The organism is Williamsia sp. Y721, assembly GCF_059683565.1.
The window spans coordinates 1,842,324-1,931,040 of record NZ_JCASNH010000001.1 but is presented as its reverse complement, the minus strand read 5'-3'; the positions used below and the strand labels follow the sequence as shown (position 1 = coordinate 1,931,040).

The 88,717-nt window shown below is 63.9% G+C and carries 72 protein-coding genes, 1 tRNA gene and 1 pseudogene; 31 read left to right on the top strand and 43 right to left on the bottom strand.

What is annotated here, in order from left to right; translation table 11 throughout:
- Nucleotides 1–483 precede the first annotated feature (483 nt).
- The 12 genes from tyrS to argC form a co-directional block, all read right to left on the bottom strand.
- On the bottom strand, nt 484–1,770 hold the full coding sequence (tyrS, locus tag AC56PL_RS08590; protein ID WP_497153536.1) for a tyrosine--tRNA ligase: 1,287 nt from the start codon (nt 1,768–1,770) through the stop codon (nt 484–486).
- Nucleotides 1,767–2,441, bottom strand: a complete 675-nt coding sequence (locus AC56PL_RS08585; protein ID WP_495515921.1) for a DNA-3-methyladenine glycosylase — start codon at nt 2,439–2,441, stop codon at nt 1,767–1,769. The genes tyrS and AC56PL_RS08585 overlap by 4 nt, the downstream gene beginning before the upstream one ends.
- A 4-nt stretch (nt 2,442–2,445) precedes the next feature.
- Entirely contained in the window at nt 2,446–2,685 is a 240-nt protein-coding gene (locus tag AC56PL_RS08580) for a Trm112 family protein (RefSeq protein WP_495515920.1), read from the bottom strand.
- 4 nt (nt 2,686–2,689) lie between these two features.
- Nucleotides 2,690–5,656 carry an AMP-binding protein gene (locus AC56PL_RS08575; protein ID WP_497153535.1) on the bottom strand — a complete coding sequence of 989 codons (2,967 nt, stop codon included), beginning with the start codon at nt 5,654–5,656 and terminating at the stop codon, nt 2,690–2,692.
- A 110-nt stretch (nt 5,657–5,766) separates the two neighbouring features.
- Nucleotides 5,767–7,188 carry an argininosuccinate lyase gene (gene argH, locus AC56PL_RS08570; RefSeq protein ID WP_497153534.1) on the bottom strand — a complete coding sequence of 474 codons (1,422 nt, stop codon included), beginning with the start codon at nt 7,186–7,188 and terminating at the stop codon, nt 5,767–5,769.
- On the bottom strand, nt 7,189–8,388 hold the full coding sequence (locus AC56PL_RS08565) for an argininosuccinate synthase (protein WP_482141923.1): 1,200 nt from the start codon (nt 8,386–8,388) through the stop codon (nt 7,189–7,191).
- Between the two features lie 88 nt (nt 8,389–8,476).
- On the bottom strand, nt 8,477–8,947 hold the full coding sequence (locus AC56PL_RS08560; protein WP_497153533.1) for an arginine repressor: 471 nt from the start codon (nt 8,945–8,947) through the stop codon (nt 8,477–8,479).
- Nucleotides 8,944–9,867, bottom strand: coding sequence for an ornithine carbamoyltransferase (gene argF / locus AC56PL_RS08555; protein WP_495515916.1), 924 nt, complete (start codon nt 9,865–9,867; stop codon nt 8,944–8,946). Before argF ends, AC56PL_RS08560 begins: the two co-directional genes overlap by 4 nt.
- Nucleotides 9,864–11,081, bottom strand: coding sequence for an acetylornithine transaminase (locus tag AC56PL_RS08550; RefSeq protein WP_497153532.1), 1,218 nt, complete (start codon nt 11,079–11,081; stop codon nt 9,864–9,866). Before AC56PL_RS08550 ends, argF begins: the two co-directional genes overlap by 4 nt.
- Nucleotides 11,081–12,013 carry an acetylglutamate kinase gene (argB, locus tag AC56PL_RS08545; RefSeq protein ID WP_497153531.1) on the bottom strand — a complete coding sequence of 311 codons (933 nt, stop codon included), beginning with the start codon at nt 12,011–12,013 and terminating at the stop codon, nt 11,081–11,083. Before argB ends, AC56PL_RS08550 begins: the two co-directional genes overlap by 1 nt.
- Nucleotides 12,010–13,197: a bifunctional glutamate N-acetyltransferase/amino-acid acetyltransferase ArgJ gene (gene argJ, locus AC56PL_RS08540; protein WP_497153597.1), complete on the bottom strand. Its 1,188-nt coding sequence runs from the start codon at nt 13,195–13,197 to the stop codon at nt 12,010–12,012. Before argJ ends, argB begins: the two co-directional genes overlap by 4 nt.
- Before the next feature lie 143 nt (nt 13,198–13,340).
- On the bottom strand, nt 13,341–14,378 hold the full coding sequence (argC, locus tag AC56PL_RS08535; RefSeq protein WP_497153530.1) for an N-acetyl-gamma-glutamyl-phosphate reductase: 1,038 nt from the start codon (nt 14,376–14,378) through the stop codon (nt 13,341–13,343).
- 92 nt (nt 14,379–14,470) lie between these two features.
- On the opposite strand from argC, the gene AC56PL_RS08530 reads away from it, so the two are divergent.
- Together AC56PL_RS08530 and AC56PL_RS08525 are read left to right on the top strand one after the other, a co-directional pair.
- Nucleotides 14,471–15,187 carry an ABC transporter ATP-binding protein gene (locus tag AC56PL_RS08530; protein WP_497153529.1) on the top strand — a complete coding sequence of 239 codons (717 nt, stop codon included), beginning with the start codon at nt 14,471–14,473 and terminating at the stop codon, nt 15,185–15,187.
- The gene (locus AC56PL_RS08525; RefSeq protein ID WP_497153528.1) at nt 15,187–15,942 is read left to right on the top strand and encodes an ABC transporter permease; all 756 of its coding nucleotides are present in this window, start codon (nt 15,187–15,189) and stop codon (nt 15,940–15,942) included. The genes AC56PL_RS08530 and AC56PL_RS08525 overlap by 1 nt, the downstream gene beginning before the upstream one ends.
- A gap of 11 nt (nt 15,943–15,953) precedes the next feature.
- Here AC56PL_RS08525 and AC56PL_RS08520 read toward each other — a convergent pair whose 3' ends face one another.
- Nucleotides 15,954–17,498, bottom strand: a complete 1,545-nt coding sequence (locus AC56PL_RS08520; RefSeq protein WP_497153527.1) for a helix-turn-helix domain-containing protein — start codon at nt 17,496–17,498, stop codon at nt 15,954–15,956.
- Between the two features lie 242 nt (nt 17,499–17,740).
- On the opposite strand from AC56PL_RS08520, the gene AC56PL_RS08515 reads away from it, so the two are divergent.
- From AC56PL_RS08515 to AC56PL_RS08490, 6 genes are all read left to right on the top strand, one after another.
- Nucleotides 17,741–18,550, top strand: a complete 810-nt coding sequence (locus AC56PL_RS08515) for an ABC transporter ATP-binding protein (protein ID WP_497153526.1) — start codon at nt 17,741–17,743, stop codon at nt 18,548–18,550.
- The gene (gene add / locus AC56PL_RS08510) at nt 18,547–19,614 is read left to right on the top strand and encodes an adenosine deaminase (protein ID WP_497153525.1); all 1,068 of its coding nucleotides are present in this window, start codon (nt 18,547–18,549) and stop codon (nt 19,612–19,614) included. The genes AC56PL_RS08515 and add overlap by 4 nt, the downstream gene beginning before the upstream one ends.
- A gap of 7 nt (nt 19,615–19,621) precedes the next feature.
- Nucleotides 19,622–21,211, top strand: a complete 1,590-nt coding sequence (locus tag AC56PL_RS08505) for an ABC transporter permease (RefSeq protein ID WP_497153524.1) — start codon at nt 19,622–19,624, stop codon at nt 21,209–21,211.
- A 66-nt stretch (nt 21,212–21,277) separates the two neighbouring features.
- Nucleotides 21,278–22,306 carry an ABC transporter substrate-binding protein gene (locus tag AC56PL_RS08500; protein WP_495515906.1) on the top strand — a complete coding sequence of 343 codons (1,029 nt, stop codon included), beginning with the start codon at nt 21,278–21,280 and terminating at the stop codon, nt 22,304–22,306.
- Between the two features lie 85 nt (nt 22,307–22,391).
- Nucleotides 22,392–23,744, top strand: coding sequence for an amidohydrolase family protein (locus AC56PL_RS08495; protein WP_497153523.1), 1,353 nt, complete (start codon nt 22,392–22,394; stop codon nt 23,742–23,744).
- A gap of 101 nt (nt 23,745–23,845) precedes the next feature.
- Nucleotides 23,846–25,291: an MFS transporter gene (locus AC56PL_RS08490; RefSeq protein WP_497153522.1), complete on the top strand. Its 1,446-nt coding sequence runs from the start codon at nt 23,846–23,848 to the stop codon at nt 25,289–25,291.
- A gap of 95 nt (nt 25,292–25,386) precedes the next feature.
- On the opposite strand, the gene pheT is transcribed toward AC56PL_RS08490, so the two are convergent.
- The 6 genes from pheT to infC form a co-directional block, all read right to left on the bottom strand.
- Nucleotides 25,387–27,864 (bottom strand): phenylalanine--tRNA ligase subunit beta, encoded by a 2,478-nt coding sequence (gene pheT / locus AC56PL_RS08485; RefSeq protein ID WP_497153521.1) that lies wholly within the window; start codon nt 27,862–27,864, stop codon nt 25,387–25,389.
- Between the two features lie 33 nt (nt 27,865–27,897).
- Nucleotides 27,898–28,929, bottom strand: a complete 1,032-nt coding sequence (pheS, locus tag AC56PL_RS08480; RefSeq protein WP_495515902.1) for a phenylalanine--tRNA ligase subunit alpha — start codon at nt 28,927–28,929, stop codon at nt 27,898–27,900.
- A gap of 66 nt (nt 28,930–28,995) precedes the next feature.
- On the bottom strand, nt 28,996–29,817 hold the full coding sequence (locus AC56PL_RS08475; protein ID WP_497153596.1) for a TrmH family RNA methyltransferase: 822 nt from the start codon (nt 29,815–29,817) through the stop codon (nt 28,996–28,998).
- Between the two features lie 17 nt (nt 29,818–29,834).
- On the bottom strand, nt 29,835–30,215 hold the full coding sequence (gene rplT, locus AC56PL_RS08470; RefSeq protein ID WP_214242162.1) for a 50S ribosomal protein L20: 381 nt from the start codon (nt 30,213–30,215) through the stop codon (nt 29,835–29,837).
- A gap of 63 nt (nt 30,216–30,278) precedes the next feature.
- Nucleotides 30,279–30,473, bottom strand: a complete 195-nt coding sequence (gene rpmI / locus AC56PL_RS08465; protein WP_495515901.1) for a 50S ribosomal protein L35 — start codon at nt 30,471–30,473, stop codon at nt 30,279–30,281.
- 37 nt (nt 30,474–30,510) lie between these two features.
- Nucleotides 30,511–31,149 (bottom strand): translation initiation factor IF-3, encoded by a 639-nt coding sequence (gene infC / locus AC56PL_RS08460; protein WP_482141948.1) that lies wholly within the window; start codon nt 31,147–31,149, stop codon nt 30,511–30,513.
- Nucleotides 31,150–31,514: 365 nt separating this feature from the next.
- Between infC and AC56PL_RS08455 the strand changes: the two genes are divergently transcribed.
- Nucleotides 31,515–31,865, top strand: coding sequence for a DUF1844 domain-containing protein (locus AC56PL_RS08455; protein WP_497153520.1), 351 nt, complete (start codon nt 31,515–31,517; stop codon nt 31,863–31,865).
- A gap of 91 nt (nt 31,866–31,956) precedes the next feature.
- Here AC56PL_RS08455 and ilvD read toward each other — a convergent pair whose 3' ends face one another.
- The 3 genes from ilvD to AC56PL_RS08440 all read right to left on the bottom strand — a co-directional run bounded on the left by ilvD (nt 31,957) and on the right by AC56PL_RS08440 (nt 37,482).
- Nucleotides 31,957–33,645 (bottom strand): dihydroxy-acid dehydratase, encoded by a 1,689-nt coding sequence (ilvD, locus tag AC56PL_RS08450; RefSeq protein WP_497153519.1) that lies wholly within the window; start codon nt 33,643–33,645, stop codon nt 31,957–31,959.
- Nucleotides 33,646–33,710: 65 nt separating this feature from the next.
- Complete coding sequence (gene uvrA / locus AC56PL_RS08445; protein WP_497153518.1) at nt 33,711–36,662, bottom strand: excinuclease ABC subunit UvrA; 2,952 nt, start codon at nt 36,660–36,662, stop codon at nt 33,711–33,713.
- A gap of 169 nt (nt 36,663–36,831) precedes the next feature.
- Nucleotides 36,832–37,482: a YoaK family protein gene (locus AC56PL_RS08440; protein WP_497153517.1), complete on the bottom strand. Its 651-nt coding sequence runs from the start codon at nt 37,480–37,482 to the stop codon at nt 36,832–36,834.
- 193 nt (nt 37,483–37,675) lie between these two features.
- Here AC56PL_RS08440 and AC56PL_RS08435 point away from each other — a divergent pair, with 193 nt between their 5' ends.
- Both AC56PL_RS08435 and AC56PL_RS08430 read left to right on the top strand, forming a co-directional pair.
- The gene (locus tag AC56PL_RS08435) at nt 37,676–38,350 is read left to right on the top strand and encodes an MBL fold metallo-hydrolase (protein ID WP_497153516.1); all 675 of its coding nucleotides are present in this window, start codon (nt 37,676–37,678) and stop codon (nt 38,348–38,350) included.
- Nucleotides 38,351–38,462: 112 nt separating this feature from the next.
- On the top strand, nt 38,463–39,674 hold the full coding sequence (locus AC56PL_RS08430; RefSeq protein ID WP_495515896.1) for a DoxX family membrane protein: 1,212 nt from the start codon (nt 38,463–38,465) through the stop codon (nt 39,672–39,674).
- A gap of 25 nt (nt 39,675–39,699) precedes the next feature.
- On the opposite strand, the gene AC56PL_RS08425 is transcribed toward AC56PL_RS08430, so the two are convergent.
- On the bottom strand, nt 39,700–41,376 hold the full coding sequence (locus tag AC56PL_RS08425; RefSeq protein ID WP_495516090.1) for a putative PEP-binding protein: 1,677 nt from the start codon (nt 41,374–41,376) through the stop codon (nt 39,700–39,702).
- Nucleotides 41,377–41,556: 180 nt separating this feature from the next.
- On the opposite strand from AC56PL_RS08425, the gene AC56PL_RS08420 reads away from it, so the two are divergent.
- The 5 genes from AC56PL_RS08420 to AC56PL_RS08400 all read left to right on the top strand — a co-directional run bounded on the left by AC56PL_RS08420 (nt 41,557) and on the right by AC56PL_RS08400 (nt 48,224).
- The gene (locus tag AC56PL_RS08420) at nt 41,557–42,324 is read left to right on the top strand and encodes a DeoR family transcriptional regulator (protein WP_495515895.1); all 768 of its coding nucleotides are present in this window, start codon (nt 41,557–41,559) and stop codon (nt 42,322–42,324) included.
- Nucleotides 42,321–43,307: a 1-phosphofructokinase family hexose kinase gene (locus AC56PL_RS08415; protein ID WP_497153515.1), complete on the top strand. Its 987-nt coding sequence runs from the start codon at nt 42,321–42,323 to the stop codon at nt 43,305–43,307. The genes AC56PL_RS08420 and AC56PL_RS08415 overlap by 4 nt, the downstream gene beginning before the upstream one ends.
- Nucleotides 43,308–43,378: 71 nt before the next feature.
- A complete protein-coding gene (locus AC56PL_RS08410; protein WP_497153514.1) occupies nt 43,379–45,499 on the top strand; it encodes a PTS fructose transporter subunit IIABC in 2,121 nt (706 codons plus the stop codon).
- 49 nt (nt 45,500–45,548) lie between these two features.
- The gene (locus AC56PL_RS08405; RefSeq protein ID WP_495515892.1) at nt 45,549–45,806 is read left to right on the top strand and encodes an HPr family phosphocarrier protein; all 258 of its coding nucleotides are present in this window, start codon (nt 45,549–45,551) and stop codon (nt 45,804–45,806) included.
- Nucleotides 45,807–45,929: 123 nt separating this feature from the next.
- A complete protein-coding gene (locus tag AC56PL_RS08400) occupies nt 45,930–48,224 on the top strand; it encodes a HelD family protein (RefSeq protein WP_497153513.1) in 2,295 nt (764 codons plus the stop codon).
- Here AC56PL_RS08400 and AC56PL_RS08395 read toward each other — a convergent pair.
- Both AC56PL_RS08395 and uvrB read right to left on the bottom strand, forming a co-directional pair.
- The gene (locus AC56PL_RS08395) at nt 48,212–48,658 is read right to left on the bottom strand and encodes a universal stress protein (protein WP_495515890.1); all 447 of its coding nucleotides are present in this window, start codon (nt 48,656–48,658) and stop codon (nt 48,212–48,214) included. The two genes, AC56PL_RS08400 and AC56PL_RS08395, sit on opposite strands and share 13 nt — an antisense overlap.
- A 198-nt stretch (nt 48,659–48,856) precedes the next feature.
- The gene (uvrB, locus tag AC56PL_RS08390) at nt 48,857–51,013 is read right to left on the bottom strand and encodes an excinuclease ABC subunit UvrB (RefSeq protein ID WP_495515889.1); all 2,157 of its coding nucleotides are present in this window, start codon (nt 51,011–51,013) and stop codon (nt 48,857–48,859) included.
- A 75-nt stretch (nt 51,014–51,088) separates the two neighbouring features.
- Here uvrB and AC56PL_RS08385 point away from each other — a divergent pair, with 75 nt between their 5' ends.
- Nucleotides 51,089–51,598 carry a DUF402 domain-containing protein gene (locus AC56PL_RS08385; RefSeq protein ID WP_495515888.1) on the top strand — a complete coding sequence of 170 codons (510 nt, stop codon included), beginning with the start codon at nt 51,089–51,091 and terminating at the stop codon, nt 51,596–51,598.
- Nucleotides 51,599–51,619: 21 nt separating this feature from the next.
- Here AC56PL_RS08385 and coaE read toward each other — a convergent pair whose 3' ends face one another.
- Both coaE and aztD read right to left on the bottom strand, forming a co-directional pair.
- The gene (coaE, locus tag AC56PL_RS08380) at nt 51,620–52,537 is read right to left on the bottom strand and encodes a dephospho-CoA kinase (protein WP_497153512.1); all 918 of its coding nucleotides are present in this window, start codon (nt 52,535–52,537) and stop codon (nt 51,620–51,622) included.
- Nucleotides 52,538–52,652: 115 nt separating this feature from the next.
- Nucleotides 52,653–53,930: a zinc metallochaperone AztD gene (gene aztD, locus AC56PL_RS08375; RefSeq protein ID WP_497153511.1), complete on the bottom strand. Its 1,278-nt coding sequence runs from the start codon at nt 53,928–53,930 to the stop codon at nt 52,653–52,655.
- 308 nt (nt 53,931–54,238) lie between these two features.
- Here aztD and AC56PL_RS08370 point away from each other — a divergent pair, with 308 nt between their 5' ends.
- On the top strand, nt 54,239–55,492 hold the full coding sequence (locus AC56PL_RS08370) for a serine hydrolase domain-containing protein (protein WP_497153510.1): 1,254 nt from the start codon (nt 54,239–54,241) through the stop codon (nt 55,490–55,492).
- A gap of 55 nt (nt 55,493–55,547) precedes the next feature.
- On the opposite strand, the gene rpsA is transcribed toward AC56PL_RS08370, so the two are convergent.
- Nucleotides 55,548–57,047 carry a 30S ribosomal protein S1 gene (gene rpsA, locus AC56PL_RS08365; RefSeq protein WP_495515884.1) on the bottom strand — a complete coding sequence of 500 codons (1,500 nt, stop codon included), beginning with the start codon at nt 57,045–57,047 and terminating at the stop codon, nt 55,548–55,550.
- Nucleotides 57,048–57,189: 142 nt separating this feature from the next.
- On the opposite strand from rpsA, the gene AC56PL_RS08360 reads away from it, so the two are divergent.
- Nucleotides 57,190–58,017, top strand: a complete 828-nt coding sequence (locus tag AC56PL_RS08360; protein ID WP_497153509.1) for a class I SAM-dependent methyltransferase — start codon at nt 57,190–57,192, stop codon at nt 58,015–58,017.
- A gap of 15 nt (nt 58,018–58,032) precedes the next feature.
- On the opposite strand, the gene AC56PL_RS08355 is transcribed toward AC56PL_RS08360, so the two are convergent.
- Nucleotides 58,033–59,097 (bottom strand): isocitrate/isopropylmalate dehydrogenase family protein, encoded by a 1,065-nt coding sequence (locus AC56PL_RS08355; protein ID WP_497153508.1) that lies wholly within the window; start codon nt 59,095–59,097, stop codon nt 58,033–58,035.
- A 43-nt stretch (nt 59,098–59,140) separates the two neighbouring features.
- Here AC56PL_RS08355 and AC56PL_RS08350 point away from each other — a divergent pair, with 43 nt between their 5' ends.
- Nucleotides 59,141–61,471 carry a molybdopterin-dependent oxidoreductase gene (locus AC56PL_RS08350; RefSeq protein ID WP_497153507.1) on the top strand — a complete coding sequence of 777 codons (2,331 nt, stop codon included), beginning with the start codon at nt 59,141–59,143 and terminating at the stop codon, nt 61,469–61,471.
- Nucleotides 61,472–61,996 (top strand): 2'-5' RNA ligase family protein, encoded by a 525-nt coding sequence (locus AC56PL_RS08345; protein WP_495515880.1) that lies wholly within the window; start codon nt 61,472–61,474, stop codon nt 61,994–61,996.
- A 25-nt stretch (nt 61,997–62,021) separates the two neighbouring features.
- Here the strand turns inward: AC56PL_RS08345 and AC56PL_RS08340 are convergent, their stop codons facing one another.
- Nucleotides 62,022–63,398, bottom strand: a complete 1,377-nt coding sequence (locus AC56PL_RS08340; protein ID WP_495515879.1) for a maltokinase N-terminal cap-like domain-containing protein — start codon at nt 63,396–63,398, stop codon at nt 62,022–62,024.
- Entirely contained in the window at nt 63,395–65,248 is a 1,854-nt protein-coding gene (gene treS, locus AC56PL_RS08335) for a maltose alpha-D-glucosyltransferase (RefSeq protein ID WP_495515878.1), read from the bottom strand. The genes AC56PL_RS08340 and treS overlap by 4 nt, the downstream gene beginning before the upstream one ends.
- Before the next feature lie 222 nt (nt 65,249–65,470).
- Here treS and AC56PL_RS08330 point away from each other — a divergent pair, with 222 nt between their 5' ends.
- From AC56PL_RS08330 to AC56PL_RS08315, 4 genes are read left to right on the top strand one after another with little or no spacing between them, the layout of a single operon-like run.
- Entirely contained in the window at nt 65,471–66,775 is a 1,305-nt protein-coding gene (locus AC56PL_RS08330) for a hypothetical protein (RefSeq protein WP_497153506.1), read from the top strand.
- A complete protein-coding gene (locus AC56PL_RS08325) occupies nt 66,772–67,350 on the top strand; it encodes a DUF3558 family protein (RefSeq protein WP_497153505.1) in 579 nt (192 codons plus the stop codon). The genes AC56PL_RS08330 and AC56PL_RS08325 overlap by 4 nt, the downstream gene beginning before the upstream one ends.
- Nucleotides 67,347–67,730, top strand: a complete 384-nt coding sequence (locus tag AC56PL_RS08320; protein ID WP_497153504.1) for a hypothetical protein — start codon at nt 67,347–67,349, stop codon at nt 67,728–67,730. Before AC56PL_RS08325 ends, AC56PL_RS08320 begins: the two co-directional genes overlap by 4 nt.
- Nucleotides 67,727–68,242: a hypothetical protein gene (locus AC56PL_RS08315; protein ID WP_497153503.1), complete on the top strand. Its 516-nt coding sequence runs from the start codon at nt 67,727–67,729 to the stop codon at nt 68,240–68,242. The genes AC56PL_RS08320 and AC56PL_RS08315 overlap by 4 nt, the downstream gene beginning before the upstream one ends.
- 22 nt (nt 68,243–68,264) lie before the next feature.
- Here AC56PL_RS08315 and AC56PL_RS08310 read toward each other — a convergent pair whose 3' ends face one another.
- The 7 genes from AC56PL_RS08310 to polA form a co-directional block, all read right to left on the bottom strand.
- Nucleotides 68,265–69,011, bottom strand: coding sequence for a succinate dehydrogenase/fumarate reductase iron-sulfur subunit (locus tag AC56PL_RS08310; RefSeq protein ID WP_497153502.1), 747 nt, complete (start codon nt 69,009–69,011; stop codon nt 68,265–68,267).
- A gap of 1 nt (nt 69,012) precedes the next feature.
- Nucleotides 69,013–70,941, bottom strand: a complete 1,929-nt coding sequence (locus AC56PL_RS08305) for a fumarate reductase/succinate dehydrogenase flavoprotein subunit (protein ID WP_497153501.1) — start codon at nt 70,939–70,941, stop codon at nt 69,013–69,015.
- A 61-nt stretch (nt 70,942–71,002) separates the two neighbouring features.
- Complete coding sequence (gene sdhC / locus AC56PL_RS08300) at nt 71,003–71,827, bottom strand: succinate dehydrogenase subunit SdhC (RefSeq protein ID WP_495515871.1); 825 nt, start codon at nt 71,825–71,827, stop codon at nt 71,003–71,005.
- Nucleotides 71,824–72,117, bottom strand: coding sequence for an Rv0250c family protein (locus AC56PL_RS08295; RefSeq protein WP_495515870.1), 294 nt, complete (start codon nt 72,115–72,117; stop codon nt 71,824–71,826). Before AC56PL_RS08295 ends, sdhC begins: the two co-directional genes overlap by 4 nt.
- A gap of 56 nt (nt 72,118–72,173) precedes the next feature.
- The gene (locus tag AC56PL_RS08290) at nt 72,174–73,445 is read right to left on the bottom strand and encodes an RNA polymerase sigma factor (RefSeq protein ID WP_497153500.1); all 1,272 of its coding nucleotides are present in this window, start codon (nt 73,443–73,445) and stop codon (nt 72,174–72,176) included.
- Nucleotides 73,446–73,452: 7 nt separating this feature from the next.
- Nucleotides 73,453–73,875: a YciI family protein gene (locus tag AC56PL_RS08285; RefSeq protein WP_497153499.1), complete on the bottom strand. Its 423-nt coding sequence runs from the start codon at nt 73,873–73,875 to the stop codon at nt 73,453–73,455.
- 101 nt (nt 73,876–73,976) lie between these two features.
- Nucleotides 73,977–76,721, bottom strand: a complete 2,745-nt coding sequence (gene polA / locus AC56PL_RS08280) for a DNA polymerase I (RefSeq protein ID WP_497153498.1) — start codon at nt 76,719–76,721, stop codon at nt 73,977–73,979.
- A 307-nt stretch (nt 76,722–77,028) separates the two neighbouring features.
- Between polA and AC56PL_RS08275 the strand changes: the two genes are divergently transcribed.
- Genes AC56PL_RS08275 through AC56PL_RS08260 form a run of 4 tightly spaced genes read left to right on the top strand, consistent with a single transcriptional unit; the run spans nt 77,029 to nt 81,201 of the window.
- A complete protein-coding gene (locus AC56PL_RS08275) occupies nt 77,029–78,273 on the top strand; it encodes an ABC transporter permease subunit (protein ID WP_495516089.1) in 1,245 nt (414 codons plus the stop codon).
- A gap of 3 nt (nt 78,274–78,276) precedes the next feature.
- Nucleotides 78,277–79,266, top strand: a complete 990-nt coding sequence (locus AC56PL_RS08270) for an ABC transporter permease subunit (protein WP_495515866.1) — start codon at nt 78,277–78,279, stop codon at nt 79,264–79,266.
- Nucleotides 79,259–80,368, top strand: a complete 1,110-nt coding sequence (locus tag AC56PL_RS08265) for an ABC transporter ATP-binding protein (RefSeq protein WP_497153497.1) — start codon at nt 79,259–79,261, stop codon at nt 80,366–80,368. The genes AC56PL_RS08270 and AC56PL_RS08265 overlap by 8 nt, the downstream gene beginning before the upstream one ends.
- Nucleotides 80,365–81,201, top strand: coding sequence for an ABC transporter ATP-binding protein (locus AC56PL_RS08260; protein ID WP_497153496.1), 837 nt, complete (start codon nt 80,365–80,367; stop codon nt 81,199–81,201). The genes AC56PL_RS08265 and AC56PL_RS08260 overlap by 4 nt, the downstream gene beginning before the upstream one ends.
- Nucleotides 81,202–81,287: 86 nt before the next feature.
- On the opposite strand, the gene AC56PL_RS08255 is transcribed toward AC56PL_RS08260, so the two are convergent.
- Nucleotides 81,288–82,613 carry an ABC transporter substrate-binding protein gene (locus AC56PL_RS08255; RefSeq protein ID WP_497153495.1) on the bottom strand — a complete coding sequence of 442 codons (1,326 nt, stop codon included), beginning with the start codon at nt 82,611–82,613 and terminating at the stop codon, nt 81,288–81,290.
- Nucleotides 82,614–82,820: 207 nt separating this feature from the next.
- A complete protein-coding gene (locus tag AC56PL_RS08250; RefSeq protein ID WP_497153494.1) occupies nt 82,821–83,450 on the bottom strand; it encodes an ANTAR domain-containing response regulator in 630 nt (209 codons plus the stop codon).
- 142 nt (nt 83,451–83,592) lie between these two features.
- Between AC56PL_RS08250 and AC56PL_RS08245 the strand changes: the two genes are divergently transcribed.
- A tRNA-Leu gene (locus AC56PL_RS08245) sits at nt 83,593–83,666 on the top strand.
- 886 nt (nt 83,667–84,552) lie between these two features.
- On the opposite strand, the pseudogene AC56PL_RS08240 reads toward AC56PL_RS08245, so the two are convergent.
- From AC56PL_RS08240 to AC56PL_RS08230, 3 genes and pseudogenes are all read right to left on the bottom strand, one after another.
- A pseudogene (locus tag AC56PL_RS08240) lies at nt 84,553–85,113 on the bottom strand (IS3 family transposase); the annotation flags it as partial.
- A 48-nt stretch (nt 85,114–85,161) separates the two neighbouring features.
- The gene (locus tag AC56PL_RS08235) at nt 85,162–85,479 is read right to left on the bottom strand and encodes a transposase (RefSeq protein ID WP_497153493.1); all 318 of its coding nucleotides are present in this window, start codon (nt 85,477–85,479) and stop codon (nt 85,162–85,164) included.
- 89 nt (nt 85,480–85,568) lie between these two features.
- Complete coding sequence (locus AC56PL_RS08230) at nt 85,569–88,199, bottom strand: DEAD/DEAH box helicase (RefSeq protein WP_497153492.1); 2,631 nt, start codon at nt 88,197–88,199, stop codon at nt 85,569–85,571.
- A 113-nt stretch (nt 88,200–88,312) separates the two neighbouring features.
- Here AC56PL_RS08230 and AC56PL_RS08225 point away from each other — a divergent pair, with 113 nt between their 5' ends.
- Nucleotides 88,313–88,618 (top strand): transposase, encoded by a 306-nt coding sequence (locus AC56PL_RS08225; RefSeq protein ID WP_497153491.1) that lies wholly within the window; start codon nt 88,313–88,315, stop codon nt 88,616–88,618.
- Nucleotides 88,619–88,717: the final 99 nt, after the last annotated feature.

Below are 88,717 nucleotides of genomic sequence, written 5' to 3'. Positions count from 1 at the left end.
CGTGACAGACATACAGCACCTAAATTGGCACTAACAATCCATCGACACACTATCGAGTTCTCAAAGAACACACCCACAACCAACTTCGACACACACACTGTGGCGCCATCCTGGAAGGGATATTTATGTTGTATAACTTAGAAGTTCTGCGACCCGACTCTGTCTGGCGCAGGTCTCCCAACCTACCAGCTTCGAAACTCTCCTGCAACACGCTGGTAACCAGCTTGCGGCGGTCGGATTTCTCAACCTCGGTCCACCCGCGCTTGAACGCTCCACTCGAAGGTGGATCTGATTCTCACTTGGGCGGTCTGCGTTGTTCCTTCAGGAAAAGAACTTCCTGTCGGTGTTAGGGCCGCTCCGGACTCTCGCTCTCCGGCGCCTCACTCGCTGACTTGAAGAAAGTTACGCGGTTGTCAGCAGTGCGTCAAATCGGCTGGTCAGAGCGTTTTCGCGTCCGAGCAATCCTTCGGGTTCCGCAAAAACTCATCCGATCTTGGCGCCGGCCAGATTCTTCTTGCCCCGCCGCACCACCAGCCATGCGCCGTGGAGCAGATCGTCGGCGCCCGGAGTCCAGTCGTCGGTGGTGATCTTGACGTTGTTCACGTACGCGCCACCCTCGTTGATGGTCCGTCGCGCGGCCTTGTTGCCTTCGGACAATCCACTGGCGACAAGTAGCTCGACGATCGTTGGCGTCGAGCCGGCATCGAACTCCGCAACAGTGGTCTCGGACAGTGCCGCGGCCAAGGTGCCCTCATCGAGACTGTCGAGCTCGGCCCGACCGAAGAGCGCCTGGCTTGCGGTCTCCACCGCATCGGTGTTGGCCTGGCCGTGCACCAAGGTGGTCATCTCCGCAGCCAACCGTCGTTGCGCTGCCCGCAGATGCGGCGAATCGGCTGTGACCTGCTCGAGTTCTGCGATTTCCTCGCGTCCCAGGAAGGTGAACCACTTCAGGTAACGGATGACGTCGGCGTCGGCGGTGTTCAGGAAGTACTGGTACCAGGCGTACGGCGTGGTCATCTCCGGGTCGAGCCACAGGCTTCCGCCTCCGGTCGACTTTCCGAACTTCTTGCCATCCGACGAGGTGACCAGCGGCACCGTCATCGCGTGCACCGCATGACCGTCCACCCGCCGGGTGAGGTCGACACCGGCGATGATGTTGCCCCACTGATCCGATCCACCGACCTGCAACGCGCAGCCATACTCGCGGTGAAGTTGAAGATAATCGTTGGCCTGCAACAACATATAGCTGAACTCGGTGTAGCTCATGCCGTCGGACTCGAGGCGGCGACGAACCGTCTCGCGCGCGAGCATCACGTTGACCGAGAAGTGTTTGCCCAGGTCACGAAGGAAGTCGACGGCGGTGAGTTTGCCAGTCCAGTCCAGGTTGTTGACGACGACGGCGCCCTGGGGCGACTCGTCAAAATCGACAAAACGCTCGAGCTGGCCCCTGATCCGACGAGCGGAGTCGGCGACGGTCTCGGCGGATTGCATGGTTCGCTCCCCCACGTCGCGCGGATCACCGATCAGTCCGGTGGCCCCGCCTGCCAGCACGATCGGCCGGTGGCCTGCGCGTTGGAACCTCTTCAATGTCAGGAGTGGCACCAAGTGCCCGGCATGCAGGCTCGGCGCCGTGGGATCGAAGCCGGCGTAGAGAGTGGTCAGCTCGGACAGCACTTTCCCCAACTCGTCGAGGTCCGTGCTCTGGGCGATGAGCCCACGCCAAGTCAGTTCTTCCAGGATGTCTGCCGGTACGAGATTTGCTGCGGTCACGTAGTCGATCCTCCCCCATCGGCGACCGGTACCGACAGCCGGAGGGGTGCGGCCCGCCGGTACTTGGACACCGCGGGGCTGCGTTCATCCCAGAGTCGCCACGGGTGATCCTGTGCGGTGCTCACCCCGACCCGAGGGCCGTGTCCGACGGCTGATGTCGGGATGCGCGGTCCGCGAAACAGTCGCACCGGCGAGTCCGCGGTGCAGACCGCAGCACCGTTGAAGCTCCGGTCGATCGCCATTGCAGACCCGACATTGCCTGGGCCACAAGCCAATTGGTTGTCATTGCGCGCAGCCGGCCGTCGACTGCGGGCAAGCTCGACGCCCGCAGCGATCTCACCGGCACGCATCAGCACACCACCGCACTGCCCGACCGGGCCGTACGAGATATTGCCGCACCAGTGGATCCCATACGAGCGGTAGACGTATAGGTGCCCGGCCTCGCCGAACATCACGACGTTACGGTCCGTCGGACCGCGGTAGCCGTGCGACGCCGGATCCGGGTACGGGCTGCCCGGTGGACCGCCGTAGGCCTCGACCTCGACGATGCGCATCCGCACCGTCCCACCCGGGCCGTCGACCTCGAGATAGGACCCGAGTAGGCGGCGTGCGGCCTGCGCCGGCGTGGCAGCTGCCAACCGGCGAACATCGAACAGGGCGGGCGCGGACAAACGATCAGTCGGCGACGGGGCCGGTTGTCGCTGTCGCGCGAGACAGGAGTTGCTCGTGCTCGTCGTCATCGACGTCACGGGCGTCGTCGATCAGCAGAGCCGGGATTCCGTCATCGATCCGGTAGGCCCGGCGCAGGCGTGGGTTGTACATCTGCTCGTTGCCGATGACCAGCAACGGACCGTGATCTTGTGGGCAGGCCAGCAAGGTCAGCAGCAAGGGACTCAATCCGGCTTCGTGTGACACGGCGTCAACGGTACCCGGCACCCGGTTCCCACCCACGTTCGTGGGCGATCGCCTTCGTGAGTCTGCGGTATCGGCCTCCCTCATCGCGGTACCAGACCGACGCACCGGCCGCCGGTATGCCTGCGGCCTGGAGCACCGAGGCCTGCGGTCGATACGAGGAGGTCAGATCGATGTGGTCGAGAATCGAGATGATGTGCGGCCGCTGCGCAGGCGTCAGGCCGGCAAGTGCCAGTCGCAGGGCCGATCCGGTCGGCGAGCCGGTCCCATCCTGCTTCGACACCGCAGCGATCGCGATCTCGTCGCCCGGTTCCCCCACCTTGTAGACGACCGCATGTTTGACCTGGACCAGACGAGACAGCCCGTCCACGATCGGTTGCGGGTAGATGTATCCATCGGCCGAGTCGACCACCGCACTGGTGTGACCCATGAACCAGAAGTCGCCGTCGGCGTCGCGGTAGAACATGTGCTCCGAGAGCTGCCACCGGTCGCCCACCGCGAACACATCACGGAACACCGTGGCGCCGACTTCGTACTGCTGCTGGGCTTTTGACATCATCACGCCGACTTCGTCGACCCGGGCCTCACGAACGAAGCCGGATTCGTCGGTGATCAGGCGCCCCTCGGCCAGATCAAATGCGGCGATCGCGACATCATTGACACCCGGCACCGGACGGCCCGACGATCCCACCTTTGTGCCCGTCACATTGGCCAAGATCGCCGACCCGTCACCGGTCGCGAAGAACTCGAGCACGCGGGCCCGGGGGAACTTCTCGTTCACGTCCTCCCACAGTCCCGCAGACATACCCGAACCCATGAACAACCGGATCGTGTTGTGGTTGCTGATCGCGAAGTCGTCCGCCCCGATGATGTCTTGGAGCATCGACCACGTGTACGAGACCACCGTGATCCCGTACCGAGAGATCTCTGCGGCGAACGTGTCGGGGTCGAGACCGGCGGACAGGGCGATTCTGGCACCGCCGACGACGGTGCCACCAAGAGCTGTCAGCAATCCCGACGCATGATGTAGCGGCGTCAGGCAATACACGGTGTCGTTGCCACTGAGCGCGGCCGCAGAGGCAGCACCGAACGCCGACAACGCCCACCGATGGTTGGTCACCGGCCACTTCTCGAGGGTTTCGCCATTCTTGCTGAACAGCACGAACGCGAGATCGCCTGCGCGCCCGGGATCGGGCCGGTACCAGGAAGGCACCTCCACCGAATCCGGATCGATCTGCTCCATGTCGATGATGCGCTCGCCGTCGGCCTGCGCGAGTGTCCGCGCATCACCACCACCGAGGACCAGCACCCGATCGGCAACCGCAGCCACCTGCTCGAGGTTGGCCGGGTCTGTCAGGACCAGGGAGCAATCCCCCAGCTGCATCGACAGTTTCAGATCCGGCCCCGCCGACACCATGACCGCGACCGCACCGAGTCGAGACAGCGCGGCGATGGCCACCAGCGCACTGGGGCGGGTCGGCATCCGTACTCCGACATGTTCACCCGGTCGGACCCCACACGAGATGAGACCGCGCACCACATTGTCGATCCGATCGTTGACCTGCCGATGACTCAGAACGCGGTCCTCGAACAGGAACAGCTCCTGTTTGCCGTTGCGGCGCGCGTTTTCGTTCATCAATTTGCCGAGCGAAATGGTTGTGCGGGACTGGATCTGACCGAGCCTCACCAGTCGGGGCAGTACCCGCAACGATTCACGACGCACCGCATCGGCGGTCCGGCCGACCGATCTGGCGGCGCCGACAATGTCGCGCCCGGTGTCGGCACCCATCCCGGCGGCCGACCCGAGTCCGTGGGCAACCCGGGAGGAGAAGCTGACACCGGTTCCACCGCGCTGGTCGACATCGTCGCGCATCTTCTCGATGGTGTCCGGTTGCTCGCCTGATCCGTCGATCCAGCGAATCCATTCCCCGGTACCCGGCCACGTCCGCAAGCCCGCGGTCGATCCGACGACCAAACCGAAATGCCCGACCGGTAAGGATGATTCAAAGACCTGGGCCATCGGTGAGGCCCGCAGGATGCCCCGCACCGCGACCGGCTGTCCGATGTCGTCGGCCTCGCCAAGGAACGCAAGCACCGGGCAGGTGATCTCGGCGAGCGTGACCACCTGATCGTTGATCACGAATCCACCACCGACGAGCCGGTTGTGGACCACGAACTGGCGCAGCACGTCTGCCACCGCGGGTCCGGACCACGCCACCCAGCCGTCGACCTCGATGAAGCGCCGCGAATCCTCGCGTGGCAGCAGGGCTTCCCGGTCGTGGAGCTGCCGCAGGAAATCGATCCGGCTGCGCGCCGCCTTCACCGGGTCGACGAGTTGAAAGCCGGTGCGGGCCAACCACCCCGGGATCGCGATGCGGTTGAACACGTTGTCGGCGAGGAATTGCGCGCCTGGTGTCACCAGTGCTGCGGGCAGACCCAAGGGAAGCGCACCCAGTACATCCACCGGGCTGCCGTACGTGACGATGCTCGCGATGCCCTTGGAGCGTCGGTAGGCCGCAGCCTGGTAGCAGAACATGCCGCCCTGGGAGTACCCGGCGAGATGCACGTCCTTGCCGGTCACCGCACGCACCCGGTCGATGATCTCGTCGATCGACACGATGTGGTCGGCGAGGGTGCGGCGCATACCGCCCGCGACTTTGTCCGGCGAACCGAAGTCGACCACCCAGGGGTCGAGTCCGGCCCGGTGCAAGATGCTCACCGCCCCGTTGTCGGTGGTGACGTCATAGACGTTCGCCGACACCATCATCGGCGGGACGAGCACCACGGGCGGACCCGCGGCCACGTCGTCAGGGAAGTACCGACGCAGCCGGTACATCGGGACCGTCTCCTCCACCCGAAACGGAGCGGGCCGCGTGCCGGTCTCGAGACCGCCGTACCGGATGACCTCGAGCCCGTTCTGCGCCGTGGCCACAACACGATCAAGGGATTCCTTGATGTTGGGAACGCCTCGCACAAACCCCCCTCAGAACCACAACGACCAACAGGTGACTGGCATCACATATTACCCGGCGTCATCGCCTGCCACCCCGGGACACACATCCCTGCGCCCAGTATCCCCCGAAGTCAGAAGTTGCGGTGCTCCGCAGCCTTGGCGACGAGACGCTGCAACTGCTCCGCCACCCGGACTCCGGCCGTGCCACCGAGCGCATCACGGGAGGCGATCGATCCCGCGACCGTCAGCACCTCACGGACATCAGGTGTCAGCGCCGGATTGATCGCGGCGAACTGCTCATCGGTCAGATCAGCAAGTCCGACACCACGTTCCTCGGCGGCCCGCACGCAGGCACCGGCCACTTCGTGGGCGACCCGGAACGGCACACCGGCCCGGACGAGCCACTCCGCGATGTCGGTCGCGAGGGTGAATCCGGCAGGCGCGAGTTCCGCCATCCGCTCTTCGTGGAATGTCAGCGTGCCCACCAGACCTGCGATCGCCGGCAACAACAACTGCAACTGGGCAACGGAGTCGAAGACCGGCTCCTTGTCCTCTTGCAGGTCGCGGTTGTACGCGAGCGGTTGCGCCTTGAGGGTGGCCAGCAATCCGGTGAGGTTGCCGATCATCCGGCCGGACTTGCCCCGCGTGAGCTCGGAGACGTCCGGGTTTTTCTTCTGCGGCATGATCGAGCTACCGGTCGACCATGCGTCGGCGAGGGTGATGTAGCCGAACTCCGGTGTGCTCCACAGGATCACCTCTTCAGCCATCCGCGACAGATCGACGCCGATGAGCGCGAACACGAACGCTGCCTCCGCCGCGAAGTCACGCGAAGACGTGGCGTCGATGGAGTTCTCGGCAGCACTGTCGAATCCGAGGTCCTCGGCGATCGCGGCCGGATCCAGTCCGAGAGACGACCCGGCCAACGCACCCGAACCGTACGGCGAGACCGCTGCACGTTTGTCGAAGTCCTTGAGGCGCTCGACATCTCGCAGTAGCGGATGCGCGTGGGCCAGCAGATGATGGGACAACAGGACCGGCTGCGCTGCCTGCAGATGTGTCTTGCCCGGCATCACCGCATCGGGGTGGGCCTTCGCCTGGGCGACCAGCGCATCGACCACGTCGAGGACACCGGTGGCGACCTGACGGACCGCGTCCCGCAACCACATGCGGAACAGCGTTGCCACCTGATCGTTGCGCGAACGACCGGCACGCAGCCGTCCGCCGACCTCGGGACCGACACGCTCGATCAGGCCACGCTCGAGGGCACCGTGGACGTCCTCATCGGACTCGGCCGGACCGAACGCACCGGAACGCACATCATCGGCCAGCGCGGTCAGACCGTCCTGCATGCTTGCCAGGTCGTCGTCCGACAACAATCCGGCCTTGTGCAGGATCCGGGCGTGCGCCTGCGACGCGCGGATGTCGTACGGAGCCAGTACCCAGTCGAAGTGGGTCGACTTGCTCAGGGCCGCCATGGCGTCGGCCGGTCCGGATGCGAACCGACCGCCCCACAGCGAACCCTCGTTGGTACCGGAACCTGAAGACGGGGTCATCTACAGGCCCAGGTCCCGCTTCGCGGCGATCTTCGAGGACAGCCCGTGCAGGTGAACGAATCCCTTGGCGGCCGACTGATCGAAGGTGTCGCCCTCGTCGTAGGTGGCGAGGTTGAAGTCGTACAGCGATTCACCGCTGCGACGACCGGTGACCGCGATGTGGCCACCGTGCAGATTGAGCCGGATGTCACCGGAGACGTGCTCCTGGGTGTGATCGACAAACGCTTCGAGCGAAGCCTTCAGCGGCGAGAACCACAGACCGTCGTAGACCAGCTCGGCCCACTTCTGATCGGTGTGGCGCTTGTAGCGACCCAGTTCGCGTTCGAGGGTGACGTGCTCGAGTTCCTCGTGCGCGCGGATCAGGACCATTGCGCCGGGTGCCTCGTAGATCTCACGGCTCTTGATGCCGACAAGCCGGTCCTCGACGACGTCGAGGCGGCCGACACCGTGTGCTCCGGCGCGACGGTTGAGTTCGACGATCGCCTCGAGCACGCTGACCGGCCGTCCGTCGATGGCCACCGGGCGACCCTTGTCGAAGCTGATGATGACCTCGTCCGGAGCCTGCCAATGGGTGGTCGGGTCCTCGGTGTACGAGTAGACGTCCTTGGTTGGCGCGTTCCACAGATCCTCGAGGAAGCCGGTCTCCACCGCGCGACCCCACACGTTCTGGTCGATCGAGAACGGAGACTTCTTCGAAACGTTGATCGGGATGCCGTTCTCCTCGGCAAACGCGATCGCCTTCTCGCGGGTCCAGGCGTAGTCGCGGACCGGGGCGATGACGTCGAGTTCAGGCGCCAACGACGCGAATCCGACCTCGAAGCGGACCTGGTCGTTGCCCTTGCCGGTGCAACCGTGGGCGACGATCGTGCCGCCGTGATCACGCGCGGCGGTCACCAGGTGCTTGACGATCAGCGGCCGTGAAATCGCCGAGACCAGCGGGTACCGGTCCATGTACAGCGCATTGCTGGTGATGGTCGGAAGGCAGTACTCGTCCGCGAACTCGTCCCGGGCATCGACCACCACCGATTCGACAGCGCCACAATCAATGGCTCGCTGACGAACCACCTCCATGTCCTCGCCGCCCTGACCGAGGTCGATGGCAACCGCCACGACCTCCTTTCCGGTCTCTTTACCGATCCAGCTGATGGCCACCGAGGTGTCCAGGCCGCCCGAGTACGCGAGGATTACGCGCTCCGCCATGAGGGGGTCACTCCTTGTTTGTTCGTGATAGTTAAGTCTTGGGTATTCAAATCGTGTGCGTGGTGGTACACGGCCGCATGTCAGAATCTCATGCCAACGCCTCCAGCATTTCGGCCAGGTCCGCTCCGGTCAAAGGTTCGCGGGCGAGTACGAACAATGTGTCGTCTCCGGCAATGGTTCCGACGACCTCCGGGAGGGTTGCGCGGTCCAGCGCGCTGGCAAGATAGTGCGCCGCACCCGGCGGGGTACGCAGCACCGCCATGGCGCCGCTCGAGTCGACCGAGACGAGCAGATCGCCGAGCAGACGGGACAGGCGGTCGGTGCCGCCGGTGACACCGCGCACCGGGGATCCGTCCTCCGGCACGACGTAGATCCCCGATCCACCGTCGGCCCCGCGTAGCTTCACCGCACCGAGTTCGTCGAGGTCGCGCGACAATGTCGCCTGGGTGGCCTCGATGCCGTCGTCTGCCAACAGTGTCTGCAACTCGGTCTGGCTGTGCACCTGGGCACCGGACAGCAGGGCCACGATCCGGGCATGACGAGCTGCCCGGGTGGTCACTGCTGTTCCAGAAGCCACAAGAGCACCGCCTTCTGTGCGTGCAAACGGTTTTCGGCCTCGTCGTAGACCACACTGCGCGGGCCGTCGAGGACCTCGTCGGTGATCTCTTCTCCGCGATGAGCGGGCAGGCAGTGCATGACGATGGCCTCGGAATCCGCGAGCGCAACCAGTTCGGCGTTGATCTGGTACGGCCAGAACGGTGCCACCCGGTCTTTTCCGTCGCTCTCCTGGCCCATCGAGGTCCACGTGTCGGTGACCAGCACATCGGCCCCGGCCGCGGCCTCGCGCGGATCAGCGATGACTGAGACGCTGCCACCTGTCAGTTCGGCGCGCTCGGTGGCGTAGCCGACAAACTTCGCATCGGGGGTGAATCCCTCAGGGGCGCTGACCCGGATGTGCATGCCCGCGGTCGCGCCACCGAGCATCAGCGAATGGGCCATGTTGTTGGCACCGTCACCGAGGTACGTCAGGGTCAGCCCCGCAAGGGATCCCTTCTGCTCGGCGATCGTCTGCAGATCGGCGAGCACCTGGCAGGGATGGAAGTCGTCGGAGAGCGCATTGACGATCGGGATCGTCGCCGCCGAAGCCATCTCCTCGAGCCGGTCCTGACCATAGGTGCGCCAGACCACGGCCTCGACGTACCGGGACAGCACCCGGCCGGTGTCGGCGAGGGTCTCTTCTCGGCCGAGCTGAGTGGCCTTGCCATCGACGACGACGGCGTGACCGCCGAGTTGTGCGATGCCGACCTCGAACGAGAACCGGGTGCGGGTGGAGTTCTTGTCGAAGATGACCCCGACACCTTTGGGTCCGGCAAGCGGCTTGTGGGAGAAGGGATCCCGCTTCAGCTCGGCGGCGAGTTCGAGCACGCGCGCCTGCTCGGCGGGCGACAGGTCATCGTCGCGCAGGAAGTGGCGCGTCATGACGCGGCTCCTTTCGCGGCGTCGAGTATCCCCGGGAGATCGTTCACGAATCCCGTGGCCTGCGCCTCGGTGAGGATCAGCGGCGGTGCCAGCCGCAACACGTCTGGACCCGGCGCGTTGATGAGGTAGCCACGCTCGCGCGCCACCGCCTCGACGGCCGGGGCGAGGGGCTCGGTCAGCACGATTCCGATCAGCAGGCCCGACCCACGCGAGTGGTCGATCAGCGGGTGACCGAGTTCTTCGATCGACGACGTGATGTGTTTGCCAAGCCGCGCAGCATGATTGGTCAGATCGAGGGTGTCGACCTGTTCGAGCACGGCCAGAGCCGCCGCGGCGCACACCGGGTTGCCCCCGAACGTGGTCCCGTGTTGCCCCGGCTGGAACAGGTCGGCAGCAGCGCCGGTGGCCAGGACAGCACCGATCGGCAGACCCCCGCCGAGCCCCTTGGCCAACGTCATCACGTCCGGGGTGACTCCCGACGCCTGATGCGCATAAAACGTTCCGGTACGGGCGATTCCGGTCTGGACCTCATCGAAGATCAGGAGCGCGCCGTGCTCGACGGTCAACGCCCGGACCGCGGCCAGGTAATCCACCGGCGGCACGATCACACCGCTCTCCCCCATGATGGGTTCAAGGATGACCGCTGCGGTCTGCGGGCCGATCGCGGCCTTCATGGCCTCGAGGTCGCCGTACGGAACGTGGCGCACGCCGGCGGGCATCGGTTCGAAGGGCGCCCGCTTGGCAGGCTGGCCCGTCATCGCGAGCGCGCCCATGGTCCGGCCGTGAAAAGCCTTCTCGGCGGCGATGATCTCCGGCCGGCCGGTCAGACGTGCGATCTTGAACGCAGCCTCGTTGGCCTCGGCGCCGGAGTTGCAGAAGAACGCCTTGCCTTCTACGCCCCACCGAGACAAGAGAGACTCGGCCAGCTTGATGACCGGTTCGGTGACGTAGAGATTCGATGTGTGCCCGAGCGTGGAGAGCTGCTCGGTGACCGCATCGATGATCGCCGGATTGCCATGCCCGAGGATGTTCACCGCGATGCCGCCGAGGAGGTCGAGGTACTCGCGACCATCGACACCGGTCACAACCGCGCCCTTACCCGAGCGCAGCGCCACCTTCGGGGTGCCGTAGTTGTTCATCATCGACGCCGTCCACCGCTCCTGCAGTGCGACGGTCGGATCGGCCTGTTGACTGGAATCGGCTTGCTTGGTCATTATTTGTCCTCGATAGGTGGCTGCCGGTCGTAGGCGTCCGGGACCGCATGGTCGGCGTCGGGCACGACCATGGTGCCGTTGCCTTCGCTGGTGAACAGTTCGAGCAGTGTCGAATGCGGTGTGCGGCCGTCGATCACGTGTGCGCGAGGGACTCCCCCGGCCACCGCGCGCAGGCAGGCCTCCATCTTCGGCACCATCCCGGCATCCAGGGTCGGCAGCAATTCGGCCAATGCGGTCGTATCGATCTCCGACACCAGTGATCCGCGATCGGGCCAGTTCGTATACAGGCCCTCGACGTCCGTGAGTACGACGAGCTTCTCGGCACCGAGCGCCTGGGCCAGCGCTGCCGCCGCGGTGTCTGCGTTGATGTTGTGGACCACGCCGTCGGCGTCCGGCGCGATCGTCGAGACAACCGGAATACGTCCGGCCGCAATGAGATCGGTGACCGCGCCCGGGTTCACCGTGGTGACATCGCCGACGAGACCGATGTCCGTCGCCTCGCCGTCGACCATCACAGAACGCCTGGTGGCGGTGAACAGGTGGGCGTCTTCACCCGAGATCCCGACCGCAAACGGTCCGTGTGCGTTGATCAGGCCGACGAGTTCTCGACCGACCTGCCCGAACAGGACCATCCGTGCAACGTCCATCACCTCGGGTGTGGTCACCCGGAAGCCGCCCTTGAATTCGCCGGTCATGCCGAGCCGGGCGAGCATCGCCGAGATCTGCGGACCGCCACCGTGCACCACGACGGGATGAATCCCGCAGGTACGCAGGAACACCATGTCCTCGGCAAACGCCGCCTTGAGGTCTTCGTCGACCATCGCGTTGCCGCCGTACTTGACGACGATGATCTTGCCGGCGAACCGCTTCAGCCAGGGCAGCGCCTCACCGAGCACGTGCGCCTTGTCCAGGGCGCTGAGCGTCTCCGTCATGACGAATAGGCCGAGTTCTCTTCGACATAGGCGTGGGAGAGATCGGTGGTCCGGATGAACGCCGTCCCCGAACCGATGCCGAGGTCGACGGTGAGGTCGATGTCGATGCCGGAGAGGTCGGCGTCGCGCGCGCCTTCCACGCCCATACCGTTCTCGCAGACCGGATAGTTGTTGAACCGCACCGAGATCCGATCGGGATCCAGTTCGACCGGAGCCATGCCGACCGCGGCCAGCACCCGGCCCCAGTTGGGATCCGAACCGAACAGCGCCGTCTTGACCAGGCTGTCTCGTGCGATGGTGCGAGCGGCGGCCAGCGCATCCGCGTCGTGCGCTGCACCGGTCACGGTCACCACAATCCGCTTGGTGACACCTTCGGCATCGGCCTGCATCTGTGTGGCCAGGTCATCACAGACCAACCGGACGGCCTCGTTGAGCGCGGACTGATCCGGCGTCTTCTCGCTGGCGCCCGAACTCAGCAGCAGCACAGTGTCATTGGTGGAACACGAACCGTCGACGTCGAGCCGGTCGAACGTCAGCGCGGTGGCCGCCCGCAGCGCTTCGTCCAGCTGCGCGGCCGATACCGCGGCGTCAGTGGTGATCACACAGAGCATCGTGGCCAGCGACGGCGCCATCATTCCCGCACCCTTGGCCATACCGCCGACATTCCAGCCATCAGTGTGGTGGAAGGCCGCTTGTTTGGGCACGGTGTCGGTGGTCATGATCGCGTATGCGGCATCGGTGCCGCCGGTCAGGCCGCCGCCCATCTCGTGGACGATCTCGGTGACCCCGGCGAGCACCTTGTCCATCGGAAGGCGATCGCCGATCAAACCCGTTGAACAGATCGCAACTTCGATGGCACCGGTCTCGGTACCCCAGTCGCTGATCGCCGCTGCGGTCGCCTCGGCCGTGGCGTGGGCGTCCTGGAATCCGCCCGGACCCGTGCAGGCATTTGCCCCGCCGGAGTTGAGGATGACCGCGCGCAGCCGTCCGGTGCTCAGGACCTGCTGGCTCCACAACACGGGGGCAGCCTTGACCTTGTTGGAGGTGAACACTCCGGCCGCCGCGTAGTCGGGGCCTTCGTTGAACACGAGTGCCAGGTCTTCCCTGCCGCTCGCCTTGATCCCGGCCTTGATGCCCGCGGCCCGGAACCCCAGCGGTGCGGTCACACCCTGCAGGTGGGTCATGCGGTGTCCGCCGTCGACCTCGCGCCAGTTCGCGGTCACATCCACCACCTTGTCACCGATTCCATCTGCCCCGCTTGCGGCCACATCGCCCCCGCTTGCGGCCACATCGCCCCCGTTTGCGGCCACATCGCCACTGCCGTTGTTCACGGTGCCACTCCCACGGTGCTCAGTCCTTCGGTTTCGCCCCATCCCAGGGCCAGATTCATCGATTGCACGGCGCCGCCACCGGTGCCCTTGGTCAAATTGTCGATCGCGCCGACCGCGATCAAGGTGCCGGAACGCTCATCGACCGCGACACTGAGCTGCACCGCGTTCGACCCGATCACCGAGCCGGTGGCCGGCTGCCGCCCCTCGGGCAACAGGGTCACAAACGGTTCGTCGGCGTACGCCTTTTCGTATACCGCCCGCGCCTGAGCCGTCGTCACCGACGTCGGCGCCGTGCAGGTCGCCAGGATTCCCCGTGCCATCGGCGCCAGCACCGGCGTGAACGAGACACTGACCGGCGCGTTTGCCACCGCCGACAGGTTCTGGATGATCTCCGGTGTGTGCCGGTGAGCACCACCGACGCCGTATGCGCGAGCCGAGCCGATCACCTCGGAGGCGAGCAGGTCGACCTTCGGTGATCGCCCGGCACCCGAAGCCCCACTGACGGCAACGATCGTCACCTGCGGTGTGATGATGCCCGCTGCGACGGCAGGCAGCAGCGCCAGCGTGCTCACGGTCGGATAGCAACCGGGCACCGCGATCCGGGTGGCACCCGAGAGAACATCCCGATTGCCGGGCAGTTCCGGCAGTCCATAGGGCCAGCTACCGGCGTGGGTCCCGCCGTAGTACCGCTCCCACTCCGCCGGGTCCTGCAGCCGGAAGTCGGCGCCGCAGTCGATCACGAGGGTCGCGGGCGGCAACGCGTCGGCAACAGGGCCGGAGGTTCCGTGCGGCAGGCCAAGGAAGACAACGTCGTGCCCGGACAGGATCTCGGTGGTCGTCTCCGACAATTCACGATCCGCCAGGGGCAGCAGATGGGGATGGTGCTCCCCGAGCAACGATCCGGCATTCGATCCGGCCGTCAAGGAACCGATCTGTAACTCTCCGGATGCATATTTGGGATGACCGAGAAGCAGACGAAGAATCTCCCCACCTGCATACCCGCTTGCGCCGGCTACTGCGACTGTCACACTCATATGATTCATTATGCACCCCACCGCAAGTTAATTCATTAGCGGGTCCCTGCGCTTTGCCGGTGTGGCGGTGCGCAGCGCGGTAAGACTGAACGATGACCAGGCCCGCAGCGATCATCGTGCGGTCGCTTGTGGTCAGGCGTGGCGGCAATCTTGTCCTGCATGACTTGGAACTCACGGTACCCGCGGGGTCCATCACCGGACTTCTCGGTCCGTCGGGCTGCGGCAAGACCACCCTGATGCGCGCCATCGTCGGCACCCAGCAGATCGACGCCGGCTCGGTGACGGTCCTCGACCGACAAGCAGGCACCGCTGCGCTGCGACACCGGGTCGGCTACGTGACGCAGGCACCCTCGGTGTACACCGACCTGACCGTCGAGCAGAACGTCACATACTTCGCCGACCTCTACGACAACCGGGCCGGGGTGCGCAGCGCCCTCGACGCGGTGGGCCTGACCGAGTTCCGTGCACGCAAGACCCTGGACCTGTCCGGTGGACAACTCAGTCGCGTCTCGATTGCCTGTGCACTGGTCGGTTCTCCGACGCTGCTCATCCTCGACGAACCCACCGTCGGCCTCGATCCGGTGTTGCGCAAAGAACTGTGGGATCGATTTCATGCACTGGCCGACACCGGTGCGACCTTGCTGGTCTCGAGTCATGTGATGGACGAGGCCGACCGCTGCGACAACCTGATCCTGATGCGCGAAGGACGAATACTCGCCGAACTCACACCGGCCCAGCTCCGAGAGCGCACCGGCCAGACCAACCTCGAAACGGCATTTCTGCAGCTGATCACCGAGGAAGCCGGCTGATGCACCCGCGTCGGTTCACGGCGACCACGCGACGCATACTCCGGCAGCTACTGGACGACCACCGCACCGTCGCACTGATCCTCGTGGTGCCGTGCATCCTGATGGTGTTGCTGTACTTCATGTTCGAGGATCAACCCGGCCGCATCCCGGGGACCTCACGTTTCGACGAGATCGGCATCATCATGCTCGGCATCCTGCCGTTTGTGCTGATGTTCGTCACCACGTCGATTGCGATGGTCCGGGAGCGAACGTCCGGCACCCTCGAACGCCTACTGACCACACCACTGGGCAAACTCGATCTCCTGGCCGGATATGGCGCCGCATTCTCGGTCGCCGCCGCGGCGCAGGCAACGCTCGCGAGTGCGGTGGCCTTCTGGATCCTCGACCTCGACATCGCAGGCCAGGCCGTCTGGGTGGTGGTGATCGCCGTCCTGGTCGCAGTACTCGGTGTGGCTTTGGGACTGTTCTTCTCGGCATTCGCCCGCACCGAGTTCCAGGCGGTGCAATTCATCCCGGTCGTGGTGATACCCCAGCTCCTGCTGTGCGGACTGTTCGTTCCCCGCAATCAGATGGCCGACTGGCTGGACTGGATCAGCGGGATCCTCCCGGTCACCTACGCCGTCGACGCACTGCAACAGGTCGCCGCACACCCCGACCCTACCGGCCAGATGTGGCGTGATCTGGTTGTCGTGCTGGACTTTTCGGTGGTCGCGCTATGTCTGGGCGCGGCCACCCTGCGTCGCACCACTCCCTGACGCAGGTCACCTCACTCCGAAATGCTGAGCGCGAGAACGAAGTCGACCCTGTCGTGCAGTGTCGACAGACTTCGGTCGGTCAGCTTCTCGACCCGCTGCAACCGATAGCGCAGGGTGTTGACGTGGATGTGCAGCCGTTCGGCGCTGCGGCTCCAGGAGCCCGATTCCTCGAGAAAGACCCGGAGCGTTGGTAGCAGGTCGGTCCGGTGGCGTTCGTCATGATCGCCGACCACCCCGATCAGACGTTGCCGAAAGACCCGCTTGATCTCGTCCGGGACCGAAGCAACCAGCAGCAGATGCGACGACAACGAATTGTTGTCGGCAAACCTGATCGGCCCGCCACCCTGGGTCGCGTATCGATGCGTGTATTCGGCCTCACTCATCGATACCCGCGCACCTTCGGGCAGTCGACCAGGCGTACCCGTACCGATCGCCACATACCCTCGATCCAGCAGCGGGCTCAGCCGCTGGGCGATCGAACGAACCTGCGCGGAAAGGACATTCGCCGCATCCGCTGTCGATTCAGGGGCAACACCGACAAACATCAGGAATGCCTCTGACGGCAGTTTCACCGGAGCGGTGGACAACGGTATCTCGTCGTGTAGCTCCTCGAGGATGACACCGGCGAGTTCCGTACCGTAGCGGGTGTCACGAGAACTCACCACGATGCAGCTCACCGGCACGTCGTCCTCGAAGCCCAGACTCCGGAATTGCCCGGCGGCGCCTGCGGCATCGTGCCGTTGCAGACGTGCGATCGCCTCCCGAACCGTACGTTCCTCGAGCCGCCGCGACTCATACCTGGTCGACCGGTCCATGGCCAGCAATGCGCAGACCTCCTCAACCGCTGTGGACATCCAGGGAGCCTGGGTGCGGTGATCGCTCGCAACGGCCACATATGCGACCGCAGGACGCCTGGCCACCGGCGACTGCACCGCGAAGAAGGAGACGTCGCCCTCGTCGATTCGCTGCGCCGAGGGAAATATCCATTCGCTCAACGCCTTTCGGAACGCGATGGGCAAGCCTTCAGAGCCGCCCCCGGTGAGCCGGCCTGCGACCATCCGGCCCGTCGCGGTCACCACGGCACAATCGACCCCCAGAGCACGACGAAGTGAAGCGACCAGACCGCTTGCTCCTTCACCGGCCGCGAGGTCGGCAACCAGGTCTCGATGGAGCGTCAGCTTTCCCGCTGCGCCCGCCAGTGCACGCATCACGGTTTCGGTCAGGAAGCGGAACGACACCGCGCCCTCGACTGCGAACAGCGCCAGCCCGGCCTCCCGGCACGCCCGGATCAGCGGTGTCGGAACCTCGCCGATCGCCGCCAGACCCACCACCAGGGCAGCTGCATGACCACCCGTCAACGCCCCCACAAAGGTGTCCGCATCAGCCGGCTCCCGGTACCACAAACCACTGGTCAGCACGAGCTCCCCGCCGTAGAGGAACGCCAACGGATCGCCGAGATCGGTGGTGTAGACACCGTGCACCTGAGGATCGCCACCACCTGGCACCACCTCGATGAAGTCCAGACCGGGAATCGTTGCCATATCCGACAAGAGCACCGCGCAACCCCTTTCGTCGCCGACATGTGATCAGCACCTCAGCCGAAGCGAACCAGTTGTTACGCCTAGGAAACCACTTTAAATCAGCCTGGAGATTCCTACTACTCGAAGGCGACTTTGTCCCGCCTTCTTCGTCGGATCATCCATGTCGAGGTGTTCGGGAGTGGACTTGACTGTTGACACAGCCCCACGAGCGGAAGTTGTTCCACCCAGTCCCATCAGGTTTCACCAGAGGAGAAGTCATGAACGCTCGGAGCCCGGAATCGGGTTTTCGCGCAACCGGTATCGACCTCGCAGGAGTGTCGAAGAGGTTCACGATGAAACGGCAGCAGGTGACCGCGCTCGACAACGTGAGCCTGCAGACCGACCGGGGTAGTTTCGTCTCCCTGCTCGGACCCTCGGGCTGTGGCAAGTCGACCATCCTCCGGCTGCTCGCCGATCTCGAAGTGCCCACCACCGGATCGATCCTCGTCGACGGCCGGACACCGAATGAGCTTCGCAGCGAACACATTCTGGGAGTGGCTTTCCAGGACTCGGCGCTACTGCCCTGGCGCAGCGTCGAAGCCAACATTCGGGTCCCACTCGAAGCCGCGGGAAAGCCCGTGTCCCACAGCGATGTCACCGATCTGATCAAACTGGTAGGACTCGACGGATTCGAGGGCGCCAAGCCCGGCCAGCTCTCCGGTGGCATGCGCCAGCGGGTGTCGATCGCTCGTGCGCTCATCCTCAAGCCCATGGTGCTGTTGCTCGACGAACCGTTCGGGGCGCTCGACGACATGACCCGGCAACGTCTCAACACCGAGCTCATGCGTATCTGGACCGAACGGCCATCCACCACATTGATGGTCACCCACGGCATCTCCGAGGCTATCTACCTCTCTGACCGGGTAGCGGTGATGTCGGCGCGCCCTGGCCGGATTCAGCAGGTGATCGACATCGATCTGCCACGCCCCCGGACGCCGGAGATCATGCGGAGTCCGGAGTTCCGGCGTTACGTCGAACAGGCATCCGATCTATTGTTCGCCCCACCGACCGAGTCGGTTGTCCGATGACCACAGCAGTGGCCCTCACCGCCGACCTGATGCGTCGCCTGCCCAAAGCCGAAGTCCACGTGCACCTCGAGGGCTGCTTCGACATCGCCGACCTCGTCCAGAGCGCACACACACTCGGCGTCGAGCTGCCAGGTCCGGCCGCAACACTTTTCGACACCTCGACCCATCACGTCGAACGCGATCCGCAGGGCGCAGCCGTCAGGGGCATGGGTGTGGGGACCTTTCTCCAGTTCCTGGACTGGGAAGGATCACTCGTCCGCACCCATGAACACCTCGTGAGCGCCGCGTACCGCGCCTGCGCACGCGAAAGTGCGTCGGGTGTCCACTACGCGGACATCATCGTCAACCCCACGCATTGGGGCAGTTGGCAAGGACGCCTGACCGACTTCACCAGGGCCATTGCCGAGGGTTTCGACGAAGCCGCCCGAGACGGCCTGTGCGAGGCCAACCTCTGTGTGTCCCTGTTGCGTCAACAATCCGGCGAGTCCGCGATCGAGGTGGTCGAAGAGATGATCAACGCACGCGTTCCACGGGTTGTCGCACTCTCGATCGACGGCGACGAAACCCATGCCGGCGACACCAATGCGAAATTCGCGCCCGCCTTCACCCTCGCCCGCGATGCCGGATTCCGGCGCACGGTGCACACCGGTGAATCCAGCGGCCCGGAAAGCGTCTGGGGTGCACTGGATCTGCTCCATGCCGAGCGGATCGACCACGGCGTCCGTTCCATCGAGGATCCGCGGCTGGTCGAGGTGCTCGCCGAACGTGAGATCCCGCTGGGGATGTGCCCTCGCTCCAACGTCGAAGGATTGAAGATCTACCCGTCACTGGACGTGCATCCGATCGAGCCACTGCGACTGGCCGGGGTCAAGGTCTCGATCAACACCGACGACCCGGCGCCGATGAGCGTTCGCATCGAGGACGACTACGTCGACTGCGCCCGCACATTCGGGTGGGATCTCGACACGGTGAAATCCATTGCCGAGACGTCGATTCACGCCTGTTTCGCATCCGATGAGATCAAGTCCCGCATGCTCGCCGACCTCGACGCTTTCGAAGGCTGAGGCCCCGATGTCAACAACACTGACCGCGCCGGCCCCGCCGCGCCTGAATCTGACCGCCGTCGTGGCCAAGATGAACATGCTCGCCCTCGGCAGCGTCGTCGGCCTGGTTCTCGCGTGGCAGCTGCTCGCAAAGACCGTCTTCAGCGATGTCTACGCCATCGCCGCACCCCTCGACATCCTGGTCACCGCGGTCGACGACTTCAGCTTTGTCTGGCCGAACCTGCTCACCACCGCCGGAGAGGCGGGCTGGGGATGGCTGCTCGGGAACGCCGTGGCAGTCACGCTGGCCGGACTGTCCTTACTCCTGCCATGGACCCAAGCCGTGGTGATGAGGGTGGGCGTGGTCGCGTATTGCCTTCCCATCGTGGCAATTTCACCGATCCTGGTCGCGGTGACCAGCCGGTACATGTCCGTGGTCCTCATCTCTGCCCAAGGTGTCTTCTTCACCACGCTGGTCGGAGCCGTCCTCGGACTGCACAGCGCCTCGGCCACCCGGGTCGACGTCATCCGGGCCGCGGGCGGAGGGCGCGGAAAAGTGTTGCGGATGGTTCAGATCCGATCGGCCGTGCCCGCCCTGTTCGCCGCGCTCCGCGTTGCCGCACCGCTGGCCGTTCTGGGTGCGATGATCGGCGAATACCTCGGCGCGGACAAGGGTCTGGGCGTCGCGATGGTCTATTCACAGCAGTCACTCAACGTCGACCGCACCTGGGCCCTCGCCCTGTACGCCGCCCTGCTGGCGGCAGGCGCCTACGGCCTCACCGTGCTCGCAGAGAAGCTCGTATACACCTGGCGCGATCAGGAGACCGTGTCCGACATTTCGGTGGCCTCCGCACCGCAGGTGACCAAAGCCCGAAACGTGGCGGGCGTCGTATCGCAGTTCGCAGTGACCTTGCTGCTGGTCTTGGGTGGCTGGTATCTGATCGCCCGCTCGGTCGACCCATATTTCGGGAAGACACCGGTCGATGTCTGGAACTACCTGACCTCCGGGCGAGACCTGTCGGACATGTGGGCCGCGTTGCGCCTGACCATCGTCCACACGGTTGTCGGCTTTGCCAGCGGCCTGGGTCTGGCCCTGATCGGAGCCGTTGTGGTCGTCTTGTCCCGCACCTCAGAGTCGATCATCATGCCGATCGCCATGTCGATCCGCACCGTCCCGCTCGTCGCCATGACCCCGCTGATCGCACTGATCTTCGGGCGTGGGTTCATCACGTTGATCGTCGTGTCCGGCGTGGTGACCTTCTTTCCCGCACTGGTGACGATCGTCGGCGGGATCCGGTCCGTCCCACCCAGTGCCCGCGAGGTGGTGACGGTCTCCGGTGGCGGCCCGGTAAAGGTCCTCTGGATAGTCCAGCTGCCCGCCGCCCTACCGTCATTCTTTGCCGCGGCACGCGTCACCGCACCACTGGCCATGACCGGTGCACTCCTGTGCGAATGGCTTGCCACCGGCGACGGCGCCGGCTTCATGATGCTCAGAGCCGGTGTAACGGGCAACTATTCACTGATGTGGTCGCTGGTCGCCCTCGTCACCTTGTCCGCGGCAGCACTCTATGGCATCGCAGCACTCGCCGAAAGCGCCATCAATCGCGTTCGAAGTTGACCACTGGCGGCACGTAGCCGCCCGCACCCCAATCACGGTCACCCATCTCGCAACCAGGAGTTCCCCATGCCGATTTCACCCTTGTCCGCACCGATCAGCCGCCGGTCACTCTTCCGCGGGGGCTTCGGTATCGGCGCCACCGCTCTCGTCGGTATCCCGATCCTCAGTGCCTGCGGTTCGGATTCCGCATCGTCGGACGACGGCAGCGTCTCGGCTCAAACCCAGTGGGTACCAACGGTCGAACAGGCCGGCACCTATGTCGCGGCCACCAACGGCTACTACACGTCGCGGGGCATCAACGTCAATGTTCTCGCGGGCGGACCCAACACTGCCGTCGACACGGTGGTGGTCTCGGGTAAAGCGGCACTCGGCAACGGGAATGCGGACGCGGTGGCCGAGATGATCAGCAACGGCGCGGACGTCAAGATCATCGGAACCCGCTTCCAACGCAGCCCATTCTGTGTGTACTCCCTCCAGGACAAGGCTCTGACCGACCCGAAGCAGATGATCGGAAAGAAGATCGGTGTCGCGGCGCAGAACGAGGCACCATTCCGAGTCCTGTGCGCCATCAACAACATCGACGTCGACGACCTGAACATCGTGCCCGTGCAGTTCGATCCGGCGCCGGTGGCCAACGGTGAAGTCGACGCACAGGTCGGGTTCCTCATCGACCAACCGGCCACGCTACGGGCACAGGGCCGCGACGTGAACGTCATGTTGTTCTCGGACTTCGGTTACAACGTCTTCTCGAGCGTCTGGTTCGCCACCACGGAGACCATCGAGAACCGGCCCGACATGCTCCTGTCTTTCCTCGGTGGCGAGCGGCAGGGCTGGCAGGAGAATCTCAAGGACCCGGCACTCGGCGCCCGACTTGCCGTGGAGGTCTACGGCAAGAACACCGGACTCGACCTCGCCCAACAGACCCTCGCCTCGGAGAGCATCGAAGCGCTGATGGTCACCCCTGAGGTGCCGGCCGCCGACCTCCTGACGATGACCGACGCCCAGATCGCAAGCAACATCGCCACACTCAAGTCGGCCGGAATCGACATCTCCGCCGATCAGCTCTTCGACACCAGCATCGTTGCCCGGCTGTGAGTTTCAACCGCCGCCCCGACCGGCTGACCACCGGCTTCGAGCGCATCCAGCACGCACCAGCACATGAGAACACGAGGAGCCCGGCATGATCCAGCAGGCCGACATCGCCATCACCGGAACAACCGTCATCATGCCGGACGGTCGCGATCCACTGGTCAACCACACGGTCCTGGTGGCCGGCGGGCTCATCCAGGACCTGGTGCCCGCGTCGACAGCAGTGCAGGCCGCGAGGGTGATCGACGGGACACACTCGGCAGTGCTACCCGGCATGGTCAACGCGCACACCCACATCGCGTCGAACATGTTGCTGCGTGGACTGCTCGAGGACACCGAACTGTTCGCCTGGCTCGACACCATGTGGCGGCTGAAGCAGAACTTCGACCACGAGACCCTGTACTGGGCGTCGATGTGCGGTCTGGTCGAGATGGCCAAGTCCGGAATCACCTGTTTCAACGAGCATTTCGACGCTTATGCGGTGACGCCGCAGGCACGGGCCCTGCGCGAGGTGGGCCTGCGGGCCACGCTCGGGTACGGGTTCGCCGACGGCGGCGTCTACCGCGACGTCGGCGCCTGGTCCTGGGCCGCAGTCGAGGACTTCGACGCCGCGATCGCGCCGGTGGAAGGTCTCATCGATGATCGTGTCCGGCTGGCGCTCTCCCCCCACGCGCCGTATTCCTGCAGTGGTCCACTCTGGCAAGCGGTTAGGGGTCTCGCCGACGAGCGGTCGCTGCCGATCCACACCCACATCGCCGAAGGACTGAACGAGAGTGCCTACATGGCCTCGACGTACGGGCGCACCACAGTCGAATGGCTCGACGACCTCGGGTTCCTCGGACCCGACATCACCGCCGCGCACTGCACACAACTGACCGCAGGTGACATCGCGCTGTTCGCCGAACACGGCGTCAAAGTGGCCCACTGTCCTTGCTGCAACGCAAAACTGGTGTCCGGGACCATGAATCTGAAAGGGTTGTGGGCGGCCGGGGTCACAGTCGGTCTCGGCACCGATGGTCCGGCGAGCCACAACACCCTGGACATGTTCCAAGAGATGAAGTTCGCTGCCATCACCCACAAACAGAGCACCGCCGATCCCACGTTCCTGACCACCCGCGAGGTGCTCCACATGGCCACCGCCCAGTCGGCGATTGCGATGCACCGACCCGAATTGGGGGCAATCCGGATCGGGGCGCCTGCCGATCTGGTTGTTGTCGATCTCGACCGACCGCACGTGGCACCCGTCTACGACGTAGAGGCCGCGCTGGTCTACAGCACACGCGCCGACGACGTCACCCACACCATCGTCGGGGGCGAGTTCGTCGTCGACAACGGCGAGGTCGTCGGGGTCGATGAAGCGCAGGTGGTCGCGAAGTTCCGAGAAAGCGCACTGCGCCTACGTGATCGATCGCAACCGACCGGCAAAGACCAGACGCCGCACTGACCCCCGGATCCGCGCTCGTGTCGGCGGTGTAATCCCAACAACCGACGCTTCCAAGAAAACAACCCGATGGTCTCCAAGGCCGCCACAGCATCGTCGCTGTCATGACAACTGACAGAAGCACTCACACGGCCGTGGTGAAACGCGCGACGCTGGCCGTCGTCTGCGTGACCACCGCGATGCTCATGCTGGACATCGCGGTGGTGAACACTGCACTGCCCTCCATCGCCGTTGATCTCGACGCCGGCCTCGGCGCCCTGCAGTGGGTGGTGGACGCCTACACTCTGGCGCTGGCCACCGTTGTACTCAGCGCCGGGTCGTGGGGTGATCGCCGAGGTCGACGCCACGTGTTCGTGATCGGCCTGGTGCTGTTCACACTCGCCTCACTGGCGTGTGCGGCCGCACCGACGATCCTCACCCTCGACATCGCGCGGGCAATCCAGGGGCTCGGTGGCGCAATGCTTTTCGCCTGCTCACTGGCCCTGCTCGCCGACGTGTTCGCGCCGGGCAAGGAACGTGCCGGTGCACTGGCCGCGTACGGCGCGACCATCGGTGGCGCGTTTGCGCTCGGACCACTGGTCGGTGGCATCCTCACCGAGTGGCTCGACTGGCGCGCCATCTTCTTCGTGAATCTCCCCATCGGGATCGTCGCACTGGTCGCCACCCTCAAATGGGTCCCGGAGTCACGGGACCCGAACTATCGACGTCTCGACATCGGCGGGCAGGTGCTCGCCTCGATCGCGCTGGCCGCACTGGTCCTCGGGCTGCTCCGGGGCAACGAGCACGGCTGGACCGAGACGATCACGGCATTGTCATTTGTGGTCGCCGCAGTCGCGGGGACTGCGTTTGTGGTGGTCGAGATGCGGGTCAGCCAACCGATGTTGCCATTGGAGATGTTCCGCAACCGGGCATTCACCGGCGCTCAGATCGCGGCGTTCGCGATCTCCGTGTCGTTGTTCTCGGTGTTCTTGTACACGACCATCTACCTGCAGAGCGTGCTCGGCCTCTCCCCGATCGAGGCGGGGCTGGTCTATCTGCCGGCGACGGTCGCCATGTTCATCGTCGCCGGTGCGACCGCACAGATCGGCGAGCGGGTACCCGACTGGATCATGTTGTCCGGGTCGCTGATGCTGGTCGGAGTGGGCTTGGCGATGACCACGGTCGTCGACGTCGACAGCTCCGGCCTGACGCTTCTGCCGGGCATGGTCGTAGCGATGGTCGGCGCCGGCATCTTCAACCCGGTGATGAGCAGACTGGTGCTCGATTCCAGTGCCGCAGAACATTCCGGCCTCGCCGCCGGCATCAACGACGCGTTCCGTCAGACCGGTATCGCGGTCGGTGTGGCTGCCCTGGGCGCCCTGATGCCGGCAGAGTCGGTGTTCGCTGCCGATCCGCACGAGTTCGTGTCCGGGCTCGACACGGCACTCTGGGTATCGGCCGCGGTCGCAGCGTTGGGCGCGATCATCGCCGCTTGGACCCTGCGTAGCGGACGCACCCCGGCAACCCCAGACGCGGCGAAAGACCTGACAGCACAATCAGATCTGGTCTGAGCCTGTCCCGGCGATCAACCCCTCCACTGATCGCCGACCGTCGACGTCGCCCTCATCAGGGGCGACGTCGACGACGACAGATCGGTGAAGCGTTGTCAGCCCCGCATCATGGCGCCGACAGTCAACGTGGCGTGAGCCAGCGCGGCGTCGCGACCTGCGGTGGCCTCGTCCTCGGTCAGGGTGCGGTCGTCGGCGCGGAAGCGCAGTGAGAACGTGAGGGACTTCTTGCCTTCACCCACCTGCTCGCCCGTGAAGACGTCGAACAGCGCGATGCTCTCGAGCAGTTCTCCCGCTCCGGCCTCCAATGCGACGCGGACGTCTTCGGCGGCCACATCGGCATCGACGACCACTGCGAGATCCTGCAGGACCGGCGGGTACGGCGAAATCCGCGGCGAGACAAGGTCATTGTTCACCGGGATGGCGTCGAGGTCGATCTCCAGGGCCAGTGAGCGCGGCGGAAGGTGCAGCTTCTCCAACAACGCCGGATGCAGCTCGCCCGCCCAGCCGACCACGGCGTCGTCGGCGAGGATCTCGCCGCAACGACCGGGATGCCAGGGCACCTGCGCGGCCGACCGCAGCTTCAGTTCGACACCGGCGGCCTGCCCGATGATCGCGACCGCATCGAATATGTCGGTGGTGTCGGCGACGCGTCCCTTGCCCCACGGCCCGGCCGGTTCACGCAGTCCGGTCAGCACAGCGGCAACGTGCAGCGGCTGCGCCGGAAGTGATTCGACCAGCTCGGCGATCTGCTCCGCAGTGGGCCGCCGGTCCACCGGCAGCGCATCGATCGGGCGGACGTTCTGTCCACCCAGGACCACCTGACCGATCGTGTACATCGACAGATCACGTTGTCCGCGAGCGATGTTGCGACCGACCATCTCGAGCAGTCCGGGCAGCAACGTGGTGTTCAGCTCGGGACGGTCGGCCTCGAGCGGATTGAGCACGGTGACCGTGGCCCGACGCGGATCGTCGGCGGGCAGATTCCAGAGGTCGAAGACACCGGCAGGCATGAACGGGTACGGCAACACCTCCACGTAACCCGACAGCGCCAGGCTGCGCCCGACACTGCGGCGACGCAGCTGCCGCTGGGTCAGGCCTCGTCCGCCGGGGGCTTTGGGGAGCACAACCGGAATGTTCTCGTAGCCCTCGAGACGCAGTACCTCTTCGACGAGATCGGCGCTCAGGCGCAGGTCCGGTCGCCAGCTCGGCGGGGTGACGGTGAGCACGTCGCCCGCAGCTTCCACAGAGCACCCCACCTGGACCAGGCGTCGCTGCGCGGTGCCGACCGGATAGTCGATGCCTGCGGTGTCCGATGGAGCCCGCTCCGACATCAACACGGTCGCCGCAGGGGCCACGGACCCGGCGTCTGTGTAGGTGGTATCGATTGTGCCACCGCAGATCTCGGCGAGCAGCGCCGCGGCGCGCAGCAGTGCGATGTCGGTGACCTTCGGGTCGACAACCCGCTCGAAACGCTTGCTGGCCTCGCTGGTGAGCCGATGCCGCTTGGCGGTCCGGAACACCGAGACCGGGTTGAACGTCGCCGATTCCAGCAACACATCGGTGCTCTGCGCGTTGATCTCGGTGGCGCCACCGCCCATGACACCGGCCAGGGCGATCGGGCCCGTGTTGTCGGTGATGACAACGTCTTCCGGATCGAGATCCCGCACCACATCGTCGAGCGTGGTCAGCTTCTCCCCCGCGTTCGCACGGCGCACCCGGATGTCACCGGAGAGCTTGGCGGCGTCGAAGGCGTGCAGCGGCTGGCCGAGTTCGAGCATCACGTAGTTGGTGATGTCCACTGCCGCGGAAATGGGTCGCACGCCGGACAGCATGAGCCGCTTGACCATCCACCACGGGCTCGGGGCGGACGGATCGATACCGCGCACCACCAGCGCGCAATACCGGGTGGCACCGGAGTCCGGATCGAGGTGCACAGTCGGGCCCGACTCGCCGGCCGTGGTCGGAAGCACCGGTGCCGTTGCCGGATCGGCGAACGGCAGGTCGAAGCTACAGGCCAGTTCGCGTGAGAGACCGCGCGCCGAGAACGCGTAGCCGCGGTCCGGGGTGACGTTGACGTCGATGATCGTGTCGTCGAGACCGAGCACCTCACGTGCGTCGGCACCGGGCGCCGCGGTCTCCGGCGGCAGCACCAGAATGCCACTGTGATCGTTGCCGACACCCAATTCGGTGACCGAGCAGATCATGCCGTCCGAGACCCTGCCGTACGTTGTGCGGGTCGCGATCGCGAAGCCCCCGGGCAAGACGCAGCCGGGCAGCGCCGCGACGATCAGGTCGCCTTCGGCGAAGTTCCTTGCACCGCAGACGATGTCGCGGTCCTTCTCTTCACCCACATCGACCTGGCAGAAGCGGATGGGCTTCTTGAACTCGGTGAGTTCTTCGATCTTGGTGACCCTGCCGATCACCAGCGGACCGGTGATCTCCGGCAATCCGGTGATGTCTTCGATCTCGAATCCGACACGAACAAAGGCCTCATCGATCTCGGCGGACGGCTTGGCCCATCCGGGAGTGCCCTGTTGCAGGATCTCTGTCAGCCACGACTGCGCTAATTGCACTGGAAACTCAGCTCTTTCGTTGGTTCTGCGTACTCAGGCGCCGGGACCGAAGGGCACCGTGAAGCGGATGTCACCCTCGACCATGTCGCGCATGTCGGGCAGGTCGTTGCGGAACTGCAGGGTTCGTTCCAGTCCCATGCCGAAAGCGAATCCCGAGTAGACCTCGGGGTCGATGCCACTGGCGCGCAGGACATTCGGATGGACCATGCCGCAGCCGCCCCATTCGACCCAGCCGGCGCCACCCTTCTTACCGGCGAACCAGACGTCCACCTCCGCCGAAGGTTCGGTGAACGGGAAGTAGCTCGGGCGCATCCGGGTGACCGTCTCGGGACCGAACAGCGCCTTGGCGAAGTGGTCGAGGGTGCCCCGCAGGTGTGCCATCGTCAGACCCTTGTCCACGGCAAGGCCCTCGACCTGATGGAACACCGGGGTGTGGGTCGCGTCGAGTTCATCGGTGCGGAAGGTGCGGCCCGGGCACGCGACGTAAATCGGCAATTCCCGCGACAACATGGCACGCACCTGCACCGGCGAGGTGTGTGTGCGCAGCACCTGACGTGACTCGGGCGGCGCGATGTAGAAGGTGTCCTGCATCGACCGGGCCGGATGATCCGGCAGGAAGTTCAGCGCATCGAAATTGAAATGCTCGGTCTCGACCTCGGGACCTTCGGCGATCTCCCAACCCATCCCGACGAACACGTCGGCGACCTGATCACCGATCACGGTGATCGGGTGACGGGCGCCAGGAGTCCGGCGAGCGGTCGGCAGGGTGACGTCGATGGTCTCGGCGACCAGCACGGCGGCATCGCGTTCGGCGGTCAGGACCGCAAGACGCTCGTCGTACGCCTTCTGCGCCTGTCCACGAGCAACATTGACGAGCTTCCCGGCCTGCGCCTTCTGCTCCTTCGGCAACGCGCCGAGTTCGCGGCGGGCCAATGCGATCGGCGACTTGTCACCGAGGTGCTCGGTCTTGGCAATTGCCAGCGCTGGCAGATCGACCGCGGCGGAAAATGCTGCGACGGCAGCGTCCACTGCGGTCGCCAATGTCTGGCTGTCGACGTCGGCCACGGCTGTGTTGACTCCCTTGAATATGACTTCTTAGAGCTGAAGTACGTCTGATGGAACTGGCTTGGCTCACCTGCGAGGGTAGTCGACCGCCGCAGTGGCATCGGCGCTGGCATAGAGGCAGATCGCGGCCGCGGCAGCCAGGTTGAGGCTCTCCGCGCGACCGTGGATCGGAATGGAGATCCGATGATCGGCCTGCGCCAAGATGTCGTCCGGCAGACCGTGTGCCTCGTTGCCGAACAACCACGCGGTCGGTCCGGCGAGCACGTCACCGGCGTCGGGCAGGCTCAACTCGGCATCCCCGGCGGTTGCACAGATGGCCACACCGGCCTGGCGTAGCGCGGCGAGGACCTCGTCGACACTCCGCTCGCGTGCGACCGGAATGTGGAACACGCTGCCTGCTGTGGACCGGACGCACTTGCCGTTGTGCGGATCGACACTGTCGCCGGCGAGGATGACGCCGTCGGCGCCCATCGCATCGGCGGTCCGGATGAGGGTGCCCGCATTGCCAGGATCGGTCATCTCGACCGGCACCGCGAGCAGTCGCGGTGTGGCGCTCAGCACCTCTGACATCGGCACGTCGACCAGGTCGCAGACCACAAATAACCCGGTACTGGTGATGGTTTCGGCGAGCTTGTCGGCTGCCCCCGAGGAGATGGGCACGACCTCGATGCCACCGGCCTGCGCCTTGTGCACCAGATCGGCGTACCGGTCGAGGGCTTCGTCGGTCGCCAACAGAATCTGTGCGCGACGCGATGCGACGGCCGCGTCGACGGCATTGAATCCCTCAGCGAGGAAGCTGCCCGCTTTACGCCGCGCCGCGGAACGGTGCAGCTTTGCATATGAAACAACCCGCGCCGAACGTTCGGTGAGAACGTCCGGCGCGGGGATGTTTATCTCGCTGCCGATCAGGCTGCGGGGGCGTTGACGTCAGCAGGCAGTGCCTGCTTGGCAACAGCGACCAGACCGGTGAATGCCTCGGGATCGCTCACGGCGATCTCGGCGAGGATCTTGCGGTCGACCTCGACACCAGCGATCTTCAGACCCTGGATGAAGCGGTTGTAGGTGATGTCATTGGCCCGCGCCGCAGCGTTGATACGCGCGATCCACAGCTTGCGGAACTCACCCTTGCGAGCGCGACGGTCGCGGTAGGCGTAAGTCAGCGAGTGCAGCTGCTGCTCTTTGGCCTTGCGGTAGAGACGCGAACGCTGTCCGCGGTAGCCCTTGGAAGCTTCCAGGGTTGAACGACGCTTCTTCTGGGCGTTTACCGCCCTTTTTACGCGTGCCATTGTTGATTTACCTCTTAGAATGTGGCAGCCGGGAACCGGCAGCGGGTGGTCTGGTGGGGAGCGTTAGATCTTCAGCAGGCGCTTGATGCGGGGCGCATCGTTCTCAGAAACGACGACGGTGCCATCGAGACGACGGGTCTGCTTGGAGGGCTTGTGCTCCATCAGGTGGCGACGGCCCGCACGCTGACGGACGATCTTGCCGCTACCGGTCACCTTGAAACGCTTAGCGGTTCCCTTGTGGGTTTTGGTCTTGGGCATGGGAATGCCTTTCTCTTCGTAACGCCTGTGGAGAGGGTCAGCTCTCAGGGTTGGCGGCCGGAGCCGGTCCTGAATCTGCCGCAGGCTTGGTGGGTGCACTCTGCTGGGGTTGCGCTTGCGCTTTTGGAGCTTGTGCTTGTGCTTGTGCTTGTGCCTTGGTCTTGGCGCCCTTGTGCGGGGCCAGGACCATCGTCATGTTGCGGCCATCCTGCTTGGCGGAGGTCTCGACGAACCCGTACTCGCCTACGTCGGAGCCCAAACGCTGCAGCAGTCGGTAACCGAGTTCGGGGCGCGACTGCTCGCGTCCACGGAACATGATCGTCACCTTGACCTTCGACCCGGCTTCGAGGAAGCGGATGACGTGACCTTTTTTGGTCTCGTAATCGTGGTCGTCGATCTTGGGGCGGAGCTTCTGCTCCTTGATGACGGTCATCTGCTGGTTGCGACGCGATTCGCGCTGCTTCTGTGCCGCCTCGTATTTGAACTTGCCGTAGTCCATGATCTTGCAGACCGGCGGACGCGCATTCGGGGCTACCTCGACCAGGTCGAGATCGGCCTCGATAGCCAAGCGCAGGGCATCTTCCACGCGGACAATGCCTACCTGCTCCGAGTTGGGGCCGACAAGACGGACCTCGGGTACTCGGATGCGCTCATTGATACGAGTCTCAGTGCTGATGGGGCCTCCTCATTTGTGTCCGCGTACGTAGGTGGTTCCTCGTGGCAGACGTTTTCGTCTCAGGTTGGACCGCGGTAGCAACTGGTGAAACAGATCCTCAGCGAAAAGGCCCCGGATCGATGATGATCATCGACGGGGCCCACACCGACCGGTACATGTCACCTATCGCATCCCAGCGATCACAGCCTCCAACGCGAAGACCCCCGGAGATTATTCCGCTTTCGCGGCATCTCCGGCGACAAAACCGGACCGTTCAACCGTACGATTGCTTCTTACGAAGACATCGACGTCGAGCGGTGGGAGTGTGAACTCCACTTGCAACCCCGGCGTGAACCAGGGCGGTCGTAGGTGAAAGTCTAACAGCCATGACGGAAAACCTGAATTCCGAGCCCGACGTGCGCGACCTGGCCGAGATCCCGGCCATCGAAGTGATCACCCGAGCCGCAGTCATGCTGATGAGCGCTGCGGCCGAAAAACTCGGCTTGTCCGAGCAAGATCCGTCGACGAGCCCGTACCTCGACCTCGATGAAGCCCGCAAACTGATCACCGCCCTGGCCGGGCTCATAGAGTCGTCGGTCGCCGACCTGGGCATCCACGCCTCCGCACTTCGCGATGGCCTCAAGAGCCTGCAACTCGCGTTCCGGGAGGCCAGCTCGCATCCCGACGAACCCGGTAAGGGTCCCGGCGAGAAACAGACCGGCCCCGTCTCCGAGTAGCCCGCCCCCGATAGTGTGCCCTTTTGGCCGCGCCCACCTGGGGTTTTGTTCGCCAAAAGGGCACATTTTCGGGTGTGCCAGGGGTTAGTGGTCAGTGGGTGACGGCGCCGACCGAGGCCGAACGCACAAGCTTTGCGTACTTGGAGAGCACGCCCCGCTGATACTTGTGGTCGAGCGGTTGCCAGTCTTGTTTACGCGACTCGATCTCGTCGTCGTCGACGAGGAGGTCGAGGGTGCGGCCGGCGATATCGACCCGGATGCGGTCACCGTCACGGATGAAGGCAACCGGTCCCCCGTCGGATGCCTCCGGCGCGATGTGCCCGATGCAGAGCCCGGTGGTGCCGCCGGAGAACCGTCCGTCGGTGAGCAACAACACATCCTTACCCAGGCCGGCACCCTTGATCGCGCCGGTGATCGCCAGCATCTCCCGCATCCCGGGTCCACCTTTGGGACCCTCGTACCGGATCACCACCACGTCGCCCGCCTGGATCACTCCATCGGCCAATGCGGCCAACGCACTCTGTTCCCGTTCGAAGACCCGCGCCGGGCCCTCGAAGGTGTCGGCGTCGAAGCCGGCCGACTTGACCACGGCCCCCTCCGGCGCCAACGAGCCGTGCAGGATGGTGATGCCGCCGGTCTTGTGGATCGGATTGTCCAGTGCCCGAATGACCTTCCCGTCGAGCGGGCCGATCTCCATTGCCTCGAGGTTCTCGGCCAAGGTCTTGCCGGTGACGGTGAGGGCATCGCCGTTGAGCAGGTCGGCATCCAGGAGCGCCTTCATGATGACCGGGATACCGCCGTGCCGGTCGAAGTCGTTCATCACGTACCGGCCGAACGGCTTGAGGTCACCCAGGTGGGGCGTGCGGTCGCCGATGCGGTTGAAGTCGTCGAGGTGCAGATCGACCTCGGCCTCGCTGGCGATGGCGAGCAGGTGCAGCACCGCGTTGGTCGAACCGCCGAGGGCCATGGTGACGGTGATCGCGTTCTCGAGTGCGGGTTTGGTGATGATGTCGCGGGTGGTGATCCCGAGCCGCAGCAGGTTGACCACCGCCTCCCCCGAACGATGGGCAAAGGCGTCCCGCCGTCGATCTGCGGCCGGTGGCGCGGCTGAACCCGGCAGGCTCATCCCCAGGGCTTCGGCGATCGACGCCATGGTGTTGGCGGTGTACATGCCACCGCAGGCCCCCTCACCCGGACAGATGGCCCGCTCGATCCGGCCCAGGTCCTCCTCGGACATCTTGCCCGCCCGGCAGGCCCCGACCGCTTCGAAGGCGTCGATCAGGGTGACATCTCGCTCGGTGCCGTCGGCCAGTTTGACCCAGCCCGGCGCGATGGTGCCCGCGTAGAGGAACACCGACGCCAGGTCGAGTCGGGCCGCCGCCATCAACATGCCGGGCAGCGACTTGTCGCAACCGGCCAGCAGGACCGAGCCGTCGAGGCGTTCGGCCGACATCACGGTCTCGACCGAATCGGCGATCACCTCACGCGAGACCAAAGAGAAATGCATACCCTCGTGGCCCATCGAGATGCCGTCGGAAACCGAGATGGTGCCGAACTCCAGCGGGTATCCGCCACCGGCGTGCACACCCTCCTTGCTGGCCTGGGCCAGCCGGTCGAGCGACAGGTTGCAGGGGGTGATCTCGTTCCACGAACTACCGATGCCGATCTGGGGCTTATCCCAGTCCTCATCACCCATCCCGACCGCACGAAGCATCCCGCGACTTGGAGCCGCACTGATCCCGTCCGTGACGGTGCGGCTACGGGGCTTCATGTCGACCATTGGAACTCCTTGGTGTTGTCGTCGGCCGGCGAGGATCTCGCCTGACCCGATCAGTCGTTCCGCACTCAGCCTGCGGTGACCGCTTTCTTACGTCCAGTCTGCTTGGCCGCCGCCTTCCGCGGGGCTGCTTTACGCGCAGGCGTCGGCGCTGCGGCACTCGTCGGCTTCAAGATCTCGGCGAGGAACTTGCCCGTATGACTCAGCGGCTCGGCCGCGACATCTTCGGGTGTTCCCTCGACGACCACGGTGCCACCACCCGACCCGCCTTCCGGACCCATGTCGATGACCCAGTCGGCGGTCTTGATGACGTCGAGGTTGTGTTCGATGACGATCACCGAGTTGCCCTTGTCGACGAGACCGTTGATCACATGGATCAACTTGCGGATGTCCTCGAAGTGCAGACCGGTGGTGGGCTCGTCGAGGATGTAGGCGGTGCGCCCGGTCGACCGTTTCTGCAGTTCAGCCGCCAGCTTCACGCGTTGCGCTTCACCACCGGACAGTGTTGTCGCCGGCTGCCCGAGCCGGACATAGCCCAACCCGACCTCGTTGAGGGTCTTGAGGTACCGATGGATCGAGGTGATCGGCTCGAAGAACTCCGCAGCCACCTCGATGGGCATGTCGAGTACCTCGGAGATGGTCTTGCCCTTGTAGTGCACCTCGAGGGTTTCGCGGTTGTACCGCGCACCGTGACAAACCTCGCACGGCACGTAGACGTCGGGCAGGAAGTTCATCTCGATCTTGATCGTGCCCTCGCCCGAGCAGGCCTCGCAGCGGCCACCCTTGACGTTGAACGAGAACCGTCCCGGCTGGTAGCCACGGACCTTGGCTTCGGTGGTCGCGGCGAACAGCGTGCGGATCTTGTCGAACACACCGGTGTAGGTGGCCGGGTTGGATCGCGGGGTCCGGCCGATCGGCGACTGATCGACGCGGACCAGCTTGTCGAGGTTGTCCATCCCGTTGATGCGGGTGTGCCTGCCGGGGACCTGACGCGCACCGTTGAGCTTGTTGGCCATCACCGTGGCCAGGATGTCGTTGACCAGAGTCGACTTACCAGACCCCGAGACACCGGTGACCGCGGTGAGAACACCCAGCGGGAACACGACATCGATGCCCTGGAGGTTGTGCTCCCGGGCCCCGACAACGGTCAACTGCCGTTTCCGGTCGATCGGTCGCCTGGTCTCCGGGACCTCCAGCCTCGAACGCCCCGAAAGGTACGCGCCCGTGATGGATTCCTCGTTCTTCAGCAGGTCTTTGTAGCTGCCGCTGTGGACAACCCGACCGCCGTGTTCACCGGCGTGGGGGCCGATGTCGACGATCCAGTCCGCAGAACGGATGGTGTCCTCGTCATGCTCGACCACGATCAGGGTGTTGCCCAGGTCGCGCAGCCTGGTGAGGGTGTCGATGAGGCGCCGGTTGTCACGCTGATGCAGACCGATGGACGGTTCGTCCAGAACGTAGAGGACACCGGCCAGGCCGGAACCGATCTGGGTCGCCAGCCGGATGCGCTGCGCCTCACCGCCGGACAGTGAACCCGCTGCGCGGGAGAGCGACAGATACTCCAGGCCCACGTCCAACAGGAAGCGGATGCGTGACTGCACCTCTTTGAGGACCTGGCCGGCGATGGCCTCCTCACGCTTTCCGAGTTTGAGGTCGGAGAGGTAGTCGGCGCATTCGGCGACCGACAAGGCGCAGACCTCGGCGATCGACTTCTCACCGAACCGCTTGTGGTCGAGGGTGACCGCCAAGATCTCCGGACGCAGACGGGCGCCGTTACAGGTGGGGCACGGGATGTCCCGCATGTAGCCCTCGTACCGGTCTTTCATCTGCTCGGACTCGGTCTGTTCCATCCGGCGATGCAGGAACGACATCACACCTTCGAACTCGGTGTAATACGAGCGGGTGCGGCCGTAGCGGTTACGGAACTGCACGTGAACCTGATGTTCACTGCCGTTGAGGATCGCCCGGCGGGCCTTGACCGGCAGCTTTTTCCACGGAGTATCGGTGTCGAAACCCATGGCGTCGCCGAGTCCGGACAACAACCGCAGGAAGTAGTCGGCGTTGTGGCCACCCGCCCACGGCGCGATGGCACCCTCGGCAAGCGTCAGATCGGCATCCGGGACGACCAGTTCCTCGTCTACCTCTTTACGGATACCGAGGCCATCGCAATCGGGGCAGGCACCGTAGGGCGAGTTGAACGAGAACGAGCGGGGCTCGAGATCGTCGATCGCGATGGGGTGACCGTTGGGGCAGGCCATCCGCTCGGAGAACCGGCGCTCACGATCCGGATCGTTTTCTTCCAGATCGACGAAGTCGAGAACGATCACACCGTCGGCCAAACCGAGCGCGGTCTCCACCGAATCGGTGAGTCGCTGTTTGGCCGAGGCCTTCACCGCAAGCCGGTCGACGACCACCTCGATGTCGTGCTTCTCCTGCTTCTTGAGCTTCGGAGGATCAGCCAGCTGATGGACCACACCGTCGATACGTGCGCGCGAGAAACCCTGCGTCTGCAACGTGCCGAACAGATCGACGAACTCACCTTTGCGGGTCCGGACCACCGGCGCGAGCACCTGGAACCGGATGCCCTCTTCCATCGCCAGCACCTGGTCGACGATCTGCTGCGGGGTCTGCTTCTCGATGGCCGCCCCGCACTCGGGGCAATGTGCTTTGCCTGCGCGCGCATACAACAGACGGAGGTAGTCGTAGACCTCGGTGATGGTGCCGACCGTCGACCGCGGGTTGCGGTTGGTCGACTTCTGGTCGATCGAGACCGCCGGAGACAGACCCTCGATGAAGTCGACGTCGGGCTTGTCCATCTGTCCGAGGAACTGCCGGGCGTATGCCGAGAGCGATTCGACGTATCGGCGCTGGCCCTCGGCGAAGATCGTGTCGAAGGCCAGGCTCGACTTCCCGGAGCCCGAAAGCCCGGTGAAAACGATCAAACTGTCGCGCGGGAGATCCACGTCGACGCCGCGAAGATTGTGTTCGCGGGCTCCGCGCACGATGAGTCGATCAACCACTGTGGTCCTTTTCGGGTTCAAATTAGTTCAAATCAGTACTGTGCCGACCATCACTGATCAGCTGTTGGGCGTGCGCCAGAGGCGTACCCGGCAATGCTAGAGGCACCTACTGACAAGATACCGGCGGCAACAGAGCCTGCCAGCCGATCGCATTGCTCGCAGCACCCCGTCAAACCTTCTGACCTGCGAAAACCTTCACCACCCAGAGTGTGAGCAAAGCAACGATCACAAACGGCAACCACACCGCCGCCATACCTATTCCGCGGTAGGCGCCGGCACCGGCAAACGCGCCGACGGCCATCGCCGACCACATCAGGAAACTCCGGACCCACCCCCATCGCGGGCCACCGAACGCCGCATCGACCAGCCGCTGCGCCGCTTTCACCAGGGTGCCGGTCATATAGGTCAACCCCACCGAGACCACCCCCGATTTCTCGAACACCGAGTTGAGCGTGCCCATCGCGACCGCGACGACCATCAACGACACGTATCCCGACCACACTGCAGCGATCACCGCAGACACCCCGAGAAGTGTTGTCACCGAACACAACACCGCGATTCGGCCGTGCACCGCGGCAGTGAGGCGCCGAACAATCGAACCCACCATGACCCCGACCACGAACAATCCGATGATCAGCAGGCAACGCAACCCCGCACTCGTCATGCCCTCGACAAACGACGTCGACATCTGCGTCGTGTTGCCGCTCATGAATGAGATGAAGTAGCCGCCGAGATGGATGAACGCCACCGCGTCCAGAAAACCTGCCACCCCGGTCAATGCAGTGGCCAGTGCCAGTTCACTGCGATCGATCGTGTTCAAGGCCGCACCGTCACAATCCACAACACCCGGCCGAGTCCGGGCAATGGGCTCAATTATGCGTCACCGGCCGGGTACAGCCGGGCTGATGGAAAGCCGGTGGCGGCTACTCATCTGAGTCGCCCGCGGCACCATCGGCACAGATTCGGGGGCAGGCGACCCCCAAACCCTCATCCGGACGGTTAGGGTTGTTCCCATGAGTGCAGCGGCCCCGATTTCCGACAACTACACCGGCGACTTCAGCAATTCGGATGTGCCACAACGCAAAACCACACCGAATGCGACGATCCTCAAATTGTCCGTCGGCCCGATGGACAACAACGTTTACGTCATCACCTGCCGTGAAACCGGCAAGGGTCTGTTGATCGACGCCGCCAACGACGCCGATGTCCTGATCGACCTGATCAAGGCACACGGCCACATCGAATCGATCTTCACCACCCACTGGCATCCCGACCACTGGATCGCACTCGAAGAGGTGGTCAAGGCAACCGGCCTGCCCACCGCGGCGGGCCGGATCGATGCCCCACCGATCCAGGTGGCCACCGATCGGCTCGTCGATGAGGGCGACGTCATCGAGGTCGGCAACCTGAAGCTGGGGACCATCCACGTCAAAGGCCACACCGATGGTTCCATCGCCCTGTTCTTCGACGACGACGTCACCCACCTGTTCACCGGCGACTGTCTGTTCCCCGGCGGTGTCGGCAAATCGCAGACACCGGAAGACTTCGAGTCGCTGATCAGCGACGTCAAGACGAAGCTGTTCGACCGATTCGACGACAGCACGGTGGTCTATCCCGGTCACGGACTCGACACCAACCTGGGTGCCGAGCGCCCCCATCTCGACGAATGGCGTGAGCGAGGCTGGTAGAAGTTCGCTCCGCGGGGTACCCACCCAACGTCTATAGGCTCAACAGAGTCCATTAGCCCAGAAGTTCGACAAGCAGATTCGACTTAGAACAGTGTCTTTGAGGAGGCCCTTCATGCTGATTCGCCGAATTGCCCGTCCCATGCTCGCCGCAGCGTTCATCGCCACCGGGGTCGAGGTGATCCGACGGCCGGAAGTACTGGCCGAGGCTGCGCAGCCCTACGTCGACAAGGCAAAGGTCGCGCTGCCGCCAGCAGCCGCCGACCTGATCCCGGCCGACACGCAGATTCTCGTCCGCGTCAACGGCGCCATTCACATCGTCGGCGGCCTGGCCCTGGCCACCGGAAAGTTCCCGCGGCTGGCGGCACTGTCGCTGGCGGGGGTTGTGGTCCCGACCACATTGGCCGGCCACGACTTCTGGAACGAAACCGACCCACACGAGCGCGCCGAACAGCAGGCGCACTTCATCCAGAACGTCGGTCTGCTCGGCGGACTGCTGCTCGCGACGGTCGACACCGAGGGCAAGCCGTCGCTCGCTTGGCGCGGACGCAAGGCCGCCGCCGTCGCCGGCGGCAAGGTGGCCGCCGCGCTGCCCTCCGGTTCATCCGGTTCGGCGACAACCGAGGTACTCACCGACAAGGCCACGCATCTCGCCGGGGTGGTCTCCGAGCGCAGCGGAGAGCTGGCCGAGGTCGCAGCGGATCGAGGTGGCAAGTTCGCCGATGTGGCTTCCGAGCGCGCATCCGAACTCGCGCGCAAGGCATCGGAAAAGGCGGCAACATTCGCTGACGTGGCGGTCGAACGTGGGTCCGAGTTCTCGGATGTCGCGGCCAAGCGCGGAGCGGTCCTCGCGGGAATCGCTGCCGAGCGGGCCTCCGAGTTCGCCGACGTCGCGTCGAAGAGGGGCGAACATCTGGCGGAACTGACTTCTGATCGGGCTGCCACGCTCTCCAAGGCTGCCGCCAAGAAGCAGGCCAAGCTGGGCAAGCAGGCAGGCAAGAAGCACGCGAAGTTCGCCAAGCTCGCCGCAAAAGAGCAGGCCAAGTTCGCGAAGAAGGCCGCCAAGAACAGTTCGACCGCCAAAGATCTTGCGGCCGAGCGAGGCGCGGAGCTCGCGGATTCGGCGGCGAAGGCCTGGGCGTCGACCAACGGCTACGCCGGGCACTACCTGAACACGGTGCGCGACAGGACCCCCGAGTTGGTCGAGTACGTGCGTGAGCATGGCTCCGAGGTTGCCGCGCGCACCGCCGACGAAAGCGCCAAGCTCTCGGCCCTTGCACGTGAGCAGGCCAAGAAGGCACAGAAGAGAGCAGAAAAAGCTCTCTAGTTGAATCCCGGTGGGTGCGCGGGCCTCAGCCCAGAACCGCACGGGCCGCTGCCCGCGCACCTACCGGATCTGACGTCTGCGAGACCGCTGCCGCGGCGCGGCGGCAGTCATCGAGGCTGACCGTCCCGAGCTTCGCGCCGACCCCGGCCACCGCCGAGGCCGCCGCCGACAACGATGTGACGCCCAGCCCGACAAGCACACAGGCCAACAGCGGATCCGCCGCCGCCTCACCACAGACACCGACCGGTTTACCCGCCGCCGCGCCGGCCGCCGCCGTCCGCGCAACCAGGGAGAGCACCGCCGGCTGCCACGGATCGGTCAACCCGGCTAGATCAGCAGACATCCGATCAGCGGCCATCGTGTACTGGGCCAGGTCGTTGGTTCCGATGGACAGGAAATCGACGTGCTCGAGAACTCGTTCGGCCAGTAGAGCCGCCGCCGGTACCTCGATCATCACGCCGGGCACCAGCCCGCGTTCGCGCACCTTTTCGGCAAACCACTTGGCCTCGGCCGGGGTGGCGATCATCGGTGCCATCACCCAGGGCGCCCGCAGGCCCTCGGCCGCGGCCGCCACCCCGTCGAGCTGACGCTCGAGCAATCCGTTGTCCAGCGCGGCCATTCGAATACCACGGACACCCAGCGCGGGATTCGCCTCATCAGGATGAGCGGCGAAGCGCAGCGGCTTGTCCGATCCGGCATCAAGGGTTCGCAGGACCACCTTGGAGTCGGGGAACGCCTCGATCACCTCGCGGTAGATCGCCGCCTGCTCGTCGACCGTCGGTTCCTGTTCCCGATCAAGGAAGCAGAGTTCGGTACGGAACAATCCGACTCCCCCGGCCGCACTCCTGGCAGCAACCCGCGCGCCTGCGCCGTCCTGGACGTTGGCGAGCACATCCACGCGATGTCCATCCGAGGTCGCACCGGGACCTGTCCAGCCGGCAGTGCGCTCGGCGATCAACTTGTACGCGGCAACGGCCTGTGCCGCGACCTCCTCATCCGGTGACACGGTCAGTTCACCGGCGCTTCCGTCGATCAGCACCGGCGTTCCGGCCGCCACGGTCTCGAGTCCGGAAACAGCTACCACGCAAGGGATCCCGAGCTGTCGGGCGATGATCGCGGTGTGGCTGGTCGGTCCGCCCAGTGATGTGGCGAGCCCGACGATCAGCGTCGGGTCAAGTCCTGCGGTGTCGGCCGGTGCGAGGTCTTCGGCCAGGAGCACCGAGGGCACCTCCGGCACCGGGACACCGGGTTCGGGCAGGCCGAGCAACTCGGCCAGCACCCGATCGCGGACGTCGTTGAGATCGGTCACCCGTTCGGCCATCAACCCGCCGAGTTTGGTGAACATGTCCGCGAACTGAGCGGTCGCGGCAACGGCCGCGGCGGCGGCCGAACTACCGGCTGTGATCAGATCTTCTGCCGCACCCAGCCACCCGCGATCGGTTGCCATCGCAGCGTTGGCCGCGAGCACCTCCGAGGCCGATCCGGTCGACATCGCGGCGCGGTCCGAAAGACGCTTCGCCACCGCGGTGGTCGCCTGACCGAAGGCCTGGATCTCTGCCTCACGACCCGCGGCGGGCACGGGATCTGTGTTGATCACCGGTTCCACACGAGGTCCGGGTACAACGGCCGGCCCGAGGACCACCCCTGGCACCACCGGAGTACCCCGCAGAACCTGACGCGGACTCTCCACCTGCGATGACATATTCATGCGACCTCCTGAGACCGATTCCTTCACGTCGCTTGACTGGACATTTCCAACATAGCGATGTGATCTAGATTACAGAAAACTCTTGACAAGACAATACGTTCGGGCATAAAACAACATAAAGCAACATTTCAAACCACATGCTTGCACATTGCGGCGGGCCACACGGAGGACGGGATGTACCCAGAGGAACGGCAGCAGGCGATGGCATCGGTCATCGCGCAGAACGGTCGCATGTCAGTCGCAGACCTCGCCGAGCTGTACGCCGTGACGACCGAAACCGTCCGTCGCGATCTGGCCGCACTGGACCGGCTCGGACTGATCCGGCGGGTACACGGCGGCGCGGTCCCGGCATCGGCCCTGACCGCCATCGAACTCGGCACCACCGAGCGCGAAAACAGCCACGCAGACGAGAAGGAACGCATCGGGAAGGCCGCCCTCGACCACTTACCGCCTGCAGGCGGCAGTGTGCTGATCGATGCCGGGACCACCGCCGCACGAGTGGCCGCATACCTGCCCACCGACCAGGATCTGGTTGTCGTCACCAACTCCCTTCCGGTTGCCATGCGGGTCAGCGGCCTCGGCGGCTTGCGCCTGCATCTGCTCGGCGGACGCGTCCGCGGCATCACCCAGGCAGTCGTCGGTGACGATGCCCTACGCACACTGTCCACGATGCGAGTTGACGTCGCGGTGGTCGGGACCAACGGCATCACCGTGCGCCACGGTCTGTCCACGCCCGATAGCGACGAAGCGGCCGTCAAGCGGGCCATGGTCGCATCCGCGCACCAGGTTGTGGTCGTCGCGGACTCATCGAAGGTCGGTCGGGAAGACCTGATCAGCTTCGCGCCGATCGACCGCGTCGATGTGCTGATCACCGACACCGCGATCTCGGACGCCGCCCGTGCCGAGTTCGTCGATGCCGGCATCGAAGTGGTGACGGCATGATCATCACGCTGACCGCCAATCCCAGCATCGACCGCACCGTGACGCTGGCCGAACCACTGCGGCGCGGCGCCGTACACCGTGCCACCACCTCGACCTCACATCCGGGCGGCAAAGGCGTCAACGTCGCCCGCGTGATCACTTCCGCCGGAAAACGTGCCGTAGCAGTCCTTCCCGGAAACCAGAACGAACCACTCCTCGTGGCATTGACCGAAGCCGGCATCGAGCACCGTGCGATCGGGCATCCCGGTGCGGCGCGCGTGAATCTCACCGTCACCGAACCGGACGGCACCACGACCAAGATCAATGAACCCGGCGCCGCACTGCTTCCCGAACACCTCGACGCCCTGGCAGCCTGCCTGTCCGAGCTCTCGACGTCGGCCGACTGGGTGGTCTTGTCGGGTTCGCTGCCACCGGGCGTCCCGGATCGCTGGTACGCAGAACTGGTGGCAACGCTCCGCACAGCCGGGAGCTCGGTCCGGATCGCCGTCGACACCTCTGACGGCCCACTGCGAGCACTCGCGGCCGAATTCTCCACTGCTGCACCCCATCTGATCAAGCCCAACGCCGAAGAACTGGGCCAGATCGTCGGCACGGACGGTCTCGAACTCGAACGTGCCGCCGAAGAGGGTGACCCCTACCCGACCGCCCGCGCAGCCCGATCGCTGATCGAGCGCGGCGGCCCGCAGACCGTGCTCGCCACTCTGGGCGCCGCGGGCGCGGTCCTGGTCACATCGACGGGCGCCTGGCACGCCACCACACCTCCGATCGCGCCGCTCAGCACGGTCGGTGCCGGCGATTCGTCGCTGGCCGGATATCTACTCGCTGATCTGGAAAACGCCGGACCAGCTGACCGCCTCGTCATGGCGGTCGCGTACGGCAGTGCCGCTGCCGCCCTACCGGGCACGGCACTTCCGAGTCCCAGTCACATCAACCCGGACGCGGTGACCGTCACCGCGCTGACCTCGATCCTCGGCAGCTCCTGATGGCTGCAATCGATCTGGTCACCAGCGCTGCGCACCCTCACGATCGCGCATCTCGAACCTAGGAATCCGTCATGTCGAACCCGACAGTCCACACCGGCCCCACGCCGGCGATCATCACCCCAGAACTGATCACCCTCGATGCCGGACTCGGCGCCACCAAAGAGGCGGTCATCGAGGCCCTGGCCGGCAAGCTCGCCGCCGCCGGGCGCACCACCGACGTCGACAGCCTGCGCGACGCTGCGCTGGCCCGTGAATCACAATCGGCCACCGGGCTTCCCGGTGGGATCGCGATCCCGCACTGCCGGGACGAATCAGTCGTCACGGCGTCCCTCGGATTTGCCAGACTCGACCCGAAGGTCGACTTCGGTGCCCCCGATGGCCCGGCCGATCTGGTGTTCCTCATCGCGGCACCGGCCGGCGCCGGCTCCGAACACATGAAACTGCTCACCTCGCTGGCCCGGGCGTTGGTCAGGCCGGAGTTCGTGTCATCACTCCGGTCGGCTGCCGGTCCCGACGACGTGGTCGCGCTCGTCGACGATGTCCTGCATCCGGCACCCGCGGCCGCACCGGCTGCTTCCGCACCGGCTGCTTCCGCGCCGCCGGCCACTGCCCCGGCCGCAGCCCCCGACAAGGCCGGTGCCGCGAAGTCGAGTACCGAGAAGTCGCCGGCGGCACCCGCGGGCGACACCGGTCCGGCCGGATCCGAGCGGACCATCGTCGCGGTCACCGCCTGTCCCACCGGAATCGCGCACACCTACATGGCTGCCGATTCACTGGTGGCGGCAGGCAAGCGCGCCGGCGTCGAGGTGCTCGTCGAGACCCAGGGTTCGAGCGGTAGCACTCCGCTGTCGCCCGAGGCGATCGCCTCGGCAGACGCGGTGATCTTCGCAACCGATGTCGGGGTGAAGGGCAAGGAACGATTCGCAGGTAAGCCGGTGGTTGCCTCAGGCGTCAAGCGTGCGATCAACGAACCGGACACGATGATCACCGAGGCGTTGCGCGCGGGCGAAGATCCCAACGCGGCCAGAGTCGCAGGCTCCACGACCGGCGACACCGAACAATCCGGCTCCGGAGGCGGCGACGTCGGTTGGGGTACGCGATTGCGTCAGATCCTGCTGACCGGCGTGAGCTACATGATCCCGTTCGTCGCCGCCGGCGGACTGCTCATCGCGCTCGGATTCTTGTTCGCAGGCTATGAGATCACGGACACCGCAGCGGACATCACCCTCGACAACTCACTGACCTCGCTGCCCGACGGCGGTCTGATGACCTATATCGGCGCAGTCCTTTACCAACTCGGCTCCCTGGCCTTCAGCTTCCTGGTGCCCGCACTGGCCGGCTACATAGCGTTCGCCATCGCCGACCGGCCGGGCCTGGCTCCCGGTTTCACCGCGGGCGCGGTGGCCGTATTCGTCGGAGCCGGGTTCATCGGCGGTCTCGTCGGCGGATTGATCGCCGGCTTTGCCGCCCTCTACATCGGCCGGATACCCGTTCCGCAATGGGCACGCGGCCTGATGCCGGTGGTGATCATCCCGCTGTTCGCCTCGCTGGTTGTCGGCCTGTTGATGTTCATCGTGCTCGGCAAACCACTGGCCTCGATCACCGAGGGATTGACCGACTGGCTCAACAGCCTGTCCGGTTCGTCCGCCATCCTGCTCGGCGTCATCCTCGGACTGATGATGTGCTTCGACCTCGGCGGACCCGTCAACAAGGCCGCCTATGCGTTCGCCGTGGCCGGACTCTCGGTCACCGACGACGCCTCACTGCGGATCATGGCCGCGGTCATGGCGGCCGGAATGGTGCCGCCGCTGGCGATGGCACTTGCCTCGACCGTCCGTCCCGGGCTCTTCACCGAGGCCGAACGGGAGAACGGCAAGGCCGCCTGGCTACTGGGTGCCTCGTTCATCTCCGAAGGCGCCATCCCATTTGCGGCGGCCGACCCACTGCGGGTGATTCCGTCGATGATGGCCGGTGGCGCCGTGACCGGAGGTTTGATCATGGCCTTCGACGTCACCCTGAGCGCTCCCCACGGTGGCATCTTCGTCTCGTTCGCCATCGGTGGGATCGCCTGGTTCTTCATTGCACTTGCCGCCGGAACCATCGTCTCGGCGGTGTGCGTCGTCGCTGCCAAACAATTCATCCGTTCCCGCAAGGCAGCGCCCGACGAGGCAAAGGTTCTCAGCGCGGCCTGACCGATATCACCCCTGATCAGCATCAACCGAAAAACAACAAGGAGAAATCATGCCAAGTAACACCGTTGCTGTTGGATCGTCCATCGGCCTGCATGCCCGCCCCGCAGCCACGATCGCCGAGGCCGTTGCCGCCGCCGGCGTCCCGGTGACACTTTCGGTGGCCGGTGGTGAGCCGGTGGACGCCGGTTCGGCGTTGCTGATCATGACGCTCGGCGCCACCGTGGGCACCGAGGTCACCGTCACCTGCGAAGACCAGGCAACCCTCGACAAGGTCACCCAACTCGTCGCGTCGGATCTCGACGCCTGAAGGACCGCGAGTACTGCCTGCTAGCAGGCCGCATCCCCACCTTCACGCGGTGGGCCGGGAACGTTTACCCGGCCCACCGCGTTATTCTTTAGCACTATTTTTGTGCGCGAACGGCGCGGTCGAATGCCCAGTTCGACAAGGTGCTGCAGCAAACCGAGGAGGACTGTGTTCGAGGCCGAACAACACCATCTGGATCGCGTATACGGCCGTCTGGACCGGATGCGCCGCAATACCCAGACGCGGTTGGCATCTGCTCTGCGCGACACCGGCGGCACTCCGCAGGCACGTTCCGAACGCGAATCCTATGAGCGTCTGTACAACGACGATCTGACGAAGTTCGATGCCGCCGAACACAATCTTTATTTCGGCCGCCTCGACCTCGAGAGCGGTGAGGTTCGCCGGATCGGTCGTATCGGCATCCTCGACGACGACGAGCAGGACAGCACACTCCTGCTCGATTGGCGCGCACCGCTGAGCCGTCCGTTCTATCTCGCGACGCCGGCCTCACCGGAAGACGTCCAGGTACGCAGTCACGTCCGTACCCGCAACCGCAAGATCACCGCGATCAACAAAGAGCGCCTCGACGTCACCGAGATCGCCGATGCCGACAACACCGGCCACGGCGATGTGGTGAACGAGACAGCGCTGATCACCGCACTCAATGCCGCCCGCACCGGGCACATGAACGACATCGTCGAAACCATCCAGCGCGAGCAGGACGTCATCATCCGGTCGCCGCACCGTGGAGTGCTGGTGGTCCAGGGCGGCCCGGGGACCGGCAAGACCGCGGTCGCGCTTCACCGCGCCGCATACCTGCTGTACACGTACCGCGAAACCCTCGCGCGCAGTGGTGTTCTCATCATCGGGCCCAACACCACCTTCCTGAAGTACATCGGACAGGTGCTCCCCTCGCTCGGCGAGAGCGGTGTGCTCCTCTCGACCATCGGCGACCTCTATCCGGGCGTGCGGGCCACCGTCACCGACAATCCGGTGGCATCGACCCGCAAGGGCGATCTGGCCATCGTCGAGGTCCTCAAACAAGCGGTCCGGGACCGGCAAGAGCTCCCCACGTCGCCGATCATCCGCAAGTTCGAGGGCTATGAGGTCGCGATCACCAGCAAGGTGATCCAGCGCGCCCGCGGTCGGGCCCGGTCATCGAGGCGTCCGCACAACCATGCTCGATCGGTGTTCCTGCGCTCGGCGTTCGATACCCTTGCTCAGCAACATGCCGAACGCATCGGCTCCAGCGTGGTCGACGGTTCACAGTTGTTGAGCGGCACCGACATCGCGGACATTCGTGACGAGATGCGCGAAGACCCGGACATCAATGCCGCACTGGCGCATTTCTGGCCACAACTTTCTCCGCAAGTGGTGTTGGCCGATCTGCTGACCTCGCCCGAGCGGATCAAGTCCGCGACGCCCGGCTGGTCGCAAGCCGACCGCGACGCACTCCTGCGTACCGAGCGGGGCGGTTTCAGCGCCGCCGACGCGCCGTTGCTCGACGAACTGGCCGAGATCATCGGCATAGACGACAACGACGATGAAGAACGCGAACGCGCCCAGTGGCGCCAGAAGCTCTCGGATGCACAGGATGCACTCGACATCCTGACCGGTTCGGCACCACAGGATCTCGAGGACGAACTCGATCCGGAGATCCTGATGGCGTATGACCTGATCGACGCCGAACAACTCGCCGCGCGCCAGACCAATCGGGTGGCTTTGACCACAGCCGAACGCGCCTACAACGACCGGACGTGGACGTTCGGCCACGTGATCGTCGACGAGGCCCAGGAGCTGTCGGCGATGGCGTGGCGAATGATCATGCGCCGCATCCCGAATCGCTGGATGACCGTCATCGGGGATACCGCGCAGACCGGCGATCCGGCCGGGACGAACTCGTGGGGCGAAGTCCTCACGCCGTATGTCGCGCAGCGGTGGCGCAAGTTCGACCTGACGGTCAACTACCGCACGCCCAGCGAGATCATGGCGGTCGCAGCCCCGATTCTCGAACAGATCGACAGCAAGATGTCGGCACCCACCTCGATCAGGTCGAGCGGGCGGCCACCGGTGTTCGAACACACATCGGCCGAGAAGCTCGGCGCGGTTGCCGGTCGGCTCGCCACCGAACCTCTCGACGGTATCGCCGCGATCATCGCCCCGGATGATCTGATCGACGAGATCCGCAGTGCCACCGAGAATCTCGAGGGCATCCAAGACCTGTCCGTCCTCACGGTCGCACAGTGCAAGGGCCTGGAATTCGACCGTACGATCGTGATCGAGCCGTCCATGATCGTGCATCAATCATCGCGCGGATGGGGCGACCTGTATGTCGCGCTCACCCGGGCAACCCAGCAACTGGCAATTGTGCACAGCGCCGAGCTGCCCGAGCCTCTGCGGCAGTCCGCTCAGACCGTGTGAACGATCAGGACGTCGCACCTCGACTTGCGGGCGACGTCCGCCGGAACTGATCCCAGCAACCGGCCTGCGATCGAGTTGAGGCCCTTGTTGCCGACCACGAGCAGGTCGGCCTTGGAGTCCAGCACCAGGTTCAGGAGCGCGTCCACCGGCGAGCCGACGACGGGGCGGGTGGCGATGTTGACGCCACCTGCCGCGGCGGCCCGCTCCTTGGCGGACCGAAGGATTTCCTCGGTCGGCGCAGACCCGTGCACCTGGTAAGCCTCGTCCTTGAGCACATCCGATGCTGCAGAGAAGTCCTTGTCGTCAGTCGGGAAATACGCACAGGCAATGATCAACTTTGCCGAGTCCCCACTGATCGCCCCCGCTCGTTCCACAGCCTTCATCGACGATTCAGATCCATCGGTTCCCACTACGACGGTCTGGTATGCGCTCATTCATTCCTCCAATAAACGTGCTTGCATATGGATACGCTCCACGGCGATGCCTTCCGAGAAGGGGGCGTTGCCTTCCGGAAGGGTATATCGATACCTGCGGCCAACATTTGGGTATCCACCGAAGCGGACACCACCATGCCCACTGACCTGCGACAACACTTGCTGTCACTCACGTCACATGTATCTGCAGGAGATCGGTCAGGAGATACCTGCGGCGTCCATGCCGCGCAATTCTTTCTTCAGATCGGCAATTTCGTCACGCAGGCGACCCGCGAGTTCGAACTGGAGATCGCGGGCAGCATTCATCATCTGATCGGTGAGCGCTCCGATGAGATCGGCAAGTTCGGCGCGTGGCATCGCAGACACGTCCCGACCTTCGAGAACACCTGACGAGGTCGAGGCCCGGCCCGGTTCACCCTGTGCGCGCCGTCCACGACTGGCATTTCGGCCGGAACCGCCGACTGCGACCGAGTCCTCGGCTTCCTCGTACACCTGGTCGAGGATGTCGGCGATCTTCTTACGCAACGGTTTTGGATCGACGCCCATCTTCTTGTTGTAGGCGACCTGCTTCTCACGCCGACGGTCTGTCTCATCGATGGCGTTGCGCATCGAGTCGGTGATCTTGTCGGCGTACATGTGCACTTCACCGGAGACGTTTCGGGCCGCACGGCCGATCGTCTGGATGAGGCTGGTGGTACTCCGCAGGAACCCCTCTTTGTCGGCGTCGAGAATCGCAACCAACGACACCTCGGGCAGGTCCAAACCCTCACGGAGAAGGTTGATTCCGACGAGCACGTCGTAGTCACCGAGCCGCAACTGCCGCAGGAGTTCGACGCGGCGCAGCGTGTCGACCTCTGAGTGCAGGTAACGAACCCGGATACCCATCTCCAGCAGGTAGTCGGTGAGGTCTTCCGACATCTTCTTGGTCAGGGTGGTGACCAGAACCCGCTCGTCCTTCTTGGTGCGTTCCCGGATCTCGTGGATCAGGTCATCGATCTGTCCCTTGGTGGGTTTGACCACCACTTGCGGGTCGACCAGGCCGGTGGGCCGGATCACCTGCTCGACGAACTCACCGTTCGACTGCCCCAATTCGTACGGCCCGGGTGTTGCCGACAGGTAGACCGTCTGACCGATGCGATCGGTGAACTCGCTCCAGGTCAGCGGACGGTTGTCGACGGCTGACGGCAACCGGAACCCGAAGTCGACCAGATTGCGCTTACGCGACATGTCACCCTCGTACATCGCACCGATCTGCGGCACCGTGACATGCGACTCGTCGATGACCAGCAAGAAGTCTTCGGGGAAATAGTCGATCAGCGTGGCGGGCGCAGTTCCGGCACCGCGGCCGTCGATATGCCGCGAATAGTTCTCGATGCCGGAGCAGAACCCGACCTGCCGCATCATTTCGACGTCGTAGTTGGTCCGCATCCGCAGCCGCTGGGCCTCGAGCAGTTTGCCCTTGCCCTCCAGCTCGGCGAGCCGTTCTTCCAGTTCGGCCTCGATGGACGCGATGGCCCGCTCCATCCGGTCGGGTCCGGCCACGTAGTGGGTGGCCGGGAAGATGCGCAGGCCCTTGACCTCTCGGACGACGTCTCCGGTCAACGGATGCAGGTAGTACAGCGCCTCGATCTCGTCGCCGAAGAACTCGATGCGGATCGCCAGCTCCTCATAGGAGGGGATGATCTCGACGGTGTCGCCGCGCACCCGGAAGCTGCCTCGGGTGAAGCTGACATCGTTGCGGCTGTACTGGACATCGACGAGCAGTCGCAGCAGCGCGTCACGGTCGACCTCCTGTCCGACGTCGAGTTGCACCGAACGATCGAGGTAGGACTGCGGTGTACCGAGGCCGTAGATGCACGACACGGACGCCACCACGACCACGTCGCGGCGCGACAGCAGGTTGGACGTCGCCGAGTGGCGGAGCCTCTCGACGTCGTCGTTGATCGACGAGTCCTTCTCGATGTAGGTATCTGTCTGCGCGATGTACGCCTCGGGCTGGTAGTAGTCGTAGTACGACACGAAGTACTCGACGGCGTTGTTGGGCAACATGTCACGGAGCTCGTTGGCCAACTGGGCGGCGAGGGTCTTGTTTGGCGCCATCACCAGGGTCGGCCGCTGGACCTTCTCGATCAGCCACGCGGTGGTCGCCGATTTACCGGTACCGGTGGCACCGAGCAGCACGATGTCTTTCTCACCTTTGGACAGGCGTTGCTCGAGCTGCTTGATCGCCGCCGGCTGATCACCGGCGGGCGAGTGGTCGCTGACCACCTCAAAGGTGGCTTCCGAACGTTCGATCTCCCCGACCGGGCGGAATTCCGAGTGCGCAATGATCGGATGTTCTGCTGCAAAGGCCATGCCATCAGAGTAAACGCGACCTCTGACACGGCGCGTACGCCGACAGTGAACATCGCGCTGGCGTAGGTTGACGCGATGGCCGCGATTCATCCGCCCAAGCACGAGACATTCGACGTGCCCGGGCGTACGAACACCGACCCGAAAGGGTTCATCCGCCAGGTAGATGTCTACCGGGCCACCGAATTCGGCCTGTACATGGACCGGCCTGCCGACCATCGAAAGTTCAGCAGGCTACAGTCCTGGCTGCTCCCCGACTTCGGACTCCGGGCCACCATTTTCCATTTTCGTCCCGGGTTCGAACGTGACCAACGCCTCTACCTCGACGTCGGGGAGTTCACGCGTCCCGACGCACAGGGGTGCTGGCATTCCGAGGACTGGTACCTCGACCTGATCGAGCGCTCGGGCCGTATCGAACTCGAAGACGTCGACGAACTGTTCGACGCCCACGCCGCCGGGCTGCTCCCCCGCGAGCACGCCGAGGCAGCGGTCCACATCGCAACCCGCACGATGACCGGGGCGGCCACACATGGTGACGACGTCGAGGCCTGGCTCGCGGCCCAGGGCGTCGCACTGGTGTGGGAGTGACCCCTCAGTCGAGCGTGATCGTCACACCAGTCTGATCGTCACAGCTCGCCCGGGATCGGCGTTGGCGTGCACTCCGGGACTGCTCACCGGGAATCCGCCGTCCGAGAGCGGGTCGATGAGATCTGCGGCCGACGCCCCGTCGGCCAGCGCCACGTCGAAGTCGATGACGTCGACGGCCGCGGATCCGACCTCCGAGGTGGGGCCCACATGCTTGATGTCGACGATCTTGTCGGCGCCGAGCAGCCGCAGCCGATCCGCCAGCCGGGTCGCATCGACCTGCCACTGCTCTCGGTAGGCCACCTCCGTCGTCGGTTGTGGCGCACACACACGGGTGCGGACCCCACGCTCGTACGGCACCAGCCGTTCGTCCCAGAGCGTGGCCGCGAGTGCTGCCAGGTCGTCCGGGGTACCGCTGTTGTCGAGCCAGACATCTGCGACCGCACGCCGATCCTCGACGCTCGCCTGCGACCGGATCCGGGCGCGGGCATCCTCTTCCGGCATGCCGCGCTGACCCGTCAGGCGAGCGAGCCGGACGTCTTCCTCGGCGTGCACGATGACCACGAGATGGAAGAACGCCGCGGTCCGGTTCTCCACCAGCAGAGGGATGTCCTGGAGCACGATCGCATCCGCAGGCGCCGCATCGAGCAGTTCTGCGGCACGGGCACCAACCAGCGGATGCGTGATGCCGTTGAGCTTCTTGCGTTGCTCGTCATCGACAAAGGCCTTTGCCGCCAATGCCGGCCGATCGAGGGCGCCGTCGGCGAGCAGGATGTCTGCTCCGAACGCCTCGACAAGCTTTGCGAGACCATCCGATCCCGGCGCCACGACTTCCCTGGCGATCACGTCAGCATCGATGAGATACGCACCGCGCTCTGTCAGTGTGCGTGCCACCGTGGATTTTCCGGCGCCGATACCGCCGGTCAGGCCTACTCGAATCACCGACCCAGTGTTGCAGACCAACCCCCCGTCTTCCCGCATCCACCCGCTTTTGCACCAGTCCGACGAATATCGGCGGGGCCGGAACCGTTCGCGGGTGGACGATCAAACAATTGGTCTAACCCGTGACTCCGGTCAGCTCGTTGGGAACCGCGGCAAACTCGTTCTGCGCGGTGATGTCGCCGCTGGCGAGATCCACCGCGACGATCCTGCTGTTCGCCGGATCGGTGACGTAGGCGGTCGACTCCATGACAAACAGCGTCGGGCGCGGCGCCTGCCACTCGATGGGCTCGGCCCAGTCCTCGATGACCTCGATCCGTTTGATCGTGGTGCCCGAGGCGGGGTCGATCACGTGGATGTCACCATCGGTGCCCAGGACCAGCGCCTCACCCCGTGGTCCGCGGGCCAGTGATCGGAAGCTGTAGCTGGTACCCAACTCGACGAGTCGCAGTTCAGCGGTTTGCGTGTTGGCCAGACTGATCCGGGTCGGACGTTCGAGCTCGGCATCGGAGTCCACCTTGTAGTCCCCGAGGACCACCGGCGACGCTTCGGTGCCTGCCTGATTGCCGATCCGCCCGTAACTGTCCGGGCTGGTGAGCTTCTGGATGTTGTTGCCCTGCACCACCAGGAGGCCATCTTGGCATCCAAATGCGAGTGTTGTACCGGCGGCGATGGCCTCACCATGGACACCGGGACATTGATCGGTGCTCGCGAGCACCGAGTCGTCGGGTCCGAGAATCTGGATTCCACTGCGGGATTCTTCGGTACCGACGGTTGTCACCAGAGTGCCATCGGCACGCGCCACGGCGACCCCGTGATGCGCCGGTACCTGATATTTTTCCGTCTTCGCCTTGCCCCGCGACAGTTCTGCGGGGGCAACCACATCGATTTCTCCGGTGCCGTCAGAGAACAATGTGATCCGATCATCATGTGACACAACGTGTCCCGGCTCTTCCCCGCCGAATGTCAGCCCCGTCATCGTCGGCTGTGCCGTGTAGTGGTGCCCGTGATCGCCATGTTGGCGGGTCCACGTGCCCATGTCGAGGACGCCGAACCCGTCGGGCCGGGACACGAACACGTGGCGGCCGTCGCCGGCCGGATTCAGGCGGATGAATCCCTGTGCCGCAATGTCGCCGACCGGCTCGAGATCGTCTGCATCGATGATCACGATGCCGTCATCGTGAGTGAATGCCAGCCGCCGGGTGGCCGAGGTCTGTTCGACGGGTTCAGAACCGGCACCCGCGCTCCCGGAGGGTTTCTCGGCAGCCGACGAGGTGGCTGCGGTGTCGCCGTCGGTTCCACAGGCGACAAGCAGACCCCCAGCACAGAAGACGGTGATAAATCGGACGGCGAGAGTATTTTTCACACCCGAATCGTCCGCCTTAATGATAATCATTGTCAAAAAGCAATGTTTGCATGGCTCGGCTCCTTGGCGTAACCGCGTCCTGCAGTTGCAATCGAGGGGTACCGTCGCACTACCCCACACGGAGCGTCCCGCCTGGCGGGATCGGCGCGTGCTGGATTCCCGAGCGGCCCGTCGCGGCCCCCCGTAGCTCTACCGAACAACCCTGTCGCCCGGATGGATCCGGTTTCCTCTGTGCGATCGGCACACCGGAAGCGAGCACAATGTTCTCACCGAATCTGTTGACCACCAAGGACGGTCATCGTAGAACCCGCCGGTCGGGACAATCCGTCGCAGTCGTCATGATCCTCACAACCGCACTGGTGGGCACCGCCTGCACATCGGATGCCGACACCTCATCGACCACGAGAAGTTCGACGTCGAACAACGCGCTCCTGCCGCTCGACACCGCTGCCATGGACGAAGTGGTCGACGGACTTGCCACCGAGTTCCATGAAATCGGCATGCTGGTGCTGATCCGGACACCTCAGGGTGACTACACAAACGCGTGGGGCACACTCGGAATCGACTCCACCGACAAACCCACCGTCGACACCAGGGTTCGCGTCGGCTCGAACACCAAGACCTGGACCGGTACCGCCATCATGCAGATGGTCCAGGAAGGCAAGATCTCGGTGGACGATCCGGTCAGCAAATACCGGCCAGATGTCCCGAACGGGGAGAACATCACCATCGGCCAACTGCTCGACATGCGAAGCGGGCTCTACAACTACACCGCGACACTCGAACTGAACACGGCCCTCGACGACGACACCCAACGGGTCTGGACGCCTGAAGAGCTGCTGGCCCTCGCGTTCGCCAACCCGCCGTATTCGGCTCCCGGCACGGAGTACCACTACTCCAACACGAACACCGTCCTACTCGGACTGATCGCCGAGGAACTCGACGGCAAGCCGATCGCACAGATCTTCCAGGACCGGTTCTTCTCCGAACTCGGCATGACAGGAACGTCATTTCCCGCCGGCACCGACACCGCGATCCCGGTGCCGTATGTCAGCGGATACTCGTACAGCGGGAACGTCGAAACCCTGAACGAAGGCAAGGAGTCTCTTCCACCCGAGCGCCTGGCAGCGATCGAGGCGGGCACGGTCCAGCCGAGGGTCACCACCAACGACAATCCCTCGTGGACGTGGGCCGCAGGACAGGGCATCTCGAGCGCCAACGACCTGGCGATCTGGGTGGAGGCCTTGGGCAGCGGCCGGTTGCTCGATGCAAAAACCCAACAGCTGCGAATGAACAGCATCGAACCCTCTGACCCCGATGACCCGGCGAGCTCGGGATACGGCTACGGCATCGCACAGATGGGACCGCTGCTCGGGCACATCGGCGAGATGCCCGGGTACAACTCGTTCATGGGCTACGACCCGGTCAACGACGTGACGATGGTGGTCTGGGGCAACCTGGCCCCCACCCCCGACGGGCTACCGCCGGCCGCGATGGTCGCCAAGTCGCTGATCCCGTACGTATACGCCGGGCCTACCGAAGACACCGGCGGGGACATAGACGATGCAGCCGAAGACACCGGCGGCGGCTGAACAAAACAAACCGCCCCCGACCGAAAGGCCGGGGGCGGTTTGAGTTACAGCTCTATCAGGCGTTGCCCGAAAGCTTTTCGCGCAGAGCAGCGAGCTGCTCGTCGCTGGCCAGCGAGCCACCGCTCTTCGGAGCGGAAGACGAGGACGAGGTCGACGATGCCGTTGTGGTTGCAGCGTCGTCACCACCCTTGTCAGCCGAATCCGACGAGTAATCAGTCGGAGCGTTGGCAGCGGCCTCGGCGGCAGCGGCGAACTTCTCCATCTGAGTGGTGTGCATCTTGTGGCGGCGTTCTGCCTCGGCGTAGCGCGACTCCCACACTTCCCGCTGCTTGTCGAATCCGTCGAGCCATTCGTTGGTCTCGGAATCGAAGCCCTCGGGGAAGATGTAGTTGCCCTGCTCGTCGTAGCTGTCGGCCATGCCGTACTTCGAGGGGTCGAACTCTTCGGTGTAGTCCTCGTTGGCCTGCTTGAGGCTCAGCGAGATCCGGCGACGCTCGAGGTCGATATCAATGACCTTGACCATCGCGTCGTCACCAACGGCGACAACCTGATCCGGCACCTCGACGTGGCGCTCGGCCAGCTCCGAGATGTGGACGAGGCCTTCGATCCCCTCTTCGACCCGCACGAATGCACCGAACGGAACCAGCTTCGTGACCTTGCCGGGCACGATCTGGCCGATGGCGTGGGTGCGAGCGAACTGGCGCCACGGATCTTCCTGGGTGGCCTTGAGCGACAGCGAAACGCGCTCGCGGTCCAGATCGACGTCGAGAACCTCGACGGTGACCTCGTCGCCGACTGCGACAACCTCGGACGGGTGATCGATGTGCTTCCAAGACAGCTCGGAGACGTGAACCAGGCCGTCGACTCCGCCGAGATCGACGAATGCACCGAAGTTGACGATCGAGGACACGACGCCCTTGCGGACCTGGCCCTTCTGCAGCTGGTGCAGGAACTCGCTGCGGACCTCGGACTGGGTCTGCTCGAGCCATGCACGGCGCGAGAGGACGACATTGTTCCGGTTCTTGTCCAGCTCGATGATCTTGGCTTCGATCTCCTTGCCGATGTACGGCTGCAGATCGCGCACTCGACGCATCTCCACCAGCGATGCGGGGAGGAATCCACGCAGACCGATGTCCAGGATCAGGCCGCCCTTGACGACCTCGATGACGGTGCCCTTGACGGCCTCGTCCTTTTCCTTGAGCTCTTCGATGGTGCCCCACGCCCGCTCGTACTGAGCGCGCTTCTTGGACAGGATCAACCGACCCTCTTTGTCCTCCTTGGTGAGGACGAGTGCTTCCACCGCGTCACCGACGCTGACGACCTCGCTGGGGTCGACGTCGTGCTTGATGGACAATTCGCGGGACGGGATCACTCCCTCGGTTTTGTAACCGATGTCGAGCAGCACTTCGTCACGGTCAACCTTGACGATGGTGCCCTCGACGATGTCGCCATCATTGAAGTACTTGATAGTTGCATCGATGGCAGCAAGAAAATCCTCAGCCGAGCCAATATCGTTAATGGCTACTTGCGGCGAGGTAATGGTCGTGGACGGCATATGTTAGATGGCTCCGGACAGGTTGGGTTGTAGGGACAGATAATGCAGATATTGCTGGAACGACACGGATCACTGCAAAGTGATCGGCATGTAGAACCACACGAGCTCAGGCACGCGCGTGGTTGAGGATACGCCAGGCCCGGTGGCCTGGGCAAATACCGGCGATTCGCACCCGTTGTTGCGCGGCTCCGTGGACTCGCAGACGAGCGCCGCAGCGAATCGTCGCTGGTGGGACGCCGACGCCGACGAATATCACGTCAGCCACGGTGAATTCCTCGGAGCCGGCAGCGAGGCCGGCGACTTCGTCTGGTGCCCCGAAGGGCTCCGTGAAGAGGACGTTCACCTACTCGGTGACGTTACCGGAAAAACCGTTCTCGAGATCGGTTGTGGGTCGGCGCCGTGCAGTCGATGGCTCACCGGGCAGGGCGCCCACGCGGTGGGCCTCGACCTGTCGCGGGAGATGCTGCGCCGGGGTCAGATGGCGATGGCGCGCGGCGGTCCACAGCCGCCACTGGTCCAGGCAGGCGCCGAACAACTCCCCTTCCGCGACGAGGTGTTCGACACGGTCTGCTCGGCATTCGGGGCTGTGCCCTTTGTTGCGGACTCCGCAGGGGTGATGGCCGAGGTGGCGCGGGTACTCAAGCCGGGCGGCAAGTGGGTCTTCTCGGTGAACCATCCGATGCGGTGGATGTTCCCGGACGATCCGGGGCCTGCCGGACTGACGGTGATGCTCTCCTACTTCGACCGCACGCCGTATGTGGAGACCGAAGACGACGGGACAGTGTCGTACGTCGAACACCACCGAACCGTCGGCGATCGGATCCGGGAGATCCGGGCGGCCGGTTTGATTCTCGACGACCTCATCGAGCCGGAGTGGCCGGAGGGCTTCGACCGGGAGTGGGGTCAATGGAGTCCGCTTCGCGGGCAGCATTTTCCGGGCACCGCCATCTTCTGTTGCAGAAAGCCCTGACCGCGGCCCGCGGAGTCAGATCGAGCCCAGTACGACCTCGGTGAACTCGGTGGTGGTGGCAGAACCGCCGAGATCACCGGTGGCAACGCCTTGCGACAACGCTGATCCGACAGCTTCCCGAATACGGGTGGCGGCGTCGGAAAGGTTGTTGTCACCGGATCGGGCCGCCTGCCAATCCAGCATCATCGCGGCCGACCCGATGATGCCCACCGGATTTGCGATGCCACGCCCGGCGATGTCGGGCGCTGCGCCGTGGGCGGCCTGGGCCATCACCTTGGTCGCGGAACTGTTGATCGAGGCCGCCAGGCCCAGTGACCCCGCGAGTTCGGCGGCGAGGTCCGACAGGATGTCGCCGAAGAGATTTTCGGTGACCACCACGTCGAACTCGTGTCCGCGCCGCACCAGGTGCGCGGCCATGGCATCGACGTGCTGCTCGGTGATCTGCACCTGTGGGTACTGCTCCCCGACCTGCAGGCAGACGTCACGGAACAGTCCGGTGGTCATCGTCAGCACGTTGGCCTTGTGCACGATCGTCACCAGCTTGCGCCGCGTCATCGCAAGCTCGAACGCGGACACCGCTATTCGTTCGGTCGCCGTCCGGGTGACGACGCCGACCGAGAGGGCGACGTCGGGTGTCGGCATGAACTCCCCTGTCCCGCGCGCCATGTTCCGGTCGGCGTAGAGCCCCTCGCTGTTTTCGCGCACGATGATCAGATCCATCTGCGGACTCACCGCCGGTACCCCCGGATAAGCCACTGCGGGACGAATATTGGCGTAGAGATCGAAGCGCTTTCGGATCACCGCACCCGGTGTCAGACCGGTGCGATGCTCGGCTGGATAGCCCGCCGAATCGTGGGGCCCGAGAATCCACATGTCCAGCTCATCCAGCGCGGACAGTGTCTGTTCGGGGATTGCCTGACCCACGGACTCGATCGCCGCGCGGCCGATGTCCAGGGGTACCCATTCGACCGCACGGTCCAGATTTGCCAGTGCGGCCTCGGTGATGCGCGCGGCCGCCGGGACGACTTCGGGACCGATCCCGTCACCGTTGATCAGTCCGATCCGATAACGCTGCATCATGGCGACAATGCTTCCAGACGACGGAGCTGTAACACTGAGGGACATGCCTGACGAAGCATCGGTCAAAAGATCGGCATGGGTCAAAGGTTCGGGAGCGACCAACAGTTCACACTGGGGTGTCTTCACTGCTTCTGTCGACGGCGATGTATTGCGTGTCGAACCGGACTCCGCCGACCCCGATCCATCGCCTCTTCTGGGAAACATCCCCGCGTCGCTCGACACCGGCGCCCGGATCCTGCACCCGTATGTTCGCCGCCAATGGCTGAACAACGGACCCGGCGCCGACGGTGCTCGCGGTGACGACGATTTCGTCGAGGTGACCTGGGATCACGCGCTCGACCTGGCGGCTCGCGAGTTGGAGCGCGTGCGCGACACCTTCGGCAACCGCGCAATCTTCGGAGGCTCGTACGGGTGGGCCAGTGCGGGCCGATTTCACCACGCGCAGAGTCAGATACATCGCTTCCTGAACTGCCTCGGCGGATATACCCGATCGGTGCACAGCTATAGCCACGGTGCATCGAGTGTGCTGCTCCCGCACATCGTCGGGAGCGAGGCTCCACTGTACAACCCGACCACGTGGCAGGTGATGAGCGAACACACCGAACTCTTTGTGTGTTTCGGTGGCATCCCCGCCAAGAACTTCCAGATCAACGGCGGCGGCATCAGCAAGCACATGGTGCGCGGCGCCATCGATGCCGCACACGACAACGGTGCACAGTTCGTGTTGATCGGTCCGCTCGCCGACGACCTGGCGCTGGCGGAGCACGACGAGTGGATTGCCATCACTCCGGCAGGCGACACGGCACTGATGCTGGCACTGTGCTGGGTACTGCTCGACGAAAACCTCTGCGACCGCGACTTTCTCGACCGCCACTGCGTGGGCTTCGAGCGGTTCGCCGACTATCTGCGCGGCGAACCCGACGGTGTCGTCAAGGACCCGCGGTGGGCGGCAGAACTTTGCGGCATGGATCCCGCTTCGATCGCCGAACTGGCCCGACGGATGGCATCCAAGCGCACGATGGTGACCACGTCGTGGTCCTTGCAGAGAGCCACCTATGGCGAGCAGCCCTTGTGGGCTTCCATCGCACTGGCTGCATTCCTCGGTCAAATCGGCCTTCCCGGAGGCGGTTTCGGACACGGTTACGGCTCGACCGGCGGCATGGGTGCGGCCAAACTCCCCTATTCACTGCCGACGTTCTTCCAAGGCGCAAACCCGGTGGACGAGTTCATCCCGGTGGCGCGCATCGCCGACTTGCTGCTCCACCCCGGCGAGAGCTACGAGTTCAACGGGCAGACCAAGGTTTATCCCGACACCAAGTTGGTCTACTGGGCCGGCGGCAATCCGTTCCACCACCACCAGGATCTGGTCCGGCTCCGGCGCGCCTTCCAGAAACCGGAGACCGTCATCGTGCACGAACCCTTCTGGACGGCAACCGCACGCCACGCAGACATCGTGTTCCCGGTGACCACCACGCTCGAGCGCAACGACATCGGCTGCGGACGGTACGACCAGACCATGATCGCGATGCGGCAGGTGACCCAACCGGTTGGCGAGTCGATGAGCGACTTCGACATCCTTGCCCAGCTCAGCAAACGTCTCGGCGTCTTCGATGCCTTCACCGAGAATCTCGATGAACCCGGGTGGCTCGAGAAGATGTACGAGGATTGGCGTCGCGCCACACCCGCGGAACACACCCCGCCGGAGAACTTCGCCGAATTCTGGGAGAAGGGCAGACTCGAGCTTTCTGGCGCAGACACCGAACACACTCTCTACCAAGAGTTTCGCAGCGATCCCATCGCGCATCCGCTGCCCACCCCCAGTGGCCGGATCGAGATCTTCTCGGACACCATCGCCGGCTTCGGCTACGACGACTGCCCGCCGCACCCGGCCTGGCTCGCTCCACCAGAGGCCGACGGACTCGGCTGCGGCGCGTACCCGATCTGCCTGATCGCGAACAATCCGAAAACGCGACTGCACAGCCAACTCGATCACGGCGCCTACAGCACCGCATCGAAAGTGCAAGGCCGAGAGCCGATCCGCATCCACCCCGACGACGCCGCCTCGCGTTCCATCTCCGATGGTGATCTGGTTCTGGTCCGCAGCCAGACCGCTCAGATGCTGGCAGGCGCGGTCATCGACAACCGGGTCACACCGAACATTGCGCAGTTGTCCACGGGCGCCTGGTTCGACTACAGCGCACCCGACATCGCCGACTGTGTGCACGGCAATCCCAATGTCCTCACCCGCGACGTCGGCACCTCCCGGTTGTCACAGGGATCAACCGGACAACTCGTCCGAGTCGAGATCGAGGTCTATCGCGGCGATGTTCCAACGGTCACCGCTCACGACCAGAAGCAGTGGAGCCGGCGCTGAATGGCGCACTCGATCGAGCTCATCTTCGATGAGGCCACCAACACCGCCATCGGACAGCAGTGGCAGAAGATAGCTGAGGCCGGACTGCCGAGCCAGGGCAACATCCGGTCGACGTCCAATCGGCCGCACGTCACCCTTGTCGCGGCGGACTCGATCGACGCTGCCGTCGATGATGAGCTCGGCGCGATCGGAGATGTTGTCGGGCTACCCGTCAATGTCGGGGCCCTCCTGCTGTTTTGGGGTCGCCGCGGTACCGCCGCCCGCCTGGTGGTCCCATCCGAACGTCTCTTGGGTCTGCATGCCCGGGTATTTGCCACGACCCGACCACATATCGGCGGACGGCTGCTGCCGCACATCCAACCGGACGGCTGGACACCGCACATCACGCTCGCCCGCCGGCTACTGCCAGGTCAGCTCGGACACATCGTGCGAGCCATCGGCGACGACCCGGAGGTGTTCACCGCACATGTCGCGGGCCTGCGGCGCTGGAACGGCGACACCCGTCAAGAGTTCGGACTGATCTGACGCCCGCCGATCTCCGGATGGGGCATCACACGGCGACCAGTCGCTCAATCGCATTCAACGGCAACGGCAGCCACGCCGGGCGGTGACGCGCCTCGTACACCGCTTCATAGACCGCCTTGTCGAGTTCGTAGGCCCGCAGTAACGCGGAATGCGCGCGGGGATCCTCACCGGTCACGGCGGCATACCCGTCGCAGAATGCCGACGAGTTGCGTTCGACCCATTCCCAGGCACGGAACTCGCGTTGCCCGGTGCGCCCCGGCGTTGCCTCGCCAAGGAGATGGTGTCCGGCGTAGTCGAACGACCGGAGCATGCCCGCCACATCGCGCAACGGGCTGTCGGGCAATCGGCGTTCGGCCACCGACTTGAGTGGCTCACCTTCGAAATCGATCAGCAACCAGGTCAACGGTGTTCGCAGAACCTGACCGAGATGCAGATCGCCGTGGATTCGCTGCACAGGTGTCGGGCCTGCGTCGGCGGCCTGGTCGAATACCGCCGACACCGGCTCGCGCAGTTCGTCCAGTTGCGGAATCGATACGGCCGCGGCGTTCAATCGTGCCCGCATGTCACCGATCACCGAGTCGTTGCCATTGCGCTCACTCACGCCCAGGCTCCGGGCCAGATCCGCATGCACGTGTGCCAGTGCCGCACCGAGTCGCTCGGCATCAGCGGCGAAGTCGCTTCCCAACTCAGCTGCATGCAGGTCGGCCTCGGTGAACAGATCACGCACACTGATCAGCGCCATGCTCCACCCGTCGGCGGCGTTGTCGACGAACTCCTGCGCCATGGCCAACGTCGTCGGTTCGCCATCGATATCTGCTTCGATCCAGCCGCGTAGCTCGGCCACGTGCTTGCACCCGACTTCACTCAGGGCGCGGTGCAGTTCCACGTCAGGATTGATCCCGACCTCGAGTTGCCGGAATATCTTGAACAGCAAGGACTCCCCGAAGACCACCGACGTGTTGGACTGCTCGGCACTCATGACCCGACCGGGCGCCTCTGAGTCGACAACACCACCGGGCAAGGTCTCGAATCGCAAGGGTCCGATCCGCTCGTCGGTGGCCAGCGCGGTCAGGAGGCGGCCGGTCAGGTCCGGATCCTGCAACCCGTCGTAGGCGCTCGCCCCCTCCGGCACCGGATCGGTCACCGCCCACGTCAGCAGCGGTTCCGACAGGTGCGTGCGATACCCGAGCGGGACTTGGAATCGCAGGTCGGGACCAGAACTGAATTCGACAGAGACCAACACGTATTCGGCCGCGTAACCGTCGTCGGCAGCCAATGGAACCCGCATGATCAACCGCACCGCCACTATTTGGCGGTCTTTCGCCGAGAACCACCGCTGCTGCGGGAGCCACTGCGTCAATCCGGTGGCCAACTCCTGATCATCGGGCAAGTTCACAGTCATGTTTGGACCGCCGCCTCTGCTTCGCTGCTGAGTGGATATCCCTGGGGAACCCCGGTATCAGTCGGGTCCGGCTGCAACGCAAACCAATAGAATCCGTGGCCAGGGAGCGTCACCATGTAGGACGCGGAATCGATTTTCGGAAATGGTATCGACCCGGTCAGCTCCACCGGGATCCGGCCGTCGAACATCGACAGGTCCATGATCACGGCCTGCGGGAAGCGGGAGAGGTTGTTGACGCAGAGGATGACGTCGCTGGAACGACGCTCCTCGGCCGACGGCGCCAGCTCCCGCAGATAGGTGAGCACCGACGGATTGTTGTTGCCCAGTTCGGTGAAGGTCCCCAGCCCGAAGGCCGGATGTTGTTTGCGCACTTCGATCATGCGCCGCGTCCAATGCAGCAGCGTGTTGGTCGAATACATCTGTGCTTCGACATTCAGCGCCTGGAATCCATAGGTCGGATCCATGATGACCGGCAGGTACATCCTCGCCGGATCGGTCCGCGAGAAGCCGGCATTGCGGTCAGGTGTCCACTGCATGGGGGTACGCACCGAGTCCCGGTCGCCCAGCCAGATGTTGTCGCCCATACCGATCTCGTCTCCGTAGTAGAGCATCGGAGATCCCGGCAAGCTGAGCAACAACGCGGTGAACAGTTCCAGCTGGTTTCGGTCGTTGTCGAGCAACGGCGCAAGTCTGCGCCGAATCCCGATGTTGGCCTTCATCCGTGGGTCTTTGGCGTACTCGGCGTACATGTAGTCACGCTCTTCGTCGGTGACCATCTCCAGCGTCAACTCATCGTGATTGCGCAGGAAGATGGCCCATTGGGCCGACTTCGGAATCGGCGGCGTCTGTTCGAGGATCTCCGAGATCGGGAATCGGTTCTGCCTGCGGACCGCCATGAAAATCCTTGGCATCAGCGGGAAGTGGAACGCCATATGGCATTCGTCGCCGACCTCCGATTCGCCGAAGTACTCGACCACATCGGCAGGCCACTGATTTGCCTCGGCCAGAAGGACTCGTCCGGGGTATTCGTCATCGACAACCTTGCGGCAGCGTTTGAGGAACTGGTGTGTCTCACTGAGGTTCTCGCAGTTGGTCTCATCCCGCTCGAACAGGTACGGCACCGCGTCGAGCCGGAACCCGTCGATCCCGAGGTCGAGCCAGAACCGCAACACATCGATCATTGCTTCGGCGACCTCGGGATTGTCGTAGTTCAGGTCGGGCTGATGCGAGAAGAAACGGTGCCAATAGTATTGCCCGCGAACCGGATCCCACGTCCAGTTGGAGATCTCGGTGTCGACGAAGATGACACGCGCATCCGGATATCTCGAATCGTCGTCGGCCCAGACGTAGTAGTCGCCGTACGGGCCCTCCGGATCGGAGCGTGACTCCTGGAACCACAGGTGGCTGTCGGACGTATGGTTCATCACCAGGTCGGTGATGATGCGGATCCCACGACGGTGCGCCTGGTCGAGCAACTCGACAAAGTCGTCGACCGTCCCGAACTCGGGTAGGACGGTCCGGAAATCCCGGATGTCATAGCCGCCGTCGCGCAACGGTGAATCGTAGAACGGCGGCAGCCACAGGCAATCGACACCCAGCCATGACAGATAGTCGAGCTTGTCGGTCAAACCGCGTAGATCTCCGACTCCGTCGTTGTTCGAGTCGTTGAAGGCGCGAACGAGCACCTCGTAGAACACGGCCTTCTTGAACCACTCATTGTCTACACGCAACGGCTTCGCGTGATCGAAGTCATCGGACTGCGCCTCGACCAGATGTCCGTCGGCTGTGTGCTCAGCCTCAGACAGGTCCAGCGGCGGTCGCGATGAGTCCGGCTGATTCTCCAGGGGCATGCGAACCTCGGTTGTCTCACTCGGCGATGTTCCGTTTCCAACCCTACGGGCTGCTGCCGGAGTTGGCCCGCTGTGCGAACATCGCGGATCGCGTTCGTCCACACAAGCGGCCGTCATCCACAGTCCGCGGGCGGAACCAAAGTTCCTGCTGACCCGTCACATGGCAGGACCAACAATTCGACAGCGATCGCCCGTGGGCGACGATCAAGCCGGGGGGCGTTTGTGGGGGAACAGTTCAAGGCATCGCCGACCGAGATCAGCGGGCTCGGCAACTACGTACTATCGGTCAACACCGGCGTGACGCAAGCCGTCGACTTGGTCAAAACGCACACCGCTGCCACCGGTGAGTTCACCGGCCTGATGAGCGCACTCAGTGCACCGATCAACACGCTGCACATCGAAACCGCAACCCGACTCGAATCACTCCCCGAGTCGTTGCGCGGCACCAGCGTCAGCCTCAAACAGACTGCCTGGAACCACACCGGTACCGAGCGCGACAGCACGTTGGGTTTCGAGCACACCAAGGAGCAGATCTTCGACAAGGCTCCCTTCGCACCACCTTTCTCGCGGTCGTCCATACCGGGTACCGCAGAAAACCGAGATCGATTCGTTCGTTGGGATGTGGTCGCCGACGTTCCCGGTGCTGCCGGCTTTCGACCGGCCACGCCTGTCGATGTCAGCCCGCCACCGAGTGAGAGCGTCGACTGGAATGCGCTCATCGAAGACACCGCCGGGTGGCTGGCCGACGCGGACGCAGCCATCGAACGACTCGTGAGATGGAGTCCGCTGACAGCGGCGTTGGAGCCACTGGCCGGAAACTGGCTGGAACTCAAACGTATTGGTCGTACCTACGGCAAAGCGGGAACAGCACTCGGTACCGCCGGCAATGATCTGACCTGGTCCACCAGAGAAGTCAACCAATTCTGGGATGGCGAGGCAGCGATTGCGTATACCGCCTACAGCACCAAAATGGCAGGTGGCCTGGAGTGGAACGCGTCAGTCGGCCGGCTACTCGATCAAGGACTGGAGATCGCCGCAGAGAAACTAGAGGAAGCAGCACGAGCGACCATCAACCTCATCAAGGAGGGTCTTTCCCGGTTGATCAAGGTCGACACCTGGATAGGTGCGCTCAAGGCCGCAGCCAAGATTATCCCTTACGCCGGAACGGCCACCGCCGTCGCCGAAGTGACCGCGCTCTTGGCGGAAGTCAGCAAGGAAGTCTCCCAGATGGTGAACGACATCAACACCTCTATCGACGCGCTGAAGGCATTCATCGAGTTCTGCACAGACCCGGTCGGGTCCACCACCGATCACGTGGATGCTGCCGTGCAACGCACGATCGACGAAAAGCTCAAGCCTCTCAACGATCTGGTGAACGATTACAACAGTGCCGAGGCAGATGTCCGGCACAAGGCGCGAATCGCCGAAGATCTGGTGACCGCAGCCGACGTCCAGGCGCTGGTGAATCAGCCCGACACGCCGTTCACCATGGGTACCGGCAACCAACCGTGGAATGACGCGAAATGACCAGATACACGAAAGTCATTGTGATGACGGCATTTGTCGTCCTCGCATCTGCATGCAGCACCAGCAACGACGGCGGCAGCAATTCCTCCGAAACGACCGGCCGGGAGATCGTTCCAGGACTCACTGTTCCCGTCAGCACCTTGTCTGAAGACGCACGCCAATTCTTGTCACCGCAAGAAATCTGCGATGCACTCACACCTGAAGACGTGGCACCACTGACCGACGGCACAGTGACCGACGGGCCAACACAAACGACTGACCTCGGCCTCCCCGGATGCAAGTGGCCCGTTCAGGACGGCTGGGGCTGGTTCGAATTGTCAGTCTTCGAACCCGTGAGCATCGACGCCCTCATCACGATCTCCGAAGAGAGCTATGCGATTGCCGACCGGACCGTCTTCCAGACCATGCCCGACGGCGGCAGCTGTCACGCAATAGTCGTCGCACCAAAGGCTCCCAAGGGTTACGTTCTTGGCCTCGATCTTCAGGGAATTCCCCGTAGAACTTCCGACAACCCCGACCTGTGTCAGCTGTCGATACCGCAGACCGCAAAGGTTTTGGAGAGGCTCGGGTGGTGATGCGACCGCAAGATGACCTCGGCCATGCGTTGAGCAAGCTGCAGGGTTCGATGGACAACCTGGCCACGTCGACCATTCGTGCACGCAACCGCCAGTTCCCGCCGGTGGAGATCACCACAGACCGGAAAACCGAGAACCCGCATCGCCCCGACGACTACCACCTGTTCTGCACCGACAAGTCGATCCGCGACACCGAGTTCGCCCGCCGGAAGCGGGAATCCGTCTCCGCCTGGTATTTCGATCTTGCAAGCAGCAACCAGCCCATGCGGGAGATCACCGCTGAGGAAACCCAAGCGCTCTACAAGCAGGTCGAACAAGATTTTGTCCGGGAACTGAATGAGTACCTCTATCAGTACCCAGAAACGGAGTACAAGAAATGATCACCCGCTCGCACCTGACGATGGTCGCCGTGGTCCTGCTTGTTGCTTTTTCGTCCGCATGTGATGCGGGAGGTGACAACAACGATGCGTCCGCCGATAGCGCCGCCGAGGCGGCAGCCATATCGGCGACCGCCGGCGTGCCGGAGGAGTTCGAAGGTGCCTTGGGCGACTTGCAGGAGTCGCTGGATGATCTTGAAGGCGCGGCCAATAGCGCTCGTAACCGAGACTTCCCACCGGTTGTGGTCGATTCCGGTGATGACACCGAACCGCATCGCACGGACGCCGACCACCTTCGGTTCTGCACGGACGAGGCTGCTCGCAGCGCCGAACTCGAATTACGTAAACGGGGAGCGGTGAAGGCGTGGTATTTCGAACTCGCGGAGTCCACCGAACCCATGCGGGACATCACAGACAAAGAAGCACAGGAGATTCACGAACAGGCCGAAGAAGAGTTTGCTAGAGAACTGAAGAACTACCACGCGTCACATCCCGACGTCGCTTGCGCGGGGTAGCCGAAAACCGGGAGCTGATCTGCTACCTGCGAAAGAGCTTGTTCCCCAACCACACCAGTGGGTCGTACTGACGGTCGACCACCCGTTCTTTCATCGGGATCAGCGCGTTGTCGGTGATCTTGATGTGTTCGGGACATACTTCGGTGCAGCATTTGGTGATGTTGCACAGGCCCAACCCGTGCTCGGATTGCGCTGAATCTCGCCGCTCGGCCACATCGAGGGGATGCATGTCGAGTTCGGCAATCCGCATCAAATAGCGCGGACCGGCGAAGTTCTCCTTGTTCTCCTCATGGTCGCGGACGACGTGGCAGACGTCCTGGCAGAGGAAACACTCGATGCACTTGCGGAACTCCTGCGACCGTTGCACATCAACCTGTTTCATCCGGTACTCCCCCGCCTCGAGACCTTCGGGCGGCGTGAATGACTGGATCTCACGGGCTTTCGCGTAGTTGAACGAGACATCCGTGACCAGATCGCGGATCACCGGGAACGTGCGCAACGGGGTGACCGTGATGACCTCGTCTTCGGTGAATGTCGACATCCTGGTCATACACAACAGTTTCGGACGACCGTTGACCTCCGCCGAACACGAACCGCACTTACCGGCCTTGCAGTTCCAGCGCACAGCCAGATCTGGCGTCTGCGTGGCCTGGAGTCGGTGGATGATGTCGAGCACCACCTCACCGTCGTTGGCGAGCACGGTGTAGTCCTGCAGGTCACCGTCCTCGCTGTCACCACGCCAGACCCGGAACTTCGCGTCATAGCCCATGTCAGTTCTCCTTGGTGCCACCGGCGTCGGGGTGTCCGGCGATCTCGCCGGCGGTGTAGTACTTCTCGATCTCGGGGAAGTCGAAGAGTTCCAACAGCTCCGGGCGCATCGGGGTCTGCTCCTCTTTGACCACCGTCACTTCCGGGACCGGCGAGTTGTCATTGAGATCGGCGGTGCAGACCAGCAGCGTGTTACGCCAGGCCGGATCCATCGCAGGATGATCGTCGCGGGTGTGGCCACCACGGCTCTCGGTGCGCAGCAGTGCCGCCTTGGCGACGCATTCACACACCAGCAGCATGTTTCGCAGGTCGACCGCCAGATGCCAGCCCGGATTGAACTGCCGGTGGCCTTCCACCTGCATTCCGGACAGTCGGCCACGGATGTAGTCGAGAACCTCGATCGCCTCCTGCACCTCCTCCTCTTTCCGGATGATGCCGACGAGGTCGTTCATGGACTGCTGCAGGTCGGTGTGCAATGTGTAGGGATTCTCGGGTTTGCCCTCGGCAGGCGGATCAAAGGGTGCCAAGGCAAACGCCGCCGCTCGGTCGATATCTGCGGCTGCGACCATGGGTCGCGTCTGCAGCGATTCGATATACGCCGCCGCACCGAGCCCCGCCCGTCGTCCGAACACCAACAGGTCGGATAAGGAGTTGCCACCCAACCGATTTGAGCCGTGCATGCCGCCCGAACACTCACCGGCCGCGAACAGGCCCGGCACACGCGCAGCCCCGGTATCCGGATCGACTTCGATCCCACCCATCACGTAGTGACAGGTCGGACCCACCTCCATGGGTTCGGCCGTGATGTCGACATCGGCGAGTTCTTTGAACTGGTGATGCATCGACGGCAGCCGGCGGATGATCTCGTCTGCCGGCATCCGGGAGGCGATGTCGAGGTAGACGCCACCGTGTTCGGTGCCGCGGCCGGCCTTGACCTCTTCGTTGATCGCGCGGGCGACCTCGTCACGCGGCAGCAGGTCGGGTGTGCGGCGTGCACTGTCGTTGTCGGCGAGCCATTTGTCGGCTTCTTCTTCCGTTTCGGCGTACTGCCCCTTGAACACCGGTGGGATGTAGTCGAACATGAACCGTTTGCCGTCGGTGTTCTTCAGGACGCCACCGTCGCCCCGGACACCCTCTGTCACGAGGATGCCCTTGACGCTGGGTGGCCACACCATCCCGGTCGGATGGAACTGGATGAACTCCATGTTGATCAGGCTGGCCCCGGCCCGCAGCGCGAGTGCGTGCCCGTCGCCGGTGTACTCCCACGAATTGGATGTCACCTTGAAGGACTTACCGATGCCGCCGGTCGCCAGCACCACTGCCGGAGCTTCGAACAGCACAAAGCGGCCGGATTCACGCCAGTATCCGAACGCTCCGGCAATGGCATCGCCGTCCTTGAGCAGTTCGGTGATGGTGCATTCGGCGAACACCTTGATACGCGCCTCGTAGTCGCCGGTGGCCGCGTAGTCCTCCTGTTGCAACGAGACGATCTTCTGTTGCATGGTCCGGATCAGTTCGAGGCCCGTCCGGTCGCCGACATGCGCCAGTCTCGGGTAGGTGTGACCACCGAAGTTGCGCTGGGCAATTCGACCATCATCGGTCCGATCAAACAGCGCGCCATAGGTTTCCAGCTCCCAGACCCGATCCGGCGCCTCTCTGGCATGCAGTTCCGCCATCCGCCAGTTGTTCAGGAACTTGCCGCCACGCATGGTGTCTTTGAAGTGGGTCTGCCAGTTGTCCTTCGAGTTGGCGTTGCCCATCGATGCGGCACAACCACCTTCGGCCATGACGGTGTGGGCCTTACCGAACAGCGACTTGCACACCACCGCGACGGAGTAACCCTTCTCTCGGGCCTCGATGACCGCCCGCAGGCCGGCACCACCGGCCCCGATCACAACAACGTCGTATTGGTGGCGTTCGGTTTCGGTCATCTAGCAATGGCTCCCAGCGTGAAATCGATTGCGCAACAGTCGTTGCGCACAGGGCAACGGATCAGTTCACAAAGCGAAGGTCGGAGATGGTGTCACTGGCCACGAGCATGATGTAGAAATCGGTGAGCACGAGCGTGCCGAGCGTGATCCAGGCGTACTGCATGTGGCGGGTGTTGAGCTTAGACACCTGGGTCCAGATCCAATACCGGATCGGATGAGCCGAGAAGTGCTTGAGACGCCCACCGGTGACGTGCCGACACGAATGACACGACACCGTGTAGGTCCACAGCAGGATCACGTTGCCCACCAGGATGATGTTGCCCAGACCGAAGCCGAAACCACCACCCTTGCCGTGGAACGCGGTGACCGCGTCGTAGGTGTTGATCAACGAAACGATCAGTGCCACATAGAAGAAGTAGCGATGCGCGTTCTGAACGATCAGCGGGAATCGGGTCTCCCCTGTGTAGCGACTGTGCGGCTCCGCCACCGCACACGCCGGTGGTGAGAACCAGAAGGACCGGTAATAGGCCTTGCGGTAGTAGTAACAGGTGACCCGGAAACCGAGCAGAAACGGCAGGACCACAAAACCGAGCGGAATCCACATCGGGAGTTCTGGGAACGGTGTCCCGAAGTGACTTGATCCCGGGACACACGATTCGCTCAGACAGGGCGAGTAGAACGGTGAGAGGTAGTGGTAGTCCGCGACCCAATAGGCGCTGCGGACAAATGACCGCACGGTCGCGTAGATGATGAACGCCGACAGACCGATCACGGTCAGCAGCGGCGACACCCACCAGCGATCCACTCGAAGGGTTCGCACGAGGATCCGCGCCCGTCCGGGAGATCGAACCCCGGCTGTCTCCCGCTCAGTCGCGGGGGCGCTCACTTCGTTCGCTCACGCGAGTGGAAGCCCAGCCCTTCGTCTTGCGCTCCGAGCCACGCGGACTCGTCTGATTTGCTGTCCGGCACGTAGACCACGTCGTCCTTGCCCACCGGTGATCGGCGCACGGGTGGTGGCGACTGTTCGAAGTCGTGCAGGTCGATCTCGAGGCGGTCGAGATCATTGGTCATCCGGCGGACTGCATCAACATCCCCGTAGTGCAGTTTCAGCGTGACGATGTGATGCCGCAGCGCGCCGATGCTGCGATGGAGTTCATTCATTTCGGCAATTGCCATGGCGTTCCCTCCAAGCCCTTGTGATACGCACCACAGTACTGGCAGGACCGATTCAGTCAACGGTTTTGACCGAACGTGTCGGACATGGAATCCGCCTTGGCTCGCAGAACTTCGCTCTCCCTTCGGTTTCCGGCCATCTCCGCCGCCTTCCTCAACTCCCCCTCAGCTTCGGAGTACCGCTCTAAACGCGCCAGGAGTTCACCACGCACCGCAGGCAACAAATGAGACCGGGCCAGCGCACCGTCTGCCACCAGATCGTCGATGATCTCCAACGCCGGACCGGGTCCGGATGCCATCGACACCGCCACCGCCCGATTGAGGTCCACCACCGGCGACGGCGCCAACCTCCCCAGAGCCTCGTACAGAACCACGATGCGGTGCCAGTCGGTCTCCTGTGCGGTGGCCGCGGTGGCATGACACTGCGCCAGCGCGGCCTGTAGGCCGTACGGCCCCCGGCCACGCCCGCAGGCGTCCGCACGCGCGAGTGCCGCTGTGCCGCGGCCTATCTGGGCCCGGTCCCAGGTGCCTCGATCCTGGTCCGACAACAAGATCGGCGTTCCGTCGGCGGCAATGCGCGCACCGAACCGTGAGGCCTGGAACTCCATCAGGGCCACCAGCGAATGCACCTCCGGCTCGCCGGGTACCAATTCCGCCAGGATGCGACCGAGGCGCAGCGCCTCCATGCACAGCTCGCCACGGATCCAGCGATCACCGGAGGACGCCGAATAGCCCTCGTTGAACACGAGATAGATGACGCTGAGCACCGCGGACAGGCGCTTCGGATAGTCCTCACGGGGCGGCACCTCGAATGGCACATTCGCGGCCTTGAGGGTTTTCTTCGCGCGCACGATGCGCTGCTGGATGGTGGTGGTGGAGGTCAGGAACGCCTGCGCGATCTCGTCCGGGGTGAGGCCACCGACGACGCGCAGGGTGAGCGCGATCTGGCCTTCCCTGGCCAGGACCGGGTGAGCCGAGACGAATATCAACCGCAGAACGTCATCGTCGATGCTGTCCGGATCCCAGCCGAGCTCGGCGTCGGGTCTGGTGTCCAGGTCCCGGGCGATCGCGGCATATTTCGCATCCAACCGCTCCTGCCGCCGCCAACCGTCGACTGCGCGGCGTTTCGCGACGGTCGTGAGCCAGGCGCCCGGATTGCGCGGCACGCCTGACTCCGGCCACTTCGACAGCGCCTCTACCAGCGCTTCCTGGGCCAGATCTTCGGCCAGTCCGATGTCACCGACCATGCGGCTGAGGGTCGCGACGATCTTCGCGGCCTCCATCCGCCAGACCGCGTCGACGGTGCGGCCGATGGCGTCGGACCGGCTCATCGGCGGCTCAGCTCGACTTCTGGCCCAGTTCTTCGCGCCACCGCTCTTCCTTCTGGATCCATTCGTTGTCCTGCGGGAAGTCCTCGGGGCCGTGGACGCGCCGCACCTCGAGCTTGCTGCCCTTGCCCAGCGGGCACTGCGAGGCCCACTGCGCGGCCTCTTCCTTGCTCGAGACCTCGATGATCCAGAAGCCGCTGAACAGCTCCTTTGCCTCGGCGTACGGTCCGTCGGTCACCACGGGCGGATCAGAGTCGAAGTCCACGACGATACCCTCGGATGGGTCGGTGAGTCCTTCGCCGGAGAGCAGCACGCCGGCCTTGACCAGCTTCTCGTTGTACGCGCCCATCGCCGCGATGATCTCGTCGAAGGGGACCTCTTTGCTCGCGTCGATCGCTTCCTGCGTGTCGCGCATGATCATCATGTATCGCATTGTCTTCTCCTCATTCAGTGGATGTTCTGAGGTTCGTTGCCCTCACCCATGCGTCGAACAAGCATCGACCAGATCGACACGCTCGCAGAGAGTATTTGTCGCTAGTGCGCGGCCTCGTCCCACGAACGGCCGTAGCCGATCGACACATCCAGCGGCACGGACAACTCGATCGCGCCACCCATTTTGGCCCGGACCAGCTCTTCGAGCTTGTCTTGCTCACCGGGGGCAACCTCGAAGACGAGTTCGTCGTGGACCTGCAGCAGCATCCGGGAGTTCAGTTTCTGCTCGGCGAGTGCCTTCTGCACGTCGATCATCGCAACCTTGATGATGTCGGCGGCGGTGCCCTGGATCGGCGCGTTCAGCGCCGCGCGCTCGGCCACATCGCGGCGTTGCCGGTTGTCGCTGTTGAGATCGGGCAGGTACCGCCGACGGCCGAACAGGGTGGACGTGTACTCGTTGCGGCGGGCCTCTTCGACGGTCTCGTGCAGGTAGTCCCGCACTCCACCGAAGCGCGTGAAGTACGCCTCCATCTGATCTTTGGCCTCGCCGGTGCTGATCTTGAGCTGTTGCGACAGACCGAACGCACTCAGTCCGTAGGCCAGGCCGTAACTCATCGCCTTGACCCGCCGTCGCATGTCGGGGGTGACCTCCTCGATCGGCACACCGAACGCCCGGGACCCGACAAAGCTGTGCAGGTCCTCCCCCGTGTTGAACGCCTCGATCAGGCCCGCGTCACCGGACAGGTGCGCCATGATCCGCATCTCGATCTGGCTGTAGTCGGCGGTCATCAGACTGTCGTAACCGTCGCCGACCACGAATCCCTGGCGGATCTGCCGGCCGGCGTCGGTGCGCACCGGGATGTTCTGCAGGTTCGGATCGGTCGACGACAACCGGCCGGTCGCGGCCACGGTCTGATTGAAGGTGGTGTGGATCCGTCCGTCGTCGGCGACCGTCTTGAGCAGCCCGTCGACGGTGACCTTGAGCCGGGTGGCATCGCGATGAGCCAACAGGTGCTCGAGGAACGGATGACCGGTCTTCTCGAACAGCCCGGCCAGCGCGTCGGCGTCGGTGGTGTACCCGGTTTTGGTCTTCTTGGTCTTCGGCATCTCCAGCTCGTCGAACAGCACCACCTGCAGCTGCTTCGGCGACCCCAGGTTGATCTGCTTGCCGATTACTTCGTAGGCCAGATCAGCTGATTGCCGCACGCGCGCAGCAAAGCCGGACTCCAGCTCTTCGAGGTGCGCGGTGTCGATGGCGATACCGGCGGCCTCGAGTTCGGCCAGCACGAACAGCAGCGGCAGCTCCATATCGGTGAGCAACGACGCCGAGTCGATCTTGGCCAGTTCTTCGTCGAACCGGTCGGCCAGCTCTGCGACCGCCTGCGCCTGCAACATCGCCTGATCGGCGGCGGCCTGCGCACCGGAGTCCTCGTCGAGCAGCGACATCTGACCGTTGTCGGCCACGGCCTCGGCGACGAGTTCGCGTTTCAGATAACGCAGCGCGAGATCGTCGAGGTTGAACGATCGTTGCCCTGGACGCACCAGGTAGGCGGCCAACGAGGTGTCACTGGTGACACCGCAGAGCTGCCATCCACGGCCGCGCAGTGCGTGAAACGCCCACTTCGCCTCGTGAATCGCCTTGGGTACGTTGACGTCTGCCAGCCACTCGGCGACAGCCTTCTCGTCGTCTGGTCCGATTTTCGCGGGGTCGAAGTAGGCCGATTCACCGTCGGCGGCGGCGATCGCGATACCGGTGACATCCGACCCGAACACCTGACGAGGCCCGAGTACCGCCAACCCGGTACGTGCGCCACCGGGAGCGGCGTGGGCGGCCAGCCAGGCAGCGACCTCGCCTGCGCCCAGCAGGGTGCCGCGTAGGTCGAACCCGGATTCTGCCTCCGGCTCGGCCGACGACAGTGTGGTGAAGAGCCGATCACGCAGGACGCGGAACTCGAGGTCGTCGAAGAGCTGATGGATCTTGTCGCGATCCCACGGCGCAAGCATCAGGTCGTCCGGCCCGAAGGGCAGGTCCATGTCGCGAACCAGCTCTGTCAGTTGGCGGTTCATCTGAACATTGGCCAGGTGCGTCCGAAACGATTCGCCGACTTTGCCTTTGATCTTGTCCGCGTTGTCGACCAGCGCCGACAGCGAGCCGTACTCACGGATCCACTTGGTGGCCGTCTTCTCCCCCACACCGGGGATCCCGGGCAGGTTGTCGGACGGATCGCCGCGTAGTGCCGCGAAGTCGGGGTACTGGGCGGGGGTGAGTCCGTACTTGGCCTCCACCTCTTCCGGCGTGAAGCGCGTCAGCTCGGACACACCCCGCTTGGGGTAGAGCACGGTGACGTTGTCGCTGACGAGTTGGAGCGCATCGCGGTCGCCGGTGACCACCAGCACGCGGTACCCGAGGGCCTCGGCCCGTGTGGTCAGGGTGGCGATGATGTCGTCGGCTTCGTAGCCCTCCTGGGCGAAGACCGGAATTCCCATGGCGCCCAAAACATCTTTGGTCAGATCGACCTGACCACGGAACTCGTCGGGCGCGGAACTGCGCTGCGCCTTGTATGCGGGGAACACCTCGGCACGGAAAGTCTGCCGGGACACATCGAACGCCGCCGCGATATGTGACGGCGCCTCGTCGCGCAACAGGTTGATGAGCATCGAGGTGAATCCGTACACCGCATTGGTGGTCTGACCCGACGCTGTCTTGAAGTTCTCTGCCGGTAACGCGAAGAAGGCGCGGAACGCCAGTGAATGACCGTCGAGCAACATCAAGGTCGGGCGATCACCCGATTCGGTTGCGGACTTCGCCGTTGCACGGCCGGGCTGACTGATCTGGGCAGGACTCACGGGTCCAAGTGTATGGAGCGGCCCCGACACGCCTTGCCATACGGGCCACAAACTCGGGACTCGGCACTGTTTTACGAGGTCGGGAACTCAAGTTACTCAACGGTAACCGTGAGGAAACTTCTAAAGGCCGCCGAGCGCGATTACGGGTTATAGAGTCCGCAAGGATGACTTTCCGCCGCCCGGCCATGGCCGGGCGCTGACCATTTTTCGGGAGGACACACGCGTGATGCCCCATCCTGCTCAACGGGTAAGGGTCTTTGGAGCCAGATGGGGTGCAGGAGCATTGCTTGCCCTGCTGATCTCACTCATGTTCGCCGGGCTGATGGGCTCCGGCCTGGCCTCGGCTGCTCCAGAGGCTCCCGCCGACGACGACACCGTGCGAGTGTTCGGAACCCTGCGCAACGGTTCTGAACCTGTTGCCGGTGTCCAAGTCGATGCGAAAGACCAGGCCGGTGCGACCGTCGAGTCCACGGTCTCCGCCGCGACCGGCATGTGGGAAGTGTTCGTGCCGCCGGGCAACTACACCGTCGTGATCGAGAAGACAACGATCCCGAGCGGGGTCGAGGTCCAGAAGGACACCGTGCCGGTCACGGTCACCCCGGGCTCACCGCGACCGGTGATCTTCCTGTTCGGTGAGGAACGGACGAGCACCGAGATCTCCGCGGCCGAGGAACTGACCCGACTCACCATCGACGGTCTGCGGTTCGGTCTGATCATCGCCATCTGTGGCGTGGGGTTGAGCCTGATCTTCGGTACCACCGGCCTGACCAACTTCGCTCATGGCGAACTCGTCACACTCGGCGCGGTGGTGGCCTGGTTCTTCAACGTCAAGATGGGTATCCAGCTCATCCCGGCGACCATCCTCGCGATCATCGTCGGCATCGGGATCGGCATGCTGAACGAGCTGGCCATCTGGCGGCCCCTGCGTCGACGGCGCTCGGGTTTGATCGCGATGCTGGTGGTCTCGATCGGCCTGGCGCTGATCATGCGCTATCTGATCCTGATCTTCTTCTCCGACCGCGCCGAGCCGCTCAAGGACTACCAGGTCCAGAAACAGATCGGCTCGGGCGCTTTCGCGATCACCCCGGTCAACCTGTGGTGCATCATCATCAGCCTGGTTGTACTGCTCTTGGTGGCGGTCATGCTGCAGAAGACCCGGATCGGCAAGGCGATGCGAGCCGTCGCCGACAACAAAGATCTGGCCGCGTCCTCCGGTATCAACGTCGACCGCGTGATCCTGTTCGTGTGGTCACTGGCCGGCGCGTTGGCCACGCTCGGTGGCGTCCTGTTCGCGATGTCCGAACTCGGTGGACGCGTCCAATGGGAGATGGGATTCAAGCTATTGCTGCTCATGTTCGCGGGCATCACCCTCGGTGGGCTCGGCACGGCCTACGGTGCGCTCCTGGGCTGTGTGATCGTCGGTCTGCTGGTGCAGCTCTCGACGTACTGGATCGACCCCGACCTCAAATACATCGGAGGCCTGTTGGTCCTCATCGTCATTCTCACCATCAGACCCCAGGGCATTCTCGGGTCCAAAGCGAGGATCGGCTGACACATGGATATCATTTCCGCACTTCAGATCTCGGTTGCCCAATTGGTCGGCCCGTCAGCGATCTTCTACGCGCTCCTGGCCATCGGCCTCAACCTGCACTTCGGTTATGCCGGACTGCTCAACTTCGGCCAGATCGGCTTTGCACTGCTCGGCGCCTACGGCGTCGGCATCATGGCCGAGAACTATGACCAGCCCCTGTGGATAGGTGCTCTCGTGGGCATCATCGCCTCCGGTGTCCTGGCCCTGGTCCTCGGCTTCCCCACCCTGCGCCTGCGGGCGGACTATCTGGCGATCGTCACCATCGCGGCATCGGAGATCCTGCGACTGATCTTCCGCTCGACCGCGGCCGACGACCTGACCCACTCCACCAACGGCATCTTCGGTTATGCCGGAGGGTTCTTCGAGTACAGCCCGTTCGAGAACGGCAAGCAGTACTCGTTCCTCGGGGTCAAGTTCCAGGGCACAGACCTGTGGGCGATGGTGGTCGGCTGGTCCATCGTGTTGCTGCTCTGCCTGCTGGTCTGGCTGCTGGTCCGCAGTCCGTGGGGTCGCGTGCTCAAAGCGGTCCGCGAGGACGAGGACGCCGCTCGCTCACTCGGCAAGAACGCCTACCTCTACAAGATGCAGGCGCTCATCCTCGGTGGTTGCATCGGCGGTATCGCCGGTGTCTACAACGCGATACAAACACAATCGATCAACCCGGACTTCTACTCCACCGCGCAGACGTTCTTTGCATACGGCGCCCTGATACTCGGCGGAGCCGCAACGGTATTCGGCCCGGTGGTCGGTGCGATGTTGTTCTGGTTCCTGCTCGCCATCCCCGATGCCCTGCTTCGGCAGGTCACCACCGGCCCTGACGCCTGGTTCGATTTGACCCAGCAGCAGGTCGGTGCCATCCGCTACGTCTTGTTGGGATTGGCCATAGCGCTGATGATGGTCTTCAGACCGCAAGGAATCCTGGGTAACAAGCGGGAGGTGCAGCTCGATGCCTGATGGACGCCATCTGAAATCCGCCCCGTCCGGCGATGAGCCCGCAGGCGAGTCGACCACGCTGACCGCGGGGGCCGCTCCGGCCACGCTCGCCGAACTCAAGACGTTTTCGGCGGCTGAACGCGCCGCGATCTTCGAGTCGGTGTCGCCTGAGCCGGGCTCGGCCAAACCCGATCCGATCATCACGGTCGACGGGATCACCCGCACGTTCGGTGGCCTCAAGGCCGTGGACGTCGAACATCTGGAGATCCAGCGCGGGTGCATCACCGGTCTGATCGGCCCCAACGGTGCCGGCAAGACCACGTTCTTCAACCTGATCACCGGATTCGACAAACCCGATACGGGCACGTGGGCTCTCAACGGTCAGGAAATGGGAAAGGTTGTGCCGCACCGGGTTGCCCGCAACGGCATGGTCCGCACCTTCCAGTTGACCAAGGCGCTGTCGAAGTTGTCGGTGCTCGACAACGTGCGGCTCGGTGCCCGCCACCAAACGGGTGAGCACATGTTCGCCGCACTGGCACCGTGGTTGTGGCGTAAGCAAGAAGCCGAAACCACCGAGCGCGCATACGAATTGCTCAAACGGTTCAAATTGGATACGAAGGCCGACGACTACGCCGGCTCGTTGTCCGGTGGCCAGCGCAAGCTGCTGGAGATGGCCCGCGCGCTGATGACCAACCCTGAAGTGATCATGCTCGACGAGCCGATGGCCGGCGTCAATCCGGCCCTCACCCAAAGCCTCCTCGAACACATCAAGTCATTGCGCGACGAGGGCATGAGCGTGGTTTTCGTCGAACACGACATGGACGTTATCCGCAACATCAGCGACTGGGTGGTGGTGATGGCGCAGGGCAAGGTGATCGCAGAGTCGCTCCCCGGTCGGCTCGGCGACAATTCGGCGGTGGTGGACGCCTACCTCGGTGGCCATCACGATCAGGCCCTGGAGTTCGACGACGAGGGCAACCCCGTCGGAGAGACCGCGGTCCTGGCCGAAGAGGTGCAGGCGGCGATCGAAGAAACCCTGCAAGCCGGCGGCGACCTGTCCGAACCGGTCATCACCGAACCAGAGAAAAAACCCGATGACCCGGACCGAAAGGACACACCATGAACGGGCCGGACATGTCGAAATCCGGTGGGACACCACCGGATCGTGCGTTGACCCATGCAGAGCTCGCCGCGACCCCCGAGGTTCATCGCAAGGACGCGGAGAACGCACTGCTCCGGGCCGACGACATCACCGCGGGCTATCTGCCGGGCATCAACATCCTGGAAGGCTGCAACTTCTATCTCGACGACGGTGAGATCGTCGGCATCATCGGACCCAACGGTGCCGGCAAATCCACCCTTCTCAAGTCGCTGTTCGGTCTGATTCCGGTGCGGGTGGGGTCGGTGAGCCTGCGCGGCGACGACATCACGTCCGCCAAGGCTCATGTGCTGGTGACCAAGGGTGTCGGCTACGTGCCGCAGACCCTGAACGTGTTCTCCGCACTGACCATCGAAGAAAACCTCGAGATGGGAATCTATCTGCGTCCCAAGAAGTTCAACGAGCGGTTCGACTTCGTCTCGGAGTTGTTCCCGCTCCTTTCTGAACGGCGCAAGGTGAAGGCCGGCGCGTTGTCCGGTGGTGAGCGTCAGATGGTGGCCATGGGCCGCGCGCTGATGATGGAGCCATCGGTGTTGCTGCTGGACGAGCCGTCGGCGGGGTTGTCGCCGATGTTCCAAGACGAGGTGTTCATCCGGATCAAGAAAATCAACGCCACCGGGGTGTCGGTGGTTCTGGTGGAGCAGAATGCCCGTCGCTGCCTGCAGATCTGCGACCGCGGTTACGTGCTCGATCAGGGCCGAAACGCCTACACCGACACCGGGGTCAACCTCGCCAACGACCCGAAGATCATCGAGCTGTACCTGGGTACGCTGGCAGGCAGCTCCGAGAAGAAGTAACTAGTCGGCAATAACAAAGGAAGGGGCCCAGGTCTTTCGACCTGGGCCCCTTCCTTATTGGGTTTTCTGACTGTCGCTACCCACGATCAGTCGTCGGACACCACCTTGAAGTCAGCGACCGGGGTGATCAGCTTGTTGTCGGCGTCGAACTCGAGGACGCCGTACGAACCGATCGACGGTTCACCGGCGGTGACGAATGCCAATTCACCTGTGACACCGTCATAGTCGATGTCAGTGCCGGCCTGGATGAGTGCCAGGCACTCTTCATAGGTCGTGCACTTGGTGCCGTCCTTGGTCACGTTGTTGATCTCCGAAGCGATCGACTGACCGTTGGTCGACTTCGCGATCTCTGCCGCCAGGGCCGAGATGACCACTGCGTCATAGCTTTCACCGGCGTAGTTGAAGTCGATCAGGCCGGGATCGACGGCCAAGAGTCGGCCTTCGAAGTCCGGGCCGACCTCGGTCAGCGGTGTGGTGCCCTTCATCCCCGCGAGGATTCCGGCGCCCACCGACTCACCCAACGCGTTACCCATGTTGCCGTCGACACCGAAGACCAGCTTGTCCTTCGGTCCGATGCCAACCTCGTTCATACGGGTGAGGATCTTGGCGCTTTCCTCGAATCCGATGATGGCGATGCCATCGGGATTGAAGTTCTTCACCTGGTCGACCTCAGCGTTGAACGACTGGGCGTTCGGGTCGTAGATGATCTTCTGGATCTGGTCGGACGGAATGCCGGCAGCTTCCAGGTCGGAGACCGTGTTGGAGGCCAGACCGGTTCCGTACGGGTCGTTCATCGCCAGGATCGAGACGCGCTGGACGCCACCTTCGGCGATGACCTGGGCCAAGGCCTGGGCCTGCAGAGTGTCGGCCGGGGCCGTACGGAAGTACATGCCCTTGTCGGCGTAGCAGGTGAACTCGTCCGACGTGTTGGCCGGCGAGAACATCACGGCGCCGGCGCTGGCGACCTTGTCAATGACCTTCAGCGACACAGACGATGACGCCGCACCGACGATCACCTGGGTGCCGGCCGCGAGCTGGCGGTCGACGGTGGCGCTTGCGGTGTCGGTGGTGGTGTCACCGGAGTCGCCGTTGACCTCTTCGACGGGCTTGTCGAGGACACCGCCGGCGGCGTTGATGTCTTGGATGGCAAGTGCCACGCCCGCGAACTCAGGCGGGCCGAGGAATGCCAGGGAGCCTGTTGCAGGAAGCAACGTACCAATCTTCAAGGGGGCTGTACTTACCGGGCCAGGCGTGGCCTGGGAGACGTTGTCGCCACAATCAGTGGTTGTGGTGGTCTCCGACCCGCTCGGCGACGCCTGATCTGATGAATCATCGTCGCTACTACATCCGGCCAACGCCATGGCTGTTACAGCCAGCGCCACCGTTCCCCTCAAGAGATATCTATGAGCCATCAATATTCTCCTCGCGGTGTATCCACAAAGCGCGGCGCGCCATTGACGACGCATACGACCGACGCTTGCTGGGGTAAAGCTAGCGCCAACGTGTTGCCCGCGAGTAACGTTCGTGAAACTACAGCCTCTTGGAGCGCGCCGTGATCATTTCGAGACCTCGGCTGGTTTGCTTTGGCTTCACTCTCGCGAAAGACGTTCTCTACGAGATCAGCTCGGCTTGGTCCCCAGCGTTTCGACGACCACTTCGGCAACCGCCTTCATCGTTGTCCGGCGATCCATCGCCGCACGTTGAATCCATTTGAAGGCTTCGGGCTCGGTGAAGGCGTGCGACTGCATCAAGATCCCCTTCGCCCTCTCCACCAGCTTGCGGATCTCGAGCCGCTCGGTCAGATCAGCGACGTCTCGCTCCAGGACATGGAGCTCGTTATAGCGACTGACCGCCACCTCGATCGTCGGCACCAGGTCAGCTTTCGTGAACGGCTTGACCAGGTATGCCATCGCCCCGGCATCACGTGCCTTTTCGACGAACTCACGCTGACTGAACGCCGTCAGCATCACCACTGCCGCCAAGCGTTTGCTGGCGATCTCGGCCGCGGCGTCGATCCCGTCGCGCACCGGCATCTTCACATCCATGATCACCAGATCCGGGCGAAGCTCTTCGGTGAGGTCGACGGCCACCTGACCGTTCGGGGCCTCCCCCACGACGTCGTAACCCTCTTCCCTGAGCATCTCGATCAGATCCATCCGGATCAGAGAGTCATCTTCGGCAACCAGAACCCGGCACGTCGAGGGTGCGGACTCCCCGCCCTTGGCTGCAATCGCGTCCGTTGTCGCCATCAGTCCACCTCCACATTGAAAAATCGCCTGGCCACCAGCGCGGACCAGCAGCAACACACGCTACTTCCCCCGCCACGATGTGACGCAACAGTACCGGTTTGGTTGGCGTGAGGCCTGTCCTCTAAAGTGACTTCTGCGACGAGCCCCCGTAGCCCAATTGGCAGAGGCAACGGATTCAAAACCCGTCCAGTGTCAGTTCGAGTCTGACCGGGGGCACAAAACCGCAGGTCACAAGCGGTGCATAGAACTGCTAACAGACCCGGTATGCAGTGGGTATGCAGGAAATTTGACGAACGCCCGTTCTGAGTGAGTCTTAACCGCGGGCACAAAGCCGCAGGTCACAGCCGTGCTTAGGCTGGCTAAAGTAAAGGCTGTGCAGCCGGTACGCAGTGGGTACGCAGGAGATTCAGCAGTCAACCCTGCCTCGTCGGCCAGATTTGCGATTCAGCGAGCGGCCATAACCTCGAGGCGAATACGCCTCCTGGGCCAGATACGGCCGGGAATTGCCGCCGCCGCAACCGATCTGGCGAGCGACAAACCTTCAGCGCCGTGACCCGGCCGCCGACGCCACTCAGCACGGATCGAGCCCGCTCCGCGCCCATCACGCCACTGAACGGATTTCTCACGGGCAAAGTTGCCCATGCGCCAAACTTAGGTTCGCCCACACGACGGACACTGGTCACCGACCCGCCTCCAAATCAGCCCTCGACAGGTTCGTGAGACCGAGAAAGCAACCAAGTGCACCCGCTCGTACTTTGGCGCACGCCGAGCGACAATCACGATTCGGCGAACCACCACGGACAGCTGAGGCAGCGAGCACATCTGCAACCGACGTCGAACGTATTCGAGGCAGTCCCAATAGGACGGGAACTCTAGTTCCCGGGCGACGACGTAAGGTGAGGTTCCCCCGAAAAAGTGGACACGGTTAGCTTGATCGCTGACTTGCGTGGGTGGTGACCTCAAAATCGATAGGTGAGATCATTCCCAACGAACTGTGTCTCCTGTCACGGTTTTAGAATCTGATGTAATTGTCAAGTCCTGCAGTCAAATTGGCGTAGGTGGTGAAGGCGTGGCGTTTGTAATACTCGTGCTCAACCGTCGATCACAACGATTCGGCGCCGGCGTTGTCCCAGCAGATAGCGGTGGCGCCCATCGAACGCAGCAGGTGGTGCCGACCGCAGGCTTTAGCGAGGTCTCTGCTGGTGTACTGGCTACCTCGGTCCGAATGCAAAATGGTCCCGGCGACCGACCCGCCACGAGTGAAAACCGCGGCATCGACAGCGGCATCGACGAGTTCGGTGCACATGTGATCGGCCACCGACCACCCCAGCACCCGCCGGGAGTGCTCCTCACGGATCGCACACAGATAAGTATCACCGTCACCGCAGGTCAGGTAAGTGATATCGGAGGTCCAGACCGCGTCGAGACGGCCTTGATCGAAGACGCGACCGACTCGATCTGGTGGGAACGACGCGGTCGGGTCGACCTGGGTGGACTTGACCTTGAACGTCCGCGGGCTGATGCCCTCGATGCCCATCTCGGCAATGATTTTGGCGACGGTGTTCTCCGAGACCGACACCCCTTCGGCGTGCAGGTCGGCCGTGATCCGCGGCGAGCCATAGGTCCGCTGCGAGGCCTTCCAGTGCGCCAGGATTTTCACCTCGAGGTCGCGGGGCCACTGCGCAGTCCGCGGCGATGAGCTCGAACCGACTCACCGGTGATGCTGTGCTGCAAAGTACGCCGACGCTTTTTTCAAGAGCGACAACTCCTTGTCCTTCTCGACGAGCTCGGCGCGCAACCGGACCACCTCGGCCGCCGCGCTCTCCGCAACATCACCGTCCGGCGGAGCGTGCCGCGCATCGGCGACGACCCCGTCGCGAACGCGTTCCGCGCGAACCCATTTGCCTAACAAATTCTCATGAACATTCAACTCGCGCGCCACCTCAGTGAGCGGACGGTGACCATCAATCACCCGACGAACAGCCTCCATCTTGAACTCCGGCGTAAACGACCGACGCGTCCGAGACATGACCGACATCCTTCCAGCAGGACCACCGGTCCCGCTAGTTCAGGTGTCCACTCAAACTGGGGAAGCTCAGAACTCTGTTCGGTTTGAAGCTAACACTCCGGGGGAGCGCCTTTCTCGGCATAGAGCGGGTAGGACTTGAGTGGCTGCGTCGTGAGGTCGGCGAGCCATTGGCTGGGTAGGCAGCGGTACTCGGCGAAAAGCGCCGTGACGTCGTCGTGGGCGGGGGTGCTGCCCATGGCTCGAAGTTTCCGCCAGGCCCGGACGGCACGGTTGAAGAGGTCGAGCACCTGATCTGGTTGCACACCGAAGACGTGGTCTTCGGCGAGTGCCCTGGCGCTGGAATGAATTTCGGAGTGGGGCGTGGACAGGAATCCGTGCGAGCCGCTGGGGGGCTGGGATTGGCGTTTGTCGGTGACGAAACGTAGATGGCCCGACGCTTGTTTCGAGGTGTCCGCAGAGACGAATCCGCCAGGCTTCGCTTCACTCTTCGCTTCCCAGGTCGTCCATTCGAGATTATCGAAAATCCATACGGCGTCAGGGGCGGCGGTCGCGTTCCCGTCTCCATACGCTTCAGTTGCGCCCAGGAACTGTCCCATTCGGACCAATGCTGCCTCGTACGGTTTGTACGCAGTTTCACCGAGCCCCTTAGTAATCGACACCACTGCACTTTCGAAGACCGAGTCTTTGCCGATGCTGCCGATGTAGTCGATCACCGCGGTGACCGCAGAATCGTCGAGGGGGTCGGCGTCTGTGTCGGAGGTGGTGGGTACGGACTCGCGCGGTTTCGCGGTTTCTGTGAGCCAGGTCGTGCCGCGTGCGGCAGCTCTCGCCGCCTTGTAGAAGTCAGCAGATGCTTGCTGGTAGCTGGCTTGCCCGGTCTCGTGTTGGACGCGGTCAGCCAGCCAGGATGCGAAAAAGTTCCACAGTGCGGCGTAGCGCTGCGGGGCGCGGGAGCCGCGCAGCTCGGTAACGGCTCGTCTGGCGTCCACAAGTGCAGTTTCGTAATCTCCCGCCCAAATATGCTCCCATGCTTGGACTTCAAACTGTGCAGCTTTCTGCAACTCCTGGGTGCCTAAGGGGCTCTTGCGGTGTTTAGAGTCGCTCGACTCTTGGATGTCCTCGTCGATATCCGCCCATTCCTCCTTGTGTTCGAGGAAGATGCGGATGTTGTCGTCGATGTCGGAAACTGATATATCGAGCGACTGTTCCAATCCGAATTGAATCTCGGCCTGCACATCAGGGTGCATCGCCAGTTGTACGTCACTGCGATTGAGATGGGAGTTGAGGTCGTCACCCAAGATGACCACCACCGCGTAGTCGCGTTCGTTACGGGTCGCTCGGCCAGCTCCCTGGACGATGCGGCTTCTGACTCGTTCGTTGAGGACGTCGAGGCATCCCAGCGAGTTCGTCATAAACCTCTCTTGCAGGTCGCCGCGCGCGGGTAGACCGTCCATGATCACCAGGCGGCACTGGTCATCGGGAAGGTCCAGGCCGTCGTATCGGTTGGTCAGTACCAGCACGCGGTTCGCGTTGTCAGTGAAAGCGCTCAGATCGTTCTCAACCTCCTTGGCTTTCATCACCGTGTGGCTGGCGGGAATGCTGTCACCAGCGGTCAAAGCGTTGGCGGTGCGTATGTCGGGGGTCAGGTAGACAGTGCGGCTCTGTCCGGCGATCGTGTCGGACACCCACCTTGCGGCCGCCGCTGTGTTCGAGCCGAGGTCCTCCACCAGTTCCGGGAACACGAAGTACCGTCGTCCAGTGCCTTGGCTGTCCCAGCCGTCCGGTGTCGGTAGCCGGGAGATCGACGGCCGGCCGAACGCGCGTTCCAATTCACCTCCCTCCCCGAGGGTGGCGCTCATATAGATTCGGCGGGCGGGGTTGTCGAACTCCGGGTGGAAGCGGGTGGGCGCGATGAAGGGCCGGATTTCGATCTTGTTCCGTGATGCGTAGAGCAGGCAGTGGTCCCATCTGCCAGCAATCATGGACACCGGATAACTCTCTTCTTCCGGCAGAGTCCCTGTTGCCAAGGCGTTTTGGATGACGCTTTCGATCTCGATTGACTCTTCATGCAGGATTGAGGGATGGGCCAAGTAGACATCGTTCGAGTAGCCCTCGACGTCGATTCTGGTGAGTTTGTCGTACACAGCTGGGGAGAAAGCGTCCTGCACCGTCGATAGGAGGTCCAGGTAGACGCTCGACCGGTCGATGCTAACCGTCCAGGGGTTGACGACTGCACCGGATGCGGAGTGCGCGTCGTCGAGTATCAGCAGGTTCGCGTTCTCGATTCCGGGGTGGGTGTTGAACACATGGTGGTAGACGGTGACTGCGACGGCTTTCGCGGTCTCGTACTTCGTCCGGTCGCTGGAGCTCCATGACGCCACTTTGTTGATCAGCAGCACATTGGGTATTCCGTACTCGGACAGAGCCTCAGATGTCTGCTTGGCCAACTGTTTCGTAGGGCACACGTAGGCGACGCGATCGTTATCCATCAAACGTTGGAACTCCGCGATGAGACCGCCCACGAGCGTTTTGCCGGCACCCGTGGGTAGCTCCAACGCGACGTCTTTCGCCGAACGATGATTCTTGAACCACTCCTCCAGGAGTTGCCCCTGGTGGAACCACAACGACTTCGGACCGCTGTTCGTCGCAGAGTATTTGCGGTAGAGGGCTGTGGGATCGTCGGGCATATATGACGATGCCGACGTGCGCTTGAAGGCCATTTAGGAAGTATCTCCGACCGCGCAACGCCTGATGTGGTTATCGCTCAATGAGGCCCCCCAGGTAGTGGACACCGAGATAGCGGGATCACCGGTTCCGCTGGGAGGATGTTCACATGTCGCGGAAGCGTCGGTCATTCACGACCGAGTACAAGGTCGATGCAGCGCATCGAGTGATCGATTCTGGTCGATCCATCGCCGAGGTCGCCCGCGACCTCGGCCTCAACGAAGGCTTGCTCGGCCGCTGGGTCGCTGATGAACGCCGGCGCCTTGATGCCGCCGGTCAGAGCGATCAACAGCCGTTGACGGCTGCGGAGCGTGACGAGCTGGCCCGGTTGCGCCGGCAGGTCGCCGAGCAGGAGAAAGACATCGCTTTCTTGAAAAAAGCGTCGGCGTACTTCGCGGCGAACCATCAACGGTAGAGAAATACGCGTTGATGGCCGCGGAGTGCGCCACCACAGCAATCAGCCGCATGGCCACCCTGCTGGGCGTGTCAGTGTCGGGAGTTCGGCCCAACGAAA

Bases quoted from the DNA above. Each gene is read 5' to 3' on its own strand.
- argH (WP_497153534.1), bottom strand. From the start codon at position 7,188: ATGACCCCGTCTTCAGGTTCCGGTACCAACGAGGGTTCGCTGTGGGGC.
- AC56PL_RS08565 (WP_482141923.1), bottom strand. From the start codon at position 8,388: ATGGCGGAGCGCGTAATCCTCGCGTACTCGGGCGGCCTGGACACCTCG.
- argF (WP_495515916.1), bottom strand. From the start codon at position 9,867: ATGACGCGCCACTTCCTGCGCGACGATGACCTGTCGCCCGCCGAGCAG.
- AC56PL_RS08550 (WP_497153532.1), bottom strand. From the start codon at position 11,081: ATGACCAAGCAAGCCGATTCCAGTCAACAGGCCGATCCGACCGTCGCA.
- argB (WP_497153531.1), bottom strand. From the start codon at position 12,013: ATGACGGAGACGCTCAGCGCCCTGGACAAGGCGCACGTGCTCGGTGAG.
- argJ (WP_497153597.1), bottom strand. From the start codon at position 13,197: ATGACCCACCTGCAGGGTGTGACCGCACCGCTGGGGTTCCGGGCCGCG.
- argC (WP_497153530.1), bottom strand. From the start codon at position 14,378: ATGAGTGTGACAGTCGCAGTAGCCGGCGCAAGCGGGTATGCAGGTGGG.
- AC56PL_RS08530 (WP_497153529.1), top strand. From the start codon at position 14,471: ATGACCAGGCCCGCAGCGATCATCGTGCGGTCGCTTGTGGTCAGGCGT.
- AC56PL_RS08525 (WP_497153528.1), top strand. From the start codon at position 15,187: ATGCACCCGCGTCGGTTCACGGCGACCACGCGACGCATACTCCGGCAG.
- AC56PL_RS08515 (WP_497153526.1), top strand. From the start codon at position 17,741: ATGAACGCTCGGAGCCCGGAATCGGGTTTTCGCGCAACCGGTATCGAC.
- add (WP_497153525.1), top strand. From the start codon at position 18,547: ATGACCACAGCAGTGGCCCTCACCGCCGACCTGATGCGTCGCCTGCCC.
- AC56PL_RS08505 (WP_497153524.1), top strand. From the start codon at position 19,622: ATGTCAACAACACTGACCGCGCCGGCCCCGCCGCGCCTGAATCTGACC.
- AC56PL_RS08500 (WP_495515906.1), top strand. From the start codon at position 21,278: ATGCCGATTTCACCCTTGTCCGCACCGATCAGCCGCCGGTCACTCTTC.
- AC56PL_RS08495 (WP_497153523.1), top strand. From the start codon at position 22,392: ATGATCCAGCAGGCCGACATCGCCATCACCGGAACAACCGTCATCATG.
- AC56PL_RS08490 (WP_497153522.1), top strand. From the start codon at position 23,846: ATGACAACTGACAGAAGCACTCACACGGCCGTGGTGAAACGCGCGACG.
- rplT (WP_214242162.1), bottom strand. From the start codon at position 30,215: ATGGCACGCGTAAAAAGGGCGGTAAACGCCCAGAAGAAGCGTCGTTCA.
- rpmI (WP_495515901.1), bottom strand. From the start codon at position 30,473: ATGCCCAAGACCAAAACCCACAAGGGAACCGCTAAGCGTTTCAAGGTG.
- AC56PL_RS08455 (WP_497153520.1), top strand. From the start codon at position 31,515: ATGACGGAAAACCTGAATTCCGAGCCCGACGTGCGCGACCTGGCCGAG.
- ilvD (WP_497153519.1), bottom strand. From the start codon at position 33,645: ATGGTCGACATGAAGCCCCGTAGCCGCACCGTCACGGACGGGATCAGT.
- AC56PL_RS08435 (WP_497153516.1), top strand. From the start codon at position 37,676: ATGAGTGCAGCGGCCCCGATTTCCGACAACTACACCGGCGACTTCAGC.
- AC56PL_RS08430 (WP_495515896.1), top strand. From the start codon at position 38,463: ATGCTGATTCGCCGAATTGCCCGTCCCATGCTCGCCGCAGCGTTCATC.
- AC56PL_RS08425 (WP_495516090.1), bottom strand. From the start codon at position 41,376: ATGTCATCGCAGGTGGAGAGTCCGCGTCAGGTTCTGCGGGGTACTCCG.
- AC56PL_RS08420 (WP_495515895.1), top strand. From the start codon at position 41,557: ATGTACCCAGAGGAACGGCAGCAGGCGATGGCATCGGTCATCGCGCAG.
- AC56PL_RS08415 (WP_497153515.1), top strand. From the start codon at position 42,321: ATGATCATCACGCTGACCGCCAATCCCAGCATCGACCGCACCGTGACG.
- AC56PL_RS08410 (WP_497153514.1), top strand. From the start codon at position 43,379: ATGTCGAACCCGACAGTCCACACCGGCCCCACGCCGGCGATCATCACC.
- AC56PL_RS08405 (WP_495515892.1), top strand. From the start codon at position 45,549: ATGCCAAGTAACACCGTTGCTGTTGGATCGTCCATCGGCCTGCATGCC.
- AC56PL_RS08400 (WP_497153513.1), top strand. From the start codon at position 45,930: ATGCCCAGTTCGACAAGGTGCTGCAGCAAACCGAGGAGGACTGTGTTC.
- AC56PL_RS08395 (WP_495515890.1), bottom strand. From the start codon at position 48,658: ATGAGCGCATACCAGACCGTCGTAGTGGGAACCGATGGATCTGAATCG.
- uvrB (WP_495515889.1), bottom strand. From the start codon at position 51,013: ATGGCCTTTGCAGCAGAACATCCGATCATTGCGCACTCGGAATTCCGC.
- AC56PL_RS08385 (WP_495515888.1), top strand. From the start codon at position 51,089: ATGGCCGCGATTCATCCGCCCAAGCACGAGACATTCGACGTGCCCGGG.
- aztD (WP_497153511.1), bottom strand. From the start codon at position 53,930: ATGATTATCATTAAGGCGGACGATTCGGGTGTGAAAAATACTCTCGCC.
- AC56PL_RS08370 (WP_497153510.1), top strand. From the start codon at position 54,239: ATGATCCTCACAACCGCACTGGTGGGCACCGCCTGCACATCGGATGCC.
- rpsA (WP_495515884.1), bottom strand. From the start codon at position 57,047: ATGCCGTCCACGACCATTACCTCGCCGCAAGTAGCCATTAACGATATT.
- AC56PL_RS08355 (WP_497153508.1), bottom strand. From the start codon at position 59,097: ATGATGCAGCGTTATCGGATCGGACTGATCAACGGTGACGGGATCGGT.
- AC56PL_RS08350 (WP_497153507.1), top strand. From the start codon at position 59,141: ATGCCTGACGAAGCATCGGTCAAAAGATCGGCATGGGTCAAAGGTTCG.
- AC56PL_RS08345 (WP_495515880.1), top strand. From the start codon at position 61,472: ATGGCGCACTCGATCGAGCTCATCTTCGATGAGGCCACCAACACCGCC.
- AC56PL_RS08340 (WP_495515879.1), bottom strand. From the start codon at position 63,398: ATGACTGTGAACTTGCCCGATGATCAGGAGTTGGCCACCGGATTGACG.
- treS (WP_495515878.1), bottom strand. From the start codon at position 65,248: ATGCCCCTGGAGAATCAGCCGGACTCATCGCGACCGCCGCTGGACCTG.
- AC56PL_RS08325 (WP_497153505.1), top strand. From the start codon at position 66,772: ATGACCAGATACACGAAAGTCATTGTGATGACGGCATTTGTCGTCCTC.
- AC56PL_RS08315 (WP_497153503.1), top strand. From the start codon at position 67,727: ATGATCACCCGCTCGCACCTGACGATGGTCGCCGTGGTCCTGCTTGTT.
- AC56PL_RS08310 (WP_497153502.1), bottom strand. From the start codon at position 69,011: ATGGGCTATGACGCGAAGTTCCGGGTCTGGCGTGGTGACAGCGAGGAC.
- AC56PL_RS08305 (WP_497153501.1), bottom strand. From the start codon at position 70,941: ATGACCGAAACCGAACGCCACCAATACGACGTTGTTGTGATCGGGGCC.
- AC56PL_RS08295 (WP_495515870.1), bottom strand. From the start codon at position 72,117: ATGGCAATTGCCGAAATGAATGAACTCCATCGCAGCATCGGCGCGCTG.
- AC56PL_RS08290 (WP_497153500.1), bottom strand. From the start codon at position 73,445: ATGAGCCGGTCCGACGCCATCGGCCGCACCGTCGACGCGGTCTGGCGG.
- AC56PL_RS08285 (WP_497153499.1), bottom strand. From the start codon at position 73,875: ATGCGATACATGATGATCATGCGCGACACGCAGGAAGCGATCGACGCG.
- AC56PL_RS08275 (WP_495516089.1), top strand. From the start codon at position 77,029: ATGTTCGCCGGGCTGATGGGCTCCGGCCTGGCCTCGGCTGCTCCAGAG.
- AC56PL_RS08270 (WP_495515866.1), top strand. From the start codon at position 78,277: ATGGATATCATTTCCGCACTTCAGATCTCGGTTGCCCAATTGGTCGGC.
- AC56PL_RS08265 (WP_497153497.1), top strand. From the start codon at position 79,259: ATGCCTGATGGACGCCATCTGAAATCCGCCCCGTCCGGCGATGAGCCC.
- AC56PL_RS08260 (WP_497153496.1), top strand. From the start codon at position 80,365: ATGAACGGGCCGGACATGTCGAAATCCGGTGGGACACCACCGGATCGT.
- AC56PL_RS08255 (WP_497153495.1), bottom strand. From the start codon at position 82,613: ATGGCTCATAGATATCTCTTGAGGGGAACGGTGGCGCTGGCTGTAACA.
- AC56PL_RS08250 (WP_497153494.1), bottom strand. From the start codon at position 83,450: ATGGCGACAACGGACGCGATTGCAGCCAAGGGCGGGGAGTCCGCACCC.
- AC56PL_RS08235 (WP_497153493.1), bottom strand. From the start codon at position 85,479: ATGTCTCGGACGCGTCGGTCGTTTACGCCGGAGTTCAAGATGGAGGCT.
- AC56PL_RS08230 (WP_497153492.1), bottom strand. From the start codon at position 88,199: ATGGCCTTCAAGCGCACGTCGGCATCGTCATATATGCCCGACGATCCC.
- AC56PL_RS08225 (WP_497153491.1), top strand. From the start codon at position 88,313: ATGTCGCGGAAGCGTCGGTCATTCACGACCGAGTACAAGGTCGATGCA.